The organism is Thiorhodovibrio winogradskyi, assembly GCF_036208045.1.
GTDB lineage: Bacteria > Pseudomonadota > Gammaproteobacteria > Chromatiales > Chromatiaceae > Thiorhodovibrio > Thiorhodovibrio winogradskyi.
This window is the reverse complement of sequence record NZ_CP121472.1, coordinates 4,296,846-4,407,262: the sequence shown is the minus strand read 5'-3', so window position 1 is coordinate 4,407,262 and position 110,417 is coordinate 4,296,846. Positions and strand designations below refer to the sequence as shown.

Annotated in this window: 114 protein-coding genes, 3 tRNA genes, 3 pseudogenes and 1 riboswitch (2 of these 121 cut by a window edge); of the genes and pseudogenes, 53 read left to right on the top strand and 67 right to left on the bottom strand. The window is 59.8% G+C overall.

Translation table 11 applies throughout. The features are described from left to right. The 14 genes from Thiowin_RS20230 to Thiowin_RS20165 all read right to left on the bottom strand — a co-directional run. A protein-coding gene (locus Thiowin_RS20230; protein WP_328984767.1) for a toxin-antitoxin system HicB family antitoxin crosses the window boundary here: on the bottom strand, window positions 1-44 show its 5' portion. Its footprint begins 193 nt before the window's first position; 44 of the gene's 237 nt are visible here — the first part of the coding sequence; it begins with the start codon at window positions 42-44; its stop codon lies off the left edge, out of view. Then, on the bottom strand, window positions 41-460 hold the full coding sequence (locus Thiowin_RS20225) for a putative toxin-antitoxin system toxin component, PIN family (protein WP_328984766.1): 420 nt from the start codon (window positions 458-460) through the stop codon (window positions 41-43). Before Thiowin_RS20225 ends, Thiowin_RS20230 begins: the two co-directional genes overlap by 4 nt. Next, entirely contained in the window at window positions 457-609 is a 153-nt protein-coding gene (locus Thiowin_RS20220; protein WP_328984765.1) for a hypothetical protein, read from the bottom strand. The genes Thiowin_RS20225 and Thiowin_RS20220 overlap by 4 nt, the downstream gene beginning before the upstream one ends. 173 nt (window positions 610-782) lie before the next feature. Continuing rightward, window positions 783-1,118, bottom strand: a complete 336-nt coding sequence (locus Thiowin_RS20215) for a type II toxin-antitoxin system PemK/MazF family toxin (RefSeq protein ID WP_408034111.1) — start codon at window positions 1,116-1,118, stop codon at window positions 783-785. A 13-nt stretch (window positions 1,119-1,131) separates the two neighbouring features. Beyond that, window positions 1,132-1,350, bottom strand: coding sequence for a hypothetical protein (locus Thiowin_RS20210; RefSeq protein WP_328984763.1), 219 nt, complete (start codon window positions 1,348-1,350; stop codon window positions 1,132-1,134). Window positions 1,351-2,213: 863 nt separating this feature from the next. Continuing rightward, complete coding sequence (locus tag Thiowin_RS20205) at window positions 2,214-2,522, bottom strand: hypothetical protein (RefSeq protein ID WP_328984762.1); 309 nt, start codon at window positions 2,520-2,522, stop codon at window positions 2,214-2,216. Window positions 2,523-2,549: 27 nt separating this feature from the next. Then, window positions 2,550-3,134: an acylneuraminate cytidylyltransferase family protein gene (locus tag Thiowin_RS20200; protein ID WP_328984761.1), complete on the bottom strand. Its 585-nt coding sequence runs from the start codon at window positions 3,132-3,134 to the stop codon at window positions 2,550-2,552. 76 nt (window positions 3,135-3,210) lie between these two features. Continuing rightward, window positions 3,211-3,921 (bottom strand): phosphoribosyltransferase, encoded by a 711-nt coding sequence (locus Thiowin_RS20195; RefSeq protein ID WP_328984759.1) that lies wholly within the window; start codon window positions 3,919-3,921, stop codon window positions 3,211-3,213. Then, entirely contained in the window at window positions 3,911-4,609 is a 699-nt protein-coding gene (locus Thiowin_RS20190) for a transposase (RefSeq protein ID WP_328984758.1), read from the bottom strand. The genes Thiowin_RS20195 and Thiowin_RS20190 overlap by 11 nt, the downstream gene beginning before the upstream one ends. Before the next feature lie 22 nt (window positions 4,610-4,631). Then, window positions 4,632-4,979, bottom strand: a complete 348-nt coding sequence (locus tag Thiowin_RS20185) for a transposase (RefSeq protein ID WP_328984757.1) — start codon at window positions 4,977-4,979, stop codon at window positions 4,632-4,634. 241 nt (window positions 4,980-5,220) lie between these two features. Further along, on the bottom strand, window positions 5,221-5,562 hold the full coding sequence (locus tag Thiowin_RS20180; protein WP_200282023.1) for a DUF5615 family PIN-like protein: 342 nt from the start codon (window positions 5,560-5,562) through the stop codon (window positions 5,221-5,223). Beyond that, complete coding sequence (locus tag Thiowin_RS20175) at window positions 5,559-5,786, bottom strand: DUF433 domain-containing protein (RefSeq protein ID WP_328984756.1); 228 nt, start codon at window positions 5,784-5,786, stop codon at window positions 5,559-5,561. Before Thiowin_RS20175 ends, Thiowin_RS20180 begins: the two co-directional genes overlap by 4 nt. A gap of 73 nt (window positions 5,787-5,859) precedes the next feature. Then, complete coding sequence (locus Thiowin_RS20170) at window positions 5,860-6,147, bottom strand: hypothetical protein (RefSeq protein WP_328984755.1); 288 nt, start codon at window positions 6,145-6,147, stop codon at window positions 5,860-5,862. 4 nt (window positions 6,148-6,151) lie between these two features. Then, window positions 6,152-7,003, bottom strand: a complete 852-nt coding sequence (locus Thiowin_RS20165; RefSeq protein WP_328984754.1) for a hypothetical protein — start codon at window positions 7,001-7,003, stop codon at window positions 6,152-6,154. Window positions 7,004-7,220: 217 nt separating this feature from the next. Here Thiowin_RS20165 and Thiowin_RS20160 point away from each other — a divergent pair, with 217 nt between their 5' ends. From Thiowin_RS20160 to Thiowin_RS20150, 3 genes are read left to right on the top strand one after another with little or no spacing between them, the layout of a single operon-like run. After that, entirely contained in the window at window positions 7,221-7,445 is a 225-nt protein-coding gene (locus Thiowin_RS20160) for a hypothetical protein (protein ID WP_328984753.1), read from the top strand. 7 nt (window positions 7,446-7,452) lie between these two features. Beyond that, complete coding sequence (locus Thiowin_RS20155; protein WP_328984752.1) at window positions 7,453-7,893, top strand: type I-F CRISPR-associated protein Cas7f/Csy3; 441 nt, start codon at window positions 7,453-7,455, stop codon at window positions 7,891-7,893. A 2-nt stretch (window positions 7,894-7,895) separates the two neighbouring features. Then, window positions 7,896-8,288, top strand: a complete 393-nt coding sequence (locus tag Thiowin_RS20150) for a hypothetical protein (protein ID WP_328984751.1) — start codon at window positions 7,896-7,898, stop codon at window positions 8,286-8,288. 83 nt (window positions 8,289-8,371) lie between these two features. On the opposite strand, the gene Thiowin_RS20145 is transcribed toward Thiowin_RS20150, so the two are convergent. The 6 genes and pseudogenes from Thiowin_RS20145 to Thiowin_RS20120 form a co-directional block, all read right to left on the bottom strand. Next, window positions 8,372-8,773, bottom strand: coding sequence for a type II toxin-antitoxin system MqsA family antitoxin (locus Thiowin_RS20145; protein ID WP_200246217.1), 402 nt, complete (start codon window positions 8,771-8,773; stop codon window positions 8,372-8,374). 2 nt (window positions 8,774-8,775) lie between these two features. After that, window positions 8,776-8,973: a type II toxin-antitoxin system MqsR family toxin gene (locus Thiowin_RS20140; RefSeq protein ID WP_328984750.1), complete on the bottom strand. Its 198-nt coding sequence runs from the start codon at window positions 8,971-8,973 to the stop codon at window positions 8,776-8,778. Between the two features lie 22 nt (window positions 8,974-8,995). Beyond that, a complete protein-coding gene (locus Thiowin_RS20135; RefSeq protein ID WP_328984749.1) occupies window positions 8,996-9,259 on the bottom strand; it encodes a hypothetical protein in 264 nt (87 codons plus the stop codon). A 243-nt stretch (window positions 9,260-9,502) separates the two neighbouring features. Continuing rightward, a pseudogene (locus Thiowin_RS20130) lies at window positions 9,503-9,673 on the bottom strand (DUF4351 domain-containing protein); the annotation flags it as partial. 240 nt (window positions 9,674-9,913) lie between these two features. After that, entirely contained in the window at window positions 9,914-10,393 is a 480-nt protein-coding gene (locus tag Thiowin_RS20125) for a DUF3368 domain-containing protein (protein WP_328984748.1), read from the bottom strand. Further along, the gene (locus Thiowin_RS20120; protein WP_408034110.1) at window positions 10,393-10,593 is read right to left on the bottom strand and encodes a UPF0175 family protein; all 201 of its coding nucleotides are present in this window, start codon (window positions 10,591-10,593) and stop codon (window positions 10,393-10,395) included. The genes Thiowin_RS20125 and Thiowin_RS20120 overlap by 1 nt, the downstream gene beginning before the upstream one ends. Before the next feature lie 424 nt (window positions 10,594-11,017). Here Thiowin_RS20120 and csy3 point away from each other — a divergent pair, with 424 nt between their 5' ends. Next, window positions 11,018-11,848 (top strand): type I-F CRISPR-associated protein Csy3, encoded by an 831-nt coding sequence (gene csy3, locus Thiowin_RS20115; RefSeq protein ID WP_408034109.1) that lies wholly within the window; start codon window positions 11,018-11,020, stop codon window positions 11,846-11,848. Window positions 11,849-11,850: 2 nt separating this feature from the next. Continuing rightward, entirely contained in the window at window positions 11,851-12,459 is a 609-nt protein-coding gene (locus tag Thiowin_RS20110; RefSeq protein ID WP_328984747.1) for a type I-F CRISPR-associated endoribonuclease Cas6/Csy4, read from the top strand. Window positions 12,460-12,476: 17 nt separating this feature from the next. On the opposite strand, the gene Thiowin_RS20105 is transcribed toward Thiowin_RS20110, so the two are convergent. From Thiowin_RS20105 to Thiowin_RS20055, 11 genes are all read right to left on the bottom strand, one after another. Further along, window positions 12,477-13,601, bottom strand: coding sequence for a hypothetical protein (locus Thiowin_RS20105; protein WP_328984746.1), 1,125 nt, complete (start codon window positions 13,599-13,601; stop codon window positions 12,477-12,479). Window positions 13,602-13,679: 78 nt separating this feature from the next. Then, a complete protein-coding gene (locus tag Thiowin_RS20100) occupies window positions 13,680-13,925 on the bottom strand; it encodes a hypothetical protein (RefSeq protein WP_328984745.1) in 246 nt (81 codons plus the stop codon). 4 nt (window positions 13,926-13,929) lie between these two features. Next, the gene (locus Thiowin_RS20095) at window positions 13,930-15,972 is read right to left on the bottom strand and encodes a heparinase II/III domain-containing protein (RefSeq protein ID WP_328984744.1); all 2,043 of its coding nucleotides are present in this window, start codon (window positions 15,970-15,972) and stop codon (window positions 13,930-13,932) included. Between the two features lie 259 nt (window positions 15,973-16,231). Beyond that, complete coding sequence (locus tag Thiowin_RS20090; RefSeq protein WP_328984743.1) at window positions 16,232-17,551, bottom strand: nucleotide sugar dehydrogenase; 1,320 nt, start codon at window positions 17,549-17,551, stop codon at window positions 16,232-16,234. A 147-nt stretch (window positions 17,552-17,698) separates the two neighbouring features. Next, window positions 17,699-18,382: a class I SAM-dependent methyltransferase gene (locus Thiowin_RS20085; protein ID WP_328984742.1), complete on the bottom strand. Its 684-nt coding sequence runs from the start codon at window positions 18,380-18,382 to the stop codon at window positions 17,699-17,701. Window positions 18,383-18,898: 516 nt separating this feature from the next. Next, window positions 18,899-20,457 (bottom strand): IS3 family transposase gene (locus Thiowin_RS20080; protein ID WP_328984741.1). Its coding sequence is split into 2 segments (ribosomal slippage): window positions 18,899-19,992 and window positions 19,992-20,457, totalling 1,560 coding nucleotides; the frame shifts between segments, so codons are not numbered across the junction. Then, window positions 20,391-21,092, bottom strand: a complete 702-nt coding sequence (locus Thiowin_RS20075; protein WP_328984739.1) for a hypothetical protein — start codon at window positions 21,090-21,092, stop codon at window positions 20,391-20,393. Before Thiowin_RS20075 ends, Thiowin_RS20080 begins: the two co-directional genes overlap by 67 nt. 553 nt (window positions 21,093-21,645) lie before the next feature. Beyond that, window positions 21,646-22,485, bottom strand: a complete 840-nt coding sequence (locus Thiowin_RS20070; RefSeq protein ID WP_328984737.1) for a sulfotransferase — start codon at window positions 22,483-22,485, stop codon at window positions 21,646-21,648. A 103-nt stretch (window positions 22,486-22,588) separates the two neighbouring features. Continuing rightward, entirely contained in the window at window positions 22,589-25,054 is a 2,466-nt protein-coding gene (locus tag Thiowin_RS20065) for a glycosyltransferase family A protein (protein WP_328984735.1), read from the bottom strand. A 92-nt stretch (window positions 25,055-25,146) separates the two neighbouring features. Beyond that, window positions 25,147-26,979: a hypothetical protein gene (locus Thiowin_RS20060; RefSeq protein ID WP_328984734.1), complete on the bottom strand. Its 1,833-nt coding sequence runs from the start codon at window positions 26,977-26,979 to the stop codon at window positions 25,147-25,149. A 422-nt stretch (window positions 26,980-27,401) separates the two neighbouring features. Beyond that, window positions 27,402-29,567 (bottom strand): helicase C-terminal domain-containing protein, encoded by a 2,166-nt coding sequence (locus Thiowin_RS20055; protein WP_328984733.1) that lies wholly within the window; start codon window positions 29,565-29,567, stop codon window positions 27,402-27,404. Between the two features lie 244 nt (window positions 29,568-29,811). Between Thiowin_RS20055 and Thiowin_RS20050 the strand changes: the two genes are divergently transcribed. The 4 genes from Thiowin_RS20050 to Thiowin_RS20035 are packed head-to-tail and all read left to right on the top strand — an operon-like array spanning window position 29,812 to window position 33,148. Then, window positions 29,812-30,507 carry a hypothetical protein gene (locus Thiowin_RS20050; RefSeq protein WP_328984732.1) on the top strand — a complete coding sequence of 232 codons (696 nt, stop codon included), beginning with the start codon at window positions 29,812-29,814 and terminating at the stop codon, window positions 30,505-30,507. Then, a complete protein-coding gene (gene csf1, locus Thiowin_RS20045) occupies window positions 30,489-31,283 on the top strand; it encodes a type IV CRISPR-associated protein Csf1 (RefSeq protein WP_328984730.1) in 795 nt (264 codons plus the stop codon). Before Thiowin_RS20050 ends, csf1 begins: the two co-directional genes overlap by 19 nt. Continuing rightward, a complete protein-coding gene (gene csf2 / locus Thiowin_RS20040) occupies window positions 31,276-32,397 on the top strand; it encodes a type IV CRISPR-associated protein Csf2 (RefSeq protein WP_328984729.1) in 1,122 nt (373 codons plus the stop codon). The genes csf1 and csf2 overlap by 8 nt, the downstream gene beginning before the upstream one ends. Window positions 32,398-32,440: 43 nt before the next feature. Continuing rightward, window positions 32,441-33,148, top strand: a complete 708-nt coding sequence (locus Thiowin_RS20035; RefSeq protein ID WP_328984728.1) for a hypothetical protein — start codon at window positions 32,441-32,443, stop codon at window positions 33,146-33,148. 526 nt (window positions 33,149-33,674) lie between these two features. Here Thiowin_RS20035 and Thiowin_RS20030 read toward each other — a convergent pair. Continuing rightward, on the bottom strand, window positions 33,675-34,169 hold the full coding sequence (locus tag Thiowin_RS20030; protein ID WP_328984727.1) for a hypothetical protein: 495 nt from the start codon (window positions 34,167-34,169) through the stop codon (window positions 33,675-33,677). Between Thiowin_RS20030 and Thiowin_RS20025 the strand changes: the two genes are divergently transcribed. Then, window positions 34,111-34,683, top strand: a complete 573-nt coding sequence (locus Thiowin_RS20025) for an RNA-guided endonuclease InsQ/TnpB family protein (RefSeq protein ID WP_328988136.1) — start codon at window positions 34,111-34,113, stop codon at window positions 34,681-34,683. The two genes, Thiowin_RS20030 and Thiowin_RS20025, sit on opposite strands and share 59 nt — an antisense overlap. A 35-nt stretch (window positions 34,684-34,718) precedes the next feature. Further along, window positions 34,719-34,916, top strand: coding sequence for a hypothetical protein (locus Thiowin_RS20020; RefSeq protein ID WP_328984726.1), 198 nt, complete (start codon window positions 34,719-34,721; stop codon window positions 34,914-34,916). Between the two features lie 306 nt (window positions 34,917-35,222). On the opposite strand, the gene Thiowin_RS20015 is transcribed toward Thiowin_RS20020, so the two are convergent. The 4 genes from Thiowin_RS20015 to Thiowin_RS20000 all read right to left on the bottom strand — a co-directional run bounded on the left by Thiowin_RS20015 (window position 35,223) and on the right by Thiowin_RS20000 (window position 36,969). After that, entirely contained in the window at window positions 35,223-35,486 is a 264-nt protein-coding gene (locus Thiowin_RS20015) for a Txe/YoeB family addiction module toxin (protein WP_328984725.1), read from the bottom strand. After that, window positions 35,486-35,734: a type II toxin-antitoxin system Phd/YefM family antitoxin gene (locus Thiowin_RS20010; RefSeq protein WP_328984723.1), complete on the bottom strand. Its 249-nt coding sequence runs from the start codon at window positions 35,732-35,734 to the stop codon at window positions 35,486-35,488. The genes Thiowin_RS20015 and Thiowin_RS20010 overlap by 1 nt, the downstream gene beginning before the upstream one ends. A 65-nt stretch (window positions 35,735-35,799) precedes the next feature. Next, window positions 35,800-36,096 carry a tyrosine-type recombinase/integrase gene (locus Thiowin_RS20005; RefSeq protein ID WP_328984721.1) on the bottom strand — a complete coding sequence of 99 codons (297 nt, stop codon included), beginning with the start codon at window positions 36,094-36,096 and terminating at the stop codon, window positions 35,800-35,802. Between the two features lie 186 nt (window positions 36,097-36,282). Next, window positions 36,283-36,969: a Crp/Fnr family transcriptional regulator gene (locus Thiowin_RS20000; RefSeq protein ID WP_328984719.1), complete on the bottom strand. Its 687-nt coding sequence runs from the start codon at window positions 36,967-36,969 to the stop codon at window positions 36,283-36,285. A gap of 213 nt (window positions 36,970-37,182) precedes the next feature. On the opposite strand from Thiowin_RS20000, the gene Thiowin_RS19995 reads away from it, so the two are divergent. The 3 genes from Thiowin_RS19995 (at window position 37,183) to Thiowin_RS19985 (ending at window position 38,681) form a co-directional block, all read left to right on the top strand. Then, window positions 37,183-37,824: an HPP family protein gene (locus Thiowin_RS19995; protein WP_328984717.1), complete on the top strand. Its 642-nt coding sequence runs from the start codon at window positions 37,183-37,185 to the stop codon at window positions 37,822-37,824. Between the two features lie 143 nt (window positions 37,825-37,967). Next, window positions 37,968-38,234 (top strand): transcriptional regulator, encoded by a 267-nt coding sequence (locus Thiowin_RS19990; protein ID WP_408034239.1) that lies wholly within the window; start codon window positions 37,968-37,970, stop codon window positions 38,232-38,234. Between the two features lie 153 nt (window positions 38,235-38,387). Beyond that, window positions 38,388-38,681 (top strand): hypothetical protein, encoded by a 294-nt coding sequence (locus Thiowin_RS19985; protein ID WP_328984715.1) that lies wholly within the window; start codon window positions 38,388-38,390, stop codon window positions 38,679-38,681. Window positions 38,682-38,748: 67 nt separating this feature from the next. Here Thiowin_RS19985 and Thiowin_RS19980 read toward each other — a convergent pair whose 3' ends face one another. The 3 genes from Thiowin_RS19980 to Thiowin_RS25465 form a co-directional block, all read right to left on the bottom strand. Beyond that, window positions 38,749-39,393: a CBS domain-containing protein gene (locus tag Thiowin_RS19980; RefSeq protein ID WP_328984713.1), complete on the bottom strand. Its 645-nt coding sequence runs from the start codon at window positions 39,391-39,393 to the stop codon at window positions 38,749-38,751. Between the two features lie 426 nt (window positions 39,394-39,819). Then, a tRNA-Leu gene (locus Thiowin_RS19975) sits at window positions 39,820-39,930 on the bottom strand. A gap of 196 nt (window positions 39,931-40,126) precedes the next feature. Further along, window positions 40,127-40,468, bottom strand: coding sequence for a terminase small subunit (locus tag Thiowin_RS25465; RefSeq protein ID WP_408034238.1), 342 nt, complete (start codon window positions 40,466-40,468; stop codon window positions 40,127-40,129). Window positions 40,469-40,771: 303 nt separating this feature from the next. On the opposite strand from Thiowin_RS25465, the gene Thiowin_RS19970 reads away from it, so the two are divergent. The 17 genes and pseudogenes from Thiowin_RS19970 (at window position 40,772) to Thiowin_RS19890 (ending at window position 55,885) form a co-directional block, all read left to right on the top strand. After that, entirely contained in the window at window positions 40,772-40,987 is a 216-nt protein-coding gene (locus tag Thiowin_RS19970) for a hypothetical protein (protein ID WP_328984711.1), read from the top strand. Beyond that, window positions 40,984-41,961, top strand: a complete 978-nt coding sequence (locus Thiowin_RS19965) for a hypothetical protein (protein ID WP_328984710.1) — start codon at window positions 40,984-40,986, stop codon at window positions 41,959-41,961. The genes Thiowin_RS19970 and Thiowin_RS19965 overlap by 4 nt, the downstream gene beginning before the upstream one ends. Beyond that, window positions 41,962-43,125 (top strand): hypothetical protein, encoded by a 1,164-nt coding sequence (locus Thiowin_RS19960; RefSeq protein WP_328984709.1) that lies wholly within the window; start codon window positions 41,962-41,964, stop codon window positions 43,123-43,125. A gap of 18 nt (window positions 43,126-43,143) precedes the next feature. Further along, a complete protein-coding gene (locus Thiowin_RS19955; RefSeq protein ID WP_328984707.1) occupies window positions 43,144-45,117 on the top strand; it encodes a UvrD-helicase domain-containing protein in 1,974 nt (657 codons plus the stop codon). Continuing rightward, a complete protein-coding gene (locus Thiowin_RS19950) occupies window positions 45,068-45,265 on the top strand; it encodes a hypothetical protein (RefSeq protein ID WP_328984706.1) in 198 nt (65 codons plus the stop codon). The genes Thiowin_RS19955 and Thiowin_RS19950 overlap by 50 nt, the downstream gene beginning before the upstream one ends. Continuing rightward, on the top strand, window positions 45,262-45,537 hold the full coding sequence (locus Thiowin_RS19945; RefSeq protein WP_328984705.1) for a ParE family toxin-like protein: 276 nt from the start codon (window positions 45,262-45,264) through the stop codon (window positions 45,535-45,537). The genes Thiowin_RS19950 and Thiowin_RS19945 overlap by 4 nt, the downstream gene beginning before the upstream one ends. Before the next feature lie 133 nt (window positions 45,538-45,670). After that, window positions 45,671-46,495, top strand: a complete 825-nt coding sequence (locus Thiowin_RS19940) for a DNA methyltransferase (RefSeq protein WP_328984704.1) — start codon at window positions 45,671-45,673, stop codon at window positions 46,493-46,495. Window positions 46,496-46,501: 6 nt separating this feature from the next. Further along, window positions 46,502-47,086, top strand: a pseudogene (locus Thiowin_RS19935) (hypothetical protein); the annotation flags it as partial. A 132-nt stretch (window positions 47,087-47,218) separates the two neighbouring features. Further along, a complete protein-coding gene (locus tag Thiowin_RS19930; RefSeq protein WP_328988201.1) occupies window positions 47,219-48,151 on the top strand; it encodes a hypothetical protein in 933 nt (310 codons plus the stop codon). Next, the gene (locus tag Thiowin_RS19925) at window positions 48,148-50,685 is read left to right on the top strand and encodes a DEAD/DEAH box helicase (protein ID WP_328984703.1); all 2,538 of its coding nucleotides are present in this window, start codon (window positions 48,148-48,150) and stop codon (window positions 50,683-50,685) included. The genes Thiowin_RS19930 and Thiowin_RS19925 overlap by 4 nt, the downstream gene beginning before the upstream one ends. A gap of 35 nt (window positions 50,686-50,720) precedes the next feature. Then, window positions 50,721-50,927 carry a hypothetical protein gene (locus Thiowin_RS19920; protein WP_328984702.1) on the top strand — a complete coding sequence of 69 codons (207 nt, stop codon included), beginning with the start codon at window positions 50,721-50,723 and terminating at the stop codon, window positions 50,925-50,927. 61 nt (window positions 50,928-50,988) lie between these two features. Then, window positions 50,989-52,011 (top strand): hypothetical protein, encoded by a 1,023-nt coding sequence (locus tag Thiowin_RS19915; protein ID WP_328984701.1) that lies wholly within the window; start codon window positions 50,989-50,991, stop codon window positions 52,009-52,011. A gap of 768 nt (window positions 52,012-52,779) precedes the next feature. Next, on the top strand, window positions 52,780-53,253 hold the full coding sequence (locus Thiowin_RS19910) for a type II toxin-antitoxin system VapC family toxin (RefSeq protein ID WP_328984699.1): 474 nt from the start codon (window positions 52,780-52,782) through the stop codon (window positions 53,251-53,253). Further along, on the top strand, window positions 53,253-53,438 hold the full coding sequence (locus Thiowin_RS19905) for a hypothetical protein (RefSeq protein WP_328984698.1): 186 nt from the start codon (window positions 53,253-53,255) through the stop codon (window positions 53,436-53,438). The genes Thiowin_RS19910 and Thiowin_RS19905 overlap by 1 nt, the downstream gene beginning before the upstream one ends. A 651-nt stretch (window positions 53,439-54,089) precedes the next feature. Beyond that, window positions 54,090-54,281, top strand: a complete 192-nt coding sequence (locus Thiowin_RS19900) for a hypothetical protein (RefSeq protein WP_328984697.1) — start codon at window positions 54,090-54,092, stop codon at window positions 54,279-54,281. 24 nt (window positions 54,282-54,305) lie between these two features. Next, the gene (gene ssb / locus Thiowin_RS19895) at window positions 54,306-54,806 is read left to right on the top strand and encodes a single-stranded DNA-binding protein (protein WP_328984696.1); all 501 of its coding nucleotides are present in this window, start codon (window positions 54,306-54,308) and stop codon (window positions 54,804-54,806) included. A gap of 128 nt (window positions 54,807-54,934) precedes the next feature. Then, a complete protein-coding gene (locus Thiowin_RS19890; RefSeq protein WP_328984695.1) occupies window positions 54,935-55,885 on the top strand; it encodes a tyrosine-type recombinase/integrase in 951 nt (316 codons plus the stop codon). A 25-nt stretch (window positions 55,886-55,910) separates the two neighbouring features. Here Thiowin_RS19890 and Thiowin_RS19885 read toward each other — a convergent pair. The 7 genes from Thiowin_RS19885 to metK form a co-directional block, all read right to left on the bottom strand. After that, a tRNA-Leu gene (locus Thiowin_RS19885) sits at window positions 55,911-55,995 on the bottom strand. A 128-nt stretch (window positions 55,996-56,123) separates the two neighbouring features. After that, window positions 56,124-58,223 (bottom strand): SulP family inorganic anion transporter, encoded by a 2,100-nt coding sequence (locus Thiowin_RS19880; protein WP_328984694.1) that lies wholly within the window; start codon window positions 58,221-58,223, stop codon window positions 56,124-56,126. Between the two features lie 265 nt (window positions 58,224-58,488). Next, the gene (gene metF / locus Thiowin_RS19875; RefSeq protein ID WP_328988135.1) at window positions 58,489-59,367 is read right to left on the bottom strand and encodes a methylenetetrahydrofolate reductase [NAD(P)H]; all 879 of its coding nucleotides are present in this window, start codon (window positions 59,365-59,367) and stop codon (window positions 58,489-58,491) included. 144 nt (window positions 59,368-59,511) lie between these two features. Next, the gene (ahcY, locus tag Thiowin_RS19870; protein WP_328984693.1) at window positions 59,512-60,933 is read right to left on the bottom strand and encodes an adenosylhomocysteinase; all 1,422 of its coding nucleotides are present in this window, start codon (window positions 60,931-60,933) and stop codon (window positions 59,512-59,514) included. A 22-nt stretch (window positions 60,934-60,955) separates the two neighbouring features. Further along, window positions 60,956-61,064, bottom strand: a riboswitch (S-adenosyl-L-homocysteine riboswitch). Window positions 61,065-61,081: 17 nt separating this feature from the next. Continuing rightward, the gene (locus tag Thiowin_RS19865; RefSeq protein ID WP_328984692.1) at window positions 61,082-61,294 is read right to left on the bottom strand and encodes a type II toxin-antitoxin system HicA family toxin; all 213 of its coding nucleotides are present in this window, start codon (window positions 61,292-61,294) and stop codon (window positions 61,082-61,084) included. Window positions 61,295-61,298: 4 nt separating this feature from the next. Further along, complete coding sequence (locus tag Thiowin_RS19860; protein WP_328984691.1) at window positions 61,299-61,496, bottom strand: type II toxin-antitoxin system HicB family antitoxin; 198 nt, start codon at window positions 61,494-61,496, stop codon at window positions 61,299-61,301. Window positions 61,497-61,536: 40 nt separating this feature from the next. Next, window positions 61,537-62,706, bottom strand: a complete 1,170-nt coding sequence (gene metK / locus Thiowin_RS19855; protein WP_328984690.1) for a methionine adenosyltransferase — start codon at window positions 62,704-62,706, stop codon at window positions 61,537-61,539. Window positions 62,707-63,112: 406 nt separating this feature from the next. Between metK and Thiowin_RS19850 the strand changes: the two genes are divergently transcribed. From Thiowin_RS19850 to Thiowin_RS19815, 8 genes are all read left to right on the top strand, one after another. Continuing rightward, a complete protein-coding gene (locus tag Thiowin_RS19850; RefSeq protein ID WP_328984689.1) occupies window positions 63,113-63,670 on the top strand; it encodes a thioredoxin family protein in 558 nt (185 codons plus the stop codon). 438 nt (window positions 63,671-64,108) lie between these two features. Next, window positions 64,109-66,121 carry a transketolase gene (tkt, locus tag Thiowin_RS19845; protein WP_328984688.1) on the top strand — a complete coding sequence of 671 codons (2,013 nt, stop codon included), beginning with the start codon at window positions 64,109-64,111 and terminating at the stop codon, window positions 66,119-66,121. 97 nt (window positions 66,122-66,218) lie between these two features. Next, a complete protein-coding gene (gene gap / locus Thiowin_RS19840; RefSeq protein WP_328984687.1) occupies window positions 66,219-67,220 on the top strand; it encodes a type I glyceraldehyde-3-phosphate dehydrogenase in 1,002 nt (333 codons plus the stop codon). 129 nt (window positions 67,221-67,349) lie between these two features. After that, window positions 67,350-68,531 carry a phosphoglycerate kinase gene (locus Thiowin_RS19835; protein WP_328984686.1) on the top strand — a complete coding sequence of 394 codons (1,182 nt, stop codon included), beginning with the start codon at window positions 67,350-67,352 and terminating at the stop codon, window positions 68,529-68,531. A 9-nt stretch (window positions 68,532-68,540) separates the two neighbouring features. Continuing rightward, entirely contained in the window at window positions 68,541-69,989 is a 1,449-nt protein-coding gene (gene pyk, locus Thiowin_RS19830; protein WP_328984685.1) for a pyruvate kinase, read from the top strand. Window positions 69,990-70,063: 74 nt separating this feature from the next. After that, the gene (fba, locus tag Thiowin_RS19825) at window positions 70,064-71,128 is read left to right on the top strand and encodes a class II fructose-bisphosphate aldolase (RefSeq protein WP_328984684.1); all 1,065 of its coding nucleotides are present in this window, start codon (window positions 70,064-70,066) and stop codon (window positions 71,126-71,128) included. A 245-nt stretch (window positions 71,129-71,373) separates the two neighbouring features. Then, a complete protein-coding gene (locus tag Thiowin_RS19820; RefSeq protein WP_328984683.1) occupies window positions 71,374-72,480 on the top strand; it encodes a hypothetical protein in 1,107 nt (368 codons plus the stop codon). Window positions 72,481-72,689: 209 nt separating this feature from the next. After that, window positions 72,690-72,926, top strand: a complete 237-nt coding sequence (locus Thiowin_RS19815; protein ID WP_328984682.1) for a transposase — start codon at window positions 72,690-72,692, stop codon at window positions 72,924-72,926. Window positions 72,927-73,175: 249 nt separating this feature from the next. On the opposite strand, the gene Thiowin_RS19810 is transcribed toward Thiowin_RS19815, so the two are convergent. After that, window positions 73,176-73,361, bottom strand: coding sequence for a hypothetical protein (locus tag Thiowin_RS19810; protein ID WP_328984681.1), 186 nt, complete (start codon window positions 73,359-73,361; stop codon window positions 73,176-73,178). Window positions 73,362-73,378: 17 nt separating this feature from the next. Between Thiowin_RS19810 and Thiowin_RS19805 the strand changes: the two genes are divergently transcribed. The 3 genes from Thiowin_RS19805 (at window position 73,379) to Thiowin_RS19795 (ending at window position 74,851) form a co-directional block, all read left to right on the top strand. After that, window positions 73,379-73,924 (top strand): BrnT family toxin, encoded by a 546-nt coding sequence (locus Thiowin_RS19805; protein ID WP_328984680.1) that lies wholly within the window; start codon window positions 73,379-73,381, stop codon window positions 73,922-73,924. Between the two features lie 24 nt (window positions 73,925-73,948). Further along, window positions 73,949-74,335, top strand: coding sequence for a Druantia anti-phage system protein DruA (locus Thiowin_RS19800; RefSeq protein ID WP_328988134.1), 387 nt, complete (start codon window positions 73,949-73,951; stop codon window positions 74,333-74,335). Window positions 74,336-74,398: 63 nt separating this feature from the next. Beyond that, entirely contained in the window at window positions 74,399-74,851 is a 453-nt protein-coding gene (locus Thiowin_RS19795) for an IS4/Tn5 family transposase DNA-binding protein (protein WP_328984679.1), read from the top strand. 173 nt (window positions 74,852-75,024) lie between these two features. Here the strand turns inward: Thiowin_RS19795 and Thiowin_RS19790 are convergent, their stop codons facing one another. The 5 genes and pseudogenes from Thiowin_RS19790 to mfd all read right to left on the bottom strand — a co-directional run bounded on the left by Thiowin_RS19790 (window position 75,025) and on the right by mfd (window position 80,590). After that, window positions 75,025-75,318: a hypothetical protein gene (locus Thiowin_RS19790; RefSeq protein WP_328984678.1), complete on the bottom strand. Its 294-nt coding sequence runs from the start codon at window positions 75,316-75,318 to the stop codon at window positions 75,025-75,027. Further along, on the bottom strand, window positions 75,312-75,614 hold the full coding sequence (locus Thiowin_RS19785; RefSeq protein ID WP_328984677.1) for an antitoxin family protein: 303 nt from the start codon (window positions 75,612-75,614) through the stop codon (window positions 75,312-75,314). Before Thiowin_RS19785 ends, Thiowin_RS19790 begins: the two co-directional genes overlap by 7 nt. Next, the gene (locus Thiowin_RS19780; protein ID WP_328984676.1) at window positions 75,611-76,012 is read right to left on the bottom strand and encodes a hypothetical protein; all 402 of its coding nucleotides are present in this window, start codon (window positions 76,010-76,012) and stop codon (window positions 75,611-75,613) included. The genes Thiowin_RS19785 and Thiowin_RS19780 overlap by 4 nt, the downstream gene beginning before the upstream one ends. 3 nt (window positions 76,013-76,015) lie before the next feature. Then, window positions 76,016-76,783: pseudogene (locus Thiowin_RS19775) on the bottom strand (Rpn family recombination-promoting nuclease/putative transposase); the annotation flags it as partial. Between the two features lie 246 nt (window positions 76,784-77,029). After that, window positions 77,030-80,590 carry a transcription-repair coupling factor gene (gene mfd, locus Thiowin_RS19770; RefSeq protein ID WP_328984675.1) on the bottom strand — a complete coding sequence of 1,187 codons (3,561 nt, stop codon included), beginning with the start codon at window positions 80,588-80,590 and terminating at the stop codon, window positions 77,030-77,032. Window positions 80,591-80,783: 193 nt separating this feature from the next. Between mfd and pstS the strand changes: the two genes are divergently transcribed. From pstS to Thiowin_RS19745, 5 genes are all read left to right on the top strand, one after another. After that, entirely contained in the window at window positions 80,784-81,866 is a 1,083-nt protein-coding gene (gene pstS, locus Thiowin_RS19765; RefSeq protein WP_328984674.1) for a phosphate ABC transporter substrate-binding protein PstS, read from the top strand. 92 nt (window positions 81,867-81,958) lie between these two features. Beyond that, window positions 81,959-82,930, top strand: coding sequence for a phosphate ABC transporter permease subunit PstC (gene pstC, locus Thiowin_RS19760; RefSeq protein WP_328984673.1), 972 nt, complete (start codon window positions 81,959-81,961; stop codon window positions 82,928-82,930). Then, window positions 82,927-83,835 (top strand): phosphate ABC transporter permease PstA, encoded by a 909-nt coding sequence (gene pstA / locus Thiowin_RS19755; protein WP_328984672.1) that lies wholly within the window; start codon window positions 82,927-82,929, stop codon window positions 83,833-83,835. The genes pstC and pstA overlap by 4 nt, the downstream gene beginning before the upstream one ends. A 175-nt stretch (window positions 83,836-84,010) precedes the next feature. Then, window positions 84,011-84,826 (top strand): phosphate ABC transporter ATP-binding protein PstB, encoded by an 816-nt coding sequence (pstB, locus tag Thiowin_RS19750; protein ID WP_456243452.1) that lies wholly within the window; start codon window positions 84,011-84,013, stop codon window positions 84,824-84,826. Window positions 84,827-84,907: 81 nt separating this feature from the next. After that, entirely contained in the window at window positions 84,908-85,567 is a 660-nt protein-coding gene (locus Thiowin_RS19745; RefSeq protein ID WP_328984670.1) for a hypothetical protein, read from the top strand. Window positions 85,568-85,583: 16 nt separating this feature from the next. Here the strand turns inward: Thiowin_RS19745 and Thiowin_RS19740 are convergent, their stop codons facing one another. From Thiowin_RS19740 to Thiowin_RS19730, 3 genes are all read right to left on the bottom strand, one after another. Next, window positions 85,584-87,452 (bottom strand): bifunctional diguanylate cyclase/phosphodiesterase, encoded by a 1,869-nt coding sequence (locus Thiowin_RS19740; protein ID WP_328984669.1) that lies wholly within the window; start codon window positions 87,450-87,452, stop codon window positions 85,584-85,586. 330 nt (window positions 87,453-87,782) lie between these two features. Beyond that, window positions 87,783-89,249, bottom strand: a complete 1,467-nt coding sequence (locus Thiowin_RS19735; RefSeq protein ID WP_328984668.1) for a glycosyl hydrolase family 57 — start codon at window positions 89,247-89,249, stop codon at window positions 87,783-87,785. Continuing rightward, on the bottom strand, window positions 89,246-90,469 hold the full coding sequence (locus Thiowin_RS19730) for a glycoside hydrolase family 57 (RefSeq protein WP_328984667.1): 1,224 nt from the start codon (window positions 90,467-90,469) through the stop codon (window positions 89,246-89,248). Before Thiowin_RS19730 ends, Thiowin_RS19735 begins: the two co-directional genes overlap by 4 nt. A 151-nt stretch (window positions 90,470-90,620) precedes the next feature. Between Thiowin_RS19730 and Thiowin_RS19725 the strand changes: the two genes are divergently transcribed. Further along, entirely contained in the window at window positions 90,621-90,875 is a 255-nt protein-coding gene (locus tag Thiowin_RS19725; protein WP_328984666.1) for a hypothetical protein, read from the top strand. 381 nt (window positions 90,876-91,256) lie between these two features. On the opposite strand, the gene Thiowin_RS19720 is transcribed toward Thiowin_RS19725, so the two are convergent. Continuing rightward, window positions 91,257-91,625, bottom strand: a complete 369-nt coding sequence (locus Thiowin_RS19720; protein ID WP_328984665.1) for a hypothetical protein — start codon at window positions 91,623-91,625, stop codon at window positions 91,257-91,259. 70 nt (window positions 91,626-91,695) lie between these two features. Here Thiowin_RS19720 and Thiowin_RS19715 point away from each other — a divergent pair, with 70 nt between their 5' ends. The 3 genes from Thiowin_RS19715 (at window position 91,696) to Thiowin_RS19705 (ending at window position 93,514) form a co-directional block, all read left to right on the top strand. Next, window positions 91,696-91,821, top strand: coding sequence for a DUF2934 domain-containing protein (locus tag Thiowin_RS19715; protein ID WP_328984664.1), 126 nt, complete (start codon window positions 91,696-91,698; stop codon window positions 91,819-91,821). Between the two features lie 195 nt (window positions 91,822-92,016). Next, complete coding sequence (pdxH, locus tag Thiowin_RS19710; RefSeq protein WP_408034236.1) at window positions 92,017-92,628, top strand: pyridoxamine 5'-phosphate oxidase; 612 nt, start codon at window positions 92,017-92,019, stop codon at window positions 92,626-92,628. A gap of 202 nt (window positions 92,629-92,830) precedes the next feature. Beyond that, window positions 92,831-93,514: a transposase gene (locus tag Thiowin_RS19705; RefSeq protein ID WP_328984662.1), complete on the top strand. Its 684-nt coding sequence runs from the start codon at window positions 92,831-92,833 to the stop codon at window positions 93,512-93,514. A gap of 28 nt (window positions 93,515-93,542) precedes the next feature. On the opposite strand, the gene Thiowin_RS19700 is transcribed toward Thiowin_RS19705, so the two are convergent. The 5 genes from Thiowin_RS19700 to Thiowin_RS19680 form a co-directional block, all read right to left on the bottom strand. Then, on the bottom strand, window positions 93,543-94,463 hold the full coding sequence (locus Thiowin_RS19700; RefSeq protein WP_328984661.1) for a diguanylate cyclase: 921 nt from the start codon (window positions 94,461-94,463) through the stop codon (window positions 93,543-93,545). Between the two features lie 21 nt (window positions 94,464-94,484). Further along, entirely contained in the window at window positions 94,485-98,699 is a 4,215-nt protein-coding gene (locus Thiowin_RS19695; RefSeq protein ID WP_328984660.1) for a response regulator, read from the bottom strand. A gap of 354 nt (window positions 98,700-99,053) precedes the next feature. Then, on the bottom strand, window positions 99,054-99,785 hold the full coding sequence (locus Thiowin_RS19690) for an LrgB family protein (RefSeq protein WP_328984659.1): 732 nt from the start codon (window positions 99,783-99,785) through the stop codon (window positions 99,054-99,056). A 3-nt stretch (window positions 99,786-99,788) separates the two neighbouring features. Next, window positions 99,789-100,286, bottom strand: coding sequence for a CidA/LrgA family protein (locus Thiowin_RS19685; RefSeq protein WP_328984658.1), 498 nt, complete (start codon window positions 100,284-100,286; stop codon window positions 99,789-99,791). A 7-nt stretch (window positions 100,287-100,293) separates the two neighbouring features. Then, the gene (locus tag Thiowin_RS19680; protein WP_328984657.1) at window positions 100,294-102,855 is read right to left on the bottom strand and encodes a methyl-accepting chemotaxis protein; all 2,562 of its coding nucleotides are present in this window, start codon (window positions 102,853-102,855) and stop codon (window positions 100,294-100,296) included. 288 nt (window positions 102,856-103,143) lie between these two features. Between Thiowin_RS19680 and Thiowin_RS19675 the strand changes: the two genes are divergently transcribed. Next, window positions 103,144-103,338 carry a hypothetical protein gene (locus Thiowin_RS19675; RefSeq protein WP_328984656.1) on the top strand — a complete coding sequence of 65 codons (195 nt, stop codon included), beginning with the start codon at window positions 103,144-103,146 and terminating at the stop codon, window positions 103,336-103,338. A gap of 118 nt (window positions 103,339-103,456) precedes the next feature. Beyond that, window positions 103,457-103,533: transfer RNA gene (locus Thiowin_RS19670), tRNA-Met, on the top strand. A 73-nt stretch (window positions 103,534-103,606) separates the two neighbouring features. Here Thiowin_RS19670 and Thiowin_RS19665 read toward each other — a convergent pair. The 6 genes from Thiowin_RS19665 to Thiowin_RS19640 all read right to left on the bottom strand — a co-directional run. Further along, complete coding sequence (locus Thiowin_RS19665; protein ID WP_328984655.1) at window positions 103,607-104,968, bottom strand: N-acetylmuramoyl-L-alanine amidase; 1,362 nt, start codon at window positions 104,966-104,968, stop codon at window positions 103,607-103,609. A gap of 175 nt (window positions 104,969-105,143) precedes the next feature. Further along, a complete protein-coding gene (gene tsaE / locus Thiowin_RS19660; protein WP_408034108.1) occupies window positions 105,144-105,683 on the bottom strand; it encodes a tRNA (adenosine(37)-N6)-threonylcarbamoyltransferase complex ATPase subunit type 1 TsaE in 540 nt (179 codons plus the stop codon). Beyond that, window positions 105,680-107,215 carry an NAD(P)H-hydrate dehydratase gene (locus Thiowin_RS19655; protein ID WP_328984654.1) on the bottom strand — a complete coding sequence of 512 codons (1,536 nt, stop codon included), beginning with the start codon at window positions 107,213-107,215 and terminating at the stop codon, window positions 105,680-105,682. The genes tsaE and Thiowin_RS19655 overlap by 4 nt, the downstream gene beginning before the upstream one ends. A gap of 397 nt (window positions 107,216-107,612) precedes the next feature. Beyond that, window positions 107,613-108,440, bottom strand: a complete 828-nt coding sequence (locus tag Thiowin_RS19650) for a BON domain-containing protein (RefSeq protein WP_328984653.1) — start codon at window positions 108,438-108,440, stop codon at window positions 107,613-107,615. Window positions 108,441-108,621: 181 nt separating this feature from the next. After that, window positions 108,622-109,059 carry a DUF4168 domain-containing protein gene (locus Thiowin_RS19645; RefSeq protein WP_328984652.1) on the bottom strand — a complete coding sequence of 146 codons (438 nt, stop codon included), beginning with the start codon at window positions 109,057-109,059 and terminating at the stop codon, window positions 108,622-108,624. Between the two features lie 178 nt (window positions 109,060-109,237). Then, on the bottom strand, window positions 109,238-110,417 hold the 3' portion of the coding sequence (locus tag Thiowin_RS19640) for a sigma-54-dependent transcriptional regulator (RefSeq protein WP_328988131.1). Its footprint extends 227 nt past the window's final position; 1,180 of the gene's 1,407 nt are visible here — the last part of the coding sequence; its start codon lies beyond the right edge, outside the window — the gene reads right to left on this strand; it ends in the stop codon at window positions 109,238-109,240.

Sequence of the window (110,417 nt, the reverse complement as noted above, 5' to 3'; positions counted from 1 at the left end):
TGACCAACGAGGCTGTCAGGAATGTTGATTGTCAGAGTGCTCACATCAATTCCTCCAAATGTTTTAACAGATTGCCTGGGGCGATAGGTTCGACACCCCACTGTTCGGCCCCTCGGAAATCTCGGAGGTTGTGGGTCACGATGTAACGGCAACTTGCCGCTACCGCAAGCTCCAGGACGAAGTCGTCATCAGGGTCCGCAAGTGCCGGGCGCCAGCGATAGTGAATATCCTGCAAATGACTGAATGACAGAAGATAGTCAAGAAAGTCGTCGACATCTCTCGCTGAACGACCACCCAAATTCTCGCCACGGAGCAATGTTGCCTGATACTCCACGAACAGAGGCACGGATACCGCTGGTTGAATTCGCCGGTCGGGAAGTAATAACATCAGAGCGTTAGAAGCCCCATGACGCGACCGTGCAGCCGCCACCAAAACGCAGGTGTCCAGCACGACACTCACGCTGACCGTACCTCAATGTTGAATACCGGCTGTACTCGCTCGATCTGCCAGGGCACCCCAGCAAAGACACCCGTCAGTGCAATGCCGAAGGCTCGGCGCCATTGGCGCAGCGCGGCTTTGTCTGATTTGTCGGGGGTCTCGGCTGTCATGGCGGGAGTTTAGCCGATTCGGTGGTGGGGGTGGGAGGTGAGGGCAGAAGAGGGAATTAAGTAAACTGTCCCCGCAATTCCAACAAGGCTAAAATCCACAGTTCGATGGTCGTTGGAGTTTTTGACCATTACAGTGGCGGATGTGGGCCCGGGAAACCTGGGTTCAGACGGGGTTAGTTCTTTCGCCCGCTCGCCAGGCCAAACACCCGACATAGCGCCAGCTCAACAGTGTCCATCTCTGGGCAATAGCCAATCACGCGATCAATCTCACGCTCCAAGACGGTCGCGAGATTATCGAGCACGATGACTGAATCACCTCGCAAGCCCATCTCTTGCCCGGCTTGGCTAGCCTGGTTCACGGCCACTCGAGTCGGTCCGGTGCGCGTGAGATTGGAGGTAATCAGGGCGACGATTTTCTGGTTCAGCCCCGTCGGCAGGTCGGCCTGAACGATCAACGCGGGGCGACGCTTGTAAGTACGCAAATCAGTATTCGGGAAGCGCAGCAGCACCACAGCTCCGCGCTTAATCCCGGTCATAGGCATCCATCCCCGGCGTTTCCCAATCCTCGGCGAAGCTGGATAGCCGCGCGCGAGTCATGCGTGCTTCCTCAAGCGTCCAGCCGAGGGTGTCGATTGTCGGATCAATCCTCTGCTCACACGAGTTGCGGACACGTCTGTTCAAACCAATCTCAGCGGCGGGCGAATGATCGGGCCGCACAACATGCGCCACAGGTGTCGTCATCGTGATTTCCTCGGGCAATTGATCACGCCGATCCCTTCTCTGATTGTTTGGCGAACCCGGCTATTGAAACGCCGGTCGCAATTACTCCGTGCCGGCTCGAATACAGCATCTGGCGTATCGGCGCTCATGAACAGAGTTTAGCCGATTGTGCTCAAGCAGGGATAGCCGCCACCTCCACCGGCTTCGGATAGGGGCGGCGGCTAACTCCCCTACCCCGGCACATGCCCCAGCACCTCTTTCCAGGGGCTGTCGTAGTCGGGTTTGTCGGCGGTGTCGGTGGCTTGGGTGTCGGCTGTCATGGGGTGAGTTTAGCCGATTTGGTGGCGGGGTGGGAGCGGCTTTAGCCGCGAACAGCGCGCCCTGCCAGCCCAGAGGAATTAAGTATGTCCCCAGAATTCGCAGGTTGCCGGGCTTGGCGGGTGTCGCGCCCGGAGCAGAAAACGTGGTCTGTCCCCGTTTTCCCCCCGTTTTCCCCTGGCGTCGATCGATACCACCAACATTCTTCGGCATGGCGGTTGTCTTGTTCTCGGACAGGGCCATGTACGACTGGCGAAGTTGATCGAGCGCGGAGGCTTCAAGAAGATTCAAGCATCTTCCCGGATCGATCACCGCACCGATCACCGCCGGATCGGAGATGACGCCTCGGCTGGAGCGGCCGTCGCGCGACGCCTGCACCGCAAAATCGAATGCCCGACGAGGACTGTATTCCCAAAAATACACGCCGTTTCCCAACCAGTCATAGGAATTGTTGCTCGGTTCAAGGTGGCATTCGCCACACAGCACGCGCTCGACAACGGTGCGGTCTGTCCCATGAAAGCCGAGCAGCAAGCCCGGGAGAATTTCATAGTGGCCAAGACGAGGCATCAGGATCGATAGTCCTCTGCCAACTGGCCAGACTGCGTGAGGATGCCAGCCTTTTGCATGGCCAGTTGTAATGCTTGCGGATCTGACTGCAAGCGATGGACAGTCCGCGAAATCGCCTCCAACTCGCGACTCTCCTCATTTTCACGGGGTAGAGGCTTGATGGAGCGGGCATGATCAACGTGGCCAGTTTTCACACTTGATTTCATTGAACCTCCAAAGGACTCAGCATTAGACTTGTACCGGATGAAGCCTAAGTGCTTGATTTGTCGATCTGTAACCCATTGTTTTTGTTGGTCAGCATATTTCATCCTGTACAAGTCTATTATTTTCCTTTGTCAAAGGACATCACAGCGACCGATGCGCCCGCCGAGGCGGCAGCGGTGGCGTTCCAGGATGGCGCGGCGGGTAATGTAGAAGGCGCCGTTTTCCATCAGGGTGCCGGGAAAGTCCTGGCGGCGCGGGCGCTGGAGGGGATCGTAATTGATCGGGGTGGCGTCGTCGTGCCAGAAGAAGCGTTTGGTGCGCACGGCGCTGAGGAGCGAGTCGAGCCGCTCCTGGTCGAAGCGCGCGAGGGCGGTGTCGAGATCCGCGGCGCGCAGTTGCGGGGAGGTGGCCTGGATGGTGACCAGGCGCTCGAAGGGCGCCTGCGCTATGAAGTGGAGCATGACGGCTTCGGTGGAGGCCTCGTCGGTGGCGTATTCAGCCGGACGCTCGATGAGCTGCACGCCCAGGTTCAGGCCCTGGACGACGGCGGCGATCTCGGGGCAGTCGGTGGAGACATAGACCGCATCGATGCGCTCAGCGGCGGTGGCGGCCTCCAGCACCCAGGCGCACAGGGGTTTGCCGGCCAGGGGCTTGATGTTTTTCTTCGGGATGCTTTTGGAGCCGCCGCGCAGGGGGATGAGGGCTAGTGTCTTCATGTGACAATTTGTACGGTCATAGATTGAGCCTCATTCCTTTCTCCTCGAAGCTCGATAACGCTCGGCAATTTCCTGCTTACTCTTCCTCAATAAGGCGACTTCGGATGGTGTCAGCATCCGGGGAGCGTTCGAGGTAACGAGCTTCTGATTGAGTAAGGCAATCGAACCCATAACCGAATCGCTCGTGCCACCAGGTTTCAAGTGTTTGTCCATGTTTCTCTCTCAGCGCAGTAAGCTGCTCTCGTGTTGGCGACAAAACGGCAGAAAAGGGTTTGCCGGTGAGTACCGTTGCACCAATGACGACGCCGCCATTCGACTCGATATGCCCCTTCAGGTTTGCAAGCGTTCCACCTTGTCCGACAAAGTCATCCACCAGCAAGTAACAGGCTCCGGAAATGACTTCGCCATCAAATGCGGCCGGTCTGGCCAGGCGGGCAAATCCATTCGCGCCCGTATGACCGACAATGTTGATCTGCACCAAGCCTTCATCAACCGGCAGACTGAGACGCGCACTGAGTTCATCCGCCAAGGCTTCCGGAATTGCGTTCACCCCGTCACGCTCAACGGCATGTGCCGAGGCGAGGATGACTTGACGCCCAGCAACAAGTTCGCGAATCTTCAGCACCGCTGGCTCGGCGATGGTCGCTTTGACCAGCGAAAACGCCGCTTGCACATCCCCGGACTTCGCCGCGCGATAGTCGGGATGCCGCTTGACCGCGATTTCAGGGCTGTGAATCACCACTGGCGGAAAATCGCGCAACGGGGTACGGGCTGGCTTAAGCGCCATGGTCGAACATATCCCGCGTGTCAGTATCCCGTTGGCGTGGCTTTGGTCCAGGCTTTTGGCGCTTAAGCGCACGACCTAGGCGCTGCTCCAGTGCTTCGACAAAGTCATCCCCGCCGAGCGGCCGCCCGGTGCGGGCATGAGCGTGCAGGGCTTCGACAGTGTCCCCGTCCTCCGGCTCGCTAAGAAAGCGGTGCCAGTCTGAGATCAGCTCCAACAGCGGCTCGACTTGGACAAACGCATCATCCACTCCCGCCAAATGCACCCGCGCACTCGACCACTCCCAATCCTCTGGCCGTTGGCACAGGCGAGCGCGCACGGGATTTAACTCCACATACCGAGCCGCGGCGATCAAATGCCGCTCATCCATGACGAACGAGTGGAACCGTTCCTGCCACAGGTGCCCCCGCCAGCCTTGGCGAAAATTGATCATTCGGGTGTAACGCCGATGGGCTTCACCCAACGCATCCCGCAAACCAAACTCCGTCGCGGGAACCAGAATCAGATGCACATGATTGGGCATGAAGCAGTAAGCCAACACCCGCGTTTCGCAGGCACGACAGGAGAGCGAGAGCAAGCGACGATACTCCGCATAGTCGTCATCGCTAAAAAACGTCTGCTGCCGTCGATTGCCGCGCTGCGTTACATGATGCGGCAGCCCCGGAACCACCACGCGCGGAAGTCGTGCCATTGTTCCGTCAATTTCTCAACCGTCACAAACGCCTTGGTAAAACTGTAACCCCATTTGGCGTTCTTCGACTAAGAATTAAGTATACTGTCCCCGGAATTCTGCGGTTAATGTATTGCACGAACCGCCGGCCCAGCGCGATGATCAAGCGTGGAATGTCGTCCGCCGCCTTTGGCGTGAGCAGCAGATGGACATGATTGGTCATCAGCACATAGGCGTGCAATCGTACCCCGGTTTTCTGCAAGCCCTCTCCAAGCCAATGGAGATAAGCCTGGTAGTCTTCATCGGCAAAGAAGCAAGCCGCGCGATTATGGCCGCGCTGGACAATGTGGTGAGGGTAGTCGGCAATGTGCAAACGGGGGCGTCTTGGCATGCCTTGAGTTTAGCACAGAAATTAAATCGAGCCTGGCCCCTTTAATTACTCTTTAATTACTCCAGCGCCTCTTTCCAGGGGCTGTCGTAGTCGGGTTTGTCGCTGGTGTCTGTGGCTTGGGTGTCGGCTGTCATGGGGTGATTTTAGCCGATTTGGGGCGGGGTGGGAGCGTTGGGGGCAGCCCGAAAGGAATTAAGTATACTGTCCCCAGAATTCTGGAGCTTGACGCGGTAGTGGATGATCATGCATCGCCGAGTTCGATGATCACTTCACCGACTTCAAGCGCTGCCTGTGCATCCTCGAAGACGCGCAGCAGAACCTCGCGAAGGCGCCGATTCGTCAGGTTGCCACAGGTCACCCAGAGCAATCGCGGCGGCGGACCTTGTTGCGACACGAGGTCGACGAAGTCGCTGTCTTTGCTGATCAGCACCACATCGCCGTCAGCGCGGGCAATATTGAAAATCTCTAAATCCTCGGCATCCTGCAAGCCAAGGAAACGCAACGACTTCGCCTCAACGCCAAAGCGCTCAGTCAGCCAGGGTGCCAGCCCTGGTGGCAATTGCGCGTCGATCCAAAAGATCATGCAGCCAGTCTTGGGATGTCGGACCGCTTGGCTGCGTAATGCAGGCAGGCATTGATGTCTTCAGGTTCCAGGTCGGGGAAGTCGGCGAGGATCTCTTTGACCTCGACTCCTTGCGCCAACATCTCCAGGATGTCGGCGACGCGAATACGCATGCCGCGAATGCAGGGCCGTCCACCACATTGGCGAGGGTTGAAAGTAATGCGTTGATCGTGGTCGGCGTTCATCAATTCTTGCGCGAGCTGAGGCTTGGAATCGCTGGTGGTTATTTCACAAGCTACCCTGAACGGGCGCTTGGGTCTAGTCGGGCAGCCCAGTTGGCGGCATGTTCGGTGACCGCTGAGGCCCCCCCAACTGCCCTCGGCCTCGCGCGCGATGGAGCTGTTGTCCACATTGCACAGCGCCAGGGTGGCGAGCCCCTGCGCCTTGGCCAGCTTGCTTGCCGACGGCCTTGAAGCAGCGCAGCCCCTCGCTGCCCAGCACCGCCACGCCGGCGGAGTCGTAGCCGCGATATTCCAGTTCGCGCAGGCCATGCAGGAGGCGCGCGATGGCGGGTTGGGTGCCGATGTAGCCGACGATGCCGCACATGATCTCAATTCCCTGGTTTCGTTGCTGGGAGGGGCGCCATCGTCTCAGGTTTCGGCCAGCAGCGCGCACTGAGCGCGGAGAGCTTGCGGTCCGGTTCCGTCACGGCGCGTACAAAGCCGCGCACCTGCACCGCCTTGCCTGCCATGTCCGGTGCGAGGGTAAAGGCATGCACCGGCGAGGGCTCATACCAGCGCACTTGAACTTTCTGACCGTCCACCAGTAGATAGAAGGCGTATTCCAGTGTGCCCTCCAAGACGCCCGGCAATCGCTCGCAGCGGCCGCTGACCTGCCCGTTTTCCGCTTGCGCAAAGACCCGCAGCGGAATCGCTAGGATCTGGCGGATGTCGGCCTCGGTCAAGACGTAGGGCATCGGCGCGCCGCTCGCGCACATCGGCTCCGCGACAGCGGTGGCGGTCAGCATCACCGCATCGCCCGAGCTGATTGCCGGGATCGGCAGGAAGGCGCGTCGCCCCAGCGTCTTGGTCTGCGCCACGGCTTTGCCATTGACGCTCAGCGTCAGGTTCCAGCCCGGGTGCTGGCCGGTGCCGAGCGATGCCTCGCTGCGCTGGATGAGGACTTCCAACTGCGCTGGATGCACCCACAGCGCAAGCGTCGCGGCGGTTGGCTCCGGCAGCGTGGCCGCGAGCGTGAGCGTCTGGCTGCCGATCTCGGCTTGCGTCCCGTGCGGCGCGAACCGCGGTGGGCGCTCCGCCAAGGAGAAGCTCCACCAGTGATGCACCGCCGCAGCCGACTCCACCCGCAGCGTGCAAGGACCGCGTGACCCGCGCAGACGCTGCTGCTGAGCCAGACTCAGCGCTTGGCCGCCGGTTTGAATCTTCCATGCCACCGAGTACATCGGCACACTCGCCCAAGCGCAGTATCCGCAACGCCGCGACACCCAGCGACGCGAGGACTGGCAGCACGCCCACTGCCACCGCCTCAAGCACGACCCCAACGCCCTCGATCAACTGATCGCTGAGGCCGCCCGCCTCACGGATCGCCGCGGGCTCTCGCAGACCCTGCGCCATGAGGTCCACGCGGCGCGGACCTATTTCGACAACCACCGCCATCAGATGGACTACCCGCGCTTCGTTGCCGAGGGACTACCGATCGGCTCAGGGGTCATCGAGGCGGCCTGCAAGACCCTCGTCAAGCAGCGCCTCTGCGCCTCAGGCATGCGCTGGAAGACCAAGGGCGCCGGCATCGTGCTCAGCCTGCGCGCCCTGACCCAGACCGTCGGACGCTGGGCGCAGTTCTGGCAGAAGATCGATCAGTTTGGGGCGGAGTGCTGCTGTTAAGCACAGCATGCTGAGGCCGCACCCGGTCAATTTTGGCATTCCGGGTGCGGTGGAGGTGTTTCCCTCGCAAAGCTACGTCCCGGGCAAGCCCTCCGGCTTTGCCCGCCCGCTCTACTGCGTCGGGCATCCGCAGCGCGCGCCAAGTGGCCTCAGCGAGGTCGACGGCGTGCGGGTGATGGGACAGGCGGCCTTGCGCGATCAGAAGCTCACCAATGCGTTGCGCACCATCGACACCTGGTACCCGGGCTATGACCCCTTGGTGAATCACCCGATCGCGATTGAGCCGAATGGCGCCTCGCTGCGCGAGCAGCGGTTCTTCCGCGTCAAGCACAGCTCCGCCTTTGAGCTGTCACGCCAGCTCAATGTCCTCGACCCAAACACGCCAGAAGGGATGTCTATGCTGGGCGTCCTGGTCCGGGGTGGTGTCCTCTCCAGCGCCAAGGAATGAGCATGCAGCCGCGCTTCTGCATCGATCTCGCGCTGCGCTCCAGTTCACGCCTGCCGTTGCCAGCGGCCGCCTCCAAGGCACTCAAGGTGCTGCATGATGGCTTCCAACAACGGCCCGGGCACTATGCATTGGCCTTGCCGAATGCGCCAGAGCGCGCACTCAGCCGATTGCGTGTGTTTGCCGGCTCCGCCTTGGAACTGGAATCACTGGCCTTTCGCGCGCGCTTGCCCTACTTCGAGCTGCAGAGCGCAAGCACCCGACAAGCGTTCCGCTTGATCGTTGAGCCCATCGCGGCCGAGGGGCCGATCACCGCTGCCCCGGAGCCGGATGGCTTCGGGCTGTCTGTGACAACGCGCCCCTTTGCCTTGCCATCGGCGTTGCGATTGTCGGGATAGGTATAAAGATCTGTCTTGGGCATCAGCGCTTGCCATGATCTGAGCGCAATGCGCTGGCCTTCGCGCTCGAACCGCGCAAACGCTCAGACCATCTTGAGCTCGTCGAGCAAATCGGGATGACGGTCAAGCAGCTTGAATAACTTCACCAGCGCAAGCGGTGGTTTGGTCTTGCCGGTTTCGTAGCGGGAGAAGGCATTGACGCCCCCGCCGAAGAGCTCCGCCGCCTCGCGTTGCCCGAGATGCAATTTCTTGCGCACCTGGGCAAGAAAGTCAGGGTCGACAATCGCCGCATTCACCTGCTTGTTGAACGCTTGCATCTCACACATGACGCGCTCGGTTTCGGCCCGATCGGTGATGGATTCGTCGCAGGCCGGGCAAAAGTCAGCCGTGACCGACGGGATAAGCGTGGTTTCGCCCTTGTAGGTGTAAGGGATGTCGCGCGTGTCGCGAATCAGTTCCGCCGCGCCACAAACAGGGCACTTCATGGTCACAACTCCTTGAAGGACACAATCAGAAGATCGTCGATCACCGTCAATTTTAGGTAGAGATCGCCAGCCCGCGTGTTTGGCCGATAGACATCCTGCCAGACCCGATGATCGGCATAGGATCGCGTGGCTCGTACCTGGCCAGCCCTGACCAGGGATTGCACGACATCCAGCTTGCAGTGCGGGGTCCGTTTCTCCATCAACAAAAAATAACCTATTTGGTTATCGCTGGCAAGCGGGACAGCAACCGCAGCGCTTGCGCCTGCTTGAGATCGCGCAGGTCTTCCGGTAGCGCCTGGAAGCGCTCGGCCTCGGCATCGCCACGGCGCAGGTTGGTCGCGCCGAGGAGCCGGCCGCGCCCTCAGGCTTCACCGAGCGCAGGGTGCCGTTCACATCGCGCGAGCCGATATCGAGGATGTTGTGGAAGTCGTCCCGCCAATCGATCTCGAAGAACAGCCGACCGGTTTCCAGGGCGCTCGGGTGCATGGGTTAGAGCCTCACTCGCGGTCAGGCCGCGGAGCGATGGGCGCCGTCGCGGCAGGTTGCGGGGCCTCGGTCTCGGCCTCCGCTTCCGGCTCGATCATCATCCGCACCTCCAACCAACTGGGGCGCGCTCCCGGCGCGGTGGACCGCTGTTGAGATGTCGACGCACCTCGGCGGCGTAGCTCGCCTTCAGCACCCGATCCCGCGGGTCGAGCCCGGCCCCCAATGAATCCCCAACTCTGAGCCTTAGTGGAAGATCGTCTCAGGGGTCTCGGCGCTGAGGATGCGATCGAGCCAGGCTTCCAGCTGCTCCAACTCGGCGGCTTCGATGCGCTCGCGGTGGGCTTGTGCGGCTTCGGGACCGAATTTCTGAGTGAGTTGGCGCAGCAGTGTCCTGGCTTCACCCTTCTGAATCCCAGCTCGTTCAACGCTGGTCACATACGGCATACGCTGTTGCTACTCGTAGGTATAGAGTTGGTGACGAAAGTCCGCTTCCAGCGCCTCGGGTAGGCGGATCATCCAGTCGATGAGCCGGAAGAGCTCCAAGATCAAGGCGCGCTCATGCAGAGAGTCTAGCCGATGCGCGGCTGGGGGGTGGGAGGGGTTTTGGCTGCTGCGATCCTTGGTCTATTCAGTAAACTATCACTGGAATTCCCTTTAATTTGCAACTATTTCACCAAGTCGTTCGGCCAGACGTTCGATCAACCCCCGGCTGTAATAAATGCCTTGGTCATGCATCGCAACAGCCGCCTCCCGAAAAGAGGGGATTAAGCCGCTCGCTTTTGCCCGAGCGAGAATACCCAAGGTTCCAGTCACGCGCAGCCCAAGGTATTCGGCCAGCCCGCGCGCGCGGCGTTCATCGATCACGACCAGATCGCCGCCGTGATGACGAGCGAGCAAAATCGTCTGTTTTTCGCCTCGATCCAGATCCAAGATCATCGCGTCATCCGATGGCAAGTCGGGATACACCGTCATCCAAGCCAAGCTCCGCAGGGCGGGTACCGAGATCGGCCCACCCTGGGCGCATTCCTCCGCCACGGCTTGAGCCACCGCGATATCGCCAAGCACTTGGTGCAACAGATCAAGTCGATCAATGCTCGCCAGGGCGATCAAGGGCGTCGTATCGCAGAACACCATTACAATAATGCCGTCTCGCGCCGGAAATCTTCCTCAGTGTCCTCCAGCAATTCGGCACCGGCGGCCATGGCCATCAGCAGAAAATGCACGCGCGGCATACCAAGCCACTGGGCCGCTAACCCAGAGGACAAACGCCCTTCTCGAAACAACGCCATGGCGGCATCTCGTTGTACGCGATCGGCGAGTTCTCGCGAGTTCATGTGCAGACTGAGCATAACCTCAGGCGGGCAAGCGAATTCAACGGTGTTTGACATCATCAACCGACAGTCTCCCTGGTGACTCCAGACCTCAAGCAACAGGTCAGTCTTTGATCATAACCAACCCCGCCAGGTTCGGGTAGATCCGCCACCCCCACCAACGACAACGGGCGGAGCTCGGTATCGGTGGAGCCAATCCGCAGAACGTCGGCAGCTTGGCGTTCCAGGCAACCCAGCCCCTCGTGTTTGCCGCCCCACGCCTCGACCCCGCGAGGCCTTGGCCATCTACCACAACGGCCCCTCGCTCACGCCAGATCCCTCGCAGATGCGCCGCTACCGAGCCTGGCGGGTATAACAGAAGCGGCGTCGCGCCGTATCCCAGATCCAGCTCACCGACACCGCCAAGCTGTCGGCCGATGCCCTGGGCATGGTGGTGCGCTTCTCGGTGCGCTTCCTCGACCTGCGTGACGCGCTGCATGCGGTGAGTGCCGCCAAGGGCGATCAGGACACCAGCCTGCCCGAACGCTATCGCGCCTCGTTCGCGGCCTTTGTCGAACGCGCCATCGGCAGTGCCGGTGTCGACGAGGTCGCCACCCGGTTTGCCCGCAACATCGCCAACGGACGCTGGCTCTGGCGCAATCGCACCTTAGCGCGCGCCCTCTCCATCACCACCACCCTAGAGTTCAATGGCAACGGCCACACGCTGAGCTTTGATGCGCTCTCGATCCCGACCCGGCATTTTGACGGCTACGCTGAGCGTGAGCGCAGCCTCGCCGGCGCCATCGCCGACGGACTCAATGGCCGCGCCAAGACCTCGATCCTGGTCGAGGCATTGGTCGACTTCGGTATCCCCGGTGCGGTGGAGGTGTTTCCCTCGCAAAGCTACGTCCCGGGCAAGCCGTCCGGCTTTGCCCGCCCGCTCTACTGCGTCGGGCATCCTCAGCGCGCGCCCAGTGGCGTTAGCGAGGTCGACGGTGTACGCGTGATGGGACAGGCGGCCTTGCGCGATCAGAAGCTCACCAACGCGTTGCGCACCATCGACACCTGGTACCCGGGCTATGATCCCTTGGTGAATCGCCCGATCGCGATTGAGCCGAATGGCGCCTCGCTGCGCGAGCAGCGGTTCTTCCGCGTCAAGCACAGCTCCGCCTTTGAGCTGTCACGCCAGCTCAATGTCCTCGACCCAAACACGCCAGATGGGATGTATATGCTCGGCGTCCTGGTCCGGGGTGGTGTCCTCTCCAGCGCCAAGGAATGAGCATGCAGCCGCGTTTCTGTATCGATCTCGCGCTGCGCTCCAGTCCGCGCCTGCCCTTGCCGGCGGCCGCCTCCGAGGCACTCAAGATGCTGCATGACGGCTTCCAACAACGGCCTGGGCACTATGCGCTGGCCTTGCCGAACGCGCCAGAGCGCGCACTCAGCCGATTGCGTGTGTTTGCCGGTTCAGTCTTGGAACTGGAATCACTGGCCTTTCGCGCGCGCCATCTCCCGGCGCGGATCAGCGATGTGATCGAGGTCCCTGAGCACTACGACGGCCCCTGGATGCGCTATCACCGCTTCCGCATCCCAAGCCGTAAGTCCGATGTCAGCGGCCCCTGGCTGACGCTGGGGCAGCCGACCGACGCGCGCGCCCTCAACAAACTCGAGGGTATGCCCCGAGAACGACGGATGCGCCAGGCGCTCGCGGCGCGCTTGCCCTACTTCGAGCTGCAGAGCGCAAGCACCCGACAAGCGTTCCGCTTGATCGTTGAGCCCATCGCGGCCGAGGGGCCGATCACCGCTGACCCTGAGCCGGATGGCTTCGGGCTGTCTGTGACAACACGCCCCTTTGCCTTGCCATCGGCGTCGCGATTGTCGGGATGGGCATGACATCCCCCCCTACCCCATCAGTGATCCCGGCGGTGTTTCTTCAGCCAGGCCTCGATCGTGGCAGGATCAAATCGCGAAAACACGTCCTCTGCATCAAGCCCCTTGAGCCGCTCCTCTGGATCAAGCCCCTTGAGCCGATCCTCAGGCTCAAGCCCTTTGAGCCGCTCCTCTGGGGCGTAGCACTGCAGCACCTCATCAGGATCGAGCTTGCGGATGGAGTCCTTCAACCACTCGTGGGCTTCGCGTTGCATGTCTTCAAAGGTGTGGGCCATGGTGCCGTCTCCGAGCAGGTGGTGGGCGAGGAGGCTGTAGAGGTGCAGGCCGATCTCGCTGTGGGGATGATACTGCTGCAGCGCAGCGCGTTGCTGCGCTTTGTTGCTGCAGAACAGCCGCCAAGGGGCGTTGTGCGGCAGGTCGCGCAGATCGTTGATGACGATGAGGCGGACCTCGCGAGTGCCGGCGCGGAGTGTGTAGAGACCGGGCTGTTGGCCTCTTTGACAACTGCCCGGTGGGAGTTGTTTGATCAGCTTGCGTGGAAAATGGGTGGCCACGGCGTAGCTGCGGAAGTCGGCGGCGGGGAGCAGCCGATAGGCCGTATCGGGTTCGCTGACGGGTTGCTGATCGCGGGCGTCTCCCGCTGGCGATTGTGGTGAGCGCTGATCGGTGTCGCTGACGGGGTGCTCATCGCGGATCGGCCGTTGTGGCAGGCGCGCGGGCTGATGTGGCAGGGCGCGGATCGAGGCGAGCTTGCGGTAGGTGACGTAGTGGCTATTGAGCTCTTCCAGCGCCCAGGCGTCATAGGGCGCGCCGGCGGCTTTGAAGCTGAGCAGATTGTGCGCGGCGAGGTCTTCGAGGCCATCGGGGCGTTCAAGGTCGTTGGGATGGAACTCGGGTGCGGGCAGCACGTTCCGCGCCTGGTGTGGCGCGTTGGTGCGCTCGAGGTGCCCGCCGGCGACCCTGCGGCGAGGGTCGCTGCCGTCGCTGCCTGCCGCCGGGGCTTGCTCGATGATCAGCACATCCAGGCGTTGGCTGCGCAGGGCGAGCTCTTCTTCGGTGCTGACGCTGTACGGCAGCCCGATCAGCGCGTCGGTGAGGGCTTTGCCGAGCAGTTCATGCCAGGGGATGCGGGGGTCGCGGCTCATGCCGAGAGTCTAGCCGATGCGCGGCTGAGGGTGGGAGGGGCTTTGGCTGCTGCGATCCTTGGGCTATTCGGTAAACTGTCACTGGAATTCCCAGCGGGTGTGACCAATGGCGGCGACCGGGCCGCTGGATTCATAGTCGCCGAGCTTGGCGGCAAGATTCTTGAGCTTGCCGACGGCCTTGAAGCAGCGCAGACCCTCGCTGCCCAGCCCCGCCACGCCGGCGGAGTCGTCGCCGCGATATTCCAGCTCGCGCAGGCCGCGCAGGCCGTGCAAGAGGCGCGCGATGGCGGGTTGGGTGCCGATGTAGCCGACGATGCCGCACATGATCTTAATTCCCTGGTTTCGTTGCTGGGAGGGGCGCCATCGTCTCAGGTTTCGGCCAGCAGCGCGCACTGAGCGCGGAGAGCTTGCGGTCCGGTTCCGTCACGGCGCGCACAAAGCCGCGCACCTGCACCGCCTTGCCTGCCATGTCCGGTGCGAGGCTAAACGCATGCACCGGCGAGGGCTCATACCAGCGCACTTGAACTTTCTGACCGTCCACAAGTAGATAGAAGGCGTATTCCAGTGTGCCCTCCAAGACGCCCGGCAATCGCTCGCAGCGGCCGCTGACCTGCCCGTTTTCCGCTTGCGCAAAGACCCGCAGCGGAATCGCCAGGATCTGGCGGATGTCGGCGTCGGTCAAGACGTAAGGCATCGGCGCGCCGCTCGCGCACGTCGGCTCCGCGACAGCGGTGGCGGTCAGCATCACCGCATCGCCGGAGCTGATTGCCGGGATCGGCAGGAAGGCGCGCCGCCCCGGCGTCTTGGTCTGCGCCACGGCTTTGCCATTGACGCTCAGCGTCAGGTTCCAGCCCGGGTGCTGGCCGGTGCCGAGCGATGCCTCGCCGAGCTGGATGAGAACCTCCAACTGCGCTGGATGCACCCACAGCGCAAGCGTCGCGGTGGTTGGCTCCGGCAGCGTGGCCGCGAGCGTGAGCGTCTGGCTGCCGATCTCGGCTTGCGTCCCGTCCGGCGCGAACCGCGGTGGGCGCTCCGCCAGGGAAAAGCTCCACCAGTGATGCACCGCCGCAGCCGACTCCACCCGCAGCGTGCAAGGACCGCGTGACCCGCGCAGACGCTGCTGCTGAGCCAGACTCAGCGCTTGGCCGCCGGTTTGAATCCACAGGGTGCGATGGCGCTGCGCATCATAGAGCGACACCGCACCCGCCAACGCACCCCAATAAAGCGCGGCCTCTGCGTGCCAGTGATACAGCGGCTTGGCGCCCGTTGCCGTCAGCACGGTATCGCAGACCACCAGATGCGTCTGGCCCAGTCGCCAGAGGGTGCGCGTCACGGTCTCGGCACCCGCCTCGGGCGGATAGCAGGCGGTCAGATCCAGCACCGCGAACGCGCCCTCTGGCGCAGGATTGGCCAGGGTGCCGGCATGGATCAGGCAAGCCGCCTTGTGCGTCTGCGCATGGCCATTGATCACCGGCGTGTTGTGCGCCACCGCGCCCAGCGTAAAGTCGCGCTCCGAGGTCTTGAGGTATTGCTGATAGCCAGGGTCAGTGATCCACCACTGCCCGGCGTGCCCCATCAGCAGGGTACCGCTGTCGGCCTGGATGTGATGCATGGGCGAGCGACAACAGGCGATCACGCCGCTCAGATCATCATCACCCAGTCCACTCGCCAGGGTGATGGCGGCATTGCTGCGCAGCGGTGCCGAGCGACAGGCCAGCGCCTGCCGGTCGACCGGGTTTGTGCGCGCCTGGGCGCGCAGGCACAGGGCATCCGCGCGCAACCGCTCGGGCGGGATCGCCTCCAGCAAGGCCTCGCGGAGCGGGCTGACGCTGAACGCCTGCAAGCGCGCCAAGGCCGACCAGACAAAGGGCATCTCCTGCGCCTCCACGTCGCCGATCTCCGCCGAGCGCCAAAGGGCACCGGGACAGGCCTGCCCGAGCGCCTGGCGTTCCAGATCCGCCAGACCGGGATGGTGAATCAGCGCCTCGCGCACGGACGTCGGCTGCATCGTCAGCCAAGTCAGGGCGAAATGGGCCAGATAGCCATCGTAGGAGAGTCCCTCGGTCAATCCGTCGGCACACAGCGTCAGTCGGGCCTCGAACAGCGCCTGAAACCGCGCCGACAGCTCCTGCTTGGCGGGATGACCCACCACGTCTGCCGCAAACGCTAATGCGGCCTGAGCGATCAACGGAATATTGTGCAGCGACTGATGGGGATTGGGGGCATCGAGCAATGCCTGGGCCGAATCCACGGCGGACACGGCTTTTGGCACCCGCGTCAGGCCCTCCTCAATCGCTCGGTGCAGTGCGGATTGGAGCCGGCGCCGGGTCGCATCCGCCAGCCACGTCCAGTCCCGCACGGCCAGTGCCATGAGCTGCACGGCTTGGGCGAATGGTCGGTCCAGGGGCTGAACCGCGGTGTAACGCGACCACTGGGCCAGTGCTTCCAGATCCTGGTTGCACTGGTGGCTTGCCGACGGCCTTGAAGCAGCGCAGCCCCTCGGGCGCAAGCACGGCGAGGCCGGCGGAGTCGTAGCCGCGATATTCCAGCTCGCGCAGGCCGTGCAGAAGGCACGCGACCGCAGGTTCAGTGCCGATGTAGCCGACGATGCCGCACATGGAGGAGATTGCTCAGGCTTTGACGATGTGCGGTGCAGGTTCGCGATAGCGCCCGCGCGTATCGATGATCAAGGGCGCGTGGGTCTTGATCAGTTCATAGTCGAAGCGATCATGATCGGTCGCCAGCAGCACGCAATCGGTGGCGGCCAGACTCTCTGGTGTCAAGGGCACGGATTCCAGGTCGAAGTCATGCTTGCGGGTCGGCACAAAGCTAGGCACATGCGGATCGGAGTAGCTGATCACGGCTCCGCGCTTCTGCAGCAGTTCCATCAACTCCATGGAGGGCGACTCGCGGCGGTCATCGACGTTTTTCTTGTAGGCAATCCCTAAGATCAGGATGCGGGCGCCCTTGACCGCCTTGCCGCGGTCGTTAAGGGCATCGACGACCTTGCTGACCACCCACTTGGGCATGTTGGTGTTGACCTCGCCAGCCAGCTCGATGAACCGGGTACTGAGGCCATATTCGCGTGCCTTCCAGGTCAGATAGAAGGGGTCGATGGGGATACAGTGGCCACCGAGGCCGGGGCCGGGATAGTAGGGAGTGAAGCCGAAGGGTTTGGTGGCGGCGGCGCGGATGACCTCGTGGATGTCGATATCCATGCGGTCGCAGACGATTTTAAGCTCATTGACCAGGCCGATGTTGACGGCGCGATGGATGTTTTCCAGCAGTTTGGTCATCTCGGCGGCGCGGGTAGAGCTGAGGGTGACGACCTGATCGATCACCTGCCCGTAGAGCGCCTCGCCCACGGCGGTACAGGCGGAGGTGACGCCACCGAGCACCTTCGGGATAGTGCGGGTGGTGAATTGGGGATTGCCGGGATCTTCGCGCTCCGGGGAGAACACCAGGAAAAGGTCTTCGCCGACCGTTAAGCCGGTGGATTCCAAGCGCGGACGCAGTTCTTCGTCGGTGGTGCCGGGCCAGGTAGTGCTTTCGAGGGAGACGACCTGCCCGGGGCGCAGATTGGGCACGATGGCCTCGGTGGTGGCGATCACGAAGCTCAGATCCGGCTCGCGGTATTTGTTCAGCGGGGTCGGCACGCAGAGAATGAGCGCATCGCAGTCGCGAGCGCGGCTGAAGTCCGTGGTTGCCTGAAACCCCTGCGTGAGAGCTCCGGCGATAGACTCAGCGCGGATGTGCTCGATGTAGGACTCGCCGGCGTTGAGCTTGTCGGTCTTGGCGGGATCGATATCGAAGCCGAGTACGCGGTAGCCGACTTCGCTGAAGCGCAGCATGAGCGGGAGGCCGACATAGCCGAGACCGAGGATGCCGATGAGGGCTTCGTGTTGAGTTAATCGCTGAGATAAATTCGTAAAAAGCATTGTATTGGACATATATTCTCTCGGGAAATCCGCGCTTGCGACTTTCTGTTGGGTTTGGATGCGGGTGGCCGCCTTCGGCGACCCGGTACTGAAGGAGCACTTCCCACGGCCGACCCAACCTTTAATAGTAAATATCGCTGAGGATCTTTATCGCGTGGATCATTTATGCCCCGCACGCAGAAACTGCTCTTTTAAAGAAATATTGCCATAACTTTCGGTCAAGTCTATAAACTCAAATGTACATGACGTTGATTTTTGCATCAAGAACTGTGAATAGGGAAGAGCATAGACTCTTGCGCCAACCGCCTCCGCGAAATAAACGGCGAATGGAAATACGAGAGTAGGCTCATATTCTATTCCATGTTGCCATATCGTTCTAGAAAAGTCGTCCCCTCCGATCCATCCGCCTTCCTTTACCTTAGGGTAGATCGACACAAGATCAATCGTGATTCCTCTGAGCGTGTGATCGCCATCGATATATGCCAAATCAATCTTGCCATCAGGCAATTGCTCTACTACCTCTGTTGTCTTACCGCGCAACACAATCCTTTTGCCTTCTGCAAACTCGGTTCTTCGTAGCGTTTCAAGGTAGAATTTCTCGAATACTTCATTTTCTTTATTAGCTGGCTTGTTCCAATCATCCAAGTGACGCCAAGGGTCAACCATCCAATAGCTTTTGATTTTATTTTCAGCCAACAACATTTGCTCAGCAAACTGACCTCTAAATACGCCTACCTCAAGTATCGATTCAATTTCAAACTGTTTTACGAAAGTCTTCCAGAACTCCAGTCGATTGGATGATTGCAAAGTGGATTCAAGAAGTATTTGTGAAGTAGAGGACATCGCATCGGCCTTTATGTTGGATGTAGACTGGAATTTGGGTATAAATTAGGATCGAAGTTTTCCGCTTAGGCTCGGTTAAAACTGCTCGATATGTCTTCCAACAATTCACGACAGGGCCTTGATCCGCCTACCTCAAATTGTTGTGGTCTGCCTCAAAGGCTTGCTTCACTCTAATATTTCTGGAAACCCTTTTTTTAGCAATGGAAAGCCGCTATTGTGAGTGAGAAGCAAAGGTCATCGCATACAAGATGTAGAAGCAGACGGACCTAGCCGCCCACCCCCTTTAAACAATAAAGATAGTCACTTTTTTCAAAATTTTCGTCGAACTTAATCGTTTTTTTCGGAAAAAGGATTAAGCCCACAATCTTTTATTTATAGTTCAGAGAAAAACACTAATCACAGCCTGCTCATACAGCCGAAGTTTAACTTGATTCATTCGACACGGACCCATCTTTGACAGATTTGTTTACATCATGTACGGTGACTGTCAAGGTAGTTGTCGCATGCCCCATCTTTTCACCCGGTTATTTTGACCGGCGTGCTCTCGGGCTCCCGCTCCGGGTTGAGCGAGACGACCTCGATGGGTTCCCAGTTGCGGGTCTTGCCACTCCAGCGCTCCGGATGGGCCTCGCGAGCCGCCTGGTTAAGGGCATGGCGCTGAGCCAGGATGGCCCGATCCTCACCGCGATGACGCTCCTCAGGGGTCACGAAGCGGATGGCGCTATGCCGATGCTCGGTGTTGTACCAAACCACGAAGTCCTGCACCCAGCGCTGAGCCGCCTCCAGGCTGTCGAAGCCGTTGACGGGATAGCTCGGAACGTACTTACAGGTGCGAAACAAGGCCTCGGAGTAGGCATTATCGTTACTCACCCGAGGACGGCTGTAGGACGGCGTGATGTTCAGCGCATGCAGCGTCTCCAGCAGTGTGGCGCCCTTGAACGGACTGCCGTTATCGGCATGCAGCACCAGTGGCTGATCGATCAGTTCCTCGGCCAACACCGCCCACCGGATGACCAGGCTGGCGTGATGCGCCGACTCGGCATGGAACACCTCCCAGCCGACGATCTTGCGGCTGTAGAGATCGAGGATCATCACCAGGTAGAAGAACAGGCCTTTGACCGGTCCCGGCAGCCAGGTACAGTCCCAGGACCAGACCTGATTGGGTGCGCAGGCGTGGAAGGTCGTTGGCCTGGGATGGGACTTGGCGGGCTTGGCACGACCACGATGGGCCAGCTCCCCATGGCGGCGCAGCACCCGGTAGAAGCTCGATACCGAGGCGATATAGCGGTGTTCCTCATCGAGCAGTCGCGCGACGATCTGCTCGGGCGGCAGGCTGGCGAAGTCAGGGCGATGGCAGACCGCCAAGATCGCCTGCTCTTCCTCCGGCGTCAGGGCATTCGCTGGCGTTGGACGCTCGGCGAGCGGACGTCGGTCCTCGCCGACCTCGCCCTCGCGCGTCCAACGCTGGACGGTGCGAGCACTCAGGCCCAAGAGCGCGCAGGCGGGTTCCAGACGCGCCCCGTTGGCGCAGGCCTCGTTGATCAGCTCAACGGCGTTGCGGCGATCTGTGGCGCTGATCATCACGCCTCGTCCCCCCAGATCACCGCGGCTTTTTTTGACAAGGCCAACAGCGCCGCCGTCTCCGCCAGGGCCGCGTTCTTGCGGCTGAGTTCGCGTTCAAGCTCACGGATGCGGGCGCGCTGCGTCTTCGCCACCTGTGCCTCGCCATGGCGGGCCTGCTGGGAGCGGTTGCCGGCCTGCTCACAGTCACCGCGCCAGGCGGCCAGCTGCTCGGGATACAGCCCCCGACGGCGACAGTACTCGGCGCTCTGCTCGGCGTTCATCGCCGCCGTCTCGAGCACCGCGGCAAAGCGATCCTTCGAGGACCACTGCTCAGCGCCCTGGGCGTTGGCAGCGGGTAGGCACTGCCCCTTGGCACGCGCCTCGGCTCGCCACTTGTACACGGTGGCTAAGGACAACCCTTCCTGTTCCGCCACCTCCTGGGGGCTCAGGCTCTGCGGTGGCAGCAGTTTGGCCACGACAGCGGCGCGGCGTTCTTGGGAATATCGAGGCATGATGTGCTCCTCTCGCCCTCAAAGATTCTTAAGAATCGTAACAGGGGTAGGCGACACGTATCCTGACACTGAGGGTGTATTACCCACTTTACCAAACCTTCTTTAAGGGTAACTACTACCTGCGCAAATTGCCACATGAATCTATGGTTTCGCTGATAAATGTGCACCCTCGAGGTATGCTGACACAAACTCAAAAACATAGAAGTATTATTATCAGAATATGGCTTCATGCTGACTTCGTTGCCAGTTTTTAACAATAACTTAGTTGGCTGAGCTTGAATCAGAACTGTAATATCACTGCCATACTGATCTTTAGTTTTTTGATAAGTATGCTGAATTGTGTCAATATAATTGTCGTGCATCCAGTCGTCGATATCATGCCTCGTCATAATGTCAATCTGTTCAGACTTTACCAAGCGGACAAGGCCATCATAGCCATCTAAAGCGATAAAAGGATAATCAATTTTCTTCCGTAACGCGTCTGTGTGCTTATTGTTAACAATCAATGCTACCTCAAAATTATTATTTGTTTGACTTTTCAGCGCAGGAATAAAGTAGTCATGAGAGACTCTTAGATATTGCTCTAATAGTTCCGCATCCGAAAACTCACATCTCGATACAATTAAATGTTTCATTGTATGCACCCAATTTCAGAATTAATCGCCAAGGTAGTTCCAGCATAAACCTCAGATAAATTCACGGGCCTTGATCGTCCGTCCAAAACCCGGCGCCGCCGGTGGTTTTCGGCAGTAATAGCAATAATATTTAGCTGCTTAGTATGGTTCCCGGACGGTCGCTGCGGCAGGTGGACGGACGATCAAGGCCAAAAAACCTAACGGTCGAACGTTGGGGGGATTCGATGATGTGGATGAGATATTTCAAGCAGCCCTTTTAAGTTGACGAAATTCGTATGACTGCAAGCCCCTAATTTTTCGTCAAGGTGCTTGCGGCATATCGCATGGTTTGGTGACTGCGAGAATAACCTGGCATCGTAAAGATCTAATGTTAAAAGTTGTTTTTATGCAACTTAAAAGGGCTGGATATTTCAAGTTGTACTACGCAGGATCGCCTTAATTAGAGCTTCTAATTCTTTTACTGAAAGTTCTGACTTTAAAAATTCTGCATCTAAGCTCGGCGCTTTTCTAAGTAAAAATTCTTTCTTAAAACCAAAATTATCACAAAGGTATGTTAGTCTTGCTCTGATTCGCGGCAGACATGATCTAGCGCATTCCGTGTTAGCGAGAAATTAGGCACCACCCCACTGGAATGGAAATGCTGCATGATCTTTCTCGTTTTAAAAATACTTACCCCAGATTTCCTTAGATAAACCCAACAACGTGTCGCCTCAAGATTTAGAGATTCCCCGAGAAATTTTTCATATTTTTCGATCTTAGGTACGTCTAGCAATCCACAGACAGAACAAAAATCCAGCCAGAGGCTACCTTCTGGGAAATTTGCCTTGTCAAACTGTCGGACATTGACAGAACCGAAAATATCGAAGTACTTTTGGATAAATGTTCTATATCTTGGTACTGGTGGGCAATCAAGGATCTGGCTAATTGTAATGGCTTCCCAGCCTTTCAAAAGTTGGTTTGAATAACTATTTGCCCACTCTTCAGCCGGTCTAACGTACGCGACAACCTTCGAATCATTGTAACCTTCAGAATCGAGGACACTTTTCAGTGTTGCGACTTCTTTAGGGTGCAGCAGAGAAAAACACTCTCCGATCAAGATGAGGTCTTTCTTTTTTTTTGAGGCGCGCCTGATCTCGCTTATAAAATACTTCCTTGCCTCATTTCTTTGTTCTGCGGTCCTATGTGACGGAATCCGGCCCCAATTCGTACCGCTACGGTAATAGTCTGGGTATTCGCCGGAAAAAGCCTGGCCAACCATAACCGAATGGTTTTCATCAGGTTTTGTAGAATAGTATGAAGTGCAAAGCGCTCTAGACTTTTCCATTTCGGCTAACGCACGTTGAAGAGATGTTGTACCGGTCTTATGCGGGCCTATGTTTATTATTACTTTCATGCTTTAGCATTTCTCAGGGTAAAGACCTAGCACGTGAATGTTCTGCGTGTTAGGTGAGAACATGGTCCCATCGCCTTCGACATTGGGAGGAAAACACCTACCTTTAGAGAATCTGCTCAATGCTAGTATTTTTCTTTTCCGCGACCAGCATGCCAGATTCTATCCTTTGAAGAGATTCCTTTGCTATTCTATCGCGTTCTATCGAACCTATTTTAGTATCCTCGGCACATGTCAAAGAATTTTTATGTACTGACCTGATAAACCATGGTTCCCGAGTGCTCGCAGTCTTTCTACCAAGATTCATTTTCATGATGCGTTCCTGGAAGTCAGTATCCTGGCCAACGCGTTCAGAATTGAAGAACCCCGCAGCCTCTAGAGTCCTATACGAGCAGAAAAACACTCCATGCGGCGCGCGTGGAATAATTTTCATGGAATTACTGCTACGGGCCCGATCTCCCATCGTTAGTACTTTCATAACGGATAATGCAATAGCGGAGATGGCGGGAGAAAATCGACCTTTCAGCCCAAGACTAAGGCACCCTACTAGCACAGCTTCTGCATGCTTTCGTTTCATACCAGCGCGAATTTTATCTAATAGATCTGTATAGGGAAGCGTACTGTAATTAACTGCAGACGCAATCAGCTCTTCGTCAATATCTAATGCCCGCACCCTTAGGATACCAGAAAATGAGTGCTTGGCGAATTCCCGATTATAGAGTTCGTAATAATAGTTTAAAAAACCGGGTGTTATGATATCATCTGCATCAAAAAATAACACTAAGCTATCGCGACGAACAATCTTGTGAAGCAGTGAGTTTTTTAGAATGTACGTGCCAACGTTTTTGCGGCTGAAATAAAATTTTGCGTGCCCTTGATATCGCCTGGTAAGTTCTTGTGCTTTTTTCAGTGTTTTCCTGCACCCATCAACCCCAACAAGAACGGTCATATTTTCGATTCTTTTATTTTCTGAAAAGAAAATGGAATCTAGGCAGCGCTCCAGAAACTCTGCCGCATTAAACGCAGTAATCACGACGACAAAAGGAGGGTTTTCTTTTAATGAGATTTCTAACTTATCATCTCTTTTGCCATAGCCGTCTTGTTTTTCTCTTTGTAGTCCTGTTAATTTTTCATTAAGCCAAACAACGTCTTTTGTAATCTCACTAAGATATCTTGCTGCTCGGTAGTCCGCGCGCTTCCAGGGCTCCCATTTGGGTTTATACTTAGCAGAATGGCAGTATCCAATAGTTGACATGTCACGACATACTGGGATGCGCTTACTCCAGTTCTCGTCGCTAGGGACTATCCGTTTTGGAAAGACTACGCGCCAGAAAATTAACTCTGCTTTTAGTTCAGAAATCACATTGGATAGCATCTGTAGCGAATCAGCGCGGAGGAAGCGATCATCATCATCAAGATAGATAACAAAACCGAGATTCACCCAGCTAAGCAAATCGCCAAAATAGGAATTAAAAGGGAAGTAAATTCCATAGTCATCTCCGTCTGGTTTAGTTCTTGGTTGACATATTACTTTATCTACTTCAACAATTGCACAAGGGTGACCTTTCACGTATTTTGTGCTCGCGACATCGTCCACTGAAACTAATATCCTATAATTCTTGTAAGACTGATCCTGGATTGATTTCACGCAATCGTGAAAATAGTTTGGCCGACCGCTTGTCCTTATTAAGATATTGAAAAATGGTTGGTTATCAACCCATTTTTGTCTTACTAAATCGACTAACTCCTCCTCTGTATGCGTTACGGCTATATTGGTTTTCGCAAACTTGTAATACCAGGAATAGAAAGAATTTATGTCTGGATCTAATTCATGAGCCATCCTCGAGTAAATTATATTCTCGCCCCCAAAATATGAGCAAAATATCCCTAAGCCCCCGTTAGATGATATAAACTTACTAGCTCCAGCGTAAAGCCTTAACTGGACTTCATTAACAGTCAACGTTGGATATAAACTACGAAGGTCTTTAAAATTTAGAATACCTCTTTTCTCGAAGTCTATTGAAAGATAGCTCTTAACGAAAGGTGCGTGATCCTCGTAATTATTGCCAAAATCTTCTGGATCGATATAAACGATTTGATATTTTTCCTGCAACATATCGAAAAGAGAAATTATGCAATTATTACCGAGAAAGTTGACGGGGGGGCCTGCCCACTCCATGTTTTTACGATTCGTTATTACGATAGTTTCCTTATCGAATTTGATAGCCTTTTCTTTGTAATATTCTTTTAAAGGCGGCGGACAAAAATGTTCCCAATCAAGTGACTCCTGATGAATATTAATGTTAGGGAAGCAGGCGGCCTTCAGTTTTTTTACGTTATCAAAACATCTCGCTTCTTCAATCTCGTAGTGATTTTCGGAAAAGAAATAAAGGGCCGACGTATCCTTGGCTGAGGTGGTAGACCTCAGAAGGCCCTTCTTGTGTAAGCTGTAAGCAAACGGCAAGGTAGCAATTAACTCATAGCCAAATTCAGGCAGTCCACTGTATATCGACAGGGTTCCATCTTCATGCTGTGTCAAATATTCATTGGTTAAATATTTTGTAGTACGCATCGCTGTTAATTTAATCAGAAAATTTTATAAAAAAGAGACCATGAGAACACTGGACCTTTTAATGTGGCGACTGCCGCAAGCGCTGTATGGCACTAACTACATTGAATTGTTAGAATGCATGCCTGCTTCTCGAACTCCAGGTATTCGGTGCGGGTAAATTGCAGGCAGCGCTGTTGGAGAAGAGTTTCCCATTGATGGACAATAGCGCGCTCGTCGTTGCGGAAGTAATCATCCATGACGATGTCGAACTTGCTGGCCGTGACCAAGTTGTCGAGCAACACCGGGAGCGCTGGATATCGCGCTTGTGTTCGAGTTGAGCCAGGTGGGCCATCGACCAGAACGAGGATACGAGCGTCGCTTTTGAGTTGTCGGCTGAGGGCGCACAGATGCGGTTGTACGTCGTAGTAGGGATAGACTTCGCCGTTGGCGGCATGGTAGGGGCTGAGCGGCGCGAGGACGAAGTTGACCTGCCCTTGCAGGCCAGCAGCGGCGAGGTGGGCCTGGGTCTCGGCGTAGTAGTGATCCAGGTGCTCAAAGGTTAGTAAAGGGCTTAGCGCGCGTTTGTGGGTAGCGGCGGTACGCTGAAGCGCACGGGCGATGATGAGCGTGGAGACGCCGGAGCCAAACTCGACGACGGCTTGGTAGTGTTGGGCCGCGATCTGCTTGATCAGCAGGAGGCCGACATCCGGGCTGATGGGCCAGCCGTGCATGGGGGGCAGGATGATGTCTTGCCCCATATAGGTTTGCAGGCGGACGAAGTCTTCGAGCTGAGCCAGTGTCTGTTTTTGTTGCTTGGCTTGCGCTTTCTTGAGTGCGCTCTCGGTGCGCTCGAGCTGGCTGTCGAGATAACGCTGCTCGGCCTCGGCGCCGCTGCTGAGCCGGAACTGGATTTGGTCCGGGTGTAGCCGCCCTTTCCCGGCGATGCGGATGGCGAAGGCCGCGCGATGATGATCGGCACTGGTGCGAAAGACGACCTCGGCCGCCCCGGCTTCGCTGGGGTATGAGTGCTTGTGGACTTTACCCGAACGGCTGTAGTCGAAGACCCAGAGGATGGGCGCTTGGCATTGGTCGCAGGGGATCTGCGCGCGCAGGCGGTAGATGCGATTGGGCGCGAGGCTGAAGGGCGCGGTGCCTGGGGCTTTGTCGAATGCGCCGCTGGGGTTGGTGACCAGATAGGCGGGCTTGCCGGATGGCGTCTGGTAGCTGAGGCCTTCGGCTTGTTGGTCTTGGAACCCCTCGGGGTGCTCGGTGTAGAACGGGAGCGGTTGCGACTGGCCGTTGTGCTCGAGCTGGGCGTGAAAGAGCGGGAGCGCGTTCTGTTCGGCGGGTTGGGTTTGCGGATGCGTGGCTGCGCTCGTGTTGGCCGGAGCGCGACCTCCAACGCTGCTTGTGGCTTGCGGGCCGGCTTTAGGGGTGTTCGCGCGAGCTGAACTTGGGCTGATCTTGGGCTGCGCCGCCGTTTTGGGCCGGTCTTGAGCGCTTTTTGACCTGTCTTGATCCCTGGTTTGCGAGCCAGACTGCGTGTGAGCCGTTTCTCGGCGCTGCGTTGCCGGTAGAGGCGTGGCCAGCGAGCGGCGGATAAGTTGCAGGTGATCGCTCGGGAGCAGGCAGTCGGCCGCAGGCGGGTCTTGTTGTTGCCGGGCCTGACCGTGAAACAAGCGCTTCATCGTCCGGGGTGGCGACGCGCTAGTGACGTTAGAAGCACTGTGCGTGCGAGCCATGGCGGTGGCGCGGCCGAGGCCGGGCAGCGCGTTGTCCATGAGTAAGCGTGCTAGCTGCTGTCGATCTGTGCCCCAGTTCAGCGCTTGCTGAAGTGTGGTGAGCGCTTGCATGCTGTGGCCGAGCCTTGCCTCGTTGACGGCAAGCGTCAGGGCTTGTTCGGCGCGATCTGGGCGTTCGGCCAAGACGGCGAGATCTGTCTTCATGCGCTAGCCGTTGCGGGCGAGCAGGAGGTGGGGTTGACCTTGAGCAGACGCTGGGGCATGAACAGGCACGCTAGGACCGTTTGTTGGTGCTTCTCGTGGTCCGCTCGGCTTGCCCGTTTGGGCGTTGGCTGCGGTGCCGATGCGTTTGGTTGTGGTCGAAGTCCATGGTCCTTGGAAGCGGCTTCAGTTTCTGAGCGTGTTTCGGCTGCTGACAGTGGGTTGGCTGCTGTTGGCTGGGCTTGCGTTCGCTTGCCGGTCAAAGATTGGGATGTTAGCACGGTTGGGGTGGGGGTGGGGGTTTATACGCAGTGGCCCCGAGGCCTTGCGGGTGCTCACCGGTGGCCCGCAGCTGGGAGGCGCCCCGCTGATCATCGACAGCGATGCGGAGCTGACTCTGCGCGCGCCGGTGCTCTGGCAGACCATCAGGCCGTCAGCGGATGAAGCGGGTAGCGCTTGAGGATGTGGCTGAAGGGTCCGTACAGCCAACTGGACCCCTTGGGTCGCCACAGGCGTGCATCGAGCATCCAAATCCGTCGCTGGGGTAAGCCAGGACGGCGAATCAAGCGGCCCAAGCCCTGGCGGAGCTGAAAGGCGGCGCGATCGCGCTCGGCAGTGACCAGGTAGGTCATGCGGGCTTGGTGCACGGAACTGCGCTCGGTGCCAAAGGGTACGCGCGGGATCACGAGGTCGGTGAGGAGAAAATCCTTGTCCGCCGGCAGGGTGGAATCGATACAGGTGGCCGCGCTGAGGTCGGTGCCGGTCCAGGCCGGTCCGCTGGCGAGCCAGAGGGGTCGCCCGCCATCGGTAAAACGGCGGATGTAGTGGGCATGCGCGGTACGAAACCCACTGCGGGCTTGTGTCATCAGGTCGGCGCCCAGGTATGGGTGCAATCGCTCAGCTAGGGCTGTGATGCTGTCGTAGCTGGTGAGCAGGACGAGGATGCCGCCTGCCGCGGTGCTGTGAATCGTGCGCAGCTGTTCTGCCAGGACATCGTGCCAGCGCTCCACGGCGGTCTGAAAGTCCGCTGTCGCCTGGTCATAGTCGCGCGCTTGCGGCGGGCGGAAGGCCTCGAGGTCGGTGGCTTGTGCGGGATGATAGAGCGGGACCTGATAGAGCCAGTTTGGCGCGACGGGCGGCAGTGGGACGATGCGTTCGGCGGGCAGGTGCAGGCTGCCCTGCAGGTAGCCGTGCGAAGGTTGACCGTGCATGGTGGGCAGATACAGGGTGGCTGAGACCAGTACGGCGGCTTCGAGGCGCTCCCAGAATTGGTTAAAGAACAGTCGCAGGGAGCGTGGCCCGGAGGTGAGCGTGGGGTAGCCGTAGGCCGGCGAGTAGCTGAGGGTGGCGCGGGTCTGGTCGGCGAGGATGGCGCGGGCCATGGCGGCGGCTTCTAGAATGGCCTCCGCGCCTTCGTCCGGGCATTTTTTCAGCAGCGGCTCGAGGGCGTCCAGGAGTGCCTTGGCGTAGTTTTTGAGCAGACTCCGGGCCTGCGCCTCATCGCGGACAGCCCCGTGTGTTTCCAACAACGGTCGTGAGGCGGTGAGGCGATCCATGAGCGTCTCGAGATCAGCATGCGCCTTGCGTGCGGCGGTAACGCCCTTGGTCTGCTGCCAGAGCGCTTCGTCGCGCAGGTGCCACAGCAATTCGCGCATCGCAACGGAGCGGGTGAAGGTGGCCTCGGCGACGCCAGCGAGCAGGTGCGCTTCATCGAGGATGAGATAGGGACGCTCGGGCAAAAGCGCGCCTTGACTGCGCGCATTCCAGACCAGCGCGGCATGGGAGGCGAAGACGACGCGTTCGCTGTCGCTGACACGCGCGCGCAGGGCCTGATAGGCACGGGCGCCGTCATCGGGTGTTTCTGGGCTGTCGATGGCTAATAGGGTGCGGGTGAGGCGGACGTTGGTGGCGGCGCAGCGCGGGGCAATCGCAACAAGATCCTCGTACAGATAGCTGATTGAGGGGTCGCTGTTGTGGAAGGCGCGGGTGGCGGGACGGGTGCATCCGGCGCCTTGTGCGATCCAGTCGGCGACGGCTTGGGCTTCGGCCTGAAGGTCTGCGCTGGCCATGGTGGCCTCGTCGATCCATTCGCGCAGCCGGTGGGTGCTGATAAAGGCGTCGAGGCCGAGATAGCAGTCGGCATGGGCGCCACTGAGCTGATGCCACTCGATGAGGAGTTGACCAAGAATCTGGATGGTTGGCGCGGCGACGATGACGCCTTCATCGCGATACTGTGCAGCCAAGGCGGCAATCACTCGCCCTTTTCCGAGTCCGGTACCGCCTTCGGCCAGGACGATGGGCTGCGTCTGCGTGAGCGCTTCGGTGATGGCGGCGTAAAAGCCAGCTTGCTCGGGGCGACCCTGAAATGGCTCGGCGGCATTGATGGGACCGTTGTGCGCGGATAAGGCGGTTAATGCTGGCCCTGTCGGCGCCGCTATTTGCCTGCTTTGCCATTGTGCCCAGGCCAAGCGACCGAGGTTGGGGATGGCCGCTTCCAAAGTGCCAAAGTGTGCGGCGAGTCGCGCGGATAAGCTGTGCGGCAGGCGAATTTGTACCTGCTCGGTGGGCATTTCAGTGTCTGGGATCGGCATGCGACCGCTTCGGAGTGCGGCCGCCAGCAGTGCGCGCAGATGCGCGCTGGTCTCCGCTGCCGCGACCTGCGCTAAGATGACTTTCGGGACGGCAATGGTGTAGGACTGACTCACATGAACAAGGTGGCATGATTTTGGTGTTGAGGGAGCCGCGTGGCGCGAATCGCGCGCGCGGGTGGGGCTGTTTTGGTTGCTGGCGGCTGAGCGGTCATCCAGCGATGTTTCAGGAGCCCAGATTGTGCGCGTGTTGGAGCTGATAATCCATCAGCCGGGATACGCAGGCGATCACGCGCGCGCGCTGCTTGCCGCGGTGACGAACAAGCATGCACAGCGGTTGGCGCCGGCATTCTGGCATCGCAGCTCGCTTGATGGACCACCGTTGAACGGGCCGGCGCTGGTAAGGCTTGTGGGTACCCCGCGGCTGATTCGGCTGCTTGGGCTTGGTCAGGCTGGCGAGGCACTGCTGCTGGATGCGGCGCCGTTGATCATGCGCGCGCTGGCGTCTGAGTTTGGCCATTACCCGAGCGGTGAATACCGCGAGCATCACTTGCGCTGTCGGGCGCGTCGCTCGCTGGTTTGCTACCAGTGCTCCAGCTTCGTGTTTAATCTCAAGCCGACGCAGTGGCGTGGTGGCGCGATTCTGGATGATCGGGAAGCGCTGATGGACAAGATCCGCGAGCGCCTGGACTCGGCGCTACGCCAACAGACGGCCTGGGCTGGGTACGCGCTTGATGCCGCCTTATCGGTGAGCGATGTGCGGCTGCAAAGGGTTAGTCAGGTGCCGATCAGCGCCCAGCGCTATCAGCCGCGTGTGGCGGTGTGCTTTGCCGTGGCTGCGGATTTGTCGGGACCATGGCAAATCGGTGCGTTGCAGAGCCGGGGGCATGGGTTTGTTCGGTTGTTGGGCGCGGCCGATGAGCGATGGCAGCCAGCGCTCTGATGGAGAGCGCGAGCCATCTTGCTCGGCTGGGTCTCAAGCTGCCGCCCGGGGAGGCGCCATCGGCCGCTGAGGCGTATGTCTGTAGTGCCTGCCAAACGACACAGGCGGCAGGTCGCCCGCGCAAGGACTGGAAACCGAAACCCTACAGCTTTACGGACTGGCTGGCACTGCGTCCGGGTGTGCAGGGCAGACTGTCCTTATGCGCCGATTGCCTGCCGTTCTTCAGCATGCCGGTGCTCTTAGCGACGCAGTCGCTGGTGGTCAACCGCGAGGGGGCTTGGTCGCTGTCGAAGGATGCGCATCGCGCTTGGTTTCTCACGACGCCGCCAGCGCCACCCTTTGTGGCGATGATTGGCGATGCCACGATGCAGCACTTGGTCTGGCGGGCGCGTGTCTCTTATAGTCGTGAGTTGATTGCCGTGCAAATTGGCCGTTCTAGCCTGCTGATTGATCGCCCCTGGATGCTAGAGGCGGTGCAGTGGGCGCGGCGTGCGGCGGAAATTGGTCGGGCGCTTGGGTTGCGGGTTGTCTCGCAGCATCCGTTTCAGCGCTTGAGTCGGCATCGGAACGACTTGAGTGATGTCGCGCATGGCAGTATGCGTGCCGATTATCTCGCCTGCGCGAGCGATCACCCGGAGTTACGCGACTTGCTCGCTCGTCTGCAGCAACTTGGCACCGGCGAGCTTTGGGCCTTGGCGCATCTGACCAAGCGCAAGCAAGAAGCGCCGAGCGCGCTGCCCATCGCCCGACCCTGGCTGGAATCCTGTGATGTCTGACTTCCAATCGCTGACCATTGATGGACTCTTCACCCTGCAGTCACCGCTGCATATCAGCGATCCACGCAGGGATTGCCGCTATGATGCGAAAACCCACCGGATTGTCTATCGCCAAAACGTCGGTTTTCCGCTTACGCGAACGCGCACCATGTCGTTTTTCATGCCGGGCCTGAGTGCCGACGATGACCAGGGCCGAAGCGGGGTGCTGACGGTGCCGGTATTACCGGCAGCAGGGTTGCGCGGGCGCTTGCGTCGGGCTGGGGCAAAGGAGCTTGAGGATGTCGTGGTGGGAGAGCATGGCGAGCAACTCTCCATGCAGGCCTACCAGGGCCTGCATTGTGGTGCCATCAGCGGCAATCCTCGCGGCGATCCACCGAAGCTCGACCAGGTGCGCGCCCTGCTCGATCATGTGTTTATTGGGCTTTATGGCGGGGGTGCTCGGCTCACGCCCTCGCGGTTGGAGGTGGCTACGGGAGTACCACTGATCCATGAGCTGATGGAGTTGGATGTGATTCCCCCGGAGTATGCCAGTCAGGCCATTGTGGCGAGCGATGCCTGGCGCTTGACGACGGTGCTGCCGATTGTGCGTAATGATGACTTGCTGTCTTTGCGCGATCTCCGGGCCGAGGGCGTGATCGCGGATTTCGCGACGGTGATGGAAGAGCAGTTTGTCGCGGAAACCGCGAGGCGTAAACAGCGTGTCAAAGGCACGGAGGACGCGGGTCAGGAAGCAGAAGCGGCGACAGCACGTGGCTTGCGCGCGATGAGCGCCGTTGAGGCGGTGTTGCCCGGGGTCAGCTTCTATGTCTGCTTCCACCTCAGTAGAGGGACTTTCGCGCAGGGAGGCCTGCTGATTGCGTCGTTACTGCAGCTGCTGCGCCAGAGCAGCGGCGGGCTCGGCGGTAAGCAGGCGGTCGGATTCGGCAAATTCACCCATCGCCTGCGTATCACCGTTGATGGTCAGCGCGGCGAGCCGTTCTCTGGCCGTGGCGCGGGCACGCAGATCAATGTCGACATGCCGCTGATCTGCCAGATGACCGATGCGGCTGATGCGGCGTTGATGGCGATCAGAGCCCAACCCTTGCATCAGCTGATCATGGGCGAGGCCAGCTAGGCCGTTGGACGACAGCGATGTGAGAGCTGTGGATGTGGAGGGGATGGTGCCCTTTCGGGTGGAATGGTCGCTGATCACGCCGATGGTCGCGCCAACGCAACCGATGCATCTCGATGCGCTGCTGGCCTGGGCGAGCGTTGATCAGGCCAATGGTGACATCGCAGCCCAGGAGGCGCTGCCACTTGCGCGAATGACACCTGTGGATGCGCCTGAGCGCTGGGTGTGGAAGGCCAGCCGGTTGCGCGGCGATATCGTGCATCGTTACCAGATGCCCATGTTCCGCGCCTTTGAACCGTGGCATTGGGGTGAGGATTTTGGGCGGATCTATACGAGCAGCAAGACGACGATGACAGGTGGCTCCGGCCCATACAAATCCTACAAGTTTCTGATTGAGATGATTGTGGTGCCCCGAGTGATGGCCTGGGGCGTAGGCGATATTGATGCGGTTGATCAACTGCTCCAGCGGGTGCGCCACCTCGGGCGCTTGCGGCGGCTTGACTGCGGTCGCGTCGGGCACTGCTGCGTTCGCGAAGACGCAGTGGCCCTTGAGGGTTGGAAAGAGCGTGTGCTTCCTGTTCCTGAAGCCGGCTATTACGAGGTCGCCCAAGGGATACGACCGCCCTACTGGGATCGTCATGGGCATACCCGCGCTTATCTGCCAGCAGGGCCGCTGTTCCCGGGGCTGGGGGAAACTGCCGCAGCCTCTGGTGAGCAGTTGATGCCGAGGGGCTGCCCTGACGGGCGGTCTTGAGGACGCGTAAGTCGGCGTATACGATGCCCCTGGGGATCAACGATTGGACCGAATTTTCTGGTCGGTCTTGAAGATGCAAATCCGCGTTTGCCAAACATACTCTTTGGCATGGTGCTTGGACCGATTTCTCTGGAGTCGGTCTTGCTCGGAATCCGCTCCTAACGCTCATGGCGCGGTGCCACCCCGGAGAATGAATCGAGTGGGATTCACGGTAATGAGGTTGGCGACCTTTGGCTTCGGCAGTTGCACCGCCGCATCGCGCGCAGCCTCGAATCGTCCTGACATCCGCTCGGTCTTAGAGACCGAACGAGGTGTGCCGGAAAATGTGCGGAATTGCGGTGGCGCAAGGCTTGTTGAGGCTGATTCAGGTTGGAAAACAGACAGCGCGGGCAGGGTAAGCTGTTGAAAATAAAGGCTCCTAGTTCCTTGCGCCGGACTGTTAATCAGTGGATCGCAAGTTCGAGTCTTGCTCGGGGAGCCAAATAAAATAAGGGCTTACGTCAATGCGTAGTAACTTCTCAATCTCTCATGGCACCACACCGGCCGCAGCGGCACGCTCGCGAATCATGCCTGGCAACGGCGGGATGTTGTGATGCCCTCCAATGCGATCACCGAGGTAGTCCCAGAAGGAAATGCCGAGCTTGCGGCAAGTCGTTTTCAGGCTGGCAAAGCCGTCGCGGCAGCGTTTGCCGAGTTCGCTGCGCGTCCCGCCGCTGATCTTGCGCCACTTCACATAGCCACGGATGTCACCCTCGGAGCCGTTGGTATGCAGCACGATCTCCGGGCGTTTTAGAACCAGCAGCAGTTTCTGCTTGTGACGGTGCAGGCGTTTGAGCGTCTGATTGAGGGTGGCAAAGGAGGTCTGCTCAGTGAAGATCGTCTCAAAGCGCGCCTCAAGGACCGGGATTAACGCGGGATCGGGATCACGCTGATAGGCCTTAAGGTCGGCATACAGATCCCAGATCTGCCCGCGCACCCGCAAGAAAAAGTTCGGGAAGAACTGGACAAAGGCAAAAGCCAAGGTCCAGCGCATCCATACCAAGATCGCCAACGCCCGGCGCGACTACCTGCATAAGACCACGACCACGATCAGCAAAAACCACGCGATGGTGTGCATCGAGGACTTGCAGGTTCGCAATCTATCGGCGTCGGCAGTCGGGACGCTGGATGCGCCAGGAACCAATGTCCGGGCCAAGTCCGGCCTGAACAAAGCGATCCTGGTTCAAGGGTGGTCCGAGTTTCGCCGGCAACTCGACTACAAGACGGCCTGGAATGGAGGACACCTGATCGCGGTACCACCGCAGAACACCAGCCGGACTTGCCTACGCTGCGGCCATGTCGCCAAGGAGAACCGGCAGACGCAAGCCCGGTTTGCGTGCGTGAAGTGCGGTTTCAAGGAGAACGCCGACCTGGTCGGCGCGATCAATGTTTTAAGGGCGGGACACGCCCGGCTAGCCTGTGGAGAGACTTCGCTCGTTGGAGCGTCGACCCAGGAACCCACCGAAGCGACTATTCGCGAGCTTGCTTGCGCGTAGCGCCGTAGGAATCGCTGTCCTTTAGGGCGGCGAGGATGTCAACAATCGACCAGGATTTCATCGGGATCTTCCAATTTTTCACCAGTGGCGGCGATGTGCTTGGCTCCAGCCTGGTCAATCGCGATCTATTGCGGCGAAATTTCGCGCTGTTGTTTGGCAATGCGCTTCGCGAGACTGCAGGGTTCGAGCGGATGTCACAGTTCCGGATCGAACCTTGCGGCGACCAGCATTAACCAAGGACATACGAATCCGCGTGAATTTTTCCCCACGCTCACCCACGGAGACTGCTGAACGCAGTGGCCGCACCCGGACTTCGGCTTGCGGAACTGCTGCACAAGAAGGTCGGAGGGCAGTCACGCGACAACCAGTTATACCTGGAAGGCGATGGTTGCCGCGCCTATGTGATGGGCATTATCCGGTGATGAACCGGCAAGCTTGATACAGTGTGCCGCTATTGCGGCTATTCGATTAACCAAACCACCCGATTGCCTCCGTGAGGCCTCGGGTTTTTCGTCACTCTTTTGCGTGCTGTACAGATGTTAATCGCCGTAATGCGACCACATGCTTAGAATTTTAACTTCTTTTTTCGAGTCGTCCACGCTGTAAACCAACCTGTGAGTGATATTGATCCGTCGCGAGTATAGTCCGCCTAGATTGCCGACGAGCTTCTCGTAGGGCGGCGGATTCGTATATGGATTCTGCTTGATAACAGCGATCAATGAACAGGCATTCGCCGCTAAACCGGCAGCCTGCAATTTGGCTTTGTCTTGTTTTGTTTTCTTGTGGTATCGAATCGAATACATTACCAACCAATACCGCTTTCATCAAAAAATTCTGAGTCATCGTCATGCTGTCGCCGCTCTAACTCCTCGGCGAGGCCAGGCACAGAATTTAGAAACATTGTCTCTTCAATGGAGCGCCAATCTTCTTCCGAGAGCATCACAACGTTCGTTCTTTTTCCGGTGATAAAGACAGGCTCATGGTTTTCGGCGGTTTTGTCCATGAGTCTGTACAATTCTTTTCGGGCATTGCTCGCGGTAATCGTAACCATTTTTCTCGTTCCCCTTCGGTTGCCGCAGCAGCGTACATTATCCCGTACGCACCGCGCAAGCGCAGCTAGCCCAACCTCGCCACCTGCTCGTAGAGCCGATCCCGATCGCTATGCGCATAGGTGCCCAAATCCTGTAAGGAACGGTGACGTGAGAGCGACTGCGCATCCTTGAGACTCACGCCGGCATCAATCCAATGCGTGATCCCGGTATGACGCAGCCAGTGAGGGGATGCCGCGCGCAGATGCTCGGCACCGGCGGGGTTATCCTCATCAATCTGTTCGGCGGCGAGCGTGAAGCCTGGCGGCCTCTGGCCAGTCCGCCGTCTGCTCGGCGCGCTCGACCTGGGCGAGCAATTGATCACAGCGGCGATGGTCGGCGGTCAGTGTGGTGAGGAAGGACTGGGACATGCGGATGTGCATCTACCGGGTGAAGAAAACGGCAAGCGCTCGGGTTTCGTCGGCGGCAGTGTCTCAGTCACAGCGAGGTGCGGGTCTTGACCCAAGTCAAGGGCAGGCTCCAGGCGCCGGCTCGCGGCCTCGGACCTTGGTCAAGCCAGGGTCAGATCATCGGGATCGCCAAGTCGGTGCAAGGCGTCTCGATCAAGCACGCGGATATGCTGGCCGCTCACGGCAATGATGTGTTGCTCGACCAGACGCCGGGTGATGCGCGACCAGGTTTCCGGCTTGATCGTCAGGCGCGAGGCCAGGGTTGACTTGGGCCAGGCCAGGGTCAGTTCGTCGGCACCCGCTGGCAATTCGGCGAGCAACCAGCGCGCGAAGCGCACACTACCCGAGTGCAGCGCCAGGTTGTCGATTTCGGCAATCAGCCCGTGCAGCCGCTGACTGAGGCTGCCGAGCAGGGCAAAACAGGTCCCGGGCGATTCGCGCAGCATGGCGGCGAAGTCGTCGGCGTCAATCGCCAGCAGCTCGGAGTCAACCAGAGCGGCGGCGCACACCGGATAACGCCCGGTGCCCATGAACATCAGCGCTTCGGCGAAGGTCTGGCTGGCGCCGATCAGTTCGATGATCTTCTCCTCGCCCTCGGAGGAGAACCGAAACAGCCGGATTTGTCCCCGGTGGACAAAGTAAAAATGCTCGGCCGGATCATCCTGGGCGAACAGCCACTGACCGGCGTCCAGACGCAACAGACGCGCCTTGGCACGCAAGCGATGGAGTTGCGGGTCGCTCAGTTGGGCGAGCAAGGGCGCTTGGCGCAGGGTGTCATCGGGCGGCATGAGGAACTCCGAAACACTTCGTGGATTCAACAATATAGGGTGGTTCTAGCCGGGGGCTTGGCGGCTTCCGAGCCGTGGTCATTGTGGCACATCGCCCGATCATCGGCAGACCAGGTAGCACTTGGTGCAAGCTGGCGGCTTGACTTGCATCAAGGAGATCAGGGCGCGGCTGGCTCAGGGTAAGCCGCCAGCTCAACCTCCAGAGACCTCGCCATGCACGCCTATCGACCCAAGAGTCTGAAGGATGCCCGCAGCGCCGCGCCCCGAAACGCCGACTCGCCGGTCGCGACCGGACAGCGCCTGCGGCGTGGATTGGGCCAATATTTTGGCAAGATGCGCGGGTCTACCCGTGGCTCGCCACCGCGCGTGAGTTGGAGAGAAATCCTCTGGTCCTGGATCGGCAGTGTGCTCGGCATCGGTGCTGTGGCCTGGCTGCACCAAGCCTGGTTCGCCGGCGAGGATCTCATCCTGCTGATCGGCTCCCTGGGCGCCTCGGCGGTGCTGGTCTATGGCGCGCCGCGCAGCCCGCTGGCGCAGCCGCGCAATCTGATCGGCGGTCACCTGGTCTCGGCCGTGGTTGGCGTGGCGGCCTGGCAACTGCTCGCCCCCTGGCCCTGGCTGGCGGCGGCCCTGGCGGTGGCCACCGCCATCGCGCTAATGCACGCCACCCGCACCCTCCATCCGCCCGGCGGCGCGACCGCGCTGATCGCGGTGATCGGCTCCGAGCAGATCCACATCCTAGGCTTTCTCTACTGCCTGATCCCCGCCACCCTGGGGCCGCTGATCCTGCTGCTGGTGGGGCTGGTAGTCAACAATCTTCCAGCGGGGCGGCGCTATCCCGAGACTTGGATATGAAAACGGCCTGATCGGCGGTGAAGGGACAGCCGCGACAGGTCGGCTGTCAGTGTGTCAGCCATAGCTTGCACGATGGCGTTTTTGGGCCAGAAATGTCAACCACGACTGACAAAATTTAGTTCCCGGATGAACTCGCTCGCCACCTGCGCACGCATCGCGAGGCCCATGGCCTGACCAAAAATGCGCTCGCCCAGCGCGCCAACAAGGTGCGCGAGGTGATTTATCGGCTTGAGCGTGTCGAGGATGTGACCGTCTCTTCCCTGTTGGCGGTCACTCGCGCGCTGGGACTGGCGGTGCGCTTGGAACCGGCCGGACTCCCGACCATGGAGGAGGTGGCGGCCCGTTTCAGGCTAGGCGACGAGGAGGGCGACGAGGAGGGCGACGAGGAGGGCGCCGCTGATGCTGCCTGAGCTGATTCGGAAACAGGAAGTAGACATTGGGGCAGCGCGGCAGGCGGGTCAGTTGTTGCGCACCGCGCTACGAGTTTTGCTACCTGTCCCCCGAGCCGGATCAACCCAGTGTCGCCTTGCTGATGCCGGCCAGTGCGCGACTCACCTGGCAGGATGGCGATCTGTTTCCGTGCAGATACCCGCTACGACGGCGGCCCTGAACTGGAAGACAATACCCTGGCGCTCAAGCTCTGGCGTGGCCGTCACCAGACCCGCGCTTATCCGACCAGAACGGAACTCGCGGCCTTCGGTCGCAAGGTCTGCGCCGTGGATCGACCAGAACCCATTCTTGACGCCATCGCCCAAGCCATGAGTGAGACCCTGCAACAAGCCAAAACTGAGGAGCGCATCCCGTCGACACTCTGGCACGCGATCAGCGAGGTCTGGGGTCGGTTACACACCGGTTGATCCGAGCCGCGGTTGATCCGAACCAGGCTGGGGTTTCTCCAGGCGGCGGTTTCGCTGTCAGCGCAGGCTACAATAGCTCCTCCATGCGAAACGCCGCCAGAAAGTCCTTGCGCAACAGCAGGCCAAGCAGCTTGCCCTGGGCATCCACCACCGGCATGCCGCGCCCGGGGTGGCGATGAAAAGCGCCGATCATGGTGCCGAAGCAGGCGGACTCATCGACCGTCACGGCAGGCGCGGTCATCGCGGCGCCGACGCGGGTTGCATAGCACTCATGGGTGAATGGGCCGGCTGCCTCGATCAGCCGCGCCAGCAGTTCGGGCAGGATGTCGGCGCCGAGCTCGCGCAGACAATCGGTCTCGGTCAGCATGCCGATCACCTTGCCCTCGGTATCCACCACCGGCAAGCCCTTGAGTCCCTGATCCGCCAGCGCCCTGGCTGCCTCGGCCAGGGATTGGTTGGGGGCGAGCGGCGCGATGCCGGTGCGCATCAGACGCCCGGCACGCACCCCGGCGAAGAGCCGCTCAATCGCCTGGCGATGGGCGAGATGGTAGATGGCCTGAAAGTCGCTGTTGGAAATATCGACATAGCCCGACAGATGGCGCATGGCGGCCTGAATGTCCTCCTCGGACAACGTTAGCTCGGGCAGTCCGTTGCCATCGGCGCCAAAGGGAGTGTGTCGGGCGGGCGGATCCAGGGGCAATGATGGGGGCATGAGCGGGCTCCTCGGCAGGGTGGCGCGAATGGTCGCAGACGGCTGACTGAGCGAGCAGCCTGGCGCGCTGGCGCCGGGAGTGCCTTGACTCGCATCAAGTATCGCAGCGGTGACCTGGTGATCCGATTCAGGTCAAGAAAAAATTGCCGCTGCCGGCAGCAAGATTGGCTCAACAAACGCCGTCACTCTGCGTAGGTAGTTCAGTCTCCCAAGAATTAGCCCCAAACCGCTCATGCAGTTTTTTGTCGGCACCAAGGCGCGTCGGCGGCGCTTGAGCATGGAATCGCCGAGATGCCTCTCGACCCAGTGCTCCACATCAATGGTGCGCACTGACTCCATCGCGTTGCGAATCACTGGCGCGGTCAAATCGCTCAGGAACCCTTCAGCAAGAAGCTGTGTGACAAGCTTGCAAGTAATTGATTCAGATGGTGCGCGAGGGGGGACTCGAACCCCCACGGATTGCTCCACTGGAACCTAAATCCAGCAAGAAAACCTAAGTCCTTTTGATTCAATGACTTGTCGCTTCCGTCCCCGCGCAAAAGTGACTCAAATGGACTCAATGGACACCAACGTGACGCGCTTGCGTCACGTTCCAGTCACGCCGTAAAGGCTCGCCGTAGCTAGCGCGAGTCGACACCGTCGCTAGGACTGCAAATCGCTTGCTGTGCGTTCTACCATGCCGGGCGCGAAGGGGGGCTGTCAAATTTAACCAAGACTGAAACCCGGACCGCTTCTAAGATGAAGCGGCGGTTGTTGCCGAAGACGATTCCGCGTAAAGCCCGCAGAACTCCGCTAACCTGTGACAGGCTGCGATCATCGCACGCGCGTCGCTTGTTTCCCGTGCCGTCTCGAAGGCTTCGATGAACCCCGCGGCAATGGTGTCATGTGTTACGGCAAGTCGTTGAGCTACTTGCTCGCGCTTCCGCTGAATTGCCACCGCGATGTCAGGTTTTGCAAGTAACTCGGCTGCTGTCTGCCTGGCTGATCTGGCTGCATACCCAGCTCTTCGCGCCGCTGCCGCGCCGTTCTGATCGACGAGGTACTCACTGATAAATCTTTCCCTGCGTGCTGTCATGTCCGCTAAGTTATCTCTTGTTCCAGATGTGGCACACGGCCCACGAACCTTCTGAACCTCTTTAAAAAGAATAACATACAGAGCCGACAAGCGGTTGCTCGGAAAAAAATTCCACCTCCGTCTACTAGCAACCACGCACTTCCTTGTCTACACTTGACTGATGTGAGGGCACGGCGACGTCACTGTTGCTCGACTACGCAGACCAAAGACCGCAGCTGCTGAGGCCCGCGCAAAATCGCTGGCTAGGCCCCCGGCAAAAAACCACAAAACCACGGTTTTCCCACAACATCTGCAACCCGACCCATGCCTAGTGACGAACTCAAATCCGAACTGCGCGAAAATTACCAGCGCATTGAAGAGGTTCTAACCGGCATGGACGCCTACATCACCCATCTGCACAACACCATCCGCTCGCACGAAGACCGCATCGCCACACTTGAAGGGCAACTCGCCTCCCTGGTCGCTGCCATGTCTGGAGCCGCTGAACCTGCCCCCGATCTTGGTCTAAAGCTGCGATGAACGCCGACTACCTCGACCCCCTGCTGGCACGCTACGAGCCCCTTATCGATACCAACATCGACGCCGTCAAGCGGCTCAGGGAACGCTACGCGCAGTATCGTTCCAGCCGATTGCTCGACCTCGCCGCCGCTGCCGCCGCACTGAGCCTTAACGACATCGCGTCCGCCGATCCGCTCGTCTTGCGGGCCATCCAGGATACCAACCCCCATTTCGACGCCTCTCAGCTCAGCAGTCTGAGCGATGCCCAACTCATGGGGATCCTCTCCAGCGCCAAAGGCAAATACTTCGAGTACCTGCTCGCCGACAGCTTAAACAAGGGCGAACAGGTGGGAGACCTGCTGCTACCACCAGGCTACCAAGCCGTCGTGGCAGAACACCTCAGCCAACCCGGCTGGGATCTGCAAATCCTGGCTCCAGACGGGCAGATCAGTCAGTACCTCCAAGCCAAGGCCACCGACAGCGCATCCTATGTGCTCGACGCTTTGGAGACTTACCCAGACATTCAAATCCTCGCCACCTCGGAGGTCGCCAGCCATTTCGGCCCCGATCAAATGGTGCTGGATACCGGGATCTCCGATGCCGATCTCGAACAACTGACGCGAGATGGGCTGGAAGTCACTGGCGACAGCCTCCTGGACAACTTCTGGCACCAATTCAACCCACTGCTTCCCTTGTTGCTGATCGCGGCCACCCAGGGCTATCAGGTCATCATGGCCAAACAAACCATCGCCGATGCCGCCGAGGTCGCCGCCGCTCGCGCCGCGCGCGCTGGTACGGCATTGGCGGTTGGTGCTCTGATCAAGGTCTTCACTGACAGCATCGCCTTAGGCATCGTCGGCGCATTTGCCATCGGGCTGTTTTTCGACGAGCTGCAAAGCATCGACGACCTCGTCGCCTTCGTGCGCAAGAACAATCGGCGCATGGCCAGACGCGCCGCCTTCTACCGGCAGCAACTTGGCCTTGGGATAGCCTGAATGGGCTTCTTTTTCGACCTCGTCGGCGGCATCTTCAACGCCTTCGTCCAAGTTGGGACGGCAGTCGCCAAGGCCACGCAAGAGGTCGCTCGCGAGGTCGTCAGTGCAGCCAAAATCCTTGTAGACAAGATCGAGAAATCGGCAAGAGAGCACCGGGACCGGACGGTTAAAGAGAAGCTCCTCGACGAACGCGCGGGAATCAATGATGAGCTAATCTCTCTAAAGCGCAAACATGAGGAGCGCGGTCTCCTACCAGCCGAACATCATCGTCATGCTGAGCTTCGCAAACGGCGAGATCAGATCAACCAGAAACTCCGCGAACTCGACCTATCTGAACGCCCGGAACCTGCCTCGCAACAGCAGGAACAGACGGAACGTCAGCTCCAGCAGATCAACGAAGAGATCCTTGCCCTACGCAAGCGCTACTTCGACCGAGGCGGACTAACCGAAGCCGACCGACAACGCTCGCGTCAACTCACAGCCGAGCGCGCTCGGCTTTCCCAAGAGCTTGGTACTCTCGACAAGTTCAACAACGCTGAGACCATCGTCCGCGAGGAGAAAGACTACCAAGTCATCAACATCGCCGACAGCACCACCCACATTCTTCAGTACCACGTCGGCCAGAGCACCTACAACAAAGCCTGCCCCGTGTGTGGGAGGCCGATGGTCCTTCAGTGGCGTCGCGATCAAGCGACTGTCCAAGCCAACGAGGTTTTCTGGGGTTGCTCCGGCTGGTACCACATCGATGCACATAACCATCGTGCTTGCACCCAAACCGCGAGGCTCAGTCCTGAAGACCTGAGCTTATTTGCCAATCGCAACCGGAAAGAGTTTGAATTGACCCCAACCGAGTTAGACGGTCATGTTCGCAGCCCGCAAAGGGCTGCTCGCTTGCAGCAAGTGGTTGAGAGCATCCGTAGCCAGCAGAACAAAAGCAGCATGGGTATCGACGGCTACCGCTGTCCGATTCATGGTGAACGCTTGCGCTTGCGTTCCAAACGCGATGCAACCGATAACATACTGGACCGCTACTTTCTCGGCTGTCCGCGTTGGCTACCGAATAACCAAGGTTGCGGCTTTCTCGTCAAGCTAAAGTCACCCGCCCAGCTTGCAGCCGTCGTCAATGCGCAACAGCACCAAAGTATGTTGAGCATCATCGACTGACGGTAAAGACACAGCAACATGATTCGGGTCACTTCACCGCCGTTAGTCGAGCTATCCAAACTGAACCCACCATTGTCAGCTGGCGAACGCCTGGTCATTGATTTCTTCAACCGGCATTTATCCCCTGAGTGGGAGTTTTACATCAAACCCCACCTCAACGGACTTCGGCCCGACATCGTTCTACTGCGCCCGCAAGCCGGGATCGCTATTTTTGAAATCCGTGACTTCGATCTAGACAGTAACCCGGATGCCTTGGAAACAGGTGATACCTATTTGACCGGTAACCCCAATACCGTCCAAACATCAAAGCGCCGCAATCCCGTCCACGAGTTACATCTCATCAAGACCGAGCTTGCCAACCTCTACTGCCCACGGCTTGCTGGGAACAAATCAATATCCGTGATTAGTGCAGGCGCGATATTTCCCTTTTCTAGCCATGGTGCCGTGCAACAGATACTCGGTCCCACGCTTGATAGGTATGGCATGCGGGCCGAAGCAGCCATGCCCTACTACCCGATCTCAGGGAAAGAACCACTCGCCGCGAACGACGTTAAGTTTGTTTTCCCGGAAGCATACCGCAGTCGTTCAATGTATATGAGTCCGGAAACCGCTCAGGATCTGCGCAGTTGGCTGGTTGAACCGGATCATTCAGATGAAACGCGTGACCGGTTGGAACTCGATAGCAATCAGATACGTCTTGCAACAACCCGCACATCGAGTGGCTTTAGACGCATAAAAGGCCCGGCTGGGTCGGGTAAGTCCTTGGTACTCGCCGCTCGTGTCTCCGACCTTGTTGCACAGAACAAAAGCGTACTTGTCATCACCTTCAATCTCACCTTGATCAACTACCTCCGTGAACTTGTGATTCGTTGTCCAGAATACAAAGGGAATGCGGTTTCCAATGTGACTTGGTACAACTTTCACTACTGGTGCAAGATCGTCTGCGAGAAGACAGGCCATCAGGGCCGGTACCGCAGTTTATGGAAAAGGGCCATGGATGAGGAAAGCCCAGACCCATGCAGTACTGAGGATGTGTTGAACAAGTTGCTGCCAGAATTGGTCGCCGAATGTATTGACCGCCATCCGGGCCACTTGGTGCAGAAGTATGATGCGATCTTGGTCGACGAGGGGCAGGACTTCCTTCCAGAGTGGTGGGCTGTCCTGCGCAAAGTCCGCAAGCCAGATGCTGAGATGTTGCTCGCTGCTGATGTCACCCAGGATGTCTATCAAACAGCATCCACTTGGACCGAACAAGCGATGCAGGGTGCTGGCTTCACCGGCCCTTGGGTCCGGTTGGATGTCTGCTATCGGCTACCACAAAACTTAATCGACATGGCCGGCCGATTCGCCACCTCACATCTCAAAGCAGAAGATATTGATTTACCCACAACAACAGACAGGCTGAAGAACCCTGAACTGGATCTCTACCCATGTCATCTGCGCTGGGTACAAACTCCAGAAGCAGATGCCATACAAAGATGCCACGAAGAATTTCTGCGTTTATCACCTCAGGCCGATCCTCAACTGCTTGCGATAACCGATATCGTCTTTCTGAGCGACTCGCAACAGGACGGAGAGGCTTTCGTTAATACATTAAAATCAACAAACATTAACTGTTCGCATACCTTTAGCGGGAATAGCCGTGATGCCAGGAAAAAGAAGCAACTCTTCTTTATGGGTCATGCCACAAACAAAGCGACTACAATCCATAGCTTCAAGGGCTGGGAGGCGCGCGCCATCGTACTACTGATCGGCGCGAGGGTAACCGCTCGCACGCCGGCCTTGGTCTACACCGGCCTGACACGCTTAAAACGCCACCGCGAAGGCAGCTGGTTGACAGTCGTCTGCGCGGCTCGAGAATATCGGGAATTTGGACGGAGCTGGCCAGACTTCCAGGAGCTTGGCCCGCCGCGTCATCAGCCATACAGCAGATCACAACATCATGACGATCACCCAACTCCAACAACAGATCACCCAACTGCCACCAGATAAACTGCGCTACTTCGCTGACTGGTTCGAGGACTACCTCGATGCGCAGTGGGATGACCAGATCGAAGACGACGCGCGCGCGGGCCGCCTTGACGAGGCTGGGCGGCGCGCGGATGCGGACTTTGAAGCTGGTCGCTGCACACCACTTTGAAACACTTTGCCACGTCGGACTTCTGGGCGCGGTACCATCAGCTTCCAGCAGCGGTGCGCAAGGTCGCGGATAAGCAGTTCGCGCTGTTGCGCGAGGATCCGACACACCCGTCTCTGCGGCTCAAGCGCGTCGGACCTTTCTGGTCAGCGCGGGTCAGCCGAGGTTATCGTGCCCTGGCCAAGGAACGCGCTGAGGGTCTCGTCTGGTTTTGGATCGGCCCGCATCGCCGGTACGATCAGATACTGGCGCAGCCGCGTACTGGCGAGCATTAGCGATCCGTCACGGATCAGGCTGGCGTGATCGGCCGCCATTCGTCCCTTGCACCCTTTCCCTGAATAGCCCCTCGCCAAGGAGTCACCATTGGCCTCGCTTGATGATCTGATTGCCCAAGTCTCCGAGCCGCGCGTGCGTGAGCAGCTCAAGCGCGAGTGGGCGGAGGTGCGCAAGACGCGCCAGTTTGGCCTGGTGTTCGACCGTCATTTACCGGAGTTGGTCCCGCTGCCCAAGGTCACGCCCAGGCGCGGTGATCTAGTCGCAAAGAAAGGCGCGTCGCTGACTGACCGCTGGCGGGTGCGCCGGGTGCGCGACGGGGTGGCTGAGTGTGTGCGACCGGAGGGAACCGCCGATGCCGGCGCGCGCTTTGACTGGCCGCTGGCGGATCTGATCGTGGTGCGGCAGTTCGGCGAGCCGATTTTCCCCGCGCTGACTCCCATGGATCAAGTCCAGAACGGTCCGGCCGATGCGCCCTGGCATTGTCTGATCGAGGCCGACAATTACCATGCATTGCAATTGCTGGGCTATCTCTATGCCGGGCAGGTGGACTGCATCTATATCGATCCGCCCTATAACACCGGAGCGCGGGATTGGAAGTACAACAACGATTATGTTGATGGGAATGACGCCTGGCGACATTCCAAGTGGTTGTCCTTTATGGAGAAGCGGTTGCGGTTGGCAAGAATACTCTTGAATCAACGACGAGGTGTATTGATCGCCACAATTGATCGAAATGAGCTTCACCATCTCGGTATGCTTTTGGCTGATATATTTCCTGATAGCAATCGTCAACTGGTATCTATTTGCATCAACCCTAGCGGGTCTTCGGGAGAAGGATTATCACGCGTTGAGGAATACGCTATTTTCTGCTTTCTTTCGGATACCGAGCCTTGCTTCGTGGCAGATGATATGTTGCTGCCGCAGTCGGAAAAACGCTCGTCTCATATACGTTGGTAAGCTTTAATGAGAGGCGGTACATCATGGTACCGGAAGCATCGTACCAATTTATGTTATCCAGTTGTTATTGACTCATCCGGAACCCAAATCATCGATGTTGGACTACCAATGGTCTTTCATGACGACGAGACATTAGATGTCCAGGAGGAGCGCAATCGAGAGCTTGAGAAAAACGGTAACTTACTAGCTTGGCCTGTACGAAATGATGGGAGATTGGGTATATGGCGAGTAGATCGAAATAGGCTGAAGTATCTAGCAAGCAGAGGTTTCGCTTATGTTTCTTCACGAGATAATTCGCGCGGTACTTGGACCATAAGATATTTGCTAGAAGGCACAGTTAATGCTATTGACGAAGGCGAAACCATCGTTCTCGGTTATGGGGACAGGAAAGAAGCGCGATTAGAACGACGGACACCTAAGCGGTATGTTGCGCGTACAATATGGTTTAGAGGTCGACATACTGCCGGGGGCAGTGGTGGTTCTAAACTTCTTGAATCCGCACTTGGCTCGCGGAGCAAGTTTTCTTTCCCAAAATCGGTTTATTCGACAAAGGATTGCATCGAAGCTGCTATCGGTGATCGAAAGGGGGCCTTAGTCCTCGACTTCTTCGCCGGCAGCGGCACCACTCTAAACGCCGTCAATCTTCTCAACGCCACGGACGGCGGTCAGCGCCGCTGTATCCTGGTCACCAACAATGAAGTCTCTGGTGACGAGACCGAAGCCATGCGCGCTCGCGGACTGCAACCAGGGGATGATGCCTGGGAAGCCGAGGGCATCTGCCGCTCGGTCACCTGGCCGCGCAGCAAGTTCACCATTCGCGGGCAGCGCGACGATGGCACCCCACTGCACGGTGACTATCTGACCGGCGGCACGGCGGAACGCGAGCGACCGCGCCGCATCGTCCATATTGGCTTTGTCGACCCCGCCGCGCTCACCACCGCTGCGCGCAAAAAGCAACTGGTCGCGCTCCTGCCTGGCCTGCCGCAAAAGCTCGCGACCGAGGACGACGCCTTCATCGTCTCGGAGGAACATACCACCAGTGTGCTGTTCGATGAGACGGCGGCCGCTGACTGGCTCGATGCGCTGGCGGGACAAGAGCAGATCACGGACCTCTATGTCGTGGCCACCACCAAGAAGGTCTTCGACCAGATCAAAGCCGAGGTGCACAACCTGCTCGGCCCCTTGCGCTTGACCGAGGAAGAAAAGCGCCCGCTCGCCGACGGCTTCGCCGCCAATCTGGCCTATTTCCGCCTGGATTTTCTCGACCAACATCGCGTCGCACTCAAGCGCGCCTTTCACGAAATCCTGCCCTTGCTCTGGCTGAAAGCCGGAGCCATCGGCCCGCGCCCCGCGTTGCCGACCGATCAGCCCGAGCCCGCCTTCTTCGCACCGGCGGCCAATCCTTTCGCGGTGCTGCTCGATGAAGGTGCCATGCAGCCGCTGTTGCAGGCCCTCGCTGGGCGCACCCAGTTGCGCCTGCTGTTCATCGTCACCGATGCCGAGGAGGCGTTCCAGGAATTATCCGCCGAGGCACGCGCCCGCCTAGCGCGCACCAATCCCGAACTGGAAACCGTCCAGCTCTATCGGGATTATCTGGAGAACTTTTTGATCAATATCGACCCCGCGCAGGCGGCGCGACGGGAGGCCGGCGCATGAAATTCGAGCTGTTCGATTTCCAGGAGGCCGCGCTCGAGCAGTTGCGCATCCGCGTCAAACAGGCACGCGAACTGGCCAGCCCGGACTACCCGCAGGCGATTTCTTTCTCCGCCCCGACCGGCAGCGGCAAGACGGTGATGATGGCCGCGCTGTTCGAGGACATTCTCTTCGGCGCCCTGGGCCTGGAGGCCCAGCCCGATGCCTCCATCCTCTGGCTGTCCGACATGCCCGAGCTGAACGAGCAGACGCATCGGCGCATCAATCAGGTGTCGGATCGCATCGGCGAGCAGCGCCTGCTGACCATCGACGCCGATTTCGACCGCGAGCGCTTGGAGCCGGGGGTGATTCACTTCATCAACATTCAAAAGCTCGGCAACGACAAGCGCCTGACCCGCCAGGGCGATGGGCGGGCTTACCCGATTTGGAGCACCTTCACCAACACCGCCCGCTTGGCCCCGGAGCGCTTCTACCTGGTTATCGACGAAGCCCATCGCGGCATGACCAGCGCGCGCAATCTCAAGGAAGCCCGCACCTTGGTGCAGCGTTTTCTGCTCGGCCATCCCGCCAGCGGCCTGATCCCGATGCCGCTGGTCATCGGCATCTCGGCCACCCCCAAGCGCTTCGTCGATCTGCTGGAACAGGCGCCCCACACCCAGCACAAAGTCACGGTGCCAGTCGCTGAGGTACGGGCTTCGGGCTTACTGAAGGATCGCGTGCCGATTCACCACCCAGACGCGGCGGGTGAGGCGGAAATGACCTTGCTTGAGGAGGCCGCCCGCACCTGGCAGCAGATGCGCCACGCCTGGGATGCCTACTGCACGGCTGAGAACGAACCGCAGCGCGTCTGGCCAGTGCTGGTCGTGCAGATTGAAAACGGCACCGACACCCAGACCTCGCGCACCGATCTCGCCGCCGCCATCGCCGCCATCGAGCGCGCCACCGGTGTGCGCCTGCGCGAAGGCGAGGCCGTGCATGCGCTGCACGACTGCGGCGACCTGGCGATTGGTGATCACAATATCCGCCGGGTGGATGCCTCGCGCATCGACGAGAACAAAGACATCGGCGTGGTGTTCTTCAAGACCAGCCTATCGACCGGCTGGGACTGCCCGCGCGCCGAGGTGATGATGTCCTTCCGGCGCGCCGAGGATCACACTTACATCGCCCAACTGCTCGGGCGCATGGTACGCACCCCGTTGGCCCGGCGCATCGAGCGCGATGCCGCGCTGAACGACGTGCATTTGTTTCTGCCGCACTTCGATGCAGAGGCCGTCAAGGCCGTGATCGCGGATCTGAATAACGTCGAGGAAACACCCCCGGCAGAGACAGGGTCCAGCCGCGAGCTGGTGATCCTGACCCGTCGGCCAGGGACCGAAGCCATCTTCGCCGCCAACGCAGCGCTCATGACCTATCGCGTCAATGCGGTGCGCGCCCAAAGTCCGATCCGCCGCTATGTCGATTTAGCCCGGCGCTTGAACATCGACGACATCGAGCCATCGGCTTGGAAGCAGGCCAAGCAGCAAATGATCGCTTGGATGGAGCAGGAGATCGACCAGCTCAAAGCCGACGGCCGCTACGCCAAGGCCGAAGCGGCCATCACCCGGGTCAAGGTCACCACCATCACCGCCGAGGCTGATCCAGACAACCCGGAGATGCTCGGCAGCGGCCTCACCACACCCGTGCGTGACTACGAGTTGGATGCATCCGAGGCCGACATTGAACGCCAATTCGCCGAGGCCGGCCGCACGTTCAGCAATGCCCTGCATCAAGCCTATTGGCAAGCCCACGCCGAGCGCGATGCCCTGGAGGTGAAAGTCGAAGCCATTGTGCTGAGCCGACAACCGCAGTGCATCGCCGATCTGGAAGCCAAGGCCGAAAGCGCCTTCAATGCCCTCTATGATCAGCACAAGCAGGCCATCGGCAAGCTGCCTGAACGAGAACGACAGCGTTACAACAAGCTGCGCAGAGCAACGGCAAAACCCAAACCAGAACCTTGGTGTTTAGACGAGTCTATTCCCTTTCGTCGCAGCGACAAGGCACCCGCTTACGACAAACACCTGTACCTGGAGGAAGACGGCCAGTTTCGCGCCGACCTCGGCACCTGGGAACACGACCTCCTCGAACTCGAACTCACCAAGCCCGAGGTCGTGGCCTGGCTGCGCAACCTCGACCGCAAGTCCTGGTCACTGGAAATCCCCTACCAAACCGGCGGCGAGATTCGCCCCATGTTCCCCGACCTCGTCATCGTGCGGCAGCAGACCGCCGCCGACGGCACCGTATCCGGCTACCTCTTCGACATCCTCGAACCCCACGACCCCAGCCGAGGCGATAACTTCGAGAAAGCCATCGGCCTCGCACGCTTTGCCGAAGAGCACGGGCACTTGTTTGGAAGGATTGAACTCCTGCGCAAAGACAGCAGCGGGCATTTTCACCGGCTTGAACTGAACGATACCAGTATCATCAACAAGATCCTGCTAGTGACATCCAATCCGCAGTTGGATGCGGTGTTTGAAACGTGCTGCGTTATAGGTAACTGATACGGGTGTTGATTAGGTGGTAACCAGGCATCACGATGAAAGCCAACGACTATCGACGCGGGTATCACGACGGTCTGCGCGTGGCTATTACCTGGCTTCATGCACGAGCGCGGGAAATGAACGACCCCCACGCCAAGGCCATCCTCAACACAGCCGCCTTTCACTTCGGCGTCGAGGTCGCCGAAATGCGGCGGAAGTTTCCGATTGCCGAAGAATCGACGGGACAGGAGAGCGAGTCCTGATCTCCCGTCGTCCGCGGCCGTGTCGCGAAGCCATGCTCGGGGCTTGAGTGAGGCGCTGACGATGCAGACATCTCATCCGAGCGATGACCGACCAGCGGCCACGCCGTTACTGGACTTGCCCGCCCGTCTGGGATGGCAAGCGCGCTATGCCTGGATATGTTTTGCCGATCCGCCTTATGTGATCCTGCAAGCGACGCTAATTTTTCCGCTGTGCCATCCCGAACTCTTCGCGCGCGACATCGTCTGTGACAGCTTCAGTTTGCTTGATTCGCTGGAGCGACCGGGCGCGCACTGGATCTTGACATCTACCTGCGGGATCGCGGACGACGCCGGACTGGAAGCCCCGATTTTCGTCAGCCATCCATACCGACAGCAAATTGTCTGGGAAGTCGATCTCAAAGGACTTGCACCAGCCCTGGACGACTCGTTGAACGACAAGGATGGTTTTATTCGCCTGACCTTTGAGCGATGTCAGTATGAAGCTGAACTGCGCGCGTTGGTTTGCGAGTTGCGCGAGCGCGCAATCAATCCGGTGCCCATTGAGGCGATGTCGGAGACCTATGGCGTCGAAGCGCTGCAACGCGAGTATTCGCATCTGGCGCCATTTCAAGTTGATGAGTTGGAACCCAGTATCGGCGGGATGGCGCTGGAACGCTTATTGGATCTCGATCTCGACAACCTCCCGGATCCATCGCCGCTGTGGTCGGCCGGGACGCTAATCGAATTTGGCTTTTTCGAGGTTGACGATGGACATGATTTGATACGGGTCAATGGCGCGGTGCCGCGGCCTCTCTCCTGGCCTCCCCGCTATTTCACGCGCTGGGAAGCCTGGCGCGCCTTCCATCGCTGGGTTGATTTTATCCAACGCGGTTTTTGGCTTGGTCATCATGGCTGCGTCGTGCCGCCAAGGAGCGAACAGAATCGGTTTTTCCTGCTGCAAGAATCGCATCGGGCGCTTTGTCATGCCGCCGGTCGGCATCTGGCGGAGGTAGTTCAGCGTGATTATCAGGAAGGCGAGACCGCGCCGGGCGTCATGGTCCGCTATGCCGAATGTCCGCTGGACGTTGCCGAACGGAAGAACTGAGCGGGGCTGGTTGCTGACCGCTGCAAATCTGCCAATCCAATACGACCGACACACTCGCGCCGTGGTCAATGGGGTATACCCGAAAAACCCCGCGGCCCTGGTCCGGTCGGCTCGCATCTCGACCGTTGCATCCCGTCCAGTCCGGACGCTGGACACCCTGCCGTATTGACCGTCAGGGCGGCTATCGCGGCGAGAATTGATCGACCAAGGTTTTTTTTGGATCAAAGCAGGGGTGAATCCAATGCCGATGAAGACGCCTGATAAGAGTGGCGCGCCATTGCAAGATAACGAAGGCGGAACAAGGCGAGCAAACAAGGCTGCGGTTAAAGCTCGGCGTCGCCTGACGCGCCGATGTTCCTTGCGTCGCTGGCCCGCGCCTCAGCGAACGAAACTCTCACCCAGTCAGGAATGGATCACCAGGGTTGGTGCTGGCGGCGACCGCAGCGGGATTTTGCCGCAAGGACTGAGACAAGATTAGCACATTAAGCTTCAAGAAAGCCGAGATCGGCAGCGCCGATGCTCAAGGCCGATGCGCTTGACCTCAGTTGGAGACCGGCTGGGCGAAATGGGGCCTGGGTCGAATTGCTTAGAAAATCCGTCAATTTGACCTTGCCAAACTGACATTGGCCCTTCAGTTCTCACAACGTGAAAAGGTATCAACGCGAATAAGGTACTTCTTCTCCCGAAGGTATTTCCCGGGGCTGCATATCAGCATCTCTATAGAATTGTCATGTTGCAAGAGATCATTCTCATTGAAGGGTATGGGCATTGAAACCGAAGGTTTGCATTGAAACCAGTATTCCAAGTTACTTGTGCGCCAGACGCAGTCGTGACTTGATTGTGGCGGGAAATCAGGAAATGACCGCGGAAAGGTGGGATGATCGCGACCGGTTTGACTTGTATACATCGGCACTGGTTATTCTGGAAGCTGGCGCCGGAGACCAGGCGGCGGCACAAAAAAGACTTGAGCAACTGAAGAATATTCCCGAACTTGATGTCACGGAAGATGTCGAGATTTTTGCGGGGACCCTCATCCAAAAGGTGCCTTTGCCCGAGAAAGCAAAAATTGACGCATTGCACATTGCGGTCGCCGCATTGAACGGCATGGATTATTTACTCACCTGGAATTGCGCACATATTGCAAATGCTGTTTTGCGCCCCAAGGTCGAGGCGGTTTGCCGGGAATTCAGCTATGAACCGCCGACAATCTGCACACCGCAGGAATTAATGAGGTATGACTGATGTGGAAAGACCCTATCGTAGAGGAAATCCGTAAAACTCGCGAAGAATACGCCGGTCAGTTTGGCTATGACCTTCACGCGATCTGTCAGGATATCCGCGCAAAACAAGGGAAAACCGGGCGGCCTGTCGTTTCTTTGACGGCAAAACCCGTAAGACCGGTAAAAATGATGGCCAAAGTCGCCTAAGTTGCGGCTCGCAACCCGGTAGCCCTGCGTCGCCCATGAGCCGGTGATTCGTCTCCCGCTCAAAGTGGAGATGAATAAAAACAAACCGACCGGGATGGATTAATCCCATAACACAGAAGCGCTCGCTTCTTTCCCAAAGCTGTTCAACCGGGGCCTTTATACCAGGCCGTTTAAAACGCGAGATCCAAATCACTTTGCATGTGGTAGCAGATCTCCAATAACAGCTTTAGACAGCCTTGCTGCCCGCCCACCCGAAATCCCCCATCCCCGGGAACTGAAACCCCACCCCCCACTTCGGATTTCGGTTTCGTGTTCAAGCACCGGAGTCCCAAGCCCCTGGCGGGCCGAATGCGTTTCAGCGCGCGTCATCCCATGACAACCAAGCAGCGCTGGTTTTAGCGACACAGCTCACCCGTCCCGAACCGGTCCGCGCCTGGCGGCGCTGGTGAAGGGGACGGTCTGCGTCACCGTGCATTCTCCTGCGCACTGAGCCCCAATCCGACGCACCGCCACAGTACCCTTGACCTGCCTCTCTCCACCGCAACAACGGCTGTGCTGCCTTTCGCATAGCCGAAAGATGCGCTGGCGCGCCCTGGGAGAAGGGGCGTGTCGCCCTCGCGTCCAATCCATCCTCAACCTTCGGGGCGGCCCATGGTGTCAGTTCCCAATGCCATGGCGATCAGCCATGCGCTGTTCATGGCCGCCGAGGCCAAGCGCGCCCGGCTCGATCGCCACCTCAACCGCCTGCATCGCCGCGCCCTGGCTGACCTCAGCCGCTTTCTCGGCGATGAAGTCCGTTTCTTCGACGGCCGGTTCGTCAGTCTCGAGCAGGTTCCGTTTTAACCCCGTCTTTCTGGAGATCCAACCATGTCTGGTATCAACAAAGTCATCCTGATCGGCAACCTCGGCCAAGACCCCGATCTGCGTCAGTTGCCCAGCGGCGATGCGGTGGCCAACCTCAACCTCGCTACCAGCGAGCGTTGGACGGATCGCACCACCGGCGAGCTGAAGGAGCGCGCCGAATGGCATCGCGTGGTGCTGTTCGGCCGTGTCGCCGAGATCGCCGGTGAGTACCTCGGCAAAGGCTCGCGCCTCTATGTCGAAGGCCGCCTGCGCACCCGGCAATGGACCACGCAGGAAGGTCAGATCCGCTACAGCACCGAGATCGTCGTCGATCAGCGCGGCGTCATGCAGATGCTCGACGGGCATGCGCTCGCCACCTCTGCACCGGTTCCCGCACCGACAACCGATGCAACTGCCCCGCCGGCACGCACCCGCAAGCGCGCGCCGGCGAAGTCCACCAAGGCCGGACCCGCGCCCCGTGAGCCAGTCGCTGTCGACTTCGATGACGACTTCCCGCCCTTCTAAATCAACCAAACCCCTCGCCAGCCGCCACCGAGCGGTCTGGCTGGGTGCATCGGAGTGAACCCTCATGTCCAAGCAACCGACCACCATCACCGCAGCGCGTCTGTCCATCAGCACCCGAGGCAATCTTCGTGAAATGGAAGCTTGCCGTTCACCAAGAAAAGCACTGGGATGCTCCACACGAGAGAACCTTCGACGAGGTGATCCTGACATACCTGACCGAAACAGCTCAGTGCAAACGCAGCGCCGCAACTGATCGACATCGAGCAAAGGCTCTTCGCGAACATTTCCGTGGAACCCTAATGCATTCCTTGAACAACCAGCATCTTGCCCAGTATGCCCACGCTCGCCGTGCTCAGGGTATCAGTAATTCGACTATCAACCGGGAAATGGCACTTTTGTCCTCGGCCATAGGTTACTGTAACCGTGAACTGGATTGGCAATTGCCAAACCCAACCGCCGGTCGCAAACTGTCCGAACCTGAAGGCAGAATTCGCTGGTTGCAACAGAGCGAAGCAGAAGCACTCATCAAAGCGGCCAGCCACGCGCGAAGAGTACCTTTTCTAGCTGATCTTCTTACAACCGCTCTCTATACAGGGTGCCGAAAAGAAGAACTACTTGGACTTGAGTGGTCGCGCGTCGATCTTCGCGAGCGGCTTATTCATCTTGAAGCGCGACATACCAAGGCAGGTAAACGACGCAGCATCCCCTTGAGCAGCCTTGCGTATAAGGCCATCCTCAGACGAGCTAGCTTTCGTAGCGAGCACTGCCCTGACGCACCTTGGGTTTTTGCGTTTGCAGATGGACGTCGAGCAAACGACATCCGAGGTGCCTTTGCAAAAGCATGCAGTGATGCCGGGATCGATAACTTCCACTTCCACGATCTAAGACATACCTGCGCAGCATGGCTAGTCACCGCAGGAGCACCCCTAGCCGAGATTAGGGATTTGCTGGGGCATAGCACCATCCAGATGACCGAACGCTACGCCCATCTGGCACCTGAAAACCTGAGAACCACCGTTGCCAGATTTGAGTCACGTTTTAGTCACGCTGACCAAGTCCCTCAGCAAGAAGCTGTGTGACAAGCTTGCAAGTAATTGATTCAGATGGTGCGCGAGGGGGGACTCGAACCCCCACGGATTACTCCACTGGAACCTAAATCCAGCGCGTCTACCAATTCCGCCACCCGCGCGTGAGAGGTGGGAAGCGCCGGTCGGGGCCGGCGCCAGGTGCGAAGTGTAGTCGACCAGCGCGGGGCTGGCCAGTGCCGCGACCAGTAGCGGCTCGAGTTTGTTGCTGTGACTCGGTATGCGTCTTGTTTCAGGCTGTTAGGGTGTCGTTGTCGTAGGTGCTTTCCATGAAGGTAAGCGCCTTTTCTTTCGTGCGGAAAAAATGGTCGCGTCCGAGAACGTCGAATAGGCGACCGCGTTCCAGGGCCTCGTAGACCTGCGCCTTGAGGCTGGAGAAGTAGATTTCGATGCCGTTGTCGCGGTAGGTGTCGATAACGTCACGTAGACGTTCCTCGCCGGAGACGTCGATGGCGTTGATGCCGCTGCCGATGACAAGCACGGCCTTGGCCTGGGGGTTACGCATACGTGCCTCAAGAAGCATGTCCTCGAAGTGGGATGCGTTGACGAAATTGAGCGAACCGTCGAAGCGCACGGCAATGAAATGTTTGCCAAGCGGCGGCAGGTTGTTCTCGGCGGCGCCGGCGAGGGTGCCATCGGCGTCGCGCCCGAGAATGGTGGTGCGTGGTTTCATGGTGCGCAGCATCCAGAGCACAATGGCCAGGCCGCCACCGAGCAAGATGCCGTTGGCGAGTTGCGGCGCCATGGCCAGGGTGGCGACAAAGGTGACCAGGCCGGCGATGGCTTCCTGGCGTTCGATGCGCCAGGCGCGGATCAGGGCGCGGATGTTGATCAGCCCAAATACCGCCATCATGACGATGACTGCCAGCACGGCCTGGGGCAGGTGGTAGAGCAGGGGAGTTAAAAATAGCAGCACCAGCATCACGGCGATGGCGCTGAAGATGGCGAAGAGCCCGGTTTTGGCGCCGGTTTTGGCCGCCACCGCCGAGCGCGAGAAAGAGCCGCTGACGGTGAAGGAGCTAAAGAAGCTGCCGACGATGTTGGCCAGGCCCTGGCCGATGAGTTCCTTGCTGGTGTCGACCCGCTCTTTGGTCTGGGCGGCGATGGCCTTGGAGATGGAGGTGGCCTCCATGAATCCGATCAGTGCCATGACCAGGGCCGAGGGCAGCAGCGCCCAGAAGAAGTCGGGTTTGAAGCTTGGCAGATCAAAGCGCGGCAGACCGGCGGGAATGGTGCCGACCACGGCACCGCCGCCCATGAAGGTGATCTGCTCGCCCTGGACCTTGCTGATGCGCCAGGTGTGACCATCGGCGGTGATGTCCGCCGGAGTCTGGCCGCGTCGGAAGAAGACATCATGGCCCTCGGCCGTGACGGCATGCTCGAAACGCAGCCGATGCAGATCAACTTGGCGCTCGTTGTTGGCGAGTTTGCGGTGTTCCATTTCGCGGGTCAGCACGCGCAGGTCGGCCTCGAGCAGGGCGAGTTCGGCGAAGCGATCATCGTCCCGGGCCTTGGCCAATTCGCGAATGTCCTGCGCGATGCTGGAGGTGGTGCGCCCAAGCGAGTCGATGGCGCGGGCGGTGGAGGCCGAGTCCAGTGCCAGTTGGCGTGCGGCGGGGTCCCGGATGGCATCCACGCTGACCGTCTGGTTGCGCTCAAAGCCGACCAGCCAGCTGACTAGGGTGGTCAGCACCACGGCGAGCAGCACTCCTGGCAATTTGGGAGCGATTTTTTTAGTGCCGATGATGATGGCCAGGGTCGCCAGGGCGAAGACTATGGTGGGAATGTGCGAACTCGGTAACTGTTCAACCACCGTCCAGAGATCGGCGACGAAGCTGTCGGTGCGCGGAAAGGGCACGTTTAGCACCTTGCTGAGCTGCGACAGGCCGATGATGAGCGCTGCTGCGTTGGTGAAACCGATGATGACAGGGCTGGAGAGAAAGTTGGCGATGATGCCCAAGCGCAAGAGCCCGAGCAGGAGCCGCAGCACGCCGACCATGAGTGCCAGCATGATGGACAGTTGCAGGAATTCCGCGGTGCCGAGCGCGGCCAGTGGCAGCACGGCGGCGGCGGACATGAGCGAGAGCATGGCCACCGGGCCGGTGTGTAGCTGGTTGGACGAGCCCCAGAGCGAGGCGACGATGACGGGCACGAAGGAGGCGTAGAGTCCATAGACCACCGGCAGACCGGCGAGCTGGGCATAGGCCATGCTCTGGGGCACCAGTACCAGTGCGACTGTAATACCCGCGATCAGATCGGCGCGGAAGGTCAAGCCGGTCATCGGGAACCAGCGAAGGAATGGGAAGAATGCCTGCAAGAGCGGAGATTTCATCGGGCTCACCAGATTCAACGGACGGTTGGGAGTTGCGGGATCCGGGGTAGGATCGGCCGTGCGTTAGGCTTGTTTCATCGCTGAGCGGGTCGCTTAGATTACCCCAGGACGCCATCTCTAATGATAGATGTTGGATGCGCGATGTATTGACCAAGGGCTATGCGTTGGAGCTTACTGCTGGGAGCCTAATGCTTCGAGGCCGATTGGGCGGATCCATTCGCCGCGACACGCGGGCTGCCGAGGTCATGCGTCGCGGCAGTTGATCCTAATCCGCGGGCCTATCCCTGGTTGTCTTGGCCACGACGCCGAGATCCGAGCACAGTGCCAGGATAGGTTTTGCCTGATTCATGGTGTAGAAGTGCAGCCCCGGAGCGCCTCCGGCAAGCAGGCGTTCGCAAAGCTTAAGCACGACCTCGTGACCGAAGGCGCGGATGGACTCGCGATCTTCGCCGAAGGCTTCCAGCCGGCGGCGGATCCAACGCGGGATTTCAGCGCCGCAGGCGTCGGAGAAGCGCGCAAGCTGCGCATAATTGCTGATGGGCATGATACCAGGAATAATGGGTACGGAAACGCCCTGTTTTTCGCAGGCATCCACCAAGGCGAAGTAGGCGTCGGCGTTGTAAAAGTATTGGGTGATCGCGGCGTCAGCGCCGCAGAACACCTTGTGCTTGAAATGTTCCAGGTCGGCGCTGGCGGAGGCGGCCTGCGGGTGGAATTCCGGATAGGCGGCTACTTCGATATGGAATTGTGGGCCATAGGCGTCGCGCAAATAGGTGACCAGTTCGCTGGCATAGCGAAAGGTGCCACGGTCGGGGCGCCCCATGCCGGAGGGTAGGTCGCCGCGCAGGGCCACCAGGCGAGTGATGCCCTGGTCGCGGTAGTGATCGACAATGGCGCGGATTTCCTCCTTGCTAGAACCGATGCAGGCCAGGTGAGGAGCAGTTTCAATGCCTTGCTCGCGCAACCAGGAAACAGTCTCGAAGGTGCGCTCGCGAGTCGAGCCGCCGGCGCCATAGGTGCATGAAAAATAGAGTGGTTCGAGCTTGTTTAGGTGACTGACCGCGCGTTTGAGCTTGGTCATGCCCTCGTCCGTCTTGGGTGGAAACACCTCGAAGCTCAGGGTGTCTTGCAAATGCTTGGTCATGGTGTGGCCTTCGCGGTGGTGAGCGGGACTGGGCGCGCCCCGGAGTTGGGCGCGCGCGGGAGTCTCGGGCAACCTGGATGTCGTTCCTCTCGGGTTGCCCTTGTTCAGTCAGTCTTTCCCGGTTATCCGGGAAAGACTCCCGACTCAGTAGCGGTAGTGGTCGGACTTATAGGGGCCATCGACGCTAACGCCGATGTAATCCGCCTGCTCGGGGCGGAGTTTGGTCAGCTTGACGCCGATTTTGTCCAAATGCAGCCGCGCGACTTCCTCGTCGAGATGCTTGGGCAGCACATAAACGCCGATGGGATAGTCTTCCGGCTTGGTGAAGATCTCGATCTGCGCCAGCACCTGGTTGGTGAAGGAGTTGGACATCACGAAGCTCGGATGGCCGGTGGCGCAGCCGAGGTTCACCAAACGCCCGCGCGCGAGCAGGGTGATGCGATGACCGTCGGGGAAGATGATTTGATCGACCTGCGGCTTGATGTTGACCCACTCGTATTGTTCAAGACTCTGCACCTGAATCTCGTTATCGAAGTGGCCGATGTTGCAGACGATGGCCTGGTCTTTCATCGCCGCCATGTGGTCATGGGTGATGATGTCCATGTTACCCGTGGTGGTGACGAAAATATCGCCCTGGTTGGCGACTTCATCCAGGCGCACCACGCGGTAGCCTTCCATCGCCGCTTGCAGGGCGCAGATGGGGTCGATCTCGGTGACCCAGACGGTGGCGCCGAGCGCGCGCAGCGCGGCGGCCGAGCCCTTGCCGACGTCGCCATAGCCGCAGACGATGCCGATCTTGCCGGCGATCATCACATCGGTGGCGCGCTTGATGGCGTCGACCAGGGACTCGCGGCAGCCGTAGAGGTTGTCGAACTTGGACTTGGTAACCGAATCATTGACATTCATCGCCGGGAACAGCAGGCTGCCGTTCTTGAACATCTCATAGAGGCGATGCACGCCGGTGGTGGTTTCCTCGGTCACGCCCTTGATGCCCTGGGCCATTTTGTGCCAATGCTCGCGGTCGTGCTCGAAGGTGCGACCCAGCACGCCGAGCACGGCCGTCCATTCCTCGTTGTCATCGGCGGTCGGCTTGGGCACGCTGCCGGCTTTTTCGTACTCGACACCCTTGTGGACCAGCAGGGTGGCGTCGCCGCCGTCGTCCAGGATCATGTTTGGGCCGCGTTTTTCTCCATTGGGGCCGTCCGGCCAGTTAATGACTTGCTCGGTGCACCACCAGTATTCTTCCAGCGTCTCGCCCTTCCAGGCATAGACGGGAATTCCGCGCGCGGCAATGGCGGCGGCGGCGTGGTCTTGGGTGGAGAAGATGTTGCAGGAACACCAGCGCACTTCGGCGCCGAGTTCGACCAGAGTCTCGATCAAGACCGCGGTCTGGATGGTCATGTGCAGGCTGCCGGTGATGCGCGCACCGGTAAGCGGCTTGGACGGGCCGTATTTTTCGCGCAGTGCCATTAGGCCGGGCATTTCGGTCTCGGCAATGACCATTTCCTTGCGGCCGAAATCGGCCAGGGACAGGTCGGCGACTTTGTAGTCAGTAAACTCACTCATGGTTAATCAGCTCCTGATGAATCTTGAGTGAGCGCCGTTGGATAGGTTGTATCTGCTGCCTCCGAGCCTGGCCCTTGTCCTGGATGACTCCCAGTGGAAATCGAGGGTGGGTTGCAGCGCTCCTCGGAGGAGAGGGTTGGGTGGTTGATTAGAGCAGGCGTTTGAAGTCCTCGTTGGTCAAACCGGCGTCTCGAACAATCTTGCCCATGGTGATGGCATTAATGGGGTTGTGTCGCGGGAGCGTCAACACCCGGTTTCCATCGGTCATCACGATATGCTTGCCTTGCCGGGCGATTTTGAATCCCGCTTTCTGAAGTGCTTTAACAGCGGCAAGATGTGCAATACCGGGTAAAGACGGCATGGCGCTAGGCTGCGATCTCAATCTCGCGGATCAGTTTTCCTTGAGTCAATTCTCGTACAACAGCAAGATAATCGCTCACCGCCTCGGCGATGTTTGCCATGGCTTCTTCCTCGGTGGCCCCCTGTGAATGGCAGCCAGGGAGTCCAGGCACAGACACGGCGTAGCCTTCATCGGAAGGTTCCAGAACGACGGTGTATTTCATGTTGATTGACCCGATGAGGATAAGGGATGAGCAGTCGGATTTAGATCCCGGCCGCATCCTTCAGCGCCGCCGCCTTGTCGGTCTTCTCCCAGCCAAACTCCGGTAACTCGCGCCCAAAGTGCCCATAAGCCGCCGTCTTGAGGTAAATGGGCTGAATGAGGTTGAGCATGTTGACCAGGTTGTAAGGCCGCAGATCAAAGTGCTCGCGCACCAGCATACTGATGCGATCCTCGTCGATCTTGGCGGTGCCGAAGGTCTCGACCGAGATCGAGGTTGGCTCGGCCACGCCGATGGCATAGGAGACCTGGATCTCGCAGCGCTCGGCCAGGCCGGCGGCGACGATATTCTTGGCGACATAGCGCCCGGCATAGGCCGCGGAGCGGTCCACCTTGGATGGATCCTTGCCGGAGAAAGCTCCCCCACCATGACGCGCCATGCCGCCATAGGTGTCGACGATGATTTTGCGCCCGGTCAGGCCGCAGTCGCCCACGGGGCCGCCGATGACGAAGTTGCCGGTCGGGTTGATGTGGATCTTGGTGTCCCTGTGCATCCACTCGGGCGGAATCACTGGTTTGATGATGTTCTCCATCACCGCTTCCTGCAGATGGGCGTAGTCGATGTCCGGATCGTGCTGGGTGGAGAGCACCAAGGCATCGACAGCGACAACCTTGCCATTCTCGTAGCGCATGGTGACCTGACTCTTGGCGTCCGGGCGCAGCCAGGGCAGCACGTGCTGCTTGCGCATCTCGGACTGGCGCTCGACCAGCCGATGCGAATAGGTGATCGGAGCCGGCATCAGCACATCGGTCTCATTGGTGGCATAGCCAAACATCAGGCCCTGGTCACCGGCACCCTGTTCCTCGGGCGCGCTGCGATCAACGCCCTGTGCGATGTCCGTGCTCTGCTTGCCGATCAGTGACATGACCGCGCAGGTGGAGCCGTCGAAGCCGACATCCGAGCTGTTGTAGCCAATGTCGTTGACCACGCCGCGCACCAGGGTGTCGAAATCGATCCAGGCCTCGGTGGTGATTTCGCCGCCAAGGATGACGGCGCCGGTCTTGATCATGGTCTCGCAGGCCACGCGAGCATGTGCCGGGTTGGGGTCATTGGCCAAAATGGCATCAAGTACCGCATCTGAGATCTGATCAGCCACCTTGTCTGGATGGCCTTCGGACACGGACTCGGAAGTAAATAGAAAGTCTCTTGCCATGGTCGGGTTTTCCTTCGGATGTTGACGCCATAAGCACCCGCGCGAGCGCGCTGGATGGGGGGTGGCGTCGGTTGATGGGAGGGCAAAAACTGGCCGCTGATCGACCGCCCTCGGGGAAGGTGAGTTACCCAGTGTAACCACATGGGCACCCAGAATGCAAAAGACGCGGGGTTATTAGCCGGCGACTCGGATGCTGTTACCTCCTGTTTTAACGCACAATCTTGTATCCCGGCGTCAGTCGGAAGCAGCCAGAGTCAGAGACGGTGCTCGGCTTGCGGATGCTCTCGGGACGGGGAGGGTTGCGGGCGAGCGTGCGATAAGGTTTGGGGATACCTGAGCTTTCCGGTACTATATGCGGCTGATTTTTGAACATTCTGTCAGGCGTTCTCGCCTGAGGAGTCAGAGCATGGTTTCACTCGAGACACCTGTGTGCGAATTCGGTCTGCCCGCTCCGGACTTTTCCCTGCCGGGTGTGGATGGCAAGAACTGGACGCGCGATGACTGCAAGGGCCCGAAAGGTCTGCTGGTGATGTTCATCTGCAACCATTGCCCCTATGTGCGGGCGGTACGCGAGCGCATCGTGCGAGATGCGCTTGAACTGGCGGAGCTTGGCGTCAACTGCGTCGCCATCATGTCCAATGACCCGACGGACTATCCCGAGGATTCATTCGAGAACATGAAGCAGGTCGCCGAGGAATTTCAGTTTCCTTTTCCCTATCTGCTCGATGAGACTCAGGAAGTGGCCAAGACCTTCGGCGCCATCTGTACGCCCGACTTTTTTGGCTACAACGGACAGCTTGAGCTTCAGTATCGCGGACGGCTGGATGAAAGCCGCAAGGAAGCCGCTCCCGAGGGCGTGCGTCGCGACCTGTTCGAGGGCATGAAGCAAGTGGCCACGACTGGAAAAGGCCCGGAGAAGCAGATTCCCAGTATTGGCTGTTCCATTAAATGGCGGGAAGGCTAGGGTGCATCGCGCGGTGGCGATGCCAAACAATGGCCTGACAGATAGCGCGGTTGTTTGAGCATCTGGCTGGCTTAATCGCGGCTTAGCCAAGCCCGGGTCTAAGGTGGCATTTCAGATCCAAGCGCTTGATCTATTTGAATATTTTATGGTTTTACCAGCATGCCGGCGCATGGGCGCAGAGAGGAGTCCGAGCGGAAAAAGTTGCTCGTGCGGGGCTTTCCTACTTAATATGTCGGCTTTTATGCCGCGCGTTTTTTCCGAGCGGCGGGATTCCGGGGCGAGACTCCAGCAGCTTGGGCCAAGGCGTTTTGCCGCACTCTTCTGCCACATCGCTCGGGCTGCCCGTTTCCCTAATGCTTCCCTGATGATGTCAGGCGATAAAACGCGCGCACAGAATTCTTAGGCTTCGATCAAAACCTTACTTCTAGGGAGGGGCTCATGTCCTCACGCAAAGAACTCGCGAACGCCATCCGCGCGCTCAGTATGGATGCCGTACAGAAGGCCAAGTCGGGCCATCCAGGCGCGCCAATGGGCATGGCGGATATCGCGGAGGTGCTGTGGAACGACTTCATGCAGCACAATCCGGCTAACCCAAACTGGGCTAATCGGGATCGCTTCGTGCTGTCGAATGGTCATGGCTCCATGCTGATTTACTCGTTGCTGCATTTGACGGGTTACGATTTGAGCATTGAGGATCTGAAAGAGTTCCGCCAATTGCACTCAAGGACACCGGGCCACCCTGAATATGGCTATGCTCCGGGCGTCGAAACCACCACCGGCCCACTCGGGCAGGGCATCACCAATGGCGTTGGCATGGCGCTGGCGGAGAAAATTCTCGCCGACCAGTTCAACAAACCAGGCCATGAGATCGTCGATCACAACACCTATGTCTTCCTGGGTGATGGCTGCCTGATGGAGGGCATCTCGCACGAGTCCTGTTCGCTGGCCGGCGCCCTCGGCTTGGGTAAGTTAATTGCCTTCTACGATGATAACAACATCTCCATTGATGGCGAGGTGCGCGGCCATGGCGACACCCCGGCCTGGTTCCTTGACGACACGCCCAAGCGTTTCGAGGCCTACGGCTGGCACGTCATTCCCAAGGTGGATGGCCATGACCCCGAGGCGCTCAAGGTGGCCATCGAGGCGGCGCGCGCGGTTAGCGACAAGCCGACTCTCATCTGTTGTCAGACCATCATCGGCTACGGCTCGCCCAATAAGCAGGGCAAGGAAGAGTGCCATGGCGCGCCGCTCGGCGATGATGAAATCGCCCTGACGCGCGAGAAACTCGGCTGGTCGCATCCGCCCTTTGAAATTCCCAAGGCCATCTACGAGGGCTGGGATGCCAAGGCACGTGGGGCTGATCTGGAAAAAGAATGGAATCAGCGCTTTGCCGCCTACAAGAGCGCCCATCCGAGCGAAGCGGCCGAGTTCGAGCGGCGTATGGCCGGCGAACTGCCAGCGGATTTTGACGCCAAGGCCTGGGACTTTATCAAGGAAGTCGATGCCAAGGCCGAGACCATCGCCACCCGCAAGGCCTCGCAGAACGCGCTCAATGGTTTTGGCCCGCTGCTGCCGGAACTGCTTGGTGGTTCGGCGGATCTCGCCGGCTCCAACCTGACGATCTGGAAGGGCTGCAAGGGTGTCGGTCCCAAGGATGCCAGCGGTAACTACATTTACTACGGTGTGCGCGAGTTCGGCATGTCGGCCATCATGAACGGCCTGACCTTGCACGGCGGTTTCAAGCCCTATGGCGCCACCTTCCTGATGTTCATGGAATATGCCCGCAACGCCGTGCGCATGGCGGCGCTGATGAAGATCAACCCCATCTTCGTTTACACCCACGATTCCATTGGGTTAGGCGAGGACGGCCCGACTCACCAGCCGGTGGAGCAGGTCAGCATCCTGCGCCTGACGCCGCGCCTGTCGACCTGGCGCCCCTGCGACGCGGTCGAGAGTGCCGTCGCCTGGAAGTGTGCCATCGAGCGTCAGGGCGCACCCAGCGCGCTGATTTTCTCGCGTCAGAACGCTCCGCACATGAGCCGGACGGAAGACCAGCTGCGCGCCATCGAAAAAGGCGGCTATGTGCTGCGCGACTGCGAGGGTACGCCCGATGCCATCATCATCGGTACCGGCACCGAGGTGGAGCTGGCCGTGGCGGCTTGCGAGAGCCTGAGCGCGAAAGGCCGCAAGGTGCGGGTGGTCTCCATGCCCTCGATGGACACCTTCGAGGCCCAGGATGACGCTTACAAGGCCGCCGTGCTGCCAGACTCCGTCCAGGCGCGGGTCGCGGTCGAGGCGGGCGTGTCCAACCTCTGGCCCAAATATATCGGCCTGCATGGCAAGGTGATCGGCGTGGATACCTTTGGCGAGTCCGCTCCGGCGGGCGATGTCTACAAGGCCTTTGGCGTCACCGCCGAGGCGGTCGCGGCGGCGGTCGAAAGTCTGCTCTAAGCCGTTCATGGACCAGCGCGCGCCGAGCCCGACCGGCGCGGATGCGCGCGCAACACAACAGCATGATCTGTATTTCACTTACTGAGGAGTTGTTCTCATGCCTTTGAAAGTCGGTATTAACGGTTTCGGCCGTATCGGTCGCATGGCCTTCCGCGCCATCTCCAAGGAATTCCCCGGCATGCAGGTGGTCGGTATCAATGACCTGCTCGATCCCGAGTATCTGGCCTACATGCTCAAGTACGATTCAGTCCATGGCAACTTCGCTGGCGACATCAGCGTCGACGGCAACACCATGATCGTCAATGGCAACAAGATTCGCCTGACCGCCGAGCGTGATCCGGCCAACCTGGCCTGGGGCGACGTCGGCGCCGATCTGGTGCTGGAGTGCACCGGCTTTTTCCTCACCACCGAGAGTTGCCAGGCGCATATCGATGCTGGCGCCAAGAAAGTGGTCCAATCGGCTCCGTCCAAGGACAGCACCCCGATGTTTGTCTATGGCGTCAACCACAACACCTACGACGGCCAGGCCATCATCTCGGCGGCCAGCTGCACCACCAACTGTCTGGCTCCCGTCTCGAAGGTGCTGCATGACAACTGGGGCATCAAGCGTGGCCTGATGACCACTGTCCATGCCGCCACCGCCACCCAAAAGACCGTCGATGGCCCGTCACAGAAAGACTGGCGCGGTGGTCGCGGCATCCTGGAAAACATCATCCCGTCCTCCACCGGCGCGGCCAAGGCCGTCGGCAAGGTGCTGCCCGAGCTGAACGGCAAGCTGACCGGCATGGCCTTCCGCGTGCCGACGTCCGATGTCTCGGTGGTGGATCTCACCTGCGAGCTGAACAAGGACGCGAGCTACGAGGATATCTGCGCGGCCATGAAGGCGGCATCCGAGTCTGGCGACCTGGCCGGCGTGCTAGCCTACACCGACGAGAAGGTTGTCTCGACCGACTTCCGCGGTCGCGGTACCCCATCCATCTTCGATGCAGGCGCCGGCATCATGCTGGATTCGACCTTCGTCAAGGTTGTGTCCTGGTACGACAACGAGTACGGCTATACCTGTAACTTCCTGCGCATGGCCGAGCACGTCTCAAAATAAAGCCTGCCAAGGCGCTGGTCGGGCCGGCGTAACACGCCGGCCTGTCCGTGCCGAGCGAGCCCGTGCCCAGAAACGGATTCTAGCAACCCGATCGACCCCTATTTGTGATTTCCGGAGGTAGTACCCGCCATGTCCTTCACCAAGCTGACTGATCTTGATCTTGCCGGCAAGCGCGTGTTGATCCGCTCCGACCTCAACGTCCCGGTGAAGGACGGCAAGGTGACCTCGGATGCGCGCATTACCGCTTCCATGCCAACCTTTGAGCACTGCCTGAATGCCGGCGCCAAGGTCATGGTGATGTCCCACCTCGGCCGCCCGGAAGAAGGTGTTTATTCCGAGGAAAACTCGCTCGCACCGGTGGCGGCCGACCTCGGCGCCAAAATGGGCCGCGAGGTCCGCCTGGTGAAAGACTACTTGGACAAAGCGCCGGAGGTCGCCGACGGCGAGCTGGTGCTGCTGGAAAACGTCCGCTTCAACAAGGGTGAGAAGAAGGACGACGAAGACCTCTCCAAGCAATACGCCAACCTCTGCGATGTCTATGTGATGGACGCCTTCGGCACCGCGCACCGCGCCCAGGCCTCGACCCATGGTGCGGGCAAGTTTGCGCCTTCCGCCTGCGCCGGTTTGCTGTTGGCCGAGGAACTCGACGCGCTACAAAAGGCGCTGGCCGAGCCCAAGCGGCCCATGGTCGCCATTGTCGGCGGTTCCAAGGTCTCCACCAAGCTGACAGTGCTCGAGGCTTTGTCCGAGAAGGTTGACCAGCTGGTGGTCGGTGGCGGCATCGCCAACACATTCATTAGCGCTGCTGGTCATAATGTCGGCAAGTCCCTGTGCGAACATGACCTGATCGACACGGCCAAGGCGCTGATGGAAAAAATGACCGCGCGCGGCGCCACCATTCCCATCGCGACCGACGTGGTGTGCGGCAAGCAGTTCAATGAAAACGAGCCCGCCGTGCAAAAAAATGTGGCTGAAGTTGGCGATGATGACATGATCTTCGATATCGGTCCGGACAGCGCCGGGGAGCTGGCCGAGATCATCAAAAAGGCCGGCACCGTGGTCTGGAACGGACCCGTTGGCGTGTTTGAGTTCGATCAGTTTGGTGAAGGCACCAAGACCATCTCCATGGCCATTGCCGAGACCGAGGCCTTCACCCTGGCTGGCGGTGGCGACACTATCGCCGCTATCCAGAAATACGACATCTACGACAAGGTTTCCTACATCTCCACTGCCGGTGGTGCTTTCCTAGAGTATCTGGAGGGCAAGACCCTGCCTGCCGTGGCCATGCTTGAGGCGCGCGCCAAGGACTGAAGGACCAAGATGCCCAGACGGACCAAAATCGTCGCCACCCTGGGGCCAGCGACAGACGCGCCCGGGGTGCTCGAGGCCATGATGGATGCAGGCCTTAATGTGGTGCGGCTGAACATGTCGCACGACACCCATGAGCGCCAGCGCGAGCGGGTGCGCCAGGTACGCGATACCGCGCGCGCGAAAGGCCATCCCCTCGGCGTGCTGATCGATCTGCAGGGGCCCAAGATTCGCATTGGACGTTTTGCCGCGGGGCCGGTTGTCTTGGCGGTTGGCGATGATTTTGCCATTGATGCCGACTGTCCGCTCGACGCTGGGGATGCCGCCCGGGTCGGCACCACGCTGCCGAGCATGGTGGCCGATGTCAGCGCCGGGGATCTGCTCTTGCTCGATGACGGCGCCATTGAGCTTGAGGTCACCGAGGTCAAAGGCAGTCGCATCCAGTGCCGGGTGCGCCATGGCGGTCAGCTGTCGAACAGCAAGGGCATCAACAAGAAAGGCGGTGGGCTCTCGGCGCCGGCCTTGACTGAAAAAGACAAGGATGACATTCGCTTTGCCGCCGAGGTCGAGGCGGATTATCTGGCCGTGTCCTTTGTCTGCAATGGCGAGGATGTGCGCCTGGCGCGCGAACTCCTGCAAGCCGCCGGCGGTGAAGGCGGCATTGTCGCCAAGATTGAGCGTGCCGAGGCCCTGCGCGTCCTTGAAGATATCATTGACGCCGCCGACGCGGTCATGGTTGCGCGCGGCGATCTTGGCGTTGAAATTGGCGATGCCGAGTTACCGGCGGTGCAGAAGCGGTTGATCAGCCTGGCGCGCGAACGCAACAGTGTTGTCATCACCGCGACCCAGATGATGCAGTCAATGATCGAAAATCCCATCCCGACCCGGGCCGAGGTCTTCGATGTGGCCAATGCCGTGCTTGATGGCACCGATGCCGTCATGCTCTCGGCCGAGACATCCATAGGCAAGAATCCGGCCAAGGTGGTCGAATCCATGTCGCGTATCTGCGGCGAGGCCGAGAAGGAACGCCTGGTGCGCCGCTCAACCCATCGACTGGATACCGTCTTTGGTCGTGTTGATGAAGCCATTGCCATGGCGACCATGTACACAGCTAATCATCTCGGTGTCAAGGCCATCGCGGCTTTGACCGAATCAGGCTCCACTGTCAAATGGATGTCGCGAATCAGCTCCGGCATCCCCATCTATGCGATGACCCGGCAGGTCTCGACCCGCCGCAAGGTGACCTTGTTTCGCGGCGTCTATCCGGTACGCTTCGATGTCTCCAGCGCCGACATCCATGAAGTCAACAAAGAGGTCATCGATGAATTACTGCGTCACGGCACTGTGCAAACGGGCGATCTGGTGATTATCACTAAGGGGGATCGCTGCGGTGTCGAGGGACAGACCAACATCATGAAAATCATGCGCGTCGGCGAGCATCGTCTGCTCGTCGACGACTGACCGGCCGCCGCGCCGGTTCCAGTATCATTCCACAATCATTCCAGGCTAAACGTCAACGACACAGGAGTATTTCAATGGCCCTCATTTCGCTTCGCCAAATGCTGGATCATGCCGCCGAACATCAGTACGGCGTGCCCGCGTTCAATGTGAACAATCTCGAACAGATGCGCGCCATCATGGAGGCAGCCGACGAGACCGACTCTCCGGTCATCGTGCAGGCCTCGGCCGGAGCGCGTAAGTATGCCGGCGCGCCTTTCCTGCGCCACCTGATTCTGGCCGCCATCGAGGAATGGCCGCATATCCCCGTGTGCATGCATCAGGACCATGGCACCTCCATGCCGGTGTGCCAACGTTCCATCCAGCTTGGTTTCAGCTCGGTCATGATGGACGGCTCCCTGGGCGAGGACGGCAAGACTCCAACCAGCTATGAGTACAACGTCGATGTCACCCGCAAGGTGGTCGAGATGTCCCACGCTTGTGGCGTCTCGGTCGAGGGTGAACTCGGCTGCCTGGGCTCACTCGAAACCGGCCAGGCCGGCGAGGAAGACGGCATCGGCGCCGAGGGCACGCTGGATCATAGCCAGTTGCTGACCGACCCTGATGAAGCGGCTGATTTCGTCAGCAAGACCCATGTCGATGCCCTGGCTATCGCCATTGGCACCTCCCATGGCGCCTATAAGTTCACTCGCCCACCGACCGGCGACATCCTGGCGATCAACCGCGTCAAGGAAATCCATGCCCGCATCCCCACCGTTCATCTGGTCATGCATGGTTCTTCCTCGGTGCCGCAGGAATGGCTGAAAATTATTGACCAGTTCGGCGGCGACATGGGCGAGACCTATGGCGTTCCGGTCGAGGAAATCGCCGAGGGCATCAAGCACGGTGTGCGCAAGGTTAATATCGACACCGATCTGCGCATGGCCTCCACCGGCGCCATTCGCAAGCATCTGGCGGAAAACCGTAAGAACTTCGATCCGCGCAAGTACTTCACCGCCGCCACCAAAGCCATGCACGACATCTGCAAGGCCCGTTATGAGGCCTTCGGTACCGCTGGCAACGCAAGCAAGATTCGGGCGCTATCACTTGAGGACATGACCGCCCGCTATACTAAAGGCGAGCTTGATCCTAAGATCAACTGACAGCCGTCCCTAGCTAGGTACGCAAGTGCTAGCCCGGTTGTAAGTAGATGTAAGCCAGTCGCCAAACACTGGCACTGGATGCCATCTGATAAGGGCGCCTCGGCGCCCTTTTTTTGTTTCTCATCCTCGGCGAGTCAGCACATCCTTTGCCGCGGTTTTCAGCCTGGAACCGTGTTTGTCTTGGGAGGACTTGGCTTATGGATGCGGCCGATCCGCGTCGTAATTCCAAGTCCGAGAGGCATTCAATGCAGCACACATCCGCCCAACGCACCTACCACTGGCTCCTTCACCCTGAAACGGCGCGGGCATTGACGGACTATCGTCGGCTTCTCGCTGACCAGGGGGCAGACAGGGCTGGGGCCAACCTATGCGCGGAACTGGGAGATTTGGCGTCGGGGCGGCTGAACGATGCCGCCTTTCTACAGCGGCTTATTAACACTAAACGTCCGCAATACTTTGCCGAGTCCGCTGTTTATGGCGACGGGCGCGACTGGAACTTGACCGAGTTGTCACTTCTCGGTGATCTAGGCATGGCGGTGCCGGTGAGGGTGTTCGATGACGGACGTCATCAGGAGCCGGGCATCCATGAGTCGCCATTCGAGGCGACACTGCTGTTCATACCGGGTGCTCTGTTGCGCAATGGCCGCGGTTGCGTACCGGCCGATTGGGACGCGGTCACCTGCGATGGGCAGATTGACTCAAGCGGCTATCGTGCGTTGTACGAGCGTCGTCTGCTGCCACTGCTCAATCACGCCAATGCCGACGCCGAAGCGCGTGATCAGTCGGCGCTGATCACCATCCCGGGTATCGGTTGCGGGCAGTTTGCCGGTCCCTTTGCCGGGCAGCTTGGGCTGCAACTGCGGGATGCGATGATTGCGCTGCTTGAGCGGCATGCTGAGCGGCTGTCAAGGATTCGCCTGATCTACTATGATCCTTACATCGAGTGCGCCAATGAGAGCATCGATTTCGGGTCTTTATCATTACGTGTTCGGCCTTTTCTGCAGGGTAATCTGGACAAACCGCAGCTGTGCCTGCCATGGCACTATGGTGAGGCAGAGGATGATTTGAGTGGCTGCAGGCTTTATAGCATCGTCGCCTGGGATCATGTCTCCTGGCCTGGCAACGATTTTTGGGCCGGTGCTCGCGTGACCGACGATGGAGTGAAAGCGGCCGCCACCGACCTGATGCGCGTGATCACAGGCGTGGCCGGGCGCTACGACTGCCATGCCTGTTGCTACCGCCCCCCTCGCCCCTACGAGACATGGGAAGCACTGGCGCAGGATAAAGGTACCCGGTTGGTCGGTCGACTGTCGGCCCTATTCGACAAACAAGCGCAGCAGTTTCTTGGGTGAAATCTACCTGTTTTCCGTGCCTGATATCGTCTGATGAGGGGCCTTGCCTGGTAGCGTGGTGGCGGGCGTTGCCTTTTCGTACATGGATGATCGGAGGGCGTTTGCCACTAGCGAATTCCGGGGACATATACTTAATTCTAGACGAAAAACGCCGAATGGGGTTACAGTCGTACCAAGGCGTTTGTGACGGGTGAGAAATTGACGGAAAAATGGCAAGACTCCCGCGAGTGGTGGTTCCGGGGTTGCCGCATCATGTGACGCAGCGCGGCAATCGACGGCAGCAGACGTTTTTTAGCGATGACGACTATGCGGAGTATCGTCGCTTGCTCTCGCTCTCCTGTCGTGCCTGCGAAACGCGGGTGTTGGCCTACTGCTTCATGCCCAATCATGTGCATCTGATTCTGGTGCCCGCGACGGAGTTTGGTTTGCGGGATGCGCTGGGTTAAGCCCATCGGCGCTACACCCGGATGATCAATTTTCGCCAAGGCTGGCGCGGGCACCTGTGGCAGGAACGGTTCCACTCGTTCGTCATGGATGAGCGGCATTTGATCGCCGCTGCCCGATATGTGGAGCGCAATCCCGTGCGCGCTCGCCTGTGCCAACAGCCGGAGGATTGGGAGTGGTCGAGTGCGCGGGCGCATTTGACGGGAGCGGATGATGCGTTTGTCCAAGTCGGGCCGCTGTTGGAGCTCATCTCAGACTGGCGCCGTTTCCTTGGCGAACCGGATGACAGGGATACCGTCGAAGTCCTGCACGCCCATGCCCGCACCGGGCGCCCGCTCGGCGGGGATGATTTTGTCGAAGCACTGGAGCAGCGCCTCGGTTGTGCGCTTAAGCGCCAAAAGCCTTGGACCAAAGCCACGCCAACGGGATACTGGCACGCGGGATCTGTTCGACCATGGCACTTAACTTTGAGTGGGACGAAACAAAAGCCTCAAGCAATCGCATGAAACACGGCATTGATTTCGACGAAGCAGTGACTGTATTTACCGATGCGCTTGCGATCACAATACCAGATATTTCCCCTTCCGAAGGGGAGCCTCGTTTCATCGATATTGGTTTGTCAGCGAGAGGGCATCTTTTGGTTGTTGTCTATACTGAACGAAGCGACAATATACGCATGATCAGTTGTCGCAAAGCCACGCTGCGGAGCGCAAGGAATATGAACGAGCAGCATGATGAGATGATTGAAGAGGGTTATGATTTTAGCCGTGGAGTTCGGGGCAAACATTACCGGAAGATGCGTGAGGGTTATCAGATAACGATTCATCAAGAAGATGGCGGCACGGTGGTCAAAGAATACCTGATGCCGCCAACTGCGGTCGTTCTGGAACCAGATGTATTTACGCGATTTCCAAATTCAGATGCTGTTAATAAGACTTTGCGTCGCCTGATGTCAAGCCACTACAATTCCGATGACAGTATACTTAATTCCACGCACTGAAAATTCCGAAAATTCCGGGGACAGCTGCGCTACCTCATCGCGTGGGATGGTGGCCTGCTGGGCGCCATCGGCTTCGGCGCGGCGGTCTGGAAAGTCGCCGCCCGCGACCGCTGGATTGGCTGGACGCCCGTCCAGCGCCAAGCGCAGCTGGGACGGGTGCTCAACAACGCCCGCTTTCTGATTCTGCCCTGGGTGCAGGTCAAGCATCTCGCCTCCAAAGTGCTGGCCCTGGCCGCGCGGCAAGTCACCATCGACTTTCCCGCCCGCTATGGCGAGCGCGTGGTGCTGCTGGAGACCTTCGTCGAAACCCCGCGCTTTGCCGGGACCTGCTACCGTGCCGCCAACTGGCACTATCTGGGCGAGACCACCGGACGGGGCAAAACCGATCGCACCCATCAAGCCGCGCTGTAGCGCTTGTGCGGTCTATGTCTATCCGCTGGCGGCGGACTTCCGCGCCGCCCTGGGGGTGGTGGCATGAGCGCGCCTGAATCGACATTGGCCGCGGAACTGAGCACCATCTCCCTGGGCGATCAACGCCTGAATCGGCGCGCCCAGCAGGTGATCGCCTCCCTCGGCGCCAAGCCGACACAGAGTATCCCCGGGGCTTGCAACGGCTGGTATGAGACCCGCGCGGCCTACCGGTTTTTCAATCATCCAAAAGTCACCGCCAAGCAGGTGCTCGCCCCTCATATCGCCTGTACTGAAGCCCGCGTGCGCGAGCATCCCCGGGTCCTTTGCATTCAGGATACCAGCGAACTGGACTATACAAGCAAAAAAGGCATCGCCGGTCTTGGACCGCTGAACTTTGAGAGCCGCTATGGGATGTACATCCATCCCACCTTGGCGGTCACGCCCGAACGCATCGCGCTAGGGTTGCTCGACTTTCATCCTAGAAAGAGCAGATGCACACCTGGCATAATCCGCTAACCAACTGAAATATCGGCAGGGGGAGACACCGATGAACCTAAATCCGGCAGATGAGGTTGCTTTCTGATTCTAGCAGCCTGTTCCCACGCGATATTTCTGCAAGTAGAAAGTCACCCGTTTGGTGAACATTCCAACTGCTCCGCAGTTGACTCTGCTACTTACGAATCATGGACTTAGCGAATTTGTGCCCCGCCCCAACTGCCGGATTTAGGTTTATCAAGTCGCGCACGAAACAACCGAAAACCGGCATCAAAGGTCTCGCGACCTTGTGGTGCGATGGTGATCGCCTGATCAACGCGCATCCGCGCAACCATTTGGATCGCTGCTTGCCGCAACAAGGCGCTGCGCTCAGCAAAATAAGTCAAAAATTCGGTCAGCACTTCGTCGGTCGTGACAATCGATGTCGGCCAAAGGGATTGACTGATAGAAACAGCACGCTTGTGCAATTGATCTTTTGGGTTTAACACTGCGATCCAATAGCAAGCATCGGCAAATAATGCGTGTTTCGTGGCCCTTTGTGCACGCCGTAAAGATAGTGATCAAGGGCTGTCGCACCGTCAATTGGGAGTTTCTCCCACTCGTCATCTGGCAGTGTGCTTGCCAGTTCGGCAGCAAACTCCCAAATTGGTGAAGTCGGGATGTCGTCGAGGTCGGCATCCAGGGTTTGCAAGACTAACGCGACTTCTTGATGTTCTGACAGACTCACTGCCTCAAGGGGGCGCAATACCCCGGCTTCGTAAATCGCTCGCAGATGCTGGTTCATTGCTGATCCCCCCTTTGCTGAACGCTCATGTTAAACAGCGAGGCACGGCGCTTGATGCCGTGCACTTCGTAGCCCTTCTCCAGCAGGCCTTTGTGGCGGCGCGGGGTGCCGAGAAAGATCACCACCTGTTGCTCAGGGCGGATCTGCCAGCGCGCCCGCACCCGCGCGCGGCGGCGGGCGCGCACCAGATTGGCGGCGAGTTGCGCGGCGATGGGGCCGTCGCGGTGGCTGGGTTCATCGACCAGGCCGAGGGCATGGTGGCGGATGGCTTGGGCCGGGTCGCCGTCGCGCAGGGCGTGGTTGCCTTGGGTGAGGGCGGTGGGGGGCGCCGAACCATCTCGGCGGCCAGCAGCCGATGCGGGGGCACTGAACGGTGATGATGGCCCCGGTCTGGGCATGGGTTAGCGGGCATCGTGGCGGTCTGTTGCGCGTTGAGTCACGACTTGATTCCGTAGTGCCTTGACCGTCGCTTCAGTCAAGCCGGCGGTGCTGGCAATTTGCTCATCGGTCAGGAGGTTCATGGCCAGGAGATTGCGGGCTAAGGTTTCGCGGCCTTCTTGGCGGCCTTCGCGTTTGGCTTCATTCAGAAAGGAGACTTCATCGTGGAGCGCTCGCTCGCGCACGAAAGCCTGGCGGCGGGCCTCTTCATCGGCGCTGAGGGCGCGCAGGCGGTTCATGGCTTGGATCACGGGTGGGTGGGCGGTGCTGGCCATGATGAGTTCCTCCCGCCAGTGTTTGAAGAAGGTAATCCAGGTACGCAGTGGGCCTGGGGGGAGGCAGAGGCGGTCGGCCTTGTTCAGTTCGATCAGATTCAACTGCAAGATGTTGCCGAGTGTGATCTGGGGTTGGATTTCATCGCGCATCTCAAAGCGCCAGATGGCTTGCTCGCGTTCGGCCAGGGAGGCGGTGAACAGATCGAAGTCGAGCAGGTGCAGGCCGATGGAGGCGCGTAGTTCTTGATAATCCTCGCCGGCCTGGAGCTGGCCGCTCAAGGTGCGAGCCAGATAGAACAGGCCACGTTTGTCCCAGTCGCCATAGCGGCGCACTTGCACCTCGGCATTGTAGCAGCGCCCCATGGCGTCACGGGCGAGGACATCGAGGATGATGTATTTGCCGGTGAGGTCGCTGGGCTCGATGTTGGGATTGAGGATCTCGAACGAGGCGATGTTGGAATCACCCCGCCCTCGGCGTTGGAGAAGGACACCAATTCCTCGGCGAGTTTCTTGGCGTCGTGAATATTTCGTTTGAACTGGGTGAAGCTGTCTTCTCCATTGGCGATCATGGCATTGATCATTGCGCCGAGATCGGCGTTGATAGCATTCATGGCCGGCCTACTTGCGTGGGCTCTCGGGGGATTGGGTGAGGGTGTTTCGCTTTTCGAGCCTAAGGCTTTGTGAGGTGATGCAAAACAGCACTCAGCTCTGCCCGATCAATTGCGCGAAAATGGCATTGACCTGGGTCGCGCGCTTGTCGCCCTCGGGCATGTCGCGGTAGAAGCGCAGTGCGCCGGCGGCCCCTTTTCCGATCGGGTCGAGCTTGAATTCCTTGGGCCGGCTTTGGATCAATTGCACGAGGCGCATGTGGTCGATCTTAGGCGCGTCGCCAAAGAGAATCCGCCCGCCCTTGGGGCCAGCCTCAATCTTGCGGATGCCATAGGGCTGAACCTTGAGCTTCAGTTCAGTGATGGTGAAGAGATTCTTGGCCGGTTCGGGCAACAGGCCGAAGCGGTCGATCATCTCGACTTTCAACTCTTTGAGCGCATCGGTATCGGCGGCGCTGGCGATGCGTTTGTAGGTGATCAATCGCGTGTGGATGTCGGGCAGGTAGTCGTCTGGCAGCAGTGCGGGTAGTCCAAGATCAATCTCGGCGCCATGGTCGAGCGGACGGTCGAGCTCCGGCGTGCGCCCGGCCTTGAGTGCCTGTACGGCGCGTTCGAGCAGGTCCATGTAAAGCGTGAAGCCGACTTCGTGAATCTGCCCGGATTGCTCCTCGCCCAGCAGCTCGCCGGCGCCGCGGATTTCCAGGTCGTGGGTGGCCAGTGTAAAGCCGGCGCCAAGGTCTTCGAGTGATTCAATGGCCTCCAGGCGCTTTTTGGCATCCGCGGTCATGCTCTTGGCCGGTGGGGTGATCAGATAAGCATAGGCGCGATGGTGCGAACGTCCGACGCGGCCGCGCAATTGGTGCAACTGCGCCAGACCCAGTTTGTCGGCGCGGTTGATCAGAATGGTGTTGGCGCTGGGTACGTCGATGCCGGATTCGATGATGGTGGTGCACACCAGCAGATTGAAACGTCTGTGGTAGAAGTCGCGCATGACGCGCTCGAGTTCCTTCTCGCGCATCTGACCGTGGGCCACCGACACCCGCGCATCCGGCACCAGGGCCTCGAGCTTCTGCGCCATGTTCTCGATGGTTTCGACCTCATTGTGCAGAAAATAAATCTGCCCACCGCGGTTGATCTCGCGCTGGCAGGCCTCCTGGATGAGATTGTCATTCCAGACGGAGATAAAGGTTTTGATCGGATGGCGTTCAACCGGTGGCGTGGCGATGATGGACAGATCGCGCATCCCGGCCATGGACATATTGAGCGTGCGTGGGATGGGCGTGGCGGTCAGGGTGAGAATGTCGACCTCGGCGCGCAGGCTTTTGAGCTGCTCCTTGTGGCGCACGCCGAAGCGATGTTCCTCATCGATGATGACCAGGCCCAGGTTGTTGAATTTGATCGATGGCTGCAGGAGCTTGTGGGTGCCAACCGCGATGTCGATGGTGCCGGCGGCCAGTCCGTCGGTGACTTTTTTCACCTCCTTGGCGGTCTTGAAGCGCGACAGGCTCTCGATCCGGATCGGCCAGTCGGCAAAGCGATCGGAAAAGTTTTGGTAATGCTGCTCGGCGAGCAATGTGGTGGGCACCAGTACCGCCACCTGGCGCCCGCCATTGGCGGCGACAAAGGCCGCGCGCATGGCCACCTCGGTCTTGCCGAAACCGACATCGCCGCAGACAACCCGATCCATGGGTTTGGGATTGGCCATGTCGGTCAGAATCGCCTCGATGGCGCGCTCCTGATCCGGTGTTTCCTCAAACGCAAAGGCGGCTGCGAAGTCACGATACTCGGCTCCGGGATCGCCGAAGGCATGCCCTTGGCGGGCGGCGCGGCGAGCGTAAATGTCGAGCAACTCGGCGGCGACATCGCGCGCCTTCTGCGCCGCCTTACGCTTGACCCTGTCCCAGTGGTCGCTGCCGAGCTTGTGCAGCGGCGCATTCTCGGGCGAGGTGCCGGTGTAGCGCGAGATCAGATGCAGCGAGCTGACCGGCACATAGAGCTTGTCGCCGCCGGCATATTCAAGGGCGAGAAACTCTGCTTGGTTGCCGCCGACCTTCAGCGTCTGTAGTCCAAGAAAGCGTCCCACACCATGATCCTCATGCACCACGGGCGCGCTTGGATGTAGTTCGGTCAGATTGCGCACCACCGCATCGCCGTCTGGTCCCGCCTTGCGCCGGCGGCGCTCCTGGCGCACCCGCTCGCCGTAGAGCTGGGTCTCGGTGATCAGCGCGAGCTGGCTGTCTTCCAGCAGCAGCGGCTGCTCGATCGGGGCGACTGTGATGGCGATGGTATCCTGACCTGTCAGGAACTCGGCCCAGCTCGCCACCGCCGCGGGCTGAATGCCGAAGCCGTGCAGGTGATCACGCAGCATCTCGCGTCGGCCGCTGCTCTCGGCAACAAAGAGCACGCGCCGGTCAGGCTCGCCGAGAAACGCCTGCAAGGCTGCCGCCGGCTCGGCGCTGCGCGCCTGAATCGGCAGCGGAGGCATTCCGGCGGTTGCGAAGTTCACCACCCGCGCATAGCCTTTGCGCCGCTGAGCCACCTCGGCGCTTTGCCAGCACACCCCCGGTCGGTCATTCAGCTTGCCGGACAGCTCGTCGGCGTCCAGATAGAGCAGGCGCGGCGGCAGAATGGGACGCTCAACATCATGGCGGCGCTGCTCGTAGCGGCTGGCGACCGTCTCGATGAAGGCCGCGCCCGCCTCGCGCACTTCGCCGTTCTCGAACGTCAGGGTGGGCCTGGGCAGATAATCGAACAGCGTCGCGGTCGCATCGAAAAACAGCGGCAGGTAATACTCGATGCCGCCCGGCAGCCGGCTCTCGGAGACCTCGCGATAAATCAGGCTGGCACTCGGGTCGCTGTCGATGGCGGCGCGGTAACGCTGGCGAAAGGCACTGATGGCCTCCTCGGTGAATGGGAACTCGCGCGCCGGCAGCATACGCACCGACTTCAGCTTGGCAATGGAGCGCTGACTGTCGGGGTCGAAGGTGCGGATGGATTCGATCTCATCGTCAAACAGGTCGATGCGCAGCGGCTCATCGCGACCCATGGGGAAAATATCCAGCAGGGCGCCGCGTACCGCGAATTCGCCATGGGCAATGACTTGGGACACGCACTGATAGCCAGCCTCGGTCAGGCGCGCGCGGGTGTGATCCAGGTCCAGCCGGTCGCCGATCGACAGCACCAGGGCCTGGCTCTCGATATAGTGGCGCGGTGGCAAGCGTTGCATCAGGGTGCTGACCGGGACCAGCAGCACCCCGCGCTCGAGTTGCGGCAAGCGGTAGAGCGTCAGCAGCCGCTCGGAGACCAGCTCCGGCAATGGCGAGAACAGATCATAGGGCAGGGTTTCCCAGTCCGGAAAACGCCACACGGGCAGAGTCCCGCTCTCCCCATCGCGCGAATCCTCAAGGAAAAAGGGCAACTCGGCATGCAGCCGATTGGCTGCCGCCATGTCGGGCACCACCACCAGCAGCGGGCAATTGGCCTGACGCGCGGCGGAGGCGATGGCCAGCGCCGCCGCGGCGCCATGGAGCCGCCCCCAAAGCAGGCGCTCAGAAGGCGGTTGTGGTAAGGGTGGCTGGAGTGGCGACAAGGTGGCGGGCTTTTGTTGCGCGATGTTCCCACCGGGAACAGAGAATTCGGAAAGGGCGGCAGGCATGGGCAATGACGGAATAGGCTAGTCTCAAGCGCGGCATTTTCGCACAGCCAGGTTGCCGCTGCATGAAACCGCCGAGCGCGGTCATGCCGACGAAGGTAACCAAAAATTCACAGACAAAGACGCCTGGATTTGGACAATGCAAGGCTGTTTTTTCATTTGCTGCTCTTGTTAGTCCATTTTTGGAGGTGTCCTCATGGCTCTCGCCAGCTTTACCCGTCGCACCCTTGCGGCCTGTGGTCTGTCCGTCACCTTGTCTGCCTTGGCCTTTGCGCCGCTCGCCAGCGCTCAACAGACCCAGCTCAACGGCTCGGGCGCGAGCTTTCCCTTCCCGCTCTATGCCAAGTGGGCCAAGGATTTCAGCAAGCAAAACAAGGGTATTCAGGTTCAGTACCAGGCCGTTGGCTCGGGTGCCGGCATTCGCGCATTCATCGCCGAGACAGTGGATTTCGCGGCTTCCGATGCCGCGATGAACGATGAGGAAATCGCCAAGGTACCAACCGAGAAGGGTGTGGTCTTGCTGCCCATGACCGCCGGCGAGGTGGTGCTGTCCTACAATCTGCCGGGCAATCCGGAACTCAAGCTGCCGCGCGATGTGCTGATCGACATCTTCTCCGGCAAGCTGACCACCTGGCAGGACGAGCGTATTCAGCAGGCCAATCCGGAGGTGAAGTTCCCCGATGATGACATCACCGTGGTGCGGCGCTCGGATTCCTCCGGCACCACTTATGTCTTCACTGGCCATCTGGCGGCGGTGAGTGATGATTTTGCCAAGGACGTTGGCCATGGCAAGAGCGTGAACTGGCCGAAGAGCTTTGTTGGCGCGCCCAAGAACGACGGCGTCGCGGCCATGATCAAGCAAACCCCAGGCGCGATTGGCTACATTGAGTACGGTTACGCCGAGGCGACCGGTCAGCCGATGGCCATTTTGCAGAACAAGGCGGGCAAGTTCGTCAAGCCAGGCGAGGCATCCGGTCAGGCGGCGCTGGCCTCGGCTGAGTTCCCCAGTGGCGATCTGCCTGGCTATGCCGGCACGCCCGATCTGCGGGTTTGGGTGAGCGACCCGGCCGGCGAGGAGGCCTATCCCATCGCCACCTTCACCTGGATGCTGATGTACCAGCAGCAGGATGAGGAAAAAGCCAAGGTGCTGCGTGATTTTATCGAGTATGGCCTGAATGAGGGCCAGAAGGATGCGCCCAAACTGGGTTACATCCCGCTGCCGGAGAACGTCAAGGCCAAGGTTGAGGATGCGTTGAAGTTGGTTGGCGGGTCCAAGTAGAGAGGCGTCTGGAGCGGGTCGTTCCACGCGGCCCGCAGTTCATTGATACAACCGACTAATTCACCCATCCGCCCATCAGGTCGTCTGTGTTTATGGCTTCCAATCCCTTTGCTCATGTCGTGTCGAAATTCTCCGGGCCGCCCTCGGCGAGCGACTATGCGGTCGATAAGGCGCTGCGGATCATCGTCCAGGGCGCCGCGGCGGTGATTTTGCTGTTGGTAGCCTATATTGTTTTTGAACTTGGCCGTCAGGCGTTTCCGGCCATGCTGAGTTTCGGCCCTGGTTTCCTGGTCGGCACCGAGTGGAACGTGCAGCAGGGGGTCTTCGGCATCCTGCCCGAGATCTGGGGTACGCTCTATAGCTCGCTGCTGGCGCTCTTCATTGGCGGCATCTTCGGTGTGGCTATCGCGATCTTTCTGACCCAGGATTTCCTCGATCATCGCCTGTCGAATGTGTTCCGCACCATTGTCGAGATGCTCGCCGCCATTCCTTCGGTGGTCTATGGCTTGTGGGGCATTTATGTGCTGATCCCGTTGATTCGGCCCGGCGCAGAATGGCTGCACGACACCTTCGGCTGGTTCCCCTTGTTCGGCACCGATCTGTCCGGCCCCGGCATGGCGCCGGCGGCGCTGGTGCTGGCGGTGATGATTCTGCCGACGGTGGCGGCGATTTCGGTTGATGCCTTCCGCCGCGTACCCTACAAGGTGAAGGAAGCCGCCTACGGCATGGGCACCACGCGCTGGGAAGCGATCCTGAAAGTGATGCTGCCGACGGCTTCGAGTGGCATTCTCGCCGCCTTGGTCCTTGGCTTTGGCCGCGCCCTGGGCGAAACCATGGCCCTGGCGATGCTGATCGGCAACTCCAATCAGATCAGCCTGTCGCTGTTCGCGCCGGCCAATACACTCGCATCCTTGCTGGCGTCGAGCTTCCCCGAAGCCGGCCCCGTTGAGGTCCAGGCGCTGATGTTCGCCGCCCTGGCCCTGCTCGCCATAACGCTAATTGTTAATGTGTTGGGCCTGTGGGTAATGAAGGCCGCGACGCGCAAATTCGAGGGCAAGGCATGACCAGAGTCGCCAGTGAGGCCCTGCTGGAGCAGGATCTGGCCTCCATGAAACAACTGCGTGGTTCGCTGCTCGAAGGGCGCGGGCTGAAAAGTCGCATCTACACAGGTCTGACCTGGGCCATGGCCATACTGGCCTCGCTGCCCCTGTTCTCGGTGCTCTACATGCTGATCGCCAAGGGCGGGGCGCGCATCAACTTGGAGACCCTCACTGAACTGCCACCAGCGGCCTTTGAGTTCGGTGGCGGTATCGGCCCGGCCATCGTGGGGACAGCGGTCATGGTCGCCATTGGTTCGGCCATCAGCATCCCCATCGGCATTCTTGCCGCCATCTATCTGGCGGAAGTCGATCCCTACAGCAAGCTGGCCGAAACCGCGCGCTTTCTGGCCAAGGTGCTGACCGGCTTCCCCTCCATTCTCGCCGGCGTCTTTGTTTACGCGGTGCTGGTGGTGGCCATGAAGTCTTACTCCGCCTGGGCAGGCGGCATCGCGCTCGCGGTGCTGATGTTGCCGACCATCATCCTGACGGCGGAAGAAGCGCTCAAGCAGGTGCCGCAGAAAATGAAGGATGCGGCCTACGGTATGGGCTGCACCCGCGCGCAGGTGGTCGCCGCCGTGACCCTGCCCACCGGCATGCCCGGTGTCATCACCGGCGTGCTGCTGGCGGTGGCCGGTGCCGCCGGGGAGTCGGCGCCCTTGCTGTTCACGGCGCTCTTTAGCACTTATTTCATTAATGGCCTGGAGGGCTTGGGCCAGCCAACCGCCTCGCTGTCCATCCTGATCTACAACTTCTCCGGCATGCCCTATGACAACCAGATTGAGCTGGCCTGGGCGGCATCCCTGGTGTTGGTGCTCATTATTCTGGTGTTCAATATCCTGGCTCGCGTGCTGGGTCGACAAAAGTTCTAAGTTTTTTTGAGGTACGGATAACATGAATGCGACCCAGGAGACGAGCCCGGCGGAGATGAGCAAGCGCGCGCCGGCAGCCGCTGAGATTGAGGCCAACGCCATGGCCGATGCAATGGCGGCTGTCCTGACCCCAGCCGCGACCCCGGCCGCGACCGAGAGTTCGCCCAAGGCAGAGATGGGGTCCATCACCGAGGCGGCCGCCTGGTACGTCGATCCCAAGCAGAGGGTGATGGATTGTCGCTTGAGCAAAATTTTCTATGGCGATTTTCTTGCCGTGCGCGACAGCATGGTGCCGATTGAAAAAAACAAAATCACCGGCTTCATCGGTCCCTCCGGTTGTGGCAAGTCGACGGTGCTGCGCAGCCTGAACCGCATGAATGATTTGATCCCGGTGTTCCGCTTCGAGGGTACGGTCACCTATCACGGCCAGGACATCTACGAAAAAACCATCGACCCGGTGTTGGTGCGTCGCTACATCGGCATGGTGTTCCAGCAGCCTAACCCCTTTTCCATGAGCATCTATGACAATGTCGCCTTTGGCCTGCGGCTCAATCGCTACAAGGGCGACATGGATGAGCGGGTGGAAAAGGCCCTGCGCAGCGCCGCGCTCTGGAACGAGGTGAAGGACAAGCTCAAAAACAGCGGCCTGTCACTGTCCGGCGGTCAGCAACAGCGCCTGTGCATCGCCCGTGCCGTGGCCACCGAGCCCGACGTGCTGCTGATGGATGAGCCTTGCTCGGCGCTTGATCCCATCGCCACCCGACAGGTCGAGGAACTCATGCTGGAGCTAAAGGAAAATTACACCCTCGCCCTGGTGACCCATAATATGCAGCAGGCGACGCGGGTGGCCGATACCACAGCCTTTTTCTCAGTGGACATTTCCGCGGGTGGGCGGACGGGTTATCTGGTCGAGATGGGCGATACCCAGCAGATTTTCGAGGATCCGCGCGAGAAGCTCACCCGCGAATATATCGCGGGTGAGTTTAGCTAATTGAGTGGCAGCAACAAGAGCGGGGGCGGAGATGCGTATGCCCTGCCTAGTTCTTGGCCATTGCGTCTTGCCCTTTGCTGAATGGCACAACCAGACCGATTGAACCTCCCGGCCATTGCCAGCTCACTGAGACGGGTTCAAGTCGAATTCGACCGCATTAATCAGACGCTCTCGACACCTCGTGATCCACTGAGTGATCGGGTGCTGAACCAACTCCTGGCGGGCTATGCGGAAATCGACCGTTGTCTCGCTGATGGAGTTGATCTTTTCGCGCTTGGTCGGTCGCGTCAATTGCTGGCACTCAACGGCTTGGTGCTCTGGGGCGAGGCCGAGCCGGGCAGCGCCCAGGCGCAGCGCCAGCGCCTAGCCACCGAGGAGCAGTTCTATACCCAGGGCAATGGCGGCATTGCCGAGCTGATAGCCTGCCATGAGTCCATGGCCAATGAGCCGGTGTGGAAGCGTGCCGCGCGCGTCTATATCCAGATTCTCAGTCAGCCGCAGCTCTATCTTGAAGGTAATCATCGCACCGGTTCCCTGGTGATGAGCTACATTCTGGCGCGCGCGGGAAAACCTCCCTTCGTCCTCTCGGTGGACAATGCCAAGGCTTATTTCGATCCTTCGAGCCTGGTCAAAAACTCCCGCAAGCACAGTCTGCGGATGTTGCTGGAACAACCCAAGCTTGCCAGACGCCTCGCGGATTTGCTGCGCGACTCGGCTGATCGCGGGCATCTTAAAAGCTAAGGGGCCTGCTTGGAGTTCAGGCACTGGCCGCCAGAGGCCTCGCGGTCGATACCTCATCCGCCGGGTTGGATTGAGGTATCGGCGGTGGCGCTGCAAGGGACGGTGCGCCAAGGGTCGCTTCGGCTAGGTGAACGGGCGAGGCTTTGGCGGCTTTTTTTAGCTTGGCGATTACACGGGAGACATCGTCGAGAGTGGATTCGCGCAGGCTGCTGGGGATCCACAGCAGCGCCGCGCTGCACCCGAGAAGCGGCAGCCGTGTGAGCTGACCCTCGCGGGACATGGCTTCAAGGTAGCCGCGATCACGCGTGGCGCTATCGTACAGGCTTTGTGCCTCGTGCTTGAATTGCGCCAACAGCTTGGTGACATGGCGCCGCACCAACTGCTGATCCGGTTCGCGGAACCCGGCAAAGAAATCATCTCCGCCAACATGACCAATAAAGCAACTGTGCGTTGGCAGCATTTTGCGCAGTAGGTCGGCAAAGAGTGCAATGGCGCGGTCGCCGATACGAAAGCCGTAGGCATCGTTGAAAGGCTTGAAGTGGTCGAAGTCAAAGTAGACCAGACAATAGTCCTGGCAGCTGTCCTCGAGAACCTGCTGGACGTAATCGATGATGCTGTTGTTACCGGGTAGGCGGGTGAGTGGGTTTTGGTCGCGCGCGGCGGCAAGGTTTTTGCTGTCGAGAATCTGCAGCAGCGCGGCCTGGGAGATAAAGCCAGCGTAGACAAAATTCTCGGTCATGATCATACCCGGCGGACTGTCGGCGGCGGTATAGGCTTCGAGCAGGCGTTCGACCGGGTTGTTGATGTCGATGCTGGGGCAGGGAGATAGGAAATCCAGAAGATGCTTGCGATAGGCGCTGTTCGATAACAGATCGCGCCCGTAGGTCGAATAGATGTAGCGCTTGAGTTCCCGCTCGCAGACTAAGCCAAGCGGCTTTCCGGTTCGATCAAGCACCGGGAAGAAGCTGAATTCGCTATGGCGTTTGAATAGCTCGAACACCTCGCGCATGTCGTCATTCTCGTGCAAGGCCGGGAGCTGCAGAATACGGCTGCGAATCAGATTCGAGTCACTATCCGATTGGCGCCGGGATGGGCCGACGGTCGCGGGTACAATTGAATAGGATGAGCTCAAGCGGGGGATCTCGGTGCTGGGGCGCGCAATGAAAAAACCCTGTGCCAGATCACAGCCGATATCCCGGCAGGCGGTGAGTTCGTCAGCCGTCTCCACCCCTTCAGCGACCACCTGGATGCCGAGTGTGTGGGCAAGATGAACGGCATTTTCGACGAACAGGCGGCGTTTGTGATCGCGCGAGATGGAGGAGATAAAAAAGCGATCGATTTTGATGAAATCAGGCGGAAACTCATAGAGAAGCTTCAGGCCCGAATAGCCCGTGCCGAAGTCATCGATGGCAAACAGAAAACGCTGCGCGCGCAAGCGTTCCACCGCGCGCCTGGCCTCGGGGTGTGCGGTCAGATCGTGCAACTCGGTCAGCTCGAAGCAGATGGTACCGGGGGCGATGCCGTGACGTTCGAGGCTGGTGTTGGTCAACTCCCCCCAGCGCGGTTCGTTGATCAGGCTGCGCGAGTCGAGGTTGAATAGCAAGCGTGCGTGACGGACACCTGGAATGCGCGCGAAAGTGGCAATGGCCTTGTCGCGCAATGCACTTTCCAATTCCAGCAGACAGCCTTGGTAATCGGCGGCGGTGAAGAGCCGATCCACGGTTGTGTAGCCAACTTGATCCAGCCCGCGCAGTAGGGCTTCAAAGCCAAAGACAGTGCCTGTGTGAGGGTTTACAATTGGTTGAAAAGCATACTCTAGACGCTCGCACAGGGATGCGATGGAAAAGCCACTCAGTCCAGTGCGGTGGTCGGGTGAGGTAGGCAATTGAATGAGCGGCGAAGGTGTTATCTGTTTGATCACAATATGTGATCCAAATCTGTCTTCCTGAAAAGGGCTTTGCTCTCGGTGAGCTGGGTGCCTTGACTATTTCTGTGTGCGCGAAAATGTCCGCTTCATTTGGACTATAACCCAGTCAGATCAGGAAAGGGTGACGATTCAGTGACTGCTTGATGGCAGTGGTCGCGGGATTCAGCACGCGGCTTGCGCTGCGGTGCCGGGTGAGTATTTCCCGCTGGAGCCTGGGATCAGAGGGAGAGCATGGGGACACTCGGCTGTCTCCCAGACCGCGAGGGCTTGGGAGACAGGGCGCTTCGATCAGGAAAAATCGTGCTCGATAATGGCCATGGCGCGACGGCAGATTTCGCGGCCGTAGTCGGTCCACTCGCCCTGGCCCCAGTAGCGGTAGCAGCTGGTCTGGGACGCCATTAGGTGGTAGAGCGCATTGCGATAATGTGGGTCGCTGGTCGCTGGGCCGGATTTGAGCACCTTCTCGTTGAAGGCGGAGCTGGCTTCTTCCATCGGGCCAAGCACATTGTCGTAGCCTTTTACCCAGGACAGATCGTTGGTCCAGCTGCCGCCGTCCATGTGGAACTGGTGGTCTTCTTTTTTTAGCGCTTCGATTACCTTGTCGAGCTTCTCGGGGCCATCACCGGGTTGCATTTGGCTCCAGATCTTGCCCTGTTGGACTGGGCGGATCTCGGTGAAGTCACTCTCCTTGATGCCTAAGGCGAAGAGCTGTTCGATGTATTCGCTGCCGTTCATCAGCGGGGTGTCGGAACCCGAGGCGCCGCGCACGGCTTCGAAGAACTTGTCCGGGAACTCGTTCATCATCACGCCGCCGTTCTCGCCATCGGCAATCTGCGTCACCAGCGGCGGGACCGACTTGCCGGCCAGCTCCCAGCGCTCCAGGCTCTGCGCCTCATACCAGGGCTGCATCTGGGCAACCAGCTTGGTGTCCGAGCCCTGGGTTTTGATGATGGCGATGATGCTGGCGGTCTCGCCCTTGGAGTTGGTGCACACCAGCCGATGCGGCAGATGGGGGCGCTGCGGATGCCAGCCGTTCTCGACCTGTTCCACCGAATGCTCCTGCACCAGCACCCACTGATAACCGCAGTCGCGCAGCGTCTTGACGAATTCATAGGCGACATCGGGGTGATTGGGCAGCGCCATCTCCGACGGCGAGAAACCGCGCACCCGCTCCAACGCCTCCAGGCCAAAGATGGCGGCGAAATGGTGCTGAAAGGCCTGCACATGCAGGCGATAATCCTGCACCGGGGTGGAGGGGGCGACCGCATGGCCCCAGGGCATGCCGAGCCACTCGACCGCCCAGTTGAAGTCCGGGTTCATGGTGATGGTCTTGAGCGCATCAATCACATGATCCTCGCCCATGGCGCGCAGGCCGTGCAGCAATGTGCCGGAGTATTCCAGCATGACGCGCGGGGATTTGCCCTCGCCGATCAGTTGCGGAATAAACTCTCCCATGCGCTTGTAGCACCAGACGAACACCGGCGCGTTGTGGTTGTCGCCGATGCCTTGGTTGTCCATCATGTGCTTCAGGTTGCTGATGATGGCGGCGGTCTGGAGATCCCCACCACCAGCTGGTATCAGCGGCTGGTGTTGATGCAGGGCGATGGCGGCGGCGGCGCGGATGCGACCGAAATCCACCCCGCCGGGGGATTGCGCGAGCTTGCGTTGCTGGCCGGCCTGCATGGCGGCGGCAATCTGGTCCTCGGCGCCGCAGATGTTGGGCAGGCCGTCGATGGTTTCTGGAAGTGCGGTCATTGGTCGGTCTCCGGTGAATGATCTGAATGGCAAATCGGCTGGTTCTGAGCGGCGCTTTCGGCTTCTTTGATTGCCGCGCGCGCGGCCATGAGGTCGGCCTCGGCGCGTTCGACCCAGGCCTCGCCCCAATAGGTGTTGCAACTGGTCTCGGCGCGCAGCAGGCGCCAGGTCGCGGTTTCCAGTGCCTCGCTCACGCCGGGCGTTTCAAGCTGCATGGCCAGGCGTTCGTGGGTGGCCTGCAGGCGACGGCTCAGATCCTGATAGGCCGAGTAGGTTCGGCGCTGTGCCTCCGAGCCTGTCCATTGGGTGAAGCCCTGTCCGTTGTGCCAGCCGGTGTTCCATGCGGCGGCGCGAATACGGACCTCGCCGCGGGCGCCATGACTGTTCAAGTAGTCTTCAATAAAGGTCGGTCGAATCCGCGCCTGATCAGTGCGCGCCTGCTCGAGCAGGGGTAGATAAAAAGCCGTCCAGAAGTTCGATCCTTCGGTGACATTGCGGAACCAGCCGCCATTGTCGCCGTCGCTCGCCGTGGTGATCAGCGGCGGGAAGTCACACCACTTGGTGCGCTCGGTGACCTCGCGCAGAAACCACTCCAAATCGAGGCCTGACTCTTGCGCGTCGGACAGCTCGCGGTCGCGCACCACGACGATGATCTCGTCCTCGCCCTGGCGGGCAATGTGCGGGCGATAGCGCAGTTCCTGCCAGCTCATGGTGTCGATTGGCTCGACATTCTCGCTGTCGATCATGACATAGCGATAACCGAAGCGGCGCGCGAGCGGAATGAGCTCCTGGGAGAAACTCATCTCCGGAGGCCATAAGCCACCAAAGTTTGGGCGCCAGAACAGATGCCGGGCGATGCCCTGCCAGCGGCGTAGGTGCTGATCACGATCAGCGGCCGGTATGAGTGGCAGCACCGGATGGTAGTAGCCGGTGCCAAGAATCTCGAACAGATGTTGATTTTGCAGATGCCACAACAGTTTGCCGCAATCGACAATGCCATGGACGCGACTTTGGAACGCGGGGTTGGACAGCGTCTCGAGCAGGGTGCCGGAAAGCGACAGATGTACTCGGGCAAAGTCCTCCCAGCCCCAGAGGCTGCGCGGCATGCGATCGAGCGCGAACAGGATTTCCTTCGCCTCCCAGGGTTGGTTGTCGAGCAGGTGCTCGAGATTCCCGGCGGGCTGATGGAGGTTGAGAACCAGTGCGTGGTGGGCGATCATTGCGGCTGTCCCTGTTGCGAAGTGTCCGATGTCGCTGTTGCAAGGTCCAATGGCGAGTCCTCAAGCACAACGGCTAGAGTGGGGGCTAGAATTGGAGAAGATTTAGGGTGATTTTAACAGAGGCGGTCCCGTTGAAGGTGTTTGTCATCACATGCCAAAGGTCATCATCGATCCGGATTCACATTCCCTGGCCGAGTTGCCGGCGTTGGTGAAGGCAACACGCAAGTCCCGGGCGCGTTTTCCCGCCGGCTGCGTCGAGCCGATGGCATCGGAACAGGAGGCTTGTTCACGCGCGCTTGAGCGTCCGGGCTGGCAGGCAGCCATCGTCTATGGTCCTTCCGCCTCATCCGAGGGGCAGAGGCTCTATTATCTGGTCCGCTGGCTTAATGGCGTTCCTGAGGTTTGATGGCGGGCTAACCGTGCCCTGCCAGGGAGTCGTCCCAGACAATCCGAGCCCAGAAAAAATCTAACCGAATACCCGATAAAAAAGATCAAATTTATTGCATGTCGGGTCTTTGGATTGCAATCTCGCTCGTGTATTCTTAACAGTAAGCCTGAGTCGAGCGCTTCTGTTGCTCTCCCGTTGGTGTCAGTGGTCAGGGAGCTGGCAAGCAGCAAGGGAGCGGAGATCAATGTCGCTAGACCGGCACTTTTTGTTTGGTGATCCTGGGTAGTGGTTTTGTGTTTGGCCGCAACACTTTGGACGTATGCCTGATCGAATGGCCATCTTTGGCCCAAGTGTTTGATCTCAGGATGACTGATCTTTAAACATCTATTGTCGACCAACTTAAAGCGAGTGAGCAATCATGGCAGAGCAAAAGCGACCCGCAACCACCATAAAGGCGACCGCGGCAGCGCAAGCCCCAGCCGGCGCCGCGGCAGGGACGACCAGCGCTACCAGTACCCCGGCCAAGAAGACGACGCCGAGGAAAGGCACCACGGCAACGCGGAAAACGGCGGAGGCCAAGACGACCGCCAGCAAGGTGTCAAAGGCCTCGACCGCGGCCAGCAAGAGCGCTCCTATTCGCAACTCAGCTAGCGACCAAAGGAGCAGGACCACCGCGGCAAAAACCACCGCGAACAAAGCCGCCGCGAGCAGCGACAGCTCGGTAACCGCCGCGGCCTCGACTCCGGCTAAAACAACCACAGCGCGCAAGACCACCGCGCGTAAGTCTAACCGGGCCACGGCAGCCAAAAAAGCGGTTTCAGCCGAGGAACGCTATAAAATGATTCAGGACGCGGCTTACTATCGCGCCGAGAAACGCGGCTTTGAAGCAGGCCACGAGCTTGAGGACTGGGCAGCAGCCGAGCAGGAAGTCGAGGCGCTGTTGGCTGAGCGCAAGGGGGCTTGATAATAGACCATTGTGGTTTTTGCTTAGCTGCAATATCTCCCCTTTCCCGGTGCTTACCACACTGACACTTGCTCCTTATGCTTGTGGCCTTGTTCGGATGCGATATGAATGACCGATTTTGACTTGCAAGACACTGCGGCGCGTTCACAGGATTACTCCCCGGATCACTCCCCGGCACAATGGCGCGCCCATTTCATGGAGAGCGGTCTGCAACGTGCAGACCTTGATTCTGATCCTATTTGTCAGTTTGAACGCTGGTACCGCTTTGCTTGCGCGACTGAGATCCCCGAGCCTAATGCCATGAGCCTGGCCACTGTCGACGGCAACGGCCAGCCATGGGTGCGCAGCGTATTGCTCAAGCTCTACGACCAGCGTGGTTTCGTGTTTTTTACTAACTTTGGCAGTGACAAAGCGCGCCAGATTCAAGCCCATCCTCGGGTTGCCTTGCTCTTCCCCTGGGTGGCTTTTGCCCGTCAGGTGCAGATTAACGGTCGTGCCGAGCGTATCTCCACGGCTGAGTCGCTTAAGTATTTCGCCACCCGCGGACGCGGCAGCCAGATCGGAGCCTGGGCCTCGCCTCAAAGCCAGGTGATCCGCTCCCGCGCGCTGCTCGAGGCCAAGGTGGAGCAGATCAAGCAACGCTTTGCCGAGGGGCAGGTTCCATTGCCTGACTTCTGGGGCGGCTATCGCGTGGTGCCGGAGCATGTCGAGTTTTGGCAAGGGCGCGACAATCGCCTGCATGATCGCTTCCGCTATCAGCGTCGCACCGACGACGCGGGCTGGACCATTGAGCGTCTCGCGCCCTAGCCGCCGGGCGCGGTGATGCGTGCGGACCTATGACAATCCTGTCTATCACGCGACCATCGGCAGATGTTTGATCTGTGTGATCAAAATTGTCTGCTTATGCGCCTCGCGCGACGCCAATTGATAGGCCATCGGTGTTCTCTCCTGCGTATTATGCGCTGGATGCAAAGGGGGCGGCTTGAATGTTTTCTGCTACACTTGTGTCATGCCACGTCGACCCAGATTACACCTGCCAGATTATCCCCACCACCTCATCCAGCGGGGTCACAAGCGCGCGGCCTGTTTCTTCGCCGAGGAAGACTATCGCGCCTATCTTGACGCGCTCGGGGCAGCGCTGGCAAAGACTGGTGTTCGCCTGCATGCCTATGTGCTGATGGCCAATCACGTGCATTTACTGGTCACTCCCCAAGCGGCGGAGGATCTATCCCGCCTGATGATGGCCATTGGGCGGCGCTATGTGCAATACATCAATACCACCTACAGGCGTGTCGGTACCCTGTGGGATAGTCGCTACAAGTCCTCGCTGCTTGATGGCGGGCACTATCTGCTGCGTTGCCAGCGTTACATTGAACTCAATCCGGTGCGCACCGATAGGGTATCGGACCCGGGAGACTATCCCTGGAGCAGCTATCGGGCCAATGCGCTTGGCACGGATGATCCATTGCTAATCCCGCATGACTGCTATCTGGCCTTAGGCGAGTCGCCTGAATCCCGACAGGCGGCCTATTTGGAGTTGTTCAATACCGAGCTGAGTCATCGCACCATTGCCGAGTTCCGTCTGGCGATTCAGCAATCCCAGCCCATTGGTAACGAGGATTTTTTGCAGGAAATCGAGCATATCACCGGTCAGCGGCGCCAGGCCCGGCCGCGCGGGCGGCCGCTCAAATAGGCCGTCTTTGCGGGGAAGCTGTTTCAGCTTAATGAGACAGGCGGTGTGCACTGTATTGATTTCGCCCGCTGGTCTTGGCGTGATAGAGCGCGTCGTCGGCCGTCTTTTTCAGCGCATCGGCGTCCGGCATGCGGCTGGCGGTGGCCTGAGTCGCGCCGCCGATGCTCAAGGTCACATGCGGGGCAACCTCTGAGTAAGCATGTTTCAGCTTTAGCGCGCGCACGGCATCAAGCAGGCGCAGGGCGAACTCCCGCGCGCCGGTGGCATCGGCGTCCGGCAGAATCACCGCGAATTCCTCGCCGCCATAACGGGCCACCAGGTCGGTGGGACGATTGGGTACCCGGACCAAGGCCTGGGCGACGCGCCTGAGACATTCGTCTCCGGCGCCATGGCCATAGTGGTCGTTGAAGGGTTTGAACTGATCGATGTCGATCATCAGCAGGGACAGCGGTTGGCCGTGACGGGTCGCGCGCGCCCATTCCTCGGTGAGTTTCTGATCAAAGCGACGCCGATTGGGGATGCCGGTCAGGGCGTCTTCCCATGAGATTTGTTCCAGTGTGTCGGTGCGCAGCTTGAGGTTGACCTGGTTGCGCACCCGCGCTCGCACAATGGCTGGGTTGAAGGGTTTGGAGATGTAATCTGCCGCGCCCAGGTTGAGGCCGTGCTCCTCGTCCTTGTCGTCGTTCATGCCGGTGACGAAAATCACTGGAATGCCGCGGGTGGATTCCTGGTTCTTGAGGCGGCGGCAGACTTCATGGCCATCCATCCCGGGCATGATTACATCCAGCAGGATAAGATCCGGGGGGTGCTTGCTCTCGGCTAACTCCAGTGCCTTGTGACCACTGGTGGCGGTCAGGATGCGGTAGTCGCCTTTCAACAACGCGGCGAGCAGCGCGATGTTGCTCGGCTGGTCATCGACGATGAGGACGGTAGGCTTTTTCTCCGGCATTGGATCCTCTGGTTCTCGCGCTCAATCATCGCCGCCGAGACGCAGCCCGGCGCGGGTGGCCAGCTCGCGCAGTTGGGCGATGGCGGCCTCATGCTCGAAGTGTTCTATGTGCGTCTGAAGTGCTTGCGTGGCTTCGGGATCGACCTGGCGCGCAAAGTAGTGGATGATCTCGGCCAAGGGCGCATCCTCGATCAGTTCCCCCTGGGTCAGGGCGCGGAGGATGCTGGCAATGATTTCGGCGGGAGGCGCGCCCGCATCACCCGCTGCCCGGGCTGCGGGTTCAGCTAACCGTGGTAGGCTGCCAAGTTGCTCGCGGACCCCTGCTAGCGCTGCGACAAAAGACTGGATGTCGGCGTCGCGCGCCAGGTCATCGGCGCGCAATGGCTGTTCCAGCGCTTGCGCGCGTGCCGCTAGGTCGTTGGCGCCGACCATGGCCGCCAGTCCTTTGAGAGTATGCAGCTGGCGCGCCAGACTTGGATCATTGGGCGTCGTCAAGGCTGCGTGTAGGTCCGAAAATTCGTGATCGAGTTGCTCTCTCAATCGATGAAGAGTGCGCAGATACAATACCCGGTCACCGTCAAAACGCTTAAGCCCGCTGGTCGTGTCAATAGCGGTGAGTCCAGTGGGCAGGATGGCGTCATTGGGGGTTGCACTAAGGGGTGCGGTGGACTCGGGGGTTAACCGGTTGGTAAGCTGGGGCTTGGGAGCGGGTGCAACCTCGCCTGAGCACAGCCATTTACTTAAGGTTCTGATTAACGCCTGGCTGTCGATGGGTTTGGCGAGATGATCGTTCATGCCGGCGGCCTGGGCGCGCGCGCGGTCCTCTTCCATCACGGCGGCGGACAGCGCCACCATGGGCAGGTCGGGGTGGTGCGTGCGAATCCGTCGGGCGGCCTCGAAGCCATCCATGACTGGCATCTGCAAGTCCATCAGAATCAGATCGATATCTTGCTCGGCGACACGCTCCACCGCTTCCTGGCCGTTTTCCGCCAGAATGATGCGCACCTGGGTCTTTTCCATGATGGCGCAGGCCACTTCCTGATTCAGGGCGTTGTCCTCCACCAGCAACACGGTTGAATCGCGAAAGCAGGGCAGGGCGCGGGCGAGCGGCGCTTCGCGACTGCCGTCATGGCTGCCAAGCGCCTGGTGCATGGCATCGAGTAGGGCGCGTGGGGTGACCGGTTTGTTCAGAAATGCCCGGTAGCGAGCGGCATGGGGCGCGAGATCATCTTGACTGTAGGCGCTGACGATGAGCGCGGGCGTGGCATCCTGGCTTAGTTCGCGGCTGTCGCGCAAGGCCTGCAAGCGCTCTAGGGTGGCGATCCCGTCGAGTTCGCCTGGCATTTTCCAGTCCATCAGGATGAAAGCGAAGGGGCGGCCGGCCTCTTCGGCGCGCGCCACGGCGTCGATCGCCGCCTGGCCGCTGTCGGCTTCCTCGACCGATGCGCCTTGGGATTCGAGAATGCCGCGCAGGACGGTGCGCGCGGCCTCGTGGTCGTCCACTACTAGCACGCGCGTGCCGGGCGTGATCACGGCGGCGGGTTGGACCTCATCCTCGGCGGCCACCGGCAGGGTGATGGTGAAGGAAAAAGTGCTGCCCCGGCTTGGGGTGGAGGTTACCCGCAACTCGCTGCCCATGCGTTCGACCAGCCGTTGGCTGATGACTAGCCCGAGCCCAGTGCCACCATATTTGCGCGTGGTGGAACTGTCGGCCTGGGTGAAGGCCTTGAACAAGCGCTCTTGTTGCGCGAGGGCGATGCCGATGCCGGTATCGCGCACGGCGAATTCCAGTTCCATGCCGGTATCGCTCAGGCCTTGCTCGCGAATGGACAGACTCACCTGGCCACGATCGGTGAACTTGATCGCGTTGCTGAGCAGATTGGTCAGCACCTGGGCCAGGCGCAGGGCATCGCCTTCGAGAGTGCGCGGATGGAGAATGTCTAACTCAAAGATGAGTTCGATGCCGCTGGCATCAGCGGCGGCGGCGAACAGGGTGCGCATCTGATCGAGCAAATCCTCCAGGCGAAAGCTGTGCGCTTCCAGTTCCAGCTTGCCGGCCTCGATTTTTGAATAATCCAGAATGTCGTTGATGATGCCGAGTAGCATGCGCGAGGAGTCGCGAATCTTGCCCAGGTAGTCGCGCTGCTTGGCATCGAGCGGGGTATGCAGCAGCAGGTCGCTGAGCCCGATGACCGCATTCATCGGGGTGCGAATCTCGTGGCTCATGTTGGCAAGGAACTGACTCTTGGAGCGATTGGCGCGCTCGGCGGCTTCCTGCGATTGTTTGATCTCGGTCAGATCGTTATAGACCGCCACCACCTCGCCCGAGGACAGCTTGAAGATGGTGTTCTCGCGCCAGACTTGCAGATCTCCCGCTTGGTAACGCGCAATGGGGATGTATTCGCTCTCCCCGGTTTGGGCAACGCGACGCAGGATATCTAGCAGCCCCATCTCCCTAGCGGCGGGGAAACACTCGCTCAGGCGGCGGCCGATGACCTCGGTGCGATCCTTACGATCCATGCGCTCGGCGGCGCTGTTGTAGCCGGTGAAGACAAAATCCTCCCCAGCGCCAATAGGTTGGTAAATGGCCACGGCGCTGCCGGTCTTCTCGAATATGCCCTCGAAGCGTTCCTTCTCCGCCTCCAGCGCCTGCTTGGCATGGATGGACTCGGTGATATCGAGATCGCTGCCCTGGTAGCCGCGTAACTGGCCCTCGGCGTCGATCAGCGGAAAGGCGTGGGTCGACATCCACAGTCGCTGCCCTTGCTGATGAACAACGGCATTGTTGAGTCCAACAAAGGTCTCATGGCGGGCGAAACCGGAGAAGACCGCGGCCTTGAAAGCGTCGCGATCCTCCTCCGGATGCAGCTCATAGAAGTGCTTGCGACCGATCAGCTCCTCAGGCGCATAGCCCCAGACGCTGGTGGCGACCGCGCTGACGTCGGTATACAGACCATTGGCATCCACGGACCAGGTCACGGTTCGGCTGTGCGCGGCCAGTTGCTGCAAGCGCTGGTCGCGGTCCTTGAGTGCCTGTTCGGCCTGTTTAAAGGGCGAGATGTCACGACTGACCGCTAGCAGGCAGCGACGACCGCCCAAGTCGAGGAGGGTGGCGGTGACGCTGACATCGATCAGATGACCGTCCTTGTGACGATGGCGGGTCTCGAAGTGATCGTAACCCTCGTCGATAATTTGCTGGATGTGTTGGGCGGTTTCCTCCGCGGTTTCGATCGCCTCATAGTCGCCAATGCGCAGGCGGGCGAATTCTTCGGCGCTGTAACCGAGCTGTTGGTGCGCCCGGGCGTTGAACTCCAGGGTGGCGCCGTCGGCAAGATCGATCAGCAGGGTGGCGTCCGGGTAGTGGTTGAACAGAGCGCGGAAACGCTGTTCCTGGGCCTCCAGCGCCTGGTAGTTAGCCTGCATCTGCTGGTTGAGCTGGTCAAGCTCGCGCTGATGCTGCTTGAGCAGGTTGAACCAGTGGTTGTAGTAGAGGCTGACCAGATCGCGCTGGCTAACCAGCCCGCTAAAGCACCCCGCGCCATCAACCACCACCACGCGCTTGATGTGTTGCTGGCGGCACACACGCAAGGCATCGGAAATGGTGGTTTCGCGGCTCAGCGTCTTGACCGGCGCTGTCATGCAGGCGCCCACCGGCTGGTCGAGGTTAGCACTGGAGCTGATCAGCTCCACCATGTCGCGCTGGGTGAGGATGCCGACCGGGCGTTGCTCGTGCAGCACAATGCAGGCGGTGAACTGGCCTTGGTCCATGCGTTCCATGACCCTGAGCACCGAGGGTCTTTCGTCTACAGTGAGTGGCTGCATGCCCTGGATCAGTTCGCCCAGGCTCTGGGTCTCGGCGAGCATGCTGGGGTCGAGGCTGGCGGCGAGGTCGCTGTAACTGACGATGCCCTCAAGCTCGCCGGACTGGCCCACCAGGCAGATGTGCTCGGCCGGATTGCGAATGGCGTTCAGCCCTTCAAGCACTGTTTCATCGGGATCGCATAGCGCTGGCTCCGGCAGGTCGAGTTCCACGAGCGGCGTCGCTAGCGGCACCCCCTGAGTCTGAAAGGCTAGCAGGCGGCTGGATAGGATCAGCCGGTAGCCGGGATTGAGGCTGACCACGACACTGCGGATGTTGTGCTGGCCCATGGTGCGCGCCACCTCGGCTAGGTTGGCGCTGGCCGGCAGGGTGATGACACTGGGGGTGGCGATGCTACGCAGCTTGGGGAAGAACATCGGGTGCCTGATCGGGTTGCTTGAGTGATGTCCGGGAGTTAAGCCCCCGACGGTCAGTTTGCAGAGGCGAATTGATTCCTCAGGTTTCGGGGTTCCAAGTTGAGCCGCTTGTCAACTCAAGCCGTCCTGGTTCCTGGACTGCGGAATGTTCGATTCAGCGGTTGCAAATTTCGTTTTTCAGCGCCTGATTGTTGGCCCGGTTATGAGTAGATGCACCATCTTAGCGCGTCATGAAGCGGCTGGGAGCCGCTTCTATCGCTACTCGAGCAACTCAATTTTGTTTTTCTACTTTGCATCACCTTCGAGCTAATGCGAGTACAGGCGGCAGCTTGAGCACATTCAAACACATTTAGTTCAGTTATTGTACACTAATCGCAATACAAAGGGCAGAATAAAGCTAGAGGTCAGGGCCATCAGCCCCATGGCCAGCGCCGCGAAGGCCCCGGCCAGAGCGCTGATTTGCAGCGCCCGCGCGGTGCCGATGCCGTGCGAACTCAGCCCCAGGGCCAGACCGCGCGCGCGATCATCACGCACGCGAACAAGCGCCAGAACGGCCGGGCCAATCACGGCGCCCAGCACCCCGGTCAAGACCACCAGCACGGCGGTCAGGGATGGCAGCCCGCCGGTCTTCTCGGCAATACCCATGGCCACGGGCGTGGTGACCGATTTGGGCGCCAGGGACATCAGTGTTTGTCGCGAAGCACCCAGCCAGTTGGCGATGAGCATGGCGCTGCCCGCCGCGACCAAGGCGCCAGCGGCAATGGCGATCAGAATCGGGAGCCACAGCCGTCGGATCAGATCCAGGTGCCGGTAGAGCGGCACGGCCAGAGCCACGGTGGCCGGTCCGAGCAGAAAATGAATGAATTGCGCCCCTTCGAAATAGGTCGGGTATTGGGTGCCAGTCGCCATCAAGAGTGTCACCAGCATGAGAATGGACAGCAACACCGGGTTGAGCAGCGCCTTGCGTCCACTGCGCCGAAACAGCCAATCCGCCGCCAGATAGGCCAGCAGGGTCAGCGTCAGATGCAGCAACGGGCTGGTTGCGAGATAGACCCAGAGGGTATCGAGGGCGTTTGCTGGTGGCATGGATCAGGAGCCCTCCTCTCGAGGGCCCTCGCGCCACCGGATCAAGGCGGACATCAGCAGGCCAGTCGTCACCAGGGTGAGCACCGTGCTAAGGACAAGCGCCAGGGTGACGGCCAGCCATTCCGCGCGCAGCATCGCCAGATGGAGCATAACGCCCACGCCAGCAGGCACAAAGAGCAAGGAGAGGTGCGCGAGCAGCCCATCGGCCACCTGTCCCAGTCCCGCGGGCACCCCGCCACGCAACACCAGCCCGACAAAGAGCAACAGCATGCCGAGAACCGGACCAGGCACTGGCAGGGCGAGCAAGAGCACCAGGACCTCGCCAATGAGTTGACATAGCAACAGCAGGGCGATGAATCCGAGCGGCATGGGAATCACGCGCCCGATCTGCCCTTGTTCTTGCTGCCCAGGGTCCTTGGTAGCGCGACGGATCCTCGCGTCGCCTTGGTTCTTGCCCTGGTTCTCACCCGGATCCTTGCCCAGGTGATGATTCAGCATCATGCGCGGATCACACCTTAAACCGCCCGACACGCTGCAGCTGATCGGCCGCGAGCTGCGCCAGTTCGACCGCGGCATTGTTGATCTGGCTGGAGCCGTTGGCGATCTGTTCCATGGCCTGGGCGCCATTGACCAGATTACGGTCCACTTCCTCGGCCACGGCACTTTGTTCCTCGGTGGCACTGGCGATCTGCATGTTCATATCGCGGATGCGGGTCACTGCCTCGGCGATACTGGTCAGTGCTTGACGCGCACTCTCGGCCATCTCGGCATTCTTGTCCACCCGCGTACTCGCCTGCTCCATGGCGCGGACGGCCTGGCTGCTGCCGTCCTGCAGGCGCTCAATCATGGTCTGGATCTCTGTGGTGGAGTCCTGGGTACGACTGGCCAGGGTGCGCACCTCGCCGGCCACCACCGCGAAGCCGCGTCCCTGATCGCCGGCGCGCGCCGCCTCGATGGCGGCATTGAGCGCGAGCAGGTTGGTCTGATCGGCAATGCCGCGAATCACATCCAAAACCTGACCGATGTTCTCGGCATCCTGCGACAAGCGCCCGACTGCCGCGGCCGTGGTTTGAATCTGCTCGGCGGTGGTCTGGATGAGTTTGGCGGCCTCACTCATGACACTCTGGCCCTGCTGGGTTTCCTGATCCGCCGCGCGTGCCGCCTCGGCGGCATCGGCGGCATTCCGGGCCACCTCGGCGACCGTGGCGGTCATTTCGTTCATGGCCGTGGCGACCTGATCGGATTCCGACTGCTGGCGCCCGATCTGGTCGCTGGTGGCGCCGCTGGTTGCGGTCAGCTGCTCGGCCGCGGCGGCTACCCGCTCGCTGGCGGTCATCGCCTCGGCCACCAAATCGCGAACACGACGCTGGAAACGGTTGAAAGCCGTGGCCAAATCCGCCAGTTCATCGCGTCCGGTCTCGGGCAGATTTTGGGTCAGGTCACCCTCGCCATCGGCAATCTCGCGCATGGTCTCGGTCGCCGCGCGCACCCGACGCACAATGGTCCGTGCCAGCCAGGACATGCCCATCATCGCGATGAGAACGGCGATGACGGACACCAGCACCATAAAGGTCGCCGATTTTCTGGTCTGGGCCGCCGCCGCCTCGGCCAGGGTCAGCGCCTTGGCCACCGGCACCTTGATCTGCACCGCCCATGGCATACCGGTGTGGCCAAAATCAATGGGCGCCAGGGTGAAGATTTCCTCATTGCCGGCGGCAGAGACGGATTGCACCTGCATGCTCTCACCACGCTCAATGGCCTGGCGCACCTTGTCGCCTTCATCGTGCAGCTCGGCGACATTGCGACCAACGAACTCAGGATGTGCGCTGCTCGCGATCAGGGTGCCATCGTTCGCGATCACCGCCACACTCGACTCGCCATCAAACAATCCTTGCGCGACACGCTCGACCTGGGCCTGCAAGTCAGCGAGGGGGTAGTCAATGCCGGCGATGCCGCGAAACAGGCCGTCAAACATCACCGGTGCAACCAGGGAGGTGGTCATCAGCTTGCGCCCACGCACCTCGGCGAGGCGCGGGTTGATAATGGCCTCGCGCCCGCTGCTCTTCGGAAGCTGATAATAGTCGCCAGCGCCCGGCTGCTCATGATCGGCCAGGGCCTCGAGTACCAGGGCGCCCTCGGCATCACGGGTCCAGTTCGAAATGAAGCGCCCACTGGCATCCGTGCCTGGGGTGTTGGCCTGTTTGGCATCCTGGCGGTCGAAGGCATCCGGCTCCCAGGCGGTATAGACGCTGACGAAATCCGGGTTCTCCTGCAGCACGGCCTTGAGGATTTGGTTGATGTCATCGCGCGAGTAGAAAGCGACGCGATCAGCCCAGAGTCCGGAGCCGATGATCCAGTCCCAATCCGCAATCCGCCGCCCGTAGGAGAGCTTGGGCTTGGGCTCGCTGCTGCCGGGCAGCGGCCAGCGATAATGCACATAGCCCTCGCCTTCGTCGGCGACCTGCTGTTCAAGCGCGACGAACAGATTCTGGTCGCGGCCCATGGCATTTTCGTATTTGGGGCTGTCGAGAATTTGCCCATCCAGCTCGGTGGCGATGGGATGCATCAGCATGCGCGGAATTGGCTTGGTTCTGTCCTGCACCCAGAGATAATTGCCATTGTCATAGCGCAGGGTACCGATCACCCGCAGCGCCTCGGCCTGTGCCTGCTCACGCGTCATGCTGCCATCGCGCTCGGCGGCGAGATAGGGCGCGATCAGCGATTCGGCCAGATCGGCGGCCATTTCCATCCGGCGGAAGCGCTTGCGCAGGCGCTCCCAATCGGCGGCGGTAAGCTTTTCGTCATCCGGACGCGCGGCGGAGACGAAGGCCTGGGCCAGGGTGCGCGCGGCATTGAGTGGCACCTCCAGCGCCGCCTTGATGCTCGCGGCCTCGCTGCTCGCGACATTGCGCGCTAGATCGCGCGCCGCCCGCAGGCCGGATTCGCGCTGGACGTCGGCCATCTGCTGCATGCGCATGACCGCGTAGCCAGTGATGACCAGGCCCAGAATCACCATGGCAACGCCGGACCAGAAAGCGATGCGAAATCCGATGGAATGGCGATTCAACATGGGTACTCTCGTCTCTTTAACTCAGGTTGGTTGTTCGGGATCAGGCATCTGAGCCCCAGTTTTTGCGCCCGGAGGCTACAACAGTTGACAAAAAATCGTCAACAAAACCCAAACGCTCTGGATCAATGAGCATCGCACAAATTGCCATGACCGGAAGGCCGGGATTCGCGATAATAGCCAACGGCTGACCCGCACGCCCGATTGATGCGAATATGATCGGTACCATCCCCGCAGGCCCGGCATTACCAACCCAAATTAGTGCCGGTCCCATCCATCATGAGGAGCTGTATGAACATCGACGACCTGGAAGATTATGTCACCAACCTGGCGGAACTTGTCGGCTTCGATCTTGAGGCCGGCACCTGGACGCAGGAGCCAACCGCACTGCAGCAGGTCAAGCCCGGACTACCCATTGCCCTGTCGCGGCTCTTTCTGGCAGTGCGCTGCGCCAACCCCTCGGGCACCACCAGTCAAGGTTCATAGCCCCGTCTTCATCAGAAGATGAAACAGCTGTTGTCTGGCAAGGCCAGCCACACCCAGTCAACCATCACATTGGTGCTTGACCGGATGGGCTGAACATGGCATTCTATCGCGTCAATTTGGCTACGTAGCTCAGTTGGTTAGAGCGCGGCACTCATAATGCCGATGTCGCTAGTTCGAATCTAGCCGTAGCCACCAGAAATTACATCGCACAATCAGCCGCTTCAGAGCGGCTTTTTTGTGCCTGGTCTTTGCGTCCGTTAACCGGTGCTCAACTTTCAGGAATGCGCAACACTTGGCCGACGCGGATGCGGTCATCGCGAAGCTGGTTGAGCGAACGCAGCGATGGCAGGCTGACCTGATAATCGCGGGCGATATCGAGCAGAGTATCGCCATGCTCGATCACATGTCGGACGGAGCGGGCACCGCTGCTGTTTTGCATCGCAAACAGTGTTTGCGGCAGTGGATTGGCCGCGAAGTAGCGCTTGACACCGTTCAAAATGGCTTCCGCGACCCGCTGCTGAAAGGCCGGATCGCGCAGGCGCTTTTCTTCCTGGGGATTGGAAATAAAAGCTGTTTCCACCAGCATGGATGGAATATCCGGCGCTTTCAGGACCGCAAAGCCGGCGGACTGAATGCGACTTTGATGCATTTTGCCGAGTTGCCCCAGTTCCTCCAACACCGGCTTGGCCGCCAGCAAACTATGCTCCATGGTCATGTTTTGAGTCATGTTCATCAGCACGCCGGCGACTTCTTCATTGCTCTTGCCAAGGTCGATGCCGGCGAGCAGATCGACTTCGTTCTCACGCGCGGCCAGCCATTGCGCGGCCTCACTACTCGCGCCAAGCTCGGACAAAGTAAAGACCGAAGAGCCGCGTACCTTTCGATCATGAAAGGCATCCGCATGAATGGAAACGAACAGATCCGCACGATGCTTGCGGGCAATGCGAATGCGATCACGCAAAATCACAAAGCGGTCGCTGTCGCGGATCAGGGCCGCGCGCATCCCGGCCTGCTGATCCACCAGATGGGCGAGCTTCCGCGCAATGGAAAGGGTCACGTCCTTCTCCCGAGTACCGAGGACGCCAATGGCACCAGGATCCTTGCCTCCGTGACCCGCATCGATGGCGATCACCACATCGCGCGCTTTAAATGAGCGCTGCTGCACCGAGGGATGCCCGGATAGATCACGCGCGGCCGCTGACAACGCCTCCTGGCGGGCTTCTTGCTGTGGCTTGGGGGTGAGATCGACCACCAATCGATGCCCATAACGTCCGTCTGGTTGCAGACAGAAGCTTTTGACCCGCACCTTGCGCTTGAGGTCGAGAACAATTCTGGTGCTCTTGCCGGCACGCTCGCCGCTGCGGATGCGAGTCAGCAGTGGATTGCCCGCGTCAGGCTGGCGCAACTCGCCACCAAGGCCAGTGCCCGCCAGGTCGAGCACCAGACGATCCGGAGAGTCGAGCGAGAAGATATTGTGCTCGACCACCGGTCCGGAGGTATCGAACACTAAACGGGTCATCTCTTCCTGGCTGGATAGACGCGCACCCAGAATCTCGACCCCAGCGAGGGCGCTTGAGGTCAAGGTCAGCAGAGTGATGAGCAAGACGGCGATGAGACGGATAGTTTCCATCGTGCCCCCCCGCGGGAAGCCTCGGACTTCAAAGGTCACAAGATGTTAGACGTTAATGTCTCAAAGCATAGCAAGTGATAGCAAAATTGTCTATTTTTTCTGATATTTGCCAGTGTTTTCTCTAAGCAGTATAAAGTCTTGCGCACGCATCGCATGCCCAGAAGATGGCGTGCGCCTAGACATTGGTCGGCGCCAGCACCCGCGTCGCCTCGCCTGCGACCTGCCGCCAATCGCCGCGACCGCGAAAACTCACCGAGCGCCCCGGCGGCCGCGATGCGATGCGAAGGCTGAAATCCGGTGGTGGCAGCACTCCGGCTCCGCGCTCGGGCCATTCGATCAACAACAGGCCGCCGTCGCCGAGCAGCTCCTGCCAGCCAAGATAGTCAAGCTCCTCGGGGTCGGCCAAGCGATAGAGGTCGAGATGAAAAATGCGCCTGGGCGTTGATTCGATCCTGATTTCGTAGGGCTCGATCAAGGTATAGGTCGGGCTGCGCACCGCGCCCTCAACACCATAGGCGCGCAGCAAACCACGCACCAGGGTGGTTTTGCCGGCTCCGAGCTCGCCGTGCAGAAACACCAGCGCCCCCTTGGGTGCCGGCATGGCCTTTTCCAGCCCCTTCCCCAGCCCCGTCCCCAGCCAGGGCGACAACAGCGGCGCCAAGCCTTGACCCAGGCGCAGCATGGCTGACTCATCCGGGATGGAAATCTCTGTCATCGCCTTGACTCCCCAGTCTTCTGCCGCCGCCATTGTCGGCGCAGGGCGGCGATGAGATCGGACGCTAGCAGGCCGCGTTCCCCCTTGCGCGCGGCCCAGTCCGCCGCCGCCGCATGCAGACAGACACCGGCACTGGCGGCCTGTTCCAGATCGAGCCCCTGGGCCAGCAGGGCGCCGATGATACCCGTGAGTGCATCGCCCATGCCGCCGCTGGCCATGCCGGGATTGCCCTGGCTGCACAGCGCTGGCCCTGGTTGTCCGGAGCTGGTGATCAGGGTGCCCGCGCCTTTTAAGACCACTGTGCCGCCATAGCCTTGCTGCAATTGAGTAGCGGCCGCGAATCGGTCCTGGGCGATGTCGGCTGTCGTGCAGGCAAGCAGGCGCGCGGCCTCGCCTGGGTGAGGCGTCAGTATCCAGTTGTCACGCCGCCCGGGTTGCTCGGCAAGCAGATTGAGCGCATCGGCATCCAGCACCAGCGGACGCGGCCCGCTTTGCTCGGCTTGCAGCACATGCTCAAACAGTGCCCGTCCCCAGGGATCGCGCCCCAGGCCCGGCCCGAGCGCGACGACCGTCGCCTGCTCAAGCAGGGGGGCGAGCTGATCAGGCGTGGAGATCGCCGCGACCATCAGCTCCGGGCGGGTCAGGTTAAGCAGCGCGGCATGCTCGGGATGGGTCGCCACCCGGACAAGACCGGCGCCGGTGCGCAGCGCGGCCTCGCCGCACAGGCGCGCGGCGCCACTCATGCCGGGGGCGCCGCCGACGACCAGCACATGACCACAGTGGCCTTTGTGCGCGCTGCGCGGCCGGGGTGGAATGCGTGACGCCTCCTTGGGCCAATCGGTGCGGCGCGCGGCGGCGACCGTGCTGGCGTAGACCGCCGCCGGAACCTCAAGCGCGTCGAAGCGAACATCACCCACACAATCAGGCCCATCGCCGGTGAACAGGCCCTGTTTCAACCCAATAAAGCTCAGGGTCAGGGTGGCGTGGATGGCATCACCCAGGATCTGGCCCGTGTCAGCGCTGAGACCCGAGGGAATGTCCACCGCCAGAACGGGCGCGCGGCTTTGATTGACGCGCCTGATCGCGGCGGCCATGTCGCCTGTCACCGCGCGCGTTAGCCCAGTGCCCAGCAGTGCATCCAGGATCAGATCGCTGGCATCTGGCCATGCGGGCCAGGTCGCGACCCGGCCGCCAGCCTCGGCATAAGCAGCCGCCGCCGTTGCCGCCGCGCCGCTCAGCCGGCTGTGATCGCCAAGCCGTACCAAGCGCACCTGGCGCCCGGCTCTGTGCGCCAGGCGTGCCACCACATAGCCATCACCGCCGTTGTTCCCTGGGCCGGCCAGGATGGTCAGACGCCCAGCTTGGGGCCAGCGGTCTTGGATCAGCCGCCACAGGGCAGTGCCGGCGCGTTCCATCAGGGTTTCGCCGGGGATGCCGAAGCGCTCGATGGCGCAGGCATCGAGCATGCGTACCTGTCCAGCCCGATAGAGCGCGTAGGGCAGACGGTCGGTGCAGGGCATCAAGCGCGCCATGATGCTTGCCTTGGCCAGTGCCGCAGCCCTGGCGGATTCCTGGCCTGCGTCAGGTTATGTGACTCTTGAGCAGGTACGGACTGACAGGCCAAATATTTAGGCGCGTCTTCCAGGGAACTGACTCGACACTCTTGTCCAGAGGTTGCCATGGATTCACCTCTTTACTGGTCAAAATTGGGTTGACCTCAGTATGATCCCAACAACCAAGACTGCAAAGCCTGGACAGTACTAGCTTAAACACGCAAACATTGAACACAAAAATCGTGGTCAGCGGGCTTTTCAATACCGATAATCCTGTTATGCAAACTTGAGTCCTCTCCGATAAAGTCCCCGGACCGTCCGACCGAGAGCCGAGGGTTTTGGGGGCTTCACGGTGGAATGGCTTTTCGGAGGGAACTCAAAGCTGACGCTCAATGACCAGATGTGAGTCCAACTCCTGCACGCCCGGCATGTACTTGGCCAGGCTTTCGGCGACATTTCGCTCGGCCACTGAGGTGACGGAACCGCTCAGGATGACTTGGCCATTTTCAACCGCCATGTCGATGGCGCGTGCGTTCACTCGGGTGTCCGATGTCATCAGAAGGTGTAGACGGGCTTGTATCCAGGCATCCTCGACCTTCTCGGCCTCGGCGCGCCTTTGGGCTTCGCGTTCCTTGGGGATGAGTGCCGGGTCGACGCTAATATAGTTGAAGACCTCATCGACGCCCAGAGTGCTGACGGCCATGGCCGCCAGCCGATCCTTGGTGGAGGCGGCACCGACCTGTCCGTGCAGGCGCGCCATGCCTTTGTCAACCTCGACGCTGACATCCAGCGGGCTATTGCGGGTTTGCCAGCGCAAGCGCTGGCGCAGCCGCGCTGCCGTGGTGCGATCACTGACGTCATCAATCAGTGTGCCAGAGTCTTCCGGTATGGCGGCGTCCCGGTCGAGCGCATCGACAATCTTGGTGTCATCCTTGGCCATCAATTCCGCCAGCTCGCGTGCCAGGTCGGCCTCGATGGCGTTGGCCACGGCGCCTTCCAGCCGCCATTTGTTGGGGAAAGGGATGACGCGAATCTCATACCCGTCGAGCAAAGGGTTAATCCGCATCAGCATTTGTGCCTGAGCGGCGCGGACATCGGGTGCTTCGGCGCTTGTGGCGGTGGCGACGAGCAAAGCTAGGAGGACAACGCCGGCCAGCGTCTGTATGAGCAAATGCCGGCGTCGATGAACACTTGAGAGAATCATAAACAGCTCACGAAAAGCATCATGGAAGGGCCTCGGGAGCAAGGATCGCGTGACTGGCAACCTGGGTTCAATTGGTGATCTAGGTTCAGTCAGCGATCCGGGCTTTCTTGGCAACAGGAATTGAGCTGATCACGGCGCGACGCCGCGCCGCGACCAGTGCTATCATTGGCGATTGGCGCGATTAACGCATTTCGTTGACGGCTTCCTTCACCCGTTCGGCCAGCACCGGGTCATAACGCATGCCAGAGGCAATGTCGTTGTAGTCGGCGATGGAAATGCCGCTGTCTTCGACCGCCTTGACCATGGCTTCCTGTGTCTCGCGCTGCATGCTCTGGGCCGCCTCGGTGGATTTGGCGCTGGACATCTCCTCGGTCAGCTCCTGATTAAGCTGCTGCACCTCCTGAAAGGCCTCGGCAAAGGTCTCCAGGGTCGCGTCGTCGACCTCGACTTGCTCCATGCTTTGAGACGAATAGCTGCCCTGGGGCTGTCCGCCGGACGGTTGGCCGCCAGACGCGGCGCCGCCGCCCATGGATTGCGCTTGCACTAGACCCGCGGTCAGCAGGCCGGCGGCAAGCAGGGCGGTTTTGGTCAGTGCGTGGGTGTTGCTTAAAGTCATCATAAGACCTCCTTTGGGTCAGTTTGGTGAATGGCACCCTGCAATAATCAGAGACCGTGCCAAACATCCGCGAAAGGATATTTTTTGCTTTTATTTTAATTACATAGGATATAATTCACAACCACCTCGGCGCAACCCGCAGGGGCTAAAGGTGGGTCAATTCGCTACATGGCGCATTCTGCTACGGGTCATCCGAAGTCGCCTCGCCCAGCTTCCGATACAGCGTCTTGCGCCCAATACCGAGGATGCGCGCGGCACGCTGTTTGTTGCCGCCGGTCCAGTCGAGTACCGCGCGGATGTGACCGGCTTCCACCTCGGCCAGCGTCGGCCAGTCATCATCGCTGCTCCCGGTTTTCGGCTGATCCGGTGCCGGCGCGGCCGCGCGCACCCGCTCGGGCAGATCCTCAAGCGTGATGCGCGCGCCCGCGGCCAGGGTGACCACCCGCTCGACCAGGCTGGCCAGCTCACGCACATTGCCTGGATAGGCATAGGTCAGGAGCGCGCGCCAGGCCTCGGGCGCGAACACGGGCGCGGCGCCGGCGCTAGCGTGCAAACCGAGAAAATGCCGCAATAGATGGGCGATGTCCTCGCCGCGCTCGCGTAGCGGTGGCACATGCAGGCGAAAGGTCTCGAGCCGATAGAACAGATCCTGGCGCAGTTCGCCGGCGGCGATGCGCGCGCTCGGATCCTGGTGGGTGGCGGCGAGGATGCGCACATCGGCGGGGATCTCCTGGTTGGCGCCGACCGGTCGCACCTGACCATCTTGCAGCAGGCGCAGCAGCTTGGTCTGCATGGCCGGAGGCATCTCGGCGATCTCATCGAGAAACAGGGTGCCGCCATCGGCCTCCAGAAACAGACCACGGCGGGCCGCGCGCGCGCCGCTGAAGGCGCCGGCGGCATGGCCGAGCAACTCGGATTCGAGCAGCGTCTCGGGAATGCCGGCGCAGTTCAGCGCCACGAAAGGCCGGTCACGGCGCGGGCTCTCGGCGTGCAGCGCGCGCGCGACCAGGTCCTTGCCGGTGCCGGACTCGCCGGTGATGAGCACGCTGCTGTCGGAGGGGGCGATGCGCCGGATCAGCTCGAACAGCTTGATCATTGCCGGACTCTTGCCGAGCATGCCGTGGAAGTCGGTCGCCGCCAGCAGTTCGCGGTAGCGCGCCACTTCCACCTGCAACTGGCGTGTCTCCAGCACCCGCGCCAGCGCCAGGCGCAGATGCTCGAGATCCAGGGGTTTGGTGAGAAAATCATCCGCCCCGGCCTTGAGCGCGGCGACCGCCTGATCGATGGTGCCAAAGCCGGTCACCATGATGAATCCCGGTTGGGGGCGACAGGCGCGGCTGGCCCGCAACACCGCCAGCCCA

Excerpts from the sequence above, each read along its gene's own strand:
- Thiowin_RS20220 (WP_328984765.1), bottom strand. The coding sequence starts at position 609 with ATGACAGCCGAGACCCCCGACAAATCAGACAAAGCCGCGCTGCGCCAA.
- Thiowin_RS20210 (WP_328984763.1), bottom strand. The coding sequence starts at position 1,350 with ATGACGACACCTGTGGCGCATGTTGTGCGGCCCGATCATTCGCCCGCC.
- Thiowin_RS20205 (WP_328984762.1), bottom strand. The coding sequence starts at position 2,522 with ATGAAATATGCTGACCAACAAAAACAATGGGTTACAGATCGACAAATC.
- Thiowin_RS20200 (WP_328984761.1), bottom strand. The coding sequence starts at position 3,134 with ATGAAGACACTAGCCCTCATCCCCCTGCGCGGCGGCTCCAAAAGCATC.
- Thiowin_RS20195 (WP_328984759.1), bottom strand. The coding sequence starts at position 3,921 with ATGGCGCTTAAGCCAGCCCGTACCCCGTTGCGCGATTTTCCGCCAGTG.
- Thiowin_RS20190 (WP_328984758.1), bottom strand. The coding sequence starts at position 4,609 with ATGGCACGACTTCCGCGCGTGGTGGTTCCGGGGCTGCCGCATCATGTA.
- Thiowin_RS20185 (WP_328984757.1), bottom strand. The coding sequence starts at position 4,979 with ATGCCAAGACGCCCCCGTTTGCACATTGCCGACTACCCTCACCACATT.
- Thiowin_RS20180 (WP_200282023.1), bottom strand. The coding sequence starts at position 5,562 with ATGATCTTTTGGATCGACGCGCAATTGCCACCAGGGCTGGCACCCTGG.
- Thiowin_RS20175 (WP_328984756.1), bottom strand. The coding sequence starts at position 5,786 with ATGAACGCCGACCACGATCAACGCATTACTTTCAACCCTCGCCAATGT.
- Thiowin_RS20170 (WP_328984755.1), bottom strand. The coding sequence starts at position 6,147 with ATGTGCGGCATCGTCGGCTACATCGGCACCCAACCCGCCATCGCGCGC.
- Thiowin_RS20165 (WP_328984754.1), bottom strand. The coding sequence starts at position 7,003 with ATGTACTCGGTGGCATGGAAGATTCAAACCGGCGGCCAAGCGCTGAGT.
- Thiowin_RS20160 (WP_328984753.1), top strand. The coding sequence starts at position 7,221 with ATGGACTACCCGCGCTTCGTTGCCGAGGGACTACCGATCGGCTCAGGG.
- Thiowin_RS20155 (WP_328984752.1), top strand. The coding sequence starts at position 7,453 with ATGCTGAGGCCGCACCCGGTCAATTTTGGCATTCCGGGTGCGGTGGAG.
- Thiowin_RS20150 (WP_328984751.1), top strand. The coding sequence starts at position 7,896 with ATGCAGCCGCGCTTCTGCATCGATCTCGCGCTGCGCTCCAGTTCACGC.
- Thiowin_RS20145 (WP_200246217.1), bottom strand. The coding sequence starts at position 8,773 with ATGAAGTGCCCTGTTTGTGGCGCGGCGGAACTGATTCGCGACACGCGC.
- Thiowin_RS20140 (WP_328984750.1), bottom strand. The coding sequence starts at position 8,973 with ATGGAGAAACGGACCCCGCACTGCAAGCTGGATGTCGTGCAATCCCTG.
- Thiowin_RS20135 (WP_328984749.1), bottom strand. The coding sequence starts at position 9,259 with ATGCACCCGAGCGCCCTGGAAACCGGTCGGCTGTTCTTCGAGATCGAT.
- Thiowin_RS20125 (WP_328984748.1), bottom strand. The coding sequence starts at position 10,393 with ATGGTGTTCTGCGATACGACGCCCTTGATCGCCCTGGCGAGCATTGAT.
- Thiowin_RS20120 (WP_408034110.1), bottom strand. The coding sequence starts at position 10,593 with ATGAACTCGCGAGAACTCGCCGATCGCGTACAACGAGATGCCGCCATG.
- csy3 (WP_408034109.1), top strand. The coding sequence starts at position 11,018 with ATGGTGGTGCGCTTCTCGGTGCGCTTCCTCGACCTGCGTGACGCGCTG.
- Thiowin_RS20110 (WP_328984747.1), top strand. The coding sequence starts at position 11,851 with ATGCAGCCGCGTTTCTGTATCGATCTCGCGCTGCGCTCCAGTCCGCGC.
- Thiowin_RS20105 (WP_328984746.1), bottom strand. The coding sequence starts at position 13,601 with ATGAGCCGCGACCCCCGCATCCCCTGGCATGAACTGCTCGGCAAAGCC.
- Thiowin_RS20100 (WP_328984745.1), bottom strand. The coding sequence starts at position 13,925 with ATGTGCGGCATCGTCGGCTACATCGGCACCCAACCCGCCATCGCGCGC.
- Thiowin_RS20095 (WP_328984744.1), bottom strand. The coding sequence starts at position 15,972 with ATGGCACTGGCCGTGCGGGACTGGACGTGGCTGGCGGATGCGACCCGG.
- Thiowin_RS20090 (WP_328984743.1), bottom strand. The coding sequence starts at position 17,551 with ATGTCCAATACAATGCTTTTTACGAATTTATCTCAGCGATTAACTCAA.
- Thiowin_RS20085 (WP_328984742.1), bottom strand. The coding sequence starts at position 18,382 with ATGTCCTCTACTTCACAAATACTTCTTGAATCCACTTTGCAATCATCC.
- Thiowin_RS20075 (WP_328984739.1), bottom strand. The coding sequence starts at position 21,092 with ATGAAACATTTAATTGTATCGAGATGTGAGTTTTCGGATGCGGAACTA.
- Thiowin_RS20070 (WP_328984737.1), bottom strand. The coding sequence starts at position 22,485 with ATGAAAGTAATAATAAACATAGGCCCGCATAAGACCGGTACAACATCT.
- Thiowin_RS20065 (WP_328984735.1), bottom strand. The coding sequence starts at position 25,054 with ATGCGTACTACAAAATATTTAACCAATGAATATTTGACACAGCATGAA.
- Thiowin_RS20060 (WP_328984734.1), bottom strand. The coding sequence starts at position 26,979 with ATGAAGACAGATCTCGCCGTCTTGGCCGAACGCCCAGATCGCGCCGAA.
- Thiowin_RS20055 (WP_328984733.1), bottom strand. The coding sequence starts at position 29,567 with ATGCCGATCCCAGACACTGAAATGCCCACCGAGCAGGTACAAATTCGC.
- csf1 (WP_328984730.1), top strand. The coding sequence starts at position 30,489 with ATGGCAGCCAGCGCTCTGATGGAGAGCGCGAGCCATCTTGCTCGGCTG.
- csf2 (WP_328984729.1), top strand. The coding sequence starts at position 31,276 with ATGTCTGACTTCCAATCGCTGACCATTGATGGACTCTTCACCCTGCAG.
- Thiowin_RS20035 (WP_328984728.1), top strand. The coding sequence starts at position 32,441 with ATGGTGCCCTTTCGGGTGGAATGGTCGCTGATCACGCCGATGGTCGCG.
- Thiowin_RS20020 (WP_328984726.1), top strand. The coding sequence starts at position 34,719 with ATGTCAACAATCGACCAGGATTTCATCGGGATCTTCCAATTTTTCACC.
- Thiowin_RS20015 (WP_328984725.1), bottom strand. The coding sequence starts at position 35,486 with ATGTATTCGATTCGATACCACAAGAAAACAAAACAAGACAAAGCCAAA.
- Thiowin_RS20010 (WP_328984723.1), bottom strand. The coding sequence starts at position 35,734 with ATGGTTACGATTACCGCGAGCAATGCCCGAAAAGAATTGTACAGACTC.
- Thiowin_RS20000 (WP_328984719.1), bottom strand. The coding sequence starts at position 36,969 with ATGCCGCCCGATGACACCCTGCGCCAAGCGCCCTTGCTCGCCCAACTG.
- Thiowin_RS19995 (WP_328984717.1), top strand. The coding sequence starts at position 37,183 with ATGCACGCCTATCGACCCAAGAGTCTGAAGGATGCCCGCAGCGCCGCG.
- Thiowin_RS19985 (WP_328984715.1), top strand. The coding sequence starts at position 38,388 with ATGGCGATCTGTTTCCGTGCAGATACCCGCTACGACGGCGGCCCTGAA.
- Thiowin_RS19980 (WP_328984713.1), bottom strand. The coding sequence starts at position 39,393 with ATGCCCCCATCATTGCCCCTGGATCCGCCCGCCCGACACACTCCCTTT.
- Thiowin_RS25465 (WP_408034238.1), bottom strand. The coding sequence starts at position 40,468 with ATGACAGCACGCAGGGAAAGATTTATCAGTGAGTACCTCGTCGATCAG.
- Thiowin_RS19970 (WP_328984711.1), top strand. The coding sequence starts at position 40,772 with ATGCCTAGTGACGAACTCAAATCCGAACTGCGCGAAAATTACCAGCGC.
- Thiowin_RS19965 (WP_328984710.1), top strand. The coding sequence starts at position 40,984 with ATGAACGCCGACTACCTCGACCCCCTGCTGGCACGCTACGAGCCCCTT.
- Thiowin_RS19960 (WP_328984709.1), top strand. The coding sequence starts at position 41,962 with ATGGGCTTCTTTTTCGACCTCGTCGGCGGCATCTTCAACGCCTTCGTC.
- Thiowin_RS19955 (WP_328984707.1), top strand. The coding sequence starts at position 43,144 with ATGATTCGGGTCACTTCACCGCCGTTAGTCGAGCTATCCAAACTGAAC.
- Thiowin_RS19950 (WP_328984706.1), top strand. The coding sequence starts at position 45,068 with ATGACGATCACCCAACTCCAACAACAGATCACCCAACTGCCACCAGAT.
- Thiowin_RS19930 (WP_328988201.1), top strand. The coding sequence starts at position 47,219 with ATGCGCGCTCGCGGACTGCAACCAGGGGATGATGCCTGGGAAGCCGAG.
- Thiowin_RS19925 (WP_328984703.1), top strand. The coding sequence starts at position 48,148 with ATGAAATTCGAGCTGTTCGATTTCCAGGAGGCCGCGCTCGAGCAGTTG.
- Thiowin_RS19920 (WP_328984702.1), top strand. The coding sequence starts at position 50,721 with ATGAAAGCCAACGACTATCGACGCGGGTATCACGACGGTCTGCGCGTG.
- Thiowin_RS19915 (WP_328984701.1), top strand. The coding sequence starts at position 50,989 with ATGCAGACATCTCATCCGAGCGATGACCGACCAGCGGCCACGCCGTTA.
- Thiowin_RS19905 (WP_328984698.1), top strand. The coding sequence starts at position 53,253 with ATGTGGAAAGACCCTATCGTAGAGGAAATCCGTAAAACTCGCGAAGAA.
- Thiowin_RS19900 (WP_328984697.1), top strand. The coding sequence starts at position 54,090 with ATGGTGTCAGTTCCCAATGCCATGGCGATCAGCCATGCGCTGTTCATG.
- ssb (WP_328984696.1), top strand. The coding sequence starts at position 54,306 with ATGTCTGGTATCAACAAAGTCATCCTGATCGGCAACCTCGGCCAAGAC.
- Thiowin_RS19880 (WP_328984694.1), bottom strand. The coding sequence starts at position 58,223 with ATGAAATCTCCGCTCTTGCAGGCATTCTTCCCATTCCTTCGCTGGTTC.
- metF (WP_328988135.1), bottom strand. The coding sequence starts at position 59,367 with ATGACCAAGCATTTGCAAGACACCCTGAGCTTCGAGGTGTTTCCACCC.
- ahcY (WP_328984693.1), bottom strand. The coding sequence starts at position 60,933 with ATGAGTGAGTTTACTGACTACAAAGTCGCCGACCTGTCCCTGGCCGAT.
- Thiowin_RS19865 (WP_328984692.1), bottom strand. The coding sequence starts at position 61,294 with ATGCCGTCTTTACCCGGTATTGCACATCTTGCCGCTGTTAAAGCACTT.
- Thiowin_RS19860 (WP_328984691.1), bottom strand. The coding sequence starts at position 61,496 with ATGAAATACACCGTCGTTCTGGAACCTTCCGATGAAGGCTACGCCGTG.
- metK (WP_328984690.1), bottom strand. The coding sequence starts at position 62,706 with ATGGCAAGAGACTTTCTATTTACTTCCGAGTCCGTGTCCGAAGGCCAT.
- Thiowin_RS19850 (WP_328984689.1), top strand. The coding sequence starts at position 63,113 with ATGGTTTCACTCGAGACACCTGTGTGCGAATTCGGTCTGCCCGCTCCG.
- tkt (WP_328984688.1), top strand. The coding sequence starts at position 64,109 with ATGTCCTCACGCAAAGAACTCGCGAACGCCATCCGCGCGCTCAGTATG.
- gap (WP_328984687.1), top strand. The coding sequence starts at position 66,219 with ATGCCTTTGAAAGTCGGTATTAACGGTTTCGGCCGTATCGGTCGCATG.
- Thiowin_RS19835 (WP_328984686.1), top strand. The coding sequence starts at position 67,350 with ATGTCCTTCACCAAGCTGACTGATCTTGATCTTGCCGGCAAGCGCGTG.
- pyk (WP_328984685.1), top strand. The coding sequence starts at position 68,541 with ATGCCCAGACGGACCAAAATCGTCGCCACCCTGGGGCCAGCGACAGAC.
- fba (WP_328984684.1), top strand. The coding sequence starts at position 70,064 with ATGGCCCTCATTTCGCTTCGCCAAATGCTGGATCATGCCGCCGAACAT.
- Thiowin_RS19820 (WP_328984683.1), top strand. The coding sequence starts at position 71,374 with ATGCAGCACACATCCGCCCAACGCACCTACCACTGGCTCCTTCACCCT.
- Thiowin_RS19815 (WP_328984682.1), top strand. The coding sequence starts at position 72,690 with ATGGCAAGACTCCCGCGAGTGGTGGTTCCGGGGTTGCCGCATCATGTG.
- Thiowin_RS19805 (WP_328984680.1), top strand. The coding sequence starts at position 73,379 with ATGGCACTTAACTTTGAGTGGGACGAAACAAAAGCCTCAAGCAATCGC.
- Thiowin_RS19795 (WP_328984679.1), top strand. The coding sequence starts at position 74,399 with ATGAGCGCGCCTGAATCGACATTGGCCGCGGAACTGAGCACCATCTCC.
- Thiowin_RS19785 (WP_328984677.1), bottom strand. The coding sequence starts at position 75,614 with ATGAACCAGCATCTGCGAGCGATTTACGAAGCCGGGGTATTGCGCCCC.
- Thiowin_RS19780 (WP_328984676.1), bottom strand. The coding sequence starts at position 76,012 with ATGCCCAGACCGGGGCCATCATCACCGTTCAGTGCCCCCGCATCGGCT.
- mfd (WP_328984675.1), bottom strand. The coding sequence starts at position 80,590 with ATGCCTGCCGCCCTTTCCGAATTCTCTGTTCCCGGTGGGAACATCGCG.
- pstS (WP_328984674.1), top strand. The coding sequence starts at position 80,784 with ATGGCTCTCGCCAGCTTTACCCGTCGCACCCTTGCGGCCTGTGGTCTG.
- pstC (WP_328984673.1), top strand. The coding sequence starts at position 81,959 with ATGGCTTCCAATCCCTTTGCTCATGTCGTGTCGAAATTCTCCGGGCCG.
- pstA (WP_328984672.1), top strand. The coding sequence starts at position 82,927 with ATGACCAGAGTCGCCAGTGAGGCCCTGCTGGAGCAGGATCTGGCCTCC.
- pstB (WP_456243452.1), top strand. The coding sequence starts at position 84,011 with ATGGGGTCCATCACCGAGGCGGCCGCCTGGTACGTCGATCCCAAGCAG.
- Thiowin_RS19745 (WP_328984670.1), top strand. The coding sequence starts at position 84,908 with ATGGCACAACCAGACCGATTGAACCTCCCGGCCATTGCCAGCTCACTG.
- Thiowin_RS19735 (WP_328984668.1), bottom strand. The coding sequence starts at position 89,249 with ATGACCGCACTTCCAGAAACCATCGACGGCCTGCCCAACATCTGCGGC.
- Thiowin_RS19730 (WP_328984667.1), bottom strand. The coding sequence starts at position 90,469 with ATGATCGCCCACCACGCACTGGTTCTCAACCTCCATCAGCCCGCCGGG.
- Thiowin_RS19725 (WP_328984666.1), top strand. The coding sequence starts at position 90,621 with ATGCCAAAGGTCATCATCGATCCGGATTCACATTCCCTGGCCGAGTTG.
- Thiowin_RS19715 (WP_328984664.1), top strand. The coding sequence starts at position 91,696 with ATGATTCAGGACGCGGCTTACTATCGCGCCGAGAAACGCGGCTTTGAA.
- pdxH (WP_408034236.1), top strand. The coding sequence starts at position 92,017 with ATGGAGAGCGGTCTGCAACGTGCAGACCTTGATTCTGATCCTATTTGT.
- Thiowin_RS19705 (WP_328984662.1), top strand. The coding sequence starts at position 92,831 with ATGCCACGTCGACCCAGATTACACCTGCCAGATTATCCCCACCACCTC.
- Thiowin_RS19700 (WP_328984661.1), bottom strand. The coding sequence starts at position 94,463 with ATGCCGGAGAAAAAGCCTACCGTCCTCATCGTCGATGACCAGCCGAGC.
- Thiowin_RS19695 (WP_328984660.1), bottom strand. The coding sequence starts at position 98,699 with ATGTTCTTCCCCAAGCTGCGTAGCATCGCCACCCCCAGTGTCATCACC.
- Thiowin_RS19690 (WP_328984659.1), bottom strand. The coding sequence starts at position 99,785 with ATGCCACCAGCAAACGCCCTCGATACCCTCTGGGTCTATCTCGCAACC.
- Thiowin_RS19685 (WP_328984658.1), bottom strand. The coding sequence starts at position 100,286 with ATGATGCTGAATCATCACCTGGGCAAGGATCCGGGTGAGAACCAGGGC.
- Thiowin_RS19680 (WP_328984657.1), bottom strand. The coding sequence starts at position 102,855 with ATGTTGAATCGCCATTCCATCGGATTTCGCATCGCTTTCTGGTCCGGC.
- Thiowin_RS19675 (WP_328984656.1), top strand. The coding sequence starts at position 103,144 with ATGAACATCGACGACCTGGAAGATTATGTCACCAACCTGGCGGAACTT.
- Thiowin_RS19665 (WP_328984655.1), bottom strand. The coding sequence starts at position 104,968 with ATGGAAACTATCCGTCTCATCGCCGTCTTGCTCATCACTCTGCTGACC.
- tsaE (WP_408034108.1), bottom strand. The coding sequence starts at position 105,683 with ATGACAGAGATTTCCATCCCGGATGAGTCAGCCATGCTGCGCCTGGGT.
- Thiowin_RS19655 (WP_328984654.1), bottom strand. The coding sequence starts at position 107,215 with ATGGCGCGCTTGATGCCCTGCACCGACCGTCTGCCCTACGCGCTCTAT.
- Thiowin_RS19650 (WP_328984653.1), bottom strand. The coding sequence starts at position 108,440 with ATGATTCTCTCAAGTGTTCATCGACGCCGGCATTTGCTCATACAGACG.
- Thiowin_RS19645 (WP_328984652.1), bottom strand. The coding sequence starts at position 109,059 with ATGATGACTTTAAGCAACACCCACGCACTGACCAAAACCGCCCTGCTT.